Annotated in this window: 102 protein-coding genes and 1 tRNA gene (1 of these 103 only partly in view); 57 read left to right on the forward strand and 46 right to left on the reverse strand. The window is 66.7% G+C overall.

Going from position 1 to position 113,001, the window contains the following annotated elements; translation table 11 throughout:
• The first annotated feature begins 364 nt into the window (after positions 1-364).
• The 9 genes from CHB86_RS15310 to metH all read left to right on the forward strand — a co-directional run bounded on the left by CHB86_RS15310 (position 365) and on the right by metH (position 13,879).
• Positions 365-1,774, forward strand: coding sequence for a serine/threonine-protein kinase (locus tag CHB86_RS15310; RefSeq protein ID WP_176442895.1), 1,410 nt, complete (start codon positions 365-367; stop codon positions 1,772-1,774).
• 34 nt (positions 1,775-1,808) lie between these two features.
• Entirely contained in the window at positions 1,809-3,245 is a 1,437-nt protein-coding gene (locus CHB86_RS24920) for an FHA domain-containing protein (RefSeq protein ID WP_245838006.1), read from the forward strand.
• Positions 3,211-4,164, forward strand: coding sequence for a PP2C family protein-serine/threonine phosphatase (locus CHB86_RS15320; RefSeq protein ID WP_089233960.1), 954 nt, complete (start codon positions 3,211-3,213; stop codon positions 4,162-4,164). Before CHB86_RS24920 ends, CHB86_RS15320 begins: the two co-directional genes overlap by 35 nt.
• Before the next feature lie 16 nt (positions 4,165-4,180).
• Positions 4,181-5,416, forward strand: coding sequence for a hypothetical protein (locus CHB86_RS15325; RefSeq protein ID WP_141134910.1), 1,236 nt, complete (start codon positions 4,181-4,183; stop codon positions 5,414-5,416).
• 206 nt (positions 5,417-5,622) lie between these two features.
• Positions 5,623-7,719 (forward strand): P-loop NTPase family protein, encoded by a 2,097-nt coding sequence (locus CHB86_RS15330; protein ID WP_089233962.1) that lies wholly within the window; start codon positions 5,623-5,625, stop codon positions 7,717-7,719.
• On the forward strand, positions 7,719-8,633 hold the full coding sequence (locus CHB86_RS15335; RefSeq protein WP_089233963.1) for a dynamin family protein: 915 nt from the start codon (positions 7,719-7,721) through the stop codon (positions 8,631-8,633). Before CHB86_RS15330 ends, CHB86_RS15335 begins: the two co-directional genes overlap by 1 nt.
• A gap of 136 nt (positions 8,634-8,769) precedes the next feature.
• Positions 8,770-9,132, forward strand: a complete 363-nt coding sequence (locus tag CHB86_RS15340) for a hypothetical protein (RefSeq protein WP_089233964.1) — start codon at positions 8,770-8,772, stop codon at positions 9,130-9,132.
• A 43-nt stretch (positions 9,133-9,175) separates the two neighbouring features.
• A complete protein-coding gene (locus CHB86_RS15345; protein ID WP_089233965.1) occupies positions 9,176-9,985 on the forward strand; it encodes a hypothetical protein in 810 nt (269 codons plus the stop codon).
• Between the two features lie 129 nt (positions 9,986-10,114).
• A complete protein-coding gene (gene metH, locus CHB86_RS15350; RefSeq protein ID WP_089233966.1) occupies positions 10,115-13,879 on the forward strand; it encodes a methionine synthase in 3,765 nt (1,254 codons plus the stop codon).
• 116 nt (positions 13,880-13,995) lie between these two features.
• On the opposite strand, the gene ppc is transcribed toward metH, so the two are convergent.
• A complete protein-coding gene (gene ppc, locus CHB86_RS15355; RefSeq protein WP_089233967.1) occupies positions 13,996-16,740 on the reverse strand; it encodes a phosphoenolpyruvate carboxylase in 2,745 nt (914 codons plus the stop codon).
• 304 nt (positions 16,741-17,044) lie between these two features.
• Between ppc and CHB86_RS15360 the strand changes: the two genes are divergently transcribed.
• The gene (locus CHB86_RS15360; protein ID WP_089233968.1) at positions 17,045-17,347 is read left to right on the forward strand and encodes a c-type cytochrome; all 303 of its coding nucleotides are present in this window, start codon (positions 17,045-17,047) and stop codon (positions 17,345-17,347) included.
• 15 nt (positions 17,348-17,362) lie between these two features.
• On the opposite strand, the gene CHB86_RS15365 is transcribed toward CHB86_RS15360, so the two are convergent.
• The 3 genes from CHB86_RS15365 to CHB86_RS15375 form a co-directional block, all read right to left on the reverse strand.
• Positions 17,363-18,478: an imelysin family protein gene (locus CHB86_RS15365; RefSeq protein ID WP_176442896.1), complete on the reverse strand. Its 1,116-nt coding sequence runs from the start codon at positions 18,476-18,478 to the stop codon at positions 17,363-17,365.
• A gap of 248 nt (positions 18,479-18,726) precedes the next feature.
• A complete protein-coding gene (locus tag CHB86_RS15370; protein WP_089233970.1) occupies positions 18,727-20,304 on the reverse strand; it encodes an alkaline phosphatase PhoX in 1,578 nt (525 codons plus the stop codon).
• A 285-nt stretch (positions 20,305-20,589) separates the two neighbouring features.
• A tRNA-Ser gene (locus CHB86_RS15375) sits at positions 20,590-20,679 on the reverse strand.
• A 174-nt stretch (positions 20,680-20,853) separates the two neighbouring features.
• Here CHB86_RS15375 and CHB86_RS15380 point away from each other — a divergent pair.
• From CHB86_RS15380 to CHB86_RS15420, 9 genes are all read left to right on the forward strand, one after another.
• Positions 20,854-21,714: a DUF2059 domain-containing protein gene (locus CHB86_RS15380; RefSeq protein ID WP_176442897.1), complete on the forward strand. Its 861-nt coding sequence runs from the start codon at positions 20,854-20,856 to the stop codon at positions 21,712-21,714.
• Between the two features lie 202 nt (positions 21,715-21,916).
• Positions 21,917-22,585 carry a 50S ribosomal protein L21 gene (locus CHB86_RS15385; RefSeq protein ID WP_089233972.1) on the forward strand — a complete coding sequence of 223 codons (669 nt, stop codon included), beginning with the start codon at positions 21,917-21,919 and terminating at the stop codon, positions 22,583-22,585.
• Between the two features lie 19 nt (positions 22,586-22,604).
• On the forward strand, positions 22,605-22,874 hold the full coding sequence (gene rpmA / locus CHB86_RS15390; protein ID WP_089233973.1) for a 50S ribosomal protein L27: 270 nt from the start codon (positions 22,605-22,607) through the stop codon (positions 22,872-22,874).
• Between the two features lie 82 nt (positions 22,875-22,956).
• On the forward strand, positions 22,957-23,283 hold the full coding sequence (locus tag CHB86_RS15395) for a hypothetical protein (RefSeq protein WP_089233974.1): 327 nt from the start codon (positions 22,957-22,959) through the stop codon (positions 23,281-23,283).
• 58 nt (positions 23,284-23,341) lie between these two features.
• Complete coding sequence (locus CHB86_RS15400) at positions 23,342-23,887, forward strand: GNAT family N-acetyltransferase (protein WP_089233975.1); 546 nt, start codon at positions 23,342-23,344, stop codon at positions 23,885-23,887.
• A complete protein-coding gene (locus CHB86_RS15405; RefSeq protein ID WP_089233976.1) occupies positions 23,888-24,943 on the forward strand; it encodes a GNAT family N-acetyltransferase in 1,056 nt (351 codons plus the stop codon).
• Complete coding sequence (gene obgE / locus CHB86_RS15410; RefSeq protein WP_089233977.1) at positions 24,940-25,995, forward strand: GTPase ObgE; 1,056 nt, start codon at positions 24,940-24,942, stop codon at positions 25,993-25,995. Before CHB86_RS15405 ends, obgE begins: the two co-directional genes overlap by 4 nt.
• Positions 25,983-27,110, forward strand: a complete 1,128-nt coding sequence (gene proB / locus CHB86_RS15415) for a glutamate 5-kinase (RefSeq protein WP_089233978.1) — start codon at positions 25,983-25,985, stop codon at positions 27,108-27,110. Before obgE ends, proB begins: the two co-directional genes overlap by 13 nt.
• Before the next feature lie 26 nt (positions 27,111-27,136).
• On the forward strand, positions 27,137-28,390 hold the full coding sequence (locus CHB86_RS15420) for a glutamate-5-semialdehyde dehydrogenase (RefSeq protein WP_089233979.1): 1,254 nt from the start codon (positions 27,137-27,139) through the stop codon (positions 28,388-28,390).
• Between the two features lie 25 nt (positions 28,391-28,415).
• Here the strand turns inward: CHB86_RS15420 and CHB86_RS15425 are convergent, their stop codons facing one another.
• Positions 28,416-29,027: a histidine phosphotransferase family protein gene (locus CHB86_RS15425; protein WP_089233980.1), complete on the reverse strand. Its 612-nt coding sequence runs from the start codon at positions 29,025-29,027 to the stop codon at positions 28,416-28,418.
• Between the two features lie 28 nt (positions 29,028-29,055).
• On the opposite strand from CHB86_RS15425, the gene CHB86_RS15430 reads away from it, so the two are divergent.
• The 3 genes from CHB86_RS15430 to olsA all read left to right on the forward strand — a co-directional run bounded on the left by CHB86_RS15430 (position 29,056) and on the right by olsA (position 31,036).
• Complete coding sequence (locus tag CHB86_RS15430; RefSeq protein WP_089234207.1) at positions 29,056-29,235, forward strand: DUF3553 domain-containing protein; 180 nt, start codon at positions 29,056-29,058, stop codon at positions 29,233-29,235.
• 182 nt (positions 29,236-29,417) lie between these two features.
• Positions 29,418-30,194: an L-ornithine N(alpha)-acyltransferase gene (olsB, locus tag CHB86_RS15435; RefSeq protein WP_089233981.1), complete on the forward strand. Its 777-nt coding sequence runs from the start codon at positions 29,418-29,420 to the stop codon at positions 30,192-30,194.
• A complete protein-coding gene (gene olsA, locus CHB86_RS15440) occupies positions 30,191-31,036 on the forward strand; it encodes a lyso-ornithine lipid O-acyltransferase (RefSeq protein WP_089233982.1) in 846 nt (281 codons plus the stop codon). Before olsB ends, olsA begins: the two co-directional genes overlap by 4 nt.
• A 68-nt stretch (positions 31,037-31,104) precedes the next feature.
• On the opposite strand, the gene CHB86_RS15445 is transcribed toward olsA, so the two are convergent.
• Positions 31,105-31,722 (reverse strand): thiamine phosphate synthase, encoded by a 618-nt coding sequence (locus CHB86_RS15445; protein ID WP_089233983.1) that lies wholly within the window; start codon positions 31,720-31,722, stop codon positions 31,105-31,107.
• 130 nt (positions 31,723-31,852) lie between these two features.
• Here CHB86_RS15445 and CHB86_RS15450 point away from each other — a divergent pair, with 130 nt between their 5' ends.
• The 3 genes from CHB86_RS15450 to CHB86_RS15460 are packed head-to-tail and all read left to right on the forward strand — an operon-like array spanning position 31,853 to position 35,243.
• Positions 31,853-32,593, forward strand: coding sequence for an RNA methyltransferase (locus tag CHB86_RS15450; RefSeq protein ID WP_089233984.1), 741 nt, complete (start codon positions 31,853-31,855; stop codon positions 32,591-32,593).
• Positions 32,594-32,612: 19 nt separating this feature from the next.
• Positions 32,613-33,767, forward strand: coding sequence for a heme A synthase (ctaA, locus tag CHB86_RS15455; RefSeq protein WP_089233985.1), 1,155 nt, complete (start codon positions 32,613-32,615; stop codon positions 33,765-33,767).
• Positions 33,768-33,770: 3 nt separating this feature from the next.
• Positions 33,771-35,243 carry a carboxypeptidase M32 gene (locus CHB86_RS15460; RefSeq protein ID WP_089233986.1) on the forward strand — a complete coding sequence of 491 codons (1,473 nt, stop codon included), beginning with the start codon at positions 33,771-33,773 and terminating at the stop codon, positions 35,241-35,243.
• Between the two features lie 4 nt (positions 35,244-35,247).
• Here the strand turns inward: CHB86_RS15460 and CHB86_RS15465 are convergent, their stop codons facing one another.
• The 8 genes from CHB86_RS15465 to CHB86_RS15500 all read right to left on the reverse strand — a co-directional run bounded on the left by CHB86_RS15465 (position 35,248) and on the right by CHB86_RS15500 (position 42,335).
• Complete coding sequence (locus CHB86_RS15465) at positions 35,248-35,628, reverse strand: hypothetical protein (RefSeq protein WP_089233987.1); 381 nt, start codon at positions 35,626-35,628, stop codon at positions 35,248-35,250.
• A gap of 40 nt (positions 35,629-35,668) precedes the next feature.
• On the reverse strand, positions 35,669-36,682 hold the full coding sequence (locus CHB86_RS15470) for a hypothetical protein (RefSeq protein ID WP_176442898.1): 1,014 nt from the start codon (positions 36,680-36,682) through the stop codon (positions 35,669-35,671).
• A gap of 108 nt (positions 36,683-36,790) precedes the next feature.
• Positions 36,791-38,086: a branched-chain amino acid ABC transporter permease gene (locus tag CHB86_RS15475; RefSeq protein WP_089233989.1), complete on the reverse strand. Its 1,296-nt coding sequence runs from the start codon at positions 38,084-38,086 to the stop codon at positions 36,791-36,793.
• Entirely contained in the window at positions 38,083-39,093 is a 1,011-nt protein-coding gene (locus CHB86_RS15480) for a branched-chain amino acid ABC transporter permease (RefSeq protein ID WP_089233990.1), read from the reverse strand. Before CHB86_RS15480 ends, CHB86_RS15475 begins: the two co-directional genes overlap by 4 nt.
• Positions 39,093-39,440, reverse strand: a complete 348-nt coding sequence (locus CHB86_RS15485; RefSeq protein WP_089233991.1) for a lysozyme inhibitor LprI family protein — start codon at positions 39,438-39,440, stop codon at positions 39,093-39,095. Before CHB86_RS15485 ends, CHB86_RS15480 begins: the two co-directional genes overlap by 1 nt.
• Positions 39,440-40,156 carry an ABC transporter ATP-binding protein gene (locus tag CHB86_RS15490; protein WP_089233992.1) on the reverse strand — a complete coding sequence of 239 codons (717 nt, stop codon included), beginning with the start codon at positions 40,154-40,156 and terminating at the stop codon, positions 39,440-39,442. Before CHB86_RS15490 ends, CHB86_RS15485 begins: the two co-directional genes overlap by 1 nt.
• 73 nt (positions 40,157-40,229) lie before the next feature.
• Positions 40,230-41,021: an ABC transporter ATP-binding protein gene (locus CHB86_RS15495; RefSeq protein ID WP_089233993.1), complete on the reverse strand. Its 792-nt coding sequence runs from the start codon at positions 41,019-41,021 to the stop codon at positions 40,230-40,232.
• Positions 41,022-41,156: 135 nt separating this feature from the next.
• Positions 41,157-42,335, reverse strand: a complete 1,179-nt coding sequence (locus tag CHB86_RS15500) for an ABC transporter substrate-binding protein (RefSeq protein ID WP_089233994.1) — start codon at positions 42,333-42,335, stop codon at positions 41,157-41,159.
• Between the two features lie 173 nt (positions 42,336-42,508).
• Between CHB86_RS15500 and CHB86_RS15505 the strand changes: the two genes are divergently transcribed.
• On the forward strand, positions 42,509-42,937 hold the full coding sequence (locus CHB86_RS15505) for a hypothetical protein (RefSeq protein WP_089233995.1): 429 nt from the start codon (positions 42,509-42,511) through the stop codon (positions 42,935-42,937).
• Between the two features lie 43 nt (positions 42,938-42,980).
• Positions 42,981-43,370 (forward strand): lysozyme inhibitor LprI family protein, encoded by a 390-nt coding sequence (locus tag CHB86_RS15510; RefSeq protein WP_089233996.1) that lies wholly within the window; start codon positions 42,981-42,983, stop codon positions 43,368-43,370.
• A gap of 6 nt (positions 43,371-43,376) precedes the next feature.
• Here the strand turns inward: CHB86_RS15510 and CHB86_RS15515 are convergent, their stop codons facing one another.
• On the reverse strand, positions 43,377-44,393 hold the full coding sequence (locus CHB86_RS15515; RefSeq protein WP_089233997.1) for a GlxA family transcriptional regulator: 1,017 nt from the start codon (positions 44,391-44,393) through the stop codon (positions 43,377-43,379).
• Between the two features lie 207 nt (positions 44,394-44,600).
• Here CHB86_RS15515 and CHB86_RS15520 point away from each other — a divergent pair, with 207 nt between their 5' ends.
• A complete protein-coding gene (locus tag CHB86_RS15520; protein ID WP_089233998.1) occupies positions 44,601-45,968 on the forward strand; it encodes a class II 3-deoxy-7-phosphoheptulonate synthase in 1,368 nt (455 codons plus the stop codon).
• An 86-nt stretch (positions 45,969-46,054) separates the two neighbouring features.
• On the opposite strand, the gene CHB86_RS15525 is transcribed toward CHB86_RS15520, so the two are convergent.
• Positions 46,055-46,789: a PAS domain-containing protein gene (locus CHB86_RS15525; protein WP_089233999.1), complete on the reverse strand. Its 735-nt coding sequence runs from the start codon at positions 46,787-46,789 to the stop codon at positions 46,055-46,057.
• 466 nt (positions 46,790-47,255) lie between these two features.
• Between CHB86_RS15525 and CHB86_RS15530 the strand changes: the two genes are divergently transcribed.
• The 11 genes from CHB86_RS15530 to phoB all read left to right on the forward strand — a co-directional run bounded on the left by CHB86_RS15530 (position 47,256) and on the right by phoB (position 58,289).
• A complete protein-coding gene (locus CHB86_RS15530; RefSeq protein ID WP_089234000.1) occupies positions 47,256-48,149 on the forward strand; it encodes a YicC/YloC family endoribonuclease in 894 nt (297 codons plus the stop codon).
• Between the two features lie 6 nt (positions 48,150-48,155).
• Complete coding sequence (gmk, locus tag CHB86_RS15535) at positions 48,156-48,800, forward strand: guanylate kinase (RefSeq protein WP_089234001.1); 645 nt, start codon at positions 48,156-48,158, stop codon at positions 48,798-48,800.
• Positions 48,797-49,315, forward strand: coding sequence for a gamma carbonic anhydrase family protein (locus CHB86_RS15540; protein ID WP_089234002.1), 519 nt, complete (start codon positions 48,797-48,799; stop codon positions 49,313-49,315). Before gmk ends, CHB86_RS15540 begins: the two co-directional genes overlap by 4 nt.
• A gap of 76 nt (positions 49,316-49,391) precedes the next feature.
• Positions 49,392-50,609 carry a trans-sulfuration enzyme family protein gene (locus tag CHB86_RS15545; RefSeq protein ID WP_089234003.1) on the forward strand — a complete coding sequence of 406 codons (1,218 nt, stop codon included), beginning with the start codon at positions 49,392-49,394 and terminating at the stop codon, positions 50,607-50,609.
• 62 nt (positions 50,610-50,671) lie between these two features.
• Positions 50,672-51,718: an ATP-binding protein gene (locus CHB86_RS15550; protein WP_089234004.1), complete on the forward strand. Its 1,047-nt coding sequence runs from the start codon at positions 50,672-50,674 to the stop codon at positions 51,716-51,718.
• 280 nt (positions 51,719-51,998) lie between these two features.
• Positions 51,999-53,036, forward strand: a complete 1,038-nt coding sequence (locus CHB86_RS15555) for a substrate-binding domain-containing protein (RefSeq protein WP_089234005.1) — start codon at positions 51,999-52,001, stop codon at positions 53,034-53,036.
• Positions 53,037-53,208: 172 nt separating this feature from the next.
• On the forward strand, positions 53,209-54,690 hold the full coding sequence (gene pstC, locus CHB86_RS15560; protein ID WP_089234006.1) for a phosphate ABC transporter permease subunit PstC: 1,482 nt from the start codon (positions 53,209-53,211) through the stop codon (positions 54,688-54,690).
• On the forward strand, positions 54,687-56,051 hold the full coding sequence (gene pstA, locus CHB86_RS15565) for a phosphate ABC transporter permease PstA (protein ID WP_089234007.1): 1,365 nt from the start codon (positions 54,687-54,689) through the stop codon (positions 56,049-56,051). The genes pstC and pstA overlap by 4 nt, the downstream gene beginning before the upstream one ends.
• Positions 56,052-56,065: 14 nt before the next feature.
• A complete protein-coding gene (pstB, locus tag CHB86_RS15570) occupies positions 56,066-56,863 on the forward strand; it encodes a phosphate ABC transporter ATP-binding protein PstB (protein ID WP_089234008.1) in 798 nt (265 codons plus the stop codon).
• A 14-nt stretch (positions 56,864-56,877) separates the two neighbouring features.
• Positions 56,878-57,597, forward strand: a complete 720-nt coding sequence (gene phoU / locus CHB86_RS15575) for a phosphate signaling complex protein PhoU (protein WP_089234009.1) — start codon at positions 56,878-56,880, stop codon at positions 57,595-57,597.
• Complete coding sequence (phoB, locus tag CHB86_RS15580) at positions 57,597-58,289, forward strand: phosphate regulon transcriptional regulator PhoB (RefSeq protein ID WP_089234010.1); 693 nt, start codon at positions 57,597-57,599, stop codon at positions 58,287-58,289. The genes phoU and phoB overlap by 1 nt, the downstream gene beginning before the upstream one ends.
• Positions 58,290-58,472: 183 nt before the next feature.
• Here the strand turns inward: phoB and rquA are convergent, their stop codons facing one another.
• Positions 58,473-59,414 carry a rhodoquinone biosynthesis methyltransferase RquA gene (gene rquA, locus CHB86_RS15585; protein WP_089234011.1) on the reverse strand — a complete coding sequence of 314 codons (942 nt, stop codon included), beginning with the start codon at positions 59,412-59,414 and terminating at the stop codon, positions 58,473-58,475.
• A gap of 405 nt (positions 59,415-59,819) precedes the next feature.
• On the opposite strand from rquA, the gene CHB86_RS15590 reads away from it, so the two are divergent.
• The gene (locus CHB86_RS15590; protein ID WP_089234012.1) at positions 59,820-60,575 is read left to right on the forward strand and encodes a helix-turn-helix transcriptional regulator; all 756 of its coding nucleotides are present in this window, start codon (positions 59,820-59,822) and stop codon (positions 60,573-60,575) included.
• A gap of 476 nt (positions 60,576-61,051) precedes the next feature.
• On the opposite strand, the gene tsf is transcribed toward CHB86_RS15590, so the two are convergent.
• Together tsf and rpsB are read right to left on the reverse strand one after the other, a co-directional pair.
• Entirely contained in the window at positions 61,052-61,924 is an 873-nt protein-coding gene (gene tsf / locus CHB86_RS15595; protein ID WP_089234013.1) for a translation elongation factor Ts, read from the reverse strand.
• A 90-nt stretch (positions 61,925-62,014) separates the two neighbouring features.
• The gene (rpsB, locus tag CHB86_RS15600) at positions 62,015-62,803 is read right to left on the reverse strand and encodes a 30S ribosomal protein S2 (RefSeq protein ID WP_089234014.1); all 789 of its coding nucleotides are present in this window, start codon (positions 62,801-62,803) and stop codon (positions 62,015-62,017) included.
• Positions 62,804-63,022: 219 nt separating this feature from the next.
• On the opposite strand from rpsB, the gene CHB86_RS15605 reads away from it, so the two are divergent.
• The 4 genes from CHB86_RS15605 (at position 63,023) to CHB86_RS15620 (ending at position 66,136) form a co-directional block, all read left to right on the forward strand.
• Positions 63,023-63,358 (forward strand): cupin domain-containing protein, encoded by a 336-nt coding sequence (locus tag CHB86_RS15605; protein WP_176442899.1) that lies wholly within the window; start codon positions 63,023-63,025, stop codon positions 63,356-63,358.
• Positions 63,359-63,454: 96 nt separating this feature from the next.
• The gene (locus CHB86_RS15610; RefSeq protein WP_089234015.1) at positions 63,455-64,339 is read left to right on the forward strand and encodes a PfkB family carbohydrate kinase; all 885 of its coding nucleotides are present in this window, start codon (positions 63,455-63,457) and stop codon (positions 64,337-64,339) included.
• Positions 64,340-64,343: 4 nt separating this feature from the next.
• A complete protein-coding gene (locus CHB86_RS15615; protein ID WP_089234016.1) occupies positions 64,344-65,258 on the forward strand; it encodes a pseudouridine-5'-phosphate glycosidase in 915 nt (304 codons plus the stop codon).
• An 86-nt stretch (positions 65,259-65,344) separates the two neighbouring features.
• Positions 65,345-66,136, forward strand: coding sequence for a DUF502 domain-containing protein (locus CHB86_RS15620; RefSeq protein ID WP_089234017.1), 792 nt, complete (start codon positions 65,345-65,347; stop codon positions 66,134-66,136).
• Between the two features lie 7 nt (positions 66,137-66,143).
• On the opposite strand, the gene CHB86_RS15625 is transcribed toward CHB86_RS15620, so the two are convergent.
• A complete protein-coding gene (locus CHB86_RS15625; RefSeq protein WP_089234018.1) occupies positions 66,144-67,187 on the reverse strand; it encodes a patatin-like phospholipase family protein in 1,044 nt (347 codons plus the stop codon).
• Positions 67,188-67,246: 59 nt separating this feature from the next.
• The gene (locus tag CHB86_RS15630; RefSeq protein ID WP_089234019.1) at positions 67,247-68,020 is read right to left on the reverse strand and encodes a 3-hydroxybutyrate dehydrogenase; all 774 of its coding nucleotides are present in this window, start codon (positions 68,018-68,020) and stop codon (positions 67,247-67,249) included.
• A gap of 346 nt (positions 68,021-68,366) precedes the next feature.
• Between CHB86_RS15630 and CHB86_RS15635 the strand changes: the two genes are divergently transcribed.
• Positions 68,367-70,181 carry an extracellular solute-binding protein gene (locus CHB86_RS15635; protein ID WP_089234020.1) on the forward strand — a complete coding sequence of 605 codons (1,815 nt, stop codon included), beginning with the start codon at positions 68,367-68,369 and terminating at the stop codon, positions 70,179-70,181.
• A gap of 93 nt (positions 70,182-70,274) precedes the next feature.
• Here the strand turns inward: CHB86_RS15635 and rpsI are convergent, their stop codons facing one another.
• The 3 genes from rpsI to CHB86_RS15650 all read right to left on the reverse strand — a co-directional run bounded on the left by rpsI (position 70,275) and on the right by CHB86_RS15650 (position 71,840).
• Entirely contained in the window at positions 70,275-70,763 is a 489-nt protein-coding gene (gene rpsI, locus CHB86_RS15640; RefSeq protein WP_089234021.1) for a 30S ribosomal protein S9, read from the reverse strand.
• A 5-nt stretch (positions 70,764-70,768) separates the two neighbouring features.
• Positions 70,769-71,227 carry a 50S ribosomal protein L13 gene (gene rplM / locus CHB86_RS15645; protein WP_089234022.1) on the reverse strand — a complete coding sequence of 153 codons (459 nt, stop codon included), beginning with the start codon at positions 71,225-71,227 and terminating at the stop codon, positions 70,769-70,771.
• A 190-nt stretch (positions 71,228-71,417) separates the two neighbouring features.
• The gene (locus CHB86_RS15650) at positions 71,418-71,840 is read right to left on the reverse strand and encodes a PaaI family thioesterase (RefSeq protein ID WP_089234023.1); all 423 of its coding nucleotides are present in this window, start codon (positions 71,838-71,840) and stop codon (positions 71,418-71,420) included.
• Positions 71,841-71,898: 58 nt separating this feature from the next.
• Between CHB86_RS15650 and CHB86_RS15655 the strand changes: the two genes are divergently transcribed.
• Together CHB86_RS15655 and CHB86_RS15660 are read left to right on the forward strand one after the other, a co-directional pair.
• Positions 71,899-72,690, forward strand: a complete 792-nt coding sequence (locus CHB86_RS15655; RefSeq protein ID WP_089234024.1) for an enoyl-CoA hydratase — start codon at positions 71,899-71,901, stop codon at positions 72,688-72,690.
• A gap of 264 nt (positions 72,691-72,954) precedes the next feature.
• Positions 72,955-75,369, forward strand: coding sequence for a GcvT family protein (locus CHB86_RS15660; protein WP_089234025.1), 2,415 nt, complete (start codon positions 72,955-72,957; stop codon positions 75,367-75,369).
• Positions 75,370-75,376: 7 nt separating this feature from the next.
• On the opposite strand, the gene CHB86_RS15665 is transcribed toward CHB86_RS15660, so the two are convergent.
• The 13 genes from CHB86_RS15665 to CHB86_RS15725 all read right to left on the reverse strand — a co-directional run bounded on the left by CHB86_RS15665 (position 75,377) and on the right by CHB86_RS15725 (position 91,168).
• Positions 75,377-75,706, reverse strand: a complete 330-nt coding sequence (locus CHB86_RS15665; protein WP_089234026.1) for a Hint domain-containing protein — start codon at positions 75,704-75,706, stop codon at positions 75,377-75,379.
• Between the two features lie 401 nt (positions 75,707-76,107).
• Positions 76,108-78,255: a Hint domain-containing protein gene (locus tag CHB86_RS25240; RefSeq protein WP_176442900.1), complete on the reverse strand. Its 2,148-nt coding sequence runs from the start codon at positions 78,253-78,255 to the stop codon at positions 76,108-76,110.
• Positions 78,256-79,110: 855 nt separating this feature from the next.
• The gene (locus tag CHB86_RS15675) at positions 79,111-79,626 is read right to left on the reverse strand and encodes a TrmO family methyltransferase domain-containing protein (RefSeq protein ID WP_089234027.1); all 516 of its coding nucleotides are present in this window, start codon (positions 79,624-79,626) and stop codon (positions 79,111-79,113) included.
• A gap of 84 nt (positions 79,627-79,710) precedes the next feature.
• Positions 79,711-81,015, reverse strand: coding sequence for a BatD family protein (locus tag CHB86_RS15680; RefSeq protein ID WP_089234028.1), 1,305 nt, complete (start codon positions 81,013-81,015; stop codon positions 79,711-79,713).
• A complete protein-coding gene (locus CHB86_RS15685) occupies positions 81,012-82,550 on the reverse strand; it encodes a VWA domain-containing protein (protein ID WP_089234029.1) in 1,539 nt (512 codons plus the stop codon). Before CHB86_RS15685 ends, CHB86_RS15680 begins: the two co-directional genes overlap by 4 nt.
• Positions 82,547-83,530, reverse strand: a complete 984-nt coding sequence (locus tag CHB86_RS15690) for a vWA domain-containing protein (protein WP_089234030.1) — start codon at positions 83,528-83,530, stop codon at positions 82,547-82,549. The genes CHB86_RS15685 and CHB86_RS15690 overlap by 4 nt, the downstream gene beginning before the upstream one ends.
• Entirely contained in the window at positions 83,527-84,009 is a 483-nt protein-coding gene (locus CHB86_RS15695) for a DUF4381 domain-containing protein (protein ID WP_089234031.1), read from the reverse strand. The genes CHB86_RS15690 and CHB86_RS15695 overlap by 4 nt, the downstream gene beginning before the upstream one ends.
• Complete coding sequence (locus CHB86_RS15700; protein ID WP_089234032.1) at positions 84,009-84,941, reverse strand: DUF58 domain-containing protein; 933 nt, start codon at positions 84,939-84,941, stop codon at positions 84,009-84,011. Before CHB86_RS15700 ends, CHB86_RS15695 begins: the two co-directional genes overlap by 1 nt.
• A 9-nt stretch (positions 84,942-84,950) precedes the next feature.
• Complete coding sequence (locus CHB86_RS15705; RefSeq protein ID WP_089234033.1) at positions 84,951-85,946, reverse strand: AAA family ATPase; 996 nt, start codon at positions 85,944-85,946, stop codon at positions 84,951-84,953.
• Positions 85,943-86,860, reverse strand: a complete 918-nt coding sequence (locus CHB86_RS15710; RefSeq protein WP_089234034.1) for a polyphosphate kinase 2 family protein — start codon at positions 86,858-86,860, stop codon at positions 85,943-85,945. Before CHB86_RS15710 ends, CHB86_RS15705 begins: the two co-directional genes overlap by 4 nt.
• Positions 86,861-86,888: 28 nt before the next feature.
• Positions 86,889-87,860 (reverse strand): HAD family hydrolase, encoded by a 972-nt coding sequence (locus tag CHB86_RS15715; protein ID WP_089234035.1) that lies wholly within the window; start codon positions 87,858-87,860, stop codon positions 86,889-86,891.
• A gap of 67 nt (positions 87,861-87,927) precedes the next feature.
• On the reverse strand, positions 87,928-89,478 hold the full coding sequence (locus CHB86_RS15720) for an arylsulfatase (protein ID WP_089234036.1): 1,551 nt from the start codon (positions 89,476-89,478) through the stop codon (positions 87,928-87,930).
• Positions 89,479-89,605: 127 nt separating this feature from the next.
• Positions 89,606-91,168, reverse strand: coding sequence for an arylsulfatase (locus CHB86_RS15725; RefSeq protein WP_089234037.1), 1,563 nt, complete (start codon positions 91,166-91,168; stop codon positions 89,606-89,608).
• A 293-nt stretch (positions 91,169-91,461) separates the two neighbouring features.
• Here CHB86_RS15725 and CHB86_RS15730 point away from each other — a divergent pair, with 293 nt between their 5' ends.
• The 3 genes from CHB86_RS15730 to CHB86_RS15740 all read left to right on the forward strand — a co-directional run bounded on the left by CHB86_RS15730 (position 91,462) and on the right by CHB86_RS15740 (position 95,523).
• Positions 91,462-92,160 (forward strand): Crp/Fnr family transcriptional regulator, encoded by a 699-nt coding sequence (locus CHB86_RS15730; RefSeq protein ID WP_176442901.1) that lies wholly within the window; start codon positions 91,462-91,464, stop codon positions 92,158-92,160.
• A gap of 53 nt (positions 92,161-92,213) precedes the next feature.
• Complete coding sequence (locus tag CHB86_RS15735) at positions 92,214-94,226, forward strand: multiheme c-type cytochrome (protein WP_245838010.1); 2,013 nt, start codon at positions 92,214-92,216, stop codon at positions 94,224-94,226.
• Positions 94,227-94,329: 103 nt separating this feature from the next.
• Positions 94,330-95,523 (forward strand): PQQ-dependent sugar dehydrogenase, encoded by a 1,194-nt coding sequence (locus tag CHB86_RS15740; RefSeq protein ID WP_089234039.1) that lies wholly within the window; start codon positions 94,330-94,332, stop codon positions 95,521-95,523.
• Positions 95,524-95,532: 9 nt separating this feature from the next.
• Here CHB86_RS15740 and CHB86_RS15745 read toward each other — a convergent pair whose 3' ends face one another.
• From CHB86_RS15745 to CHB86_RS15770, 6 genes are all read right to left on the reverse strand, one after another.
• Positions 95,533-95,745 (reverse strand): hypothetical protein, encoded by a 213-nt coding sequence (locus tag CHB86_RS15745; RefSeq protein ID WP_217898324.1) that lies wholly within the window; start codon positions 95,743-95,745, stop codon positions 95,533-95,535.
• Between the two features lie 65 nt (positions 95,746-95,810).
• Positions 95,811-98,009 carry a ferredoxin gene (locus CHB86_RS15750; protein ID WP_089234040.1) on the reverse strand — a complete coding sequence of 733 codons (2,199 nt, stop codon included), beginning with the start codon at positions 98,007-98,009 and terminating at the stop codon, positions 95,811-95,813.
• A gap of 5 nt (positions 98,010-98,014) precedes the next feature.
• Positions 98,015-99,004 (reverse strand): thiamine pyrophosphate-dependent enzyme, encoded by a 990-nt coding sequence (locus CHB86_RS15755; RefSeq protein WP_089234041.1) that lies wholly within the window; start codon positions 99,002-99,004, stop codon positions 98,015-98,017.
• Between the two features lie 9 nt (positions 99,005-99,013).
• Complete coding sequence (locus CHB86_RS15760) at positions 99,014-100,945, reverse strand: 2-oxoacid:acceptor oxidoreductase subunit alpha (RefSeq protein WP_217898325.1); 1,932 nt, start codon at positions 100,943-100,945, stop codon at positions 99,014-99,016.
• Between the two features lie 18 nt (positions 100,946-100,963).
• Positions 100,964-102,466, reverse strand: coding sequence for an NADPH-dependent glutamate synthase (gltA, locus tag CHB86_RS15765; RefSeq protein WP_089234042.1), 1,503 nt, complete (start codon positions 102,464-102,466; stop codon positions 100,964-100,966).
• 2 nt (positions 102,467-102,468) lie between these two features.
• Positions 102,469-103,422, reverse strand: a complete 954-nt coding sequence (locus tag CHB86_RS15770) for a sulfide/dihydroorotate dehydrogenase-like FAD/NAD-binding protein (protein WP_089234043.1) — start codon at positions 103,420-103,422, stop codon at positions 102,469-102,471.
• 415 nt (positions 103,423-103,837) lie between these two features.
• Here CHB86_RS15770 and CHB86_RS15775 point away from each other — a divergent pair, with 415 nt between their 5' ends.
• From CHB86_RS15775 to CHB86_RS15805, 7 genes are all read left to right on the forward strand, one after another.
• Entirely contained in the window at positions 103,838-104,908 is a 1,071-nt protein-coding gene (locus CHB86_RS15775) for a UDP-glucose--hexose-1-phosphate uridylyltransferase (RefSeq protein WP_089234044.1), read from the forward strand.
• Complete coding sequence (gene galK, locus CHB86_RS15780) at positions 104,905-106,017, forward strand: galactokinase (RefSeq protein WP_141134911.1); 1,113 nt, start codon at positions 104,905-104,907, stop codon at positions 106,015-106,017. The genes CHB86_RS15775 and galK overlap by 4 nt, the downstream gene beginning before the upstream one ends.
• A gap of 176 nt (positions 106,018-106,193) precedes the next feature.
• On the forward strand, positions 106,194-107,330 hold the full coding sequence (locus CHB86_RS15785) for an ABC transporter substrate-binding protein (protein ID WP_089234045.1): 1,137 nt from the start codon (positions 106,194-106,196) through the stop codon (positions 107,328-107,330).
• A 105-nt stretch (positions 107,331-107,435) separates the two neighbouring features.
• Entirely contained in the window at positions 107,436-108,359 is a 924-nt protein-coding gene (locus CHB86_RS15790; protein WP_089234046.1) for a branched-chain amino acid ABC transporter permease, read from the forward strand.
• Positions 108,356-109,336: a branched-chain amino acid ABC transporter permease gene (locus CHB86_RS15795; protein ID WP_089234047.1), complete on the forward strand. Its 981-nt coding sequence runs from the start codon at positions 108,356-108,358 to the stop codon at positions 109,334-109,336. Before CHB86_RS15790 ends, CHB86_RS15795 begins: the two co-directional genes overlap by 4 nt.
• Positions 109,329-110,081: an ABC transporter ATP-binding protein gene (locus tag CHB86_RS15800; RefSeq protein ID WP_089234048.1), complete on the forward strand. Its 753-nt coding sequence runs from the start codon at positions 109,329-109,331 to the stop codon at positions 110,079-110,081. Before CHB86_RS15795 ends, CHB86_RS15800 begins: the two co-directional genes overlap by 8 nt.
• Complete coding sequence (locus CHB86_RS15805) at positions 110,078-110,773, forward strand: ABC transporter ATP-binding protein (RefSeq protein ID WP_089234049.1); 696 nt, start codon at positions 110,078-110,080, stop codon at positions 110,771-110,773. The genes CHB86_RS15800 and CHB86_RS15805 overlap by 4 nt, the downstream gene beginning before the upstream one ends.
• Positions 110,774-110,778: 5 nt before the next feature.
• Here CHB86_RS15805 and CHB86_RS15810 read toward each other — a convergent pair whose 3' ends face one another.
• The 3 genes from CHB86_RS15810 to CHB86_RS15820 all read right to left on the reverse strand — a co-directional run.
• Complete coding sequence (locus CHB86_RS15810) at positions 110,779-111,723, reverse strand: 2-hydroxyacid dehydrogenase (RefSeq protein ID WP_089234050.1); 945 nt, start codon at positions 111,721-111,723, stop codon at positions 110,779-110,781.
• A 357-nt stretch (positions 111,724-112,080) separates the two neighbouring features.
• Positions 112,081-112,602 carry a chemotaxis protein CheD gene (locus CHB86_RS15815; RefSeq protein ID WP_089234051.1) on the reverse strand — a complete coding sequence of 174 codons (522 nt, stop codon included), beginning with the start codon at positions 112,600-112,602 and terminating at the stop codon, positions 112,081-112,083.
• On the reverse strand, positions 112,602-113,001 hold the 3' end of the coding sequence (locus CHB86_RS15820; RefSeq protein ID WP_089234052.1) for a protein-glutamate methylesterase/protein-glutamine glutaminase. It continues 629 nt past the right edge of the window; only the last 400 of its 1,029 coding nucleotides appear in the window; its start codon lies beyond the right edge, outside the window; the stop codon is at positions 112,602-112,604. The genes CHB86_RS15815 and CHB86_RS15820 overlap by 1 nt, the downstream gene beginning before the upstream one ends.

Genomic DNA, 113,001 nt, shown 5'->3' on the forward strand with positions numbered 1-113,001 from the left:
GACCGGGGAGTCGGCGATGCGATAGCCCTTGTTTTGCTGGAGCTGGAAGCTGAAGCGGTGCCTGTAGCGGGAATAATAGACGCCTCGGGCACCAACATCCTCTGATCCCTGACGAATTCCACTCCCGCCGGGCGTGTTTTCCGTGGAGAACGCGCGCTCGGGCTGCTTTCCATCCGCCCCCTGAAGCAGATGCGCCCAGTGGGCGGGAGGCCCGCTCGATCTCCGCAGGATCGGTGGATTGAAGAGGCAGTCCATAGGAAGTGACCTCTTTGACCATGTTTCCGCCACAATGAGGCGACAGGGTAGCCTCTGCGGCTGGGACCAGACTGCGAAATCGCGGCGGTTCGGCGGGGAAAGGGTAGTGATGCGTCCAGGGGCGGAACCGAAAGATCAGAGTCACGGCAGGACCTACGGGGACGAACTCCCCGTCGGGACCGAGTTGCTGCGTGGCCAGTACCGGATCGAGCGGTTCCTGAACTCCGGGGGGTTCGGCATCACCTATCTGGCCCGCAATAGCCTGGACCGCATCGTGGTGATCAAGGAATGCTTCCCCGGCTTCTTCTGCTGCCGATCCGGCACCGAGGTCCGGGTGCGGTCCGACGCGCATGCCAAGGATTACCAGACCCTCATCGACCTGTTCCGCACCGAGGCGAGGTCGCTGGCGATGCTGGAGCATCCCAACATCGTGCGGGTGCACGAGGTGTTCTCGGACAACAACACCGCCTACATGGCGCTGGATTTCGTCGAGGGCAGGGACCTTCACACCCTGATCGCCGAGGATGGCGAGCAGATGAGCGCGACCGAGGTCCGCGACCTGCTGATGTCGCTGCTGACCGCCGTGGCCCATGTCCATGCGCGCGGGATCCTGCACCGGGACATCTCGCCCGACAACATCCTGATCGAGCGCAACGGCAACCCCGTGCTGATCGATTTCGGCGCCGCCCGGGCGGAGGCCGCGCGCGGACCGCGGGGCGCGTCGGCGCTGCAAGCGGTCAAGGATGGCTACTCGCCGCACGAGTTCTATTCCCGCAGCCGCACCCATTCCGCCGCCAGCGATCTTTATGGCCTGGCCGCGACCTTTCACTTCGTGATCACCGGCGAGGCGCCGCCGCCCAGCCAGGACAGGCTCGCGGCGATCGCGGAGCACATGCCGGACCCTTACCGCCGGCTCGAGGGCCGGGTCGCCCGCTTCGACCGGCCGTTTCTGGCCGCGATCGACCGGTCGCTGCAGGTCCTGTCGCGGGACAGGATGCAGAGCGCCCAGGAGTGGCTGCTCCAGATCGACGACCAGAGCCGCTACTCGGAAGCCCTCGCAACCGCCCGGGCCGATGCGCGGATCGATCATCTGGTGAGCCAGCTTGTGGCCCAGACGAATGTCGAGCTGGAGAAGTCGCTCGCAGAGGAACGGGAGCGCGAGGCGGAAGAGGCCCGGCTGCGGGACGAAGAGGCCGAGCGCAAGCGGATCAAGGACGAGAAACGCCGCCGGGAGATCGAGGAGCAGGAGCGGCTCGATGCCGAGGAGGCCGCGGCACGGCGGCCGGGATCGCTGTCGGAGTGGAAAGAGAGCTACGACCGCGACCGCGTGCCGATGGCGCCGGCCGAAGTGCCCGCCCTGCGACCGGAGATCGACTATTACTCGATCGTGTCGAGGAAATCGAAAGACCATACCGAGGAGCCGGAGGACAAGCACCGAACGGAAGCGGCCGAAGCGCCGCGTTCGAGGAAGTCCTTGCTGGGTCTAGGCCCACGCAGCCCAGAAACCCGCCTCCACTGACCAAACACCCCCAAGTTGCCGGGAGAGACGACCGATGAGATTTATCTCCGAGCTGATCGAAAAGAAGAAGGCCGCCGAGCCGGATGCCTCGAACCAGGAAGCCAAGGTCCGCGCCACCGGCGGGCTTGCGCTTCATGACGCGACCCGTCGTCGCCCGGTGTCCCTGATCGACGAATCCTATCCGTCCTCCGGTCGCCGCCGCGACACCTCCGGCTGGGGCGCCGATCCTGACGATCTGGCCGATACGCTGGGCGGCGGGCCGGACATGGCGGGTGATGCGCGTCCGCGCAACGGCTTCCATCAGAGCCTCGCGGCGGTGCGCCGGACCGAGATCCCGCGGGAGCATCCGTCGGACGCCGGCACGCCGCACCCGCTGCGCCAATGCGGCCGAGCGGCCGAGCTTGGCGAGGAGGAGACCGAAGTGGCCGCGGCCGAGGAACTGGAGGCGCTGGACGACGCCCCGGAAACGGCTGCGGATGACACTTCCGACGCACCGTTTCTTCTGACCGACGATGCCTCCGCGGAGCCCGAAAACGAGGTTGCCGAAGATCTGGACGAGGCCGCGCGCGCCGAAAGAAACATCGACCTTGCGTTCGAAACTCCGCTCAAGGCGGTGTCGGCGAGCGCGCTGCACGAGAGACCCGCGGCCGGTTTCGACCACCAAGTCGAGACCGAAACCGCCGTTGGCGCGCTGAGCACCGCCGAGGACGATCTCGATGCCAGCACCCTCGATGCCGCCCCGGACACAGCCGCAGGGGAAGGCACGCCGGACCTGGAGGAAGCCGTTGGCAACACGCTCCGCATCTGGGACCTCGATAACGAGGCCGACGCGGAGGAGGAGGCTGCGCTGGCCGAGGCGGATGACGATTTCGCCCCAGCGTTCGACGAAGCCGCGAGCGGTTTCGACGCCCCGTCCGAGCCTGCGGCACTCCCGCAGGAACCGGACCTCGCTTCCAGCGAGCCCGCGCCCGAGCGGTTCGAACGCCCGCGCGCCGGTCGCGTCAAGACCCGGCTGCTCGGCTTTCACCGCCCGGAAGAGCTGGAGGCCGACCCCTTCGCCGCGCCGGAGCGCAGCAAGGTTGCCGCAGTCGCCCAGTTCCCCGTGGGCTGGCTCGTCGTGGTGCGCGGCCCGGGCCGCGGCGCCAGCCACGCTCTGTTCCAGGGTGTCTCGACCATCGGCCGCGGCGATGATCAGACCGTGCCGCTCGATCACGGCGACACCAGCATCTCCCGGCAGTCCCACGCTGCGATCGCCTATGACGAGGAGCAGAACGCCTTCTTCATCGGCCATGGCGGCAAGGCCAACCTGGTGCGCCTGAACGGGATGCCGGTGCTGAGCACCGAGCCCCTTGCCAACGGCGACGAGATCCGGATCGGAGAGACCACGTTGCGTTTTGTCGCCCTGTGCGGGTCCGAGTTTTCATGGGGTAACGACGATGACGCTGGGCCGCGGGATGCTGCAACGATCTGAACCGACGTTCGAGGCGGCCTCTGCGGTCAGCGTGGGCAAGCGCGCCTACCAGGAGGATGCGGTGCTGTTCGACTGCCCGGTGGGCAGCGAGACCGGTCTCGTGGTGCTGTCGGATGGCATGGGCGGCCATGCCGCCGGCGACGTGGCCAGCAGCATCGTCCTCACCGAAGTGTTCAGCGAACTCAAGCTCCAGTCGGCCCGGCAGGACGACGGAGAGGCCGGCTTCCGCGACCTGCTGATGCGCGCCGCGCAGGGGGCGAACGACTGTATCCGCGCCTATGTGGACGACCAGCCGGACGCCATCGGCATGGGCGCGACGCTGGTGGCCGGCGTTCTTCGCGGGCCGTTCCTGCACTGGATCTCCATCGGGGATTCGCCGTTGCTGCTGTTTCGCGACGGAGACCTGATCCGGCTGAACGAGGAACATTCCTTCGGCCAGCAGATGGATTCGATGGTTGAAGCCGGGCTCATGGCCCGCGAGGTGGCCGAGCATCATCCCGATCGCAACTGCCTGACCTCCGTGGTCGGCGGCGGCAGGATCACACAGATCGACTGCCCGGACACGCCCTTCGAACTGTTCGACGACGACATCCTGGTCTTTGCCAGCGACGGGCTGCAGTTTCTGCCCGACAGCCAGATCGCCGAGGTCCTGGCCGACTGGCGGGACACCTCGAGCACCAGCATCGCCGCACAACTCCTGCGCGAGATCGAGCGTCTCGACGATCCCGACCAGGACAATGTCTCCATCGTCGTGATCAAGGTGACGATGGCGCGTGCACCCATGGCCCGTTCGCCCGAGCCGCGTCCGCAGCGGGCGCCCGTGACGCCGGTGCGTCCGGAGCCCCTGCGCGCGAATCTCGACGTGAAGTCGGCCGATCCGGAAGGGAGGTCGGTCCTCGTCTTGCGTGGCGCGCCCTGACATGCGACTGGCAGGCATGAGCCAACACGCGACCTTCGACCAGATCTGCGACCGCCTGCACGCCCTGATCGAGGGCGGGCATCTGCCGGACAAGGCCGCGCAGCAGGCCGGGCGCCTGCTGCAGCGTCTCGAGACGCCCGTGCGCTTTTCCCTGCTCGGACCCTCCAGCCTCGAACGGGCGCGGATCATCAATGCCTTGCTCGGCCGCGACGTGGTGCCGCTCTGGCCCGCGCGCCCCTCCGTGCAACTGGGCTTCGGCGATGCCCCTGCCACCAGCGCCACGCTGTCGAACGGCCGAAGGGTCTCGGTCGAATCCCTCGACGCCGGCCTGGCGCCGGACACGGTGTTCCTGTCGCTGACCCGCAACGAACCGCTGCTGAGGACGACGCGGCTGCTCGACGTCGTGACGGACGGAACCCCGGCCGAGCTGCGGATGGCGCTGCGGTGGGCGGCGAAACGCACGGACGTGTTCCTGTGGTGCACAAACCGGTTCGAACCGGCGGAGCTGGAAGTCTGGCGCAGCGTCGAAGAGCGCTTCATGGATCACGCGTTCCTGGTGCTCTGGGGCGAGGACCGGGAGCTCCGCGCCCGGCAGTTGAAGGCCGAACTGGCGGGCGAGTTTCTCGACGTGATCGCGGTAGACCTGGATGCCGTGGCGCCATCCGCCGATCCCGGCTTGCGCAGCCTGTCGGAGGGACTGCGCCGCCATGTCGATCTCGGCCGGCAGGCGGACAACGATTCCGCGCTGCTGTTTCTGAAGAAATTCGCCGATCTCGCAGGGCAGCCCGATCTGGCCCGGGAAGAGACCGCGCCACGGCCCTCGGCAGCAGCTCCGCTCACCGCGCCGGTGTCGATGCCGGTGTCGTTCCGGGACCAGCCTCCCGCTGCGGAGCCGGACGCACCGGCCGCCGATCCTGTCGAACGCAGGGCGCTGGAGCAGGTTTGCCGGCAGGGTCTCTCGCTGATCTGCGACCGGGCGCGCCAGCTTGGCGCCTTGCTGCGGGAAGATGGCGCGGGCAGTTCCGAGGGAATTGCGGCGCATTGCCGTCAAACCATCGAACACCTGACCGGCATCCTCGATTCCGCCGCCGATTTGCCACACGAGGACCGCGCTGCGCTTTCGGACATGCTGATGAGCGCCGAGGAATTGCTGGTGCTCATGGAGATCGAGGGGGACGGCCAGCCCGGCGTCGACAGCCTGTGCCTGTTGATCCAGCTGCGCCGTGCCTTCGAGGAACGGCTGGCGGCCTGAACGGGTAACGCGGCCGGTTTGCGGGGCGTCACAATCGGTTAACCTCCGTGGCCGGCTCTCGATCCCCGCCCGATTGCTGCCTTAGTATTGCCATCAAGCCCCGCGATTGTCGGACATACACGGGTGTGGACGTGCGGCTGGCCGCTGCCAATGATGGTCTGGCCGCATTTCTGTCTCGCCCGGCTGTATCGTCGCGAGGGTGCTGGATGAAGCTCGACAGCAAATTCGAAACCGCAGAGATGCTCGAGCCGGCGGCGGAGCTGGACCTGCTGGCCAATGGCGCCTCGGCCCTGCGTCCGATTGCCGACGGCCTCGACGAGCTGTCGCAGGCGATCGACACCATTTCGGACATCGGCGACCGGGCGATCTCGGCCAGCACGCGCAAGCTGCAGCAGCGGCTCCGCCGCGCCGAGCCGAGCGTCACCATGATCGGCCAGGTGAAATCGGGCAAGACGTCGCTGGTCAACGCGATGATCGGCAGCCCGGACCTGCTGCCGGCGGACGTGAACCCCTGGACCTCCGTGGTCACCTCGATCCACCTGCGCTCGCGACCGCTGGTCGACAGCAACCGCGCGGTGTTCCGCTTCTTCGAGCAGGACGAGTGGAAGCGCCTGATGCAGGGCGGCGGGCGGCTCGGTGAACTGGCCGGGCGGGCAGGGGCCGACGGCGACCTCGCCAAGGTTGCCGCCCAGCTCGACGCGATGCGCGACAAGTCCCTTGGGCGCCTCGGCGACAAGTTCGAACTGCTGATGGGGCAGGAGCACAAGTACGGCTTCCTCGATCCGGAGCTGGTGGAGCGCTACGTCTGCCTCGGCGACGATTTCGAGTTCGATAACGACACCTCGACCAGCCGCGGGCGATTTGCCGACATCACCAAGTCCGCCGATCTCTACATGTACCGCCCGGAATACCCGGTCGACCTTTGCATCCGCGATACGCCGGGCGTGAACGACACGTTCATGATGCGCGAGCAGATCACCGTCCGGGCGATCCGCGAAAGCCGTTCCTGCGTGGTCGTGCTCTCGGCCCACCAGGCGATGAGCGCGGTCGACCTGGCGCTGATCCGGCTGATCGCCAACATCCCCTCGCGCAGCGTGGTGATCTTCGTCAACCGGATCGACGAGCTCTCCGATCCCGGGTCCCAGGCCACCGACATCGCGGCCAGCATCCGCAAGACGATCAAGGACCATCACGGCCCAGCCGATGCCCGGATCATCTTCGGCAGCGCCTACTGGGCCAACCATGCTCTGCGCGGCAACGTCGGCGACATGGACCCGCAGAGCCGCAGCGCGCTGATCAACTGGGCTGAGGCCGAGACCGGCGGGATGCCGGAGGATTCCGACGGTCAGCTTTCCTCGGCGCAGATCTGGGAATTGTCCGGTCTGCCGGAACTGTTCTCCGCGCTCTCGGAGCGGGTATCGGATTCGGTCGGCCGAGACGTGTCGGACAACGTCGCCCGCACCGCGTTCAACCTGGTCAGCAGCCTGGAGACGACCGAGCGGATCATGGTCCGCCGCGAGAACGACAGCAATGTCGTGCCGCTCAACCGCAAGGCCCTTCCGGCCGAACTCGACCGCATCGAGAAACGCAGCCTCGCCCGGATCGACGAGGAATTCGCCAGGCTGATCCCGGAATTCCACGAACGGCTCGACCGCGCCAACCTCGGCTTCGTGGACCGCGCCACCGGGGCGCTGATCAAGCATCTCGAAACCTATGGCGAGCTGTCGGTGTGGAACTACGACCCCACCGGGCTGCGTATCCTGCTGCGCACCGCCTACCAGGTTTTCGTCCGCCGCAGCCAGGCCGTGGTGCAGAAGATCTATGACGACGCCGCGATCGAGATTCGCGAGCTCTATGTCCGCGGCTTCGATGTCGACAGCGCCGCTTTTTCCATCGAACCGCCCGCAGTTCCCTCGGTGCCGCCACCGGTGTTTCTTGGCCAGACCATCGCGCTCGACATGAACGCGGGCTGGTGGAAGCGCTGGTGGCGGAGCCGGCGGGGCTATCGGGCCTATGCCAAGGATTTCGGCGAGCTGATCCTTTCGGAAACCAGCTCCATCGTCCAGGCGCTCAAGAACGACTACGGCGAGGCCACCCGAGATGCCGCGATGGCGCCGCTGGTCGAGTTCACCCGAGCCCAGCGTGCGATCCTCGAAGACCTGTCGCAGCGCAGCGAGATCCTCCCGGAGGATCTCGGGGACTACGGCCTCGGGGAGGAGGCAAAACACAAGGCGGCCGCGCTCGCGTCGGCCAAACAGGTGCTGATGCGGCATCTCGCACCGAACAAGACGGAGACCCACTGATGCAGACCTTCGCCACATCCGGATCCGCTCGTCCCGTGGTTGCCCTGATGGGCGAATTCAGCGCGGGCAAGAGTACACTCGCGAACCTGCTGATCGGCGAAGGCGTATCGCCGGTCCGGGTCACCGCAACCCAGCTGCCGCCGATCTGGTACGCCCACGGCGAGCCCGGCGCGGAATGCGTCGACCATGATGGCGGGGTGACGGAGCTCGACCTCGACGATCTCGGATCGGTCTCGGTGGAGGACACCGCCTATATCCGGATCCGCCTGGAATCCGACATTCTCGAACTGATGGACCTGATCGACATGCCGGGCATCTCCGACCCGAACCTGTCGTCGAAGACGTGGAAACAGGTGCTGCCCTATGCCGATTGCGTGATCTGGTGCAGCCATTCCACCCAGGCCTGGCGGCAGAGCGAGGCGGCGATCTGGTCGGAGGTGCCGGAGCACCTCTATGACAACAGCATCCTGCTCTTGACCCGTTTCGACAAGATCCTGACCGAGATCGACCGGCGGCGACTGCTGGCCCGCGTGCGTTCCGAGACCGACGGGCTCTTTGCCGGCGTCTTCCCGATCTCGTTGCTGCAGGCCGCGAACGCCGAAGAGGACCGGACCGCCTGGGAAGACAGCGGCGCCGAGGATTTCACCCAGAAACTGCTCGACGTCGTGATGCGGCTGCACCCGGCCGCGCGCGACGAGCGCCCGCGCCCCGTCGTCGTGGACGATGCGATCCTCGTGCAGCGCCGGGTGACGGAGAGCGGTGAGCTAGACGCCGAGCCGGCCGAAGGGGCGCGCGCACCGGCCTTTGCCGGCGGTGTCGGCATGGTGACGCCGCGCCGCGTGGTGCGCCGCGCGGGCGCCAGCACGCCGCGGGAGCGCCTGCCGCGTTCGGTGCTCGACGAGGTGAGCTTCTGAACCATCGGCCGGGGCCGCCGCGGCGGAAATCCTTTCGCGTGCAGGCGGCGTTTACGGATGCAATCTCCGATTGAGGGTCGACATCCGGGCGACAAGGCAGGAAATGGTGTCATCGGTTCACTGGAAGATCGCTGACATGCCACTCACCGCGCGGGACGAGACATTGACCAAGGATCTCGACAGGTTTCGGCGCACCCATGCCGGGATCGACGCGCTCGTCTATCTCGACTTCAAGGCCGGGACCGTGCTGTGCGTGAGCGCGGCGGCGGATCATCCGCAGGAAGTCTTTGACGAATTGTGCGGGCTCTCCGCCGAAACCTTCACCGACCTTGCCCCCCGGACGACGCAGGCGACGGTGGCGACGCTGACCGAAGTGCTGGTCTTGCAGCGCTCGTCCAAGGCGCCCGGCACAGCGTTATGCCTCGTTTTCGATCCCGAGATGCCGCTCGTGAGTGTGAAGGACCTGGGGCGACAGGCGCTGTCTCAGCTCGATCTGTGAGCCGCAGAACCAGCCGAAACTGAACCGCGAGGGAGGATCGCTAATGGAGAACCCGCAGGACATCGCCCGCAAGATCCGCCGCCTGTCCTCCGCCGGCGGACCGGGCGGCCACGGCCGCCAGTTGCGCGCCTTCGGCGACCGGAGCCTTTTGGCAACGCTGCTTCTGGAGATCGACGAGACGATCCTGCCGCGCGGGCTGCGGATCAGCAATGTCGCCGGAGACGAGATCAGTCTTTCCACGGCCAACCGTCGGTTGATGCGGGTCTCGGCCAGTGACGGGGCAGGGCGCGACGACGTGGCGATCGAACCGGACTCGCACGATCCGGACTCCCTGAACGCGCTGCTCGATCTGCTTGAGGGCTTCATTGACGGCAGCGAAACGCTGCGCCTGCGGTCCGAAGCGCCCGGGAGCGTCACCTCCGGCATGATCGGGGTCTCCGCCCGCCGCCTGTCCGAAACCTGGGGCGCGCCGATGGACCCGCCGGAGACGCTTTCGCTTGCCGAGCAGCTCGACGCCGTTCTGATGGAACACCGCAGCGGGATCGTAGCCTGGCAGCGCCGGCAGGACGGCCAGACCGATTGCGGCGGCGACGCGGGCTTCTATGACGACCTCGGGCCGCTCTCCGCGACCCTGGAGAAACGGGCTCTCAGGCTCTCGCAGACGCTCTCGGACCTCTCGCGCGAGCGCTGCCTCTTCACGCTCGATCACCACGGCGAGGCGGGGCTTGGCGTGATCCTCGCCGCGCTCGACGGCACCGTTCTTACTCTCCTTGTGAAACCCGAGGCACAGGCCCCACTGGCCTCAGCGCTGCGGGATCTGCTGCATGGCTGGCCCGCTGTCCAGGCTGCCTGACGCCACGGGACGGCAGAGATATGTGAATCCCATGCATGAAGATCTTGCTGATTATGAATTTCATAAATGCGCCGGACTGCGTTAGAGGAGAGCGGTTCTCCTATCCCTGACTCGAGCCCGTAGCCTGAAATGACCGACCGTTCCGCCGTTTTCGACCGCCTCCTGGAGGCCGCCCGCGACCGCATCCTGATCCTCGACGGGGCGATGGGCACCCAGATCCAGCGGCTCGGCCTGTCGGAGGGCGATTTCCAGGGCTGCGGCGGCGGAAGCTGCTCGTGCCATCTGCCGCATGCGAGCGACCGCCCCCAGCAGGGCAACAACGACCTGCTGAACCTGACCCGCCCGGATGTGATCGAGGAGATCCATTACCAGTACGCCATGGCCGGCGCCGATATCGTGGAGACGAACACCTTCTCCTCGACCACCATCGCCCAGGCCGATTACGCGATGGAGGGCGCGGTGCGCGACCTCAACGTCGCTGGCGCACGGCTGGCCCGGCAGGCGATGGATCGGGCGGAGGCGACGGATGGTCGGCCGCGCTTCGTCGCCGGCGCCCTCGGGCCGACGAACCGCACAGCCTCGATCAGCCCGGACGTGAACAACCCCGGCTATCGCGCTGTGACCTTTGATCAATTGCGCGTTGCCTATGCCGAGCAGGCGGACGCCCTGATCGAGGGCGGCGCCGACATCCTGCTGATCGAGACGATCTTCGACACGCTCAACGCCAAGGCCGCGATCATGGCCTGCGAAGAGGTCTTTGCCGCGCGCGGCCTGCGCCTTCCGGTGATGATCTCGGGCACGATCACCGACCTGTCGGGCCGCACGCTCTCCGGCCAGACGCCGACTGCGTTCTGGCACTCGGTGCGCCACGCCTCGCCGGTGACCGTCGGCCTCAATTGCGCGCTCGGCGCTTCGGCAATGCGTCCGCACCTCGCCGAGCTTTCGGCCGTCGCCGACACGATGATCTGCGCCTACCCGAACGCCGGCCTGCCCAACGAAATGGGAGAATACGACGAGACCCCGGAGCAGATGGCGGCGCAGGTCGCGGGCTTCGCGAAGGACGGTCTGGTCAACGTGGTGGGCGGCTGCTGCGGCTCCACCTACGACCACATCCGCGCCATCGCCGCGGCGGTGAAGGACTGCGCGCCGCGCGCGATCCCCGACCAGCCGCCTTTGATGCGGCTGTCGGGGCTCGAACCCTTCACCCTGACGTCCGACATACCCTTCGTGAACGTGGGCGAGCGCACCAACGTCACCGGCTCGGCCCGTTTCCGCAAGCTGATCAAGACCGGCGACTACGCCACCGCGCTCGACGTTGCCCGCGACCAGGTGGATAACGGCGCGCAGGTCATCGACGTCAACATGGACGAGGGCCTGATCGACTCGCAGGCCGCGATGGTCGAGTTCCTCAACCTCATCGCCGCGGAGCCCGATATCGCCCGCGTGCCGGTGATGATCGACAGCTCCAAGTGGGAGGTGATCGAGGCCGGCCTGAAATGCGTGCAGGGCAAGGCGATCGTCAACTCGATCTCGATGAAGGAGGGCGAGGAGAGCTTTCTGCACCAGGCCCGGCTCTGCCGCGCCTACGGGGCGGCGGTGATCGTCATGGCCTTCGACGAGCAGGGACAGGCCGACACGGCCGACCGCAAGGTCGAGATCTGCACCCGGGCCTACAGGCTCCTGACCGAGCAGGTCGGTTTCCCGCCCGAGGACATCATCTTCGACCCGAACGTCTTTGCCGTCGCCACCGGGATCGAGGACCACGACAATTACGGCGTCGATTTCATCGAGGCCACGCGGCGCATCACCGAGGCCTGCCCGCATGTGCATATCTCGGGCGGCGTGTCGAACCTGAGCTTCAGCTTCCGCGGCAACGAGCCTGTGCGCGAGGCGATGCACGCGGTCTTCCTCTACCACGCCATTCAGGCCGGGATGGACATGGGCATTGTCAACGCGGGTCAGCTCGCGGTCTATGACCAGATCGAGCCGGAGCTCCGCGAGGCCTGCGAGGACGTGGTCCTGAACCGCACGCCGAAGGCCGGCGGCAACGCCACCGAGAACCTTCTCGAGATCGCCGAACGCTTCCGCGGGCAGGGCGGCGCGAAAGGGCGCGAAAAGGACCTGACCTGGCGCGAGTGGCCGGTCGAGAAGCGGCTGGAACACGCGCTGGTCAACGGCATCACCGAGTATATCGAGGCCGACACCGAAGAGGCCCGCCAGGCCGCCGAGCGCCCGCTGCACGTGATCGAGGGCCCGCTGATGGATGGGATGAACGTGGTCGGCGACCTGTTCGGCGCCGGCAAGATGTTCCTGCCGCAAGTTGTGAAATCCGCCCGCGTCATGAAACAGGCCGTCGCCGTTCTGCTGCCCTACATGGAAGAGGAGAAGCGCCTCAACGGTGGCGGGCGCGAGAGCGCGGGCAAGGTGCTGATGGCGACGGTGAAGGGCGATGTGCACGACATCGGCAAGAACATCGTCGGTGTCGTTCTGGCCTGCAACAATTACGAGATCATCGATCTCGGCGTGATGGTGCCCGCCGAAAAGATCCTCGCCACCGCCAGGGCCGAGAATGTCGACGTGATCGGGCTGTCCGGCCTCATCACCCCGTCGCTGGACGAGATGGTCCACGTGGCCTCCGAGATGCAGCGCCAAGGGCTCGACCTGCCGCTGCTGATCGGCGGGGCAACGACGAGCCGGGTGCATACAGCGGTCAAGATCGATCCGCGCTACACTCTTGGCCAGGCGATCCACGTGACCGACGCCAGCCGCGCCGTGGGGGTCGTCTCCGCGCTGCTCTCGGCGGAGCAGAAACCGGCCTATGTCTCGAAGATCGCGGCCGAATACGCCGATGTGGCCGAGAAGCACGCGCGCGCCGAACAGGCCAAGCGGCGGTTGCCGCTCGAAGCCGCGCGCGCCAACGCGCTCACACTCGATCACCGGGCCCACGCCGCCACCGTGCCCACCTTCCTCGGCACCCGCGTGCTCGAGGATTGGGATCTCGCGGAGCTTGCCCGCTACATTGACTGGACGCCCTTCTTCCGGACCTGGGAGCTCAAGGGGGTCTATCCCAAGCTGCTGGAGGACCCCGAACAGGGCGAGGCGGCGCGTCAGCTCTTTGACGACGCGCAGGAGATGCTCGGCCGGATCATCGCGGAGAAATGGTTCACCCCGCGCGCCGTTGTCGGCTTCTGGCCCGCCAATGCCGTGGGCGACGACATCCGCCTCTTCACGGACGAAGAGCGCACCGAGACCCGCGCCACGCTTCACACCCTGCGCCAGCAGACCGCCAAGCGGGACGGGCGTCCGAACGTCGCGTTGGCCGATTTCGTCGCCCCCGAAGGCACGGGCCCGGATTACGTCGGCGGCTTCGTGGTGACGGCAGGCGCGGAGGAAATCGACATCGCCAGGCGGTTCGAAGCCGCGCACGACGATTACTCCGCCATCCTGGTCAAGGCGCTCGCCGACCGCTTCGCCGAGGCGATGGCCGAACGGCTGCACCAGATGGTCCGCACCGATCTCTGGGGGTATGCGCCGGAGGAAGCCTGCACCGCAGACGACCTGATCGCCGAGCGCTACAATGGCATCCGCCCGGCGCCCGGCTATCCCGCACAGCCCGACCACACCGAGAAGACGACGCTGTTCGAGTTGCTCGACGCCACCGCCGCCACCGGTGTGGAGCTGACCGAAAGCCTCGCCATGTGGCCCGGCGCTTCGGTCTCCGGCCTCTATATCGGCCATCCGGAGAGCTATTATTTCGGTGTCGGCAAGGTGGAGCGCGACCAGGTCGAGGATTACGCCGCCCGCAAGGGAATGACCCTCACAGAGGCCGAGCGCTGGCTCGCGCCGGTCCTGAACTACGCCCCGACGAGCGCCACGGAGATCGCTGCGGAATAGTCCGCGCCTCAGGTTTCTTCTTGGCAAAAATACCCCGATCCCGCCGCGTGCCCGTGAGCGCGGGCGGAGATCGACGCACGCACTGCCGGGGCCAAGCAGGCCCCGGCGCCACCGGCTCAACCGGTATTGCGCAGGCCGGAGGCCACGCCGTTGATCGACAGCAGGATCCCGCGCCGGGTCCGCTCGGAGATCTCGTCGGAACTGGCCATCCGGACCTTCTTGAGCAGTTCGACCTGCATGTGGTTCAGCGGGTCGAGATAAGGTGTGCGGTGGCGCAGACGCGCCTTCGCTTCGCCGGAGCGCTTGCGTTCCACCGGCGAGGTGCCGGTGATCATCTCCAGCGCCCGCACGGTTGCCTCCCACTCGGCGCTGATACGGCCGAAGATCCGGTCCCGGATTTCCTTGTCCTCGCAGAGATCGGCATATTGCGCGGCCATGGCGAGGTCGCTCTTGCCGATCATCAGGTCGATCTTGGAGACCATGGCGTGGAAGAACGGCCAGGCATCGTAGAGCGCGGCCAGCTTCTCGCCCTCGGGATCCTCGTTCTCGGCACACCAGGCCGCGACCGCGGAGCCGAAGCCGTACCAGGCCGGCAGCATGATCCGGCACTGCGCCCAGGAGAACACCCAGGGGATCGCGCGCAGCGAGGTGATCTCACGGGTTTTGGAGCGCGAGGCGGGCCGCGAACCGATGTTGAGCGAGGCGATCTCGTTGATCACGGTGGAGGACCAGAAGAACTCCTCGAAGCCCTCCGTCTCGAAGACAAGGCTGCGATAGGCCCGGAAGGCATGGTCGGACATGGCATCCATGATCGCCGAATACTCGCCGAGCGCGCTCTCCGCTTCGGGCATGAGCGTCGCCTCGAGCGTCGCGGAGACCAGCGTCTCGAGATGGGCATAGCCGATCTCGGCATGGGAATAGCGCGAGGAGATGACCTCGCCCTGTTCGGTCAGGCGGATCTGGCCGGCGACGGCGCCCGGCGGCTGCGCAACGATCGCTTCGCGGGTCGGGCCGCCCCCGCGGCCAATGGAGCCGCCGCGGCCATGGAACAGCCGCAGCCGGATCTTCTCCTCGCGGAACAGCTCGACCAGCGCCCGCTCGGCCTTGAACAATTCCCAGTTGGAGGTGACGAGGCCGCCGTCCTTGTTGCTGTCGGAATAGCCGAGCATGATCTCCTGCTCGTCCTTCTGGGCGGTGACGATGCGGCGGTACTCGGGCGTGTCGAACAACGCGCGCATGATGCCGGGGCCATTGCGAAGGTCGGCGATGGTCTCGAACAGCGGCACGATGGCGATCGAGCACTTGCCATCGAGCGTCAGCAGCCCGGCTTCCTTCAGCAGGACGCAGAGCTCCAGAACGTCGGACACGGATTGCGCGTTGGAGATGATCGAGGTGACGATGGCCCGCGGGCCGAACCGGTCGACGATCTCCTTGGCGGCGCGGAACACCGCCAGCTCTCCCGCCGTCTTTTCCGAGTATTCCCAGTAGGGGCGGAGCAGGGCGCGCGGCGAGGTCAGCTCCTTGCGCAGGATCTCCTGGCGGGCGGCCTCGTTCATGCCGAGATAGTCGGTGCCCGGCGCGATGGCTTCCAGCAGCTCGGCTACGGTCGCCTCGTGCACCGAGGAGTTCTGGCGCAGGTCGACGCTGGCCAGATGAAAGCCGAAGCTGCGCACCTTGCGCCGCAGATCGAGGATCCGGCCATCGGCAATCGCGAAAGCCTGGTGAGAGCGCAGCGACCGGTCGATCACGTCGAGATCGCGCAGCAGCTCCTCGGATCGACCATAAGGCGCGCCCTTTGCGGTGTGCAACGGCGCCGGGTTCTCCGGGTCGATCTCCGCAAGCGTCGCGGCAAGCCGGGCATAGATGCCGATCAGCGCACGGCGGTAGGGCTCGTCCAGCCGGTGCTCCGAGGTGTCGGGCGAGATGTCGGCCAGTTCCTGAAGGTCCTGGTTCACCCGCACCACGCGGGTCGACATCGACAGTTCCCGACCGAGCAGGTGCACTTCCTCGAGGTAGTGGCGCAGGGCGTGGCCGGCCTGCATCCGGAACACCTCGCGCAGGATCGTGTCGGTCACAAAGGGGTTGCCGTCGCGGTCACCGCCGATCCAGGTGCCGACGCGCAGGAAGGCCGGGAAATCCTGGCCGAAGCTCGCCTTGCCCAGCGACTTCAGCAGCGTCTCCTGCAGCTTGGGCACCGCCTGGAAAAAGGTGTGGTCGTAGTAGGTGAGGCTGTTCTTGATCTCGTCGGTGACGCTCAGCTTGCTGCGGCGGAGCAGGTGGGTCTGCCACAGGGTCTCGATCTCGCGCTCGATGCCGCGCTCGATCTCGGTGACGTCGAGCCCGACCTTGCGGGCACGGGTGCGCTCGTCGAGCATCTTGGAGATGGCGAACTCCGCCCGCATCGTGCTCTGACGGCGGATCTCGGTCGGGTGGGCGGTGAGGATCGGGCTGACCAGCGCGTCCTTGAAAAAGGCGACCAGCTGGCTGTCGCTGAAACCGGCTTCCCGCGCCGCCTCGATCGCGTCCGGCAGGGCGTGGCCCGAGGCCTTGCGGTGATCGAGCAGGATCTGCTCGTCCTGGGCGATGTTCAGCAGGTGCAGGAAATAGGTGAAGGCCCGCAGCACGTGGAAGGTGAGATCCTCCGGCATGGCCGCAATGGTGTCGTGCAGCCGTCTCAGCGCGGATTCATCGCCGGTGCGGTGCAGTTCCACCGAGGCGCGGCGGATCTCCTCGACCGTGTCGAAGGCGAGACCGCCCTCCTGCGTGTGGAGGATGTTGCCGAGGATCCGGCCAAGAAAGCGGATCGCCTCGTCTTCCTCGTCGGCAAGAGAGAAATGGATGTCATCCGGTTGCTTCGTCACGCCTGTGCTCCCGTCCGAGTGTTAGCGGCATCATGGCGCGACTTGTACAGCACCACGCGGGGCATTCAATGCAGACCGTGTCGCAGGGGCGGTCGGCGGCGCGAGATGCGTACAAACCGTCGGGGCCGCGACCACAAGCACGCGGCCCCGGGACGGTATGCCCGTTTTTTAGGCGGTTGGGTCGCGGTGCAGGCAGGGAGCGGCAGTCTGGACGATCGGTCGCGGCCTGCGCGCCGGGCGCGTCATGGCGCTGTCATGGAGCGGGGACTAGCTGGCGGCAGGTTTTCCACGCGAGGACAGAGCGATGCCGAGCCTTCTTCACGCCCGAGCGCGTCCCGTTGCCATTCTCTGGTTGCTGGTGGAGGGGCTGTCGCCTGCAGCGGCACAGGACGCGGAAACGTTGCTTGGGCAGGCGATCTACGCCGAGAATTGCGTCGAATGCCACATGGAAGACGCGGGCGGCGACGACATTGCGCCGGAGATCGCAGGCATTCCCCGCAACAACATCCGCCGCGCAATGGGTGGGCTGGAGGGGATGCCGGAATTCGAGCTGACCGCCGAGGAAGTCGCTGCCGTTCACGCCTACCTGCGCACCCTCGACGACTAGAGCGGACGCGGCGGGTCAGTCTCCGTCGGCCGCGCTGAAGCCGGTCTCCACCCCGAGGTTCGGGCCAAGGTTCTTGGCCATCTCGAGCTGGAGGTGGCGCACCTTGGTCTGCATCGCCTCCACCCGGACGCGGCTGGTCGGTTCCTGCACTGCCTCGGAGATCGGCTGCTCGATGGCCGCGAGCCGTCCCTCGGTCTGCTCGAAGACCTCGAGGATCCAGCCGCGGTCGGTCTCCCGCACGTCGCCGGCAAAGCCCAGCCGGACCATCTCGGCCAGCCCGTGGATCTGGGCGAGGATGATCTCGTTGCTCAGCCCGGACCGCCAGGCCTCGGCCTGGTCCGGGAAGGGGCGGTCGAAGGTGCCGAGCGGCCGGCCCAGCCGCGACTCGGCGACCCGGGTCAGGCCGAAGTCGACGGCGGTGTAGAGCGTCTTGGTGAATTCCTCGGGCGAGAGGTAGACCGGGTTGTCCGGCCCGGCGGCGTTCGCCAGGTCGGCCCAGCCGTTCTCGGCGAACCAGGCGTCGTAGAGCGCGCCGCCGAGGTCCTCCATGTAGAGGCTGATGCCGACGATGGCCGGGCAGGCCTCCATGTCGGTATAGAGCAACCGCTCGATAGCCGGCAGGCCCTGGGTCGCGGCGGAGCCCTGGGCGATGGTCGCGGGATCGGCCAGGTCTTCGGGCGGCAGGGCCTCGAGCGCCTTCAGCCCGCGCCCCACGAAATCCTTCTTGTCGGGCCAGAAGTTCACCGTCAGCGCGGCACCGAGTTGTTCAACCGGGCCGAACTGGTAGCTGTCGAGCGGCGCCCAGGCCAGCCAGGCGTCGCGGAGGGCCGCCTTGATCTCGGCCGCGTCGGCGGTGCCGGCGCAATGGGCGGACGCGGTTTCGGCCAGCCCGGCGCTGGCCTCCCGGAAGGCGCCGAACTGGCGCTCCAGCACGGCCAGTGAACGCCGGCGCAGAGCGTCATGGTCCACCTCGCCCCGTCCCGGCGCCCAGTAGGGAAGGCCTAGTTCCTCGTTGAAGGAATCCAGCCGGCCGACACCGTCCTGGGCCGGCGGCGCGGATTGCGCTGCGGCGGGCACGGCCAGGAGGCCTTGCGCGAGGACGAGGGCGGCAAGAAACGGTTTGCGGAACATCGGCGAGTCTCCGGAGGAGGGCAGGGAGTGGGGACCGGGCTGGACCCGCGGCGGCATCGGCGCCCGGGCCTGGCTGCGGGATCATGCCAAGGCGGGGCGATGCCGGCAAGGGCAGGGCGTGTCACGTGTGAGTGACGGGCGTCTTCGTCACGGAAGGGGCGCCCCGGGAATACCCCGGCACCATCAAGGCTCGGAAAAGCGAAAGGAGGCGGCGGGCCGCCTCCTTCGATATCTTGCGCCGGGCGCGATCAGCTCTGGCTGTCGCGGTTCCAGAGCCAGATGACGTTGTTCTCGTGGTTGCCGGAATCCTCGCCGATCACGACCTGACCGTTGGCGCGGACCAGGATGTTGTCGGGGTTGGCGACCGAGTCCATCGGGCAGGCATTCGCCTCGGCGTCCTTGTCGTAGCCGTAGCCCGCGACGACCGGCACCATCATGGAGACGTCGTAGTTGGCGTCGAGCTCCATCTCGTAGACCACGCCGCAGATGTTCTCGGCCACATCGATGGCGCCTTCACCGTCGGACATCGCCTTGGAGACGTCGGACATCGCCATGTACATGTACGGCACCGAGCCATCCTTGGCAGCGTCGTAGTTGATGTTCACGCCTTCCATCTTGTTGAACTCGCCGGTCGCACCCAGGGCGACGGCGGCGCGGCGCGATTCCAGGAAGGCGACGCGCGCATCGGCGGCCTCGCCAGCGGCAAAGGCAGCGACTTCCTCGTCGGTGATGTAGTTGGTCTCGCCGGGGACGTGATCGTCCAGGCCGATGCCGTCGTACTCGGCGACCCAGGCAGCGATCTCGTCGTTGGAGGCGTGGCCCAGCTCGATCCACTCGATGCCGAAGCCGGTGGTGGCGGCATCGGCCTGCGCACCGGCCTGCTGCGTCACCTTGGCGGCGTAGAGCGTGCCGGCGGACAGGTCGTTCTCGGCATCGGCGACGAACTTGAAGAACACGACGCTGGAGCCGTCATCCGAGAGGTAGACGGTCTTGTTGTCGGGCATGACAACGGCGTTCTCGTGGCTGAAGCGGCCGAGGGCCATGTGCTTGACCGGGGTCGCGGCGCCGGCGGGATCGGTGATCTCGACGATGTAGCCGTAGTCGTAGGGGTTCGGATACTTGCCCTCGCCGAGGTAGTTGGCGAGCACCTGGTTGTCCTCGATGTACTTGTACTCGGGGTTGTTCCAGTCGACCGTGTCGTCGAAGTACAGCTCTTCGGAGGTCAGCGGGGTGCCCCAGGGTGACAGCGTGCCGAAGCAGTTCACCCAGGTGCCGTCCACGGCGGAGAAGTCGACCATGATCAGGTCCGACTTGTCGACCGACCAGGTGCCGTCCTCGGCGCGCATGATCTTGGCGCGGGACATGCCGCCGGGGCGGTTTTCCCAGTTGGTGAACAGGTAGCCTTCGTTGTCGGCGGTCGGGACATAGGCGTTGAAGTCGGGGTCGTTGGAGACCAGCAGGTCTTCGCCGGCCAGCGACTTGATCACACCGACGATGCCCTCGTCACCTTCCTGCAGCAGGACCTGGTAATCGCCCAGCGAGGAGCGCACGACCTTCTTGTCGGCGTCTTCGGTGGTCGGCTCCATCGCGGCGGCATCCCAATCGGCGTTGGCGATCACGCCGACGGCGGCCTTCGCGAATTCGTTGCCGATTTCCTTGTTCGGGTGCTGGATGTTGAAGAACAGGTCCGAGCCGACCTCGAACAGGCCGGTGACCTCGGCATCGAGCGGAACGGTGGCCAGACGCTTCATGGATTCGGCGTGGGCGGGAACGGCGAGCACGGTGGTGCTCAGCAGAATCGCCGCGAGGGATTTTTTCTGGGACATGGGTTTTCCTTGGTATCAACCTGGGGTCTGCCGGCAGTCGGCTCGCGGTTCATAGGAAACTTCCGTGACGCTCTTGTAACACACGCGTGATCAAATGCGATTTCGTCGAGCGGATGCCGGCGCATCCCTGATTTCACGGCGCGCGCGCCCATCCGGCCTTTCGATCCGCGGACTGCCGGACGAGACGAGCGGGCGACCGGAGCACCTGCAATCGCCCGCCTCGGCGAAGCGCCCGGGGGCGCAGCGCGCCGGGCGGAAAAGTCGTCAATCTGATCAGGTGGATAGTGGCGGAGAGACAGGGATTCGAACCCTGGGTGGGCTTGCACCCACAACGGTTTTCGAGACCGCCCCGTTCGACCACTCCGGCACCTCTCCGCGCTCCCGTGGTCGGGGTGCGGGCGGTGTAATGTTTGCGCGGAGGGGGCGCAAGGGCTTTTCTTGCGCCCGGTGCCGTCAATTTGAAGATTGCGGATGCGATGCAGCGAGCGGGATGGCTTGGCTTTGCCGTGGCGGCGCACTACCCCTGAGACAAGCAGACGGAGTTTGTCGATGATCCTTCGCCCCATACTTTCAACGCTCGCCCTGTGCCTTCTGGCCGTCGCGGCCTCGGCGCAATCCAGCGAGGCGCCGCCGAGGGCGACGCCCGAGGAACGAGCGCGTCTCGAACCGCTGATGGATGCGCTGGAGATGGATACGCTTCTCGGCATCATGCAGGACGAGGGCGTCGATTACGCCGGCGACCTCGAGGCGGACATGTTCCCGGGGCGCGGCGGCGAGCGGTGGCCGGAAATCGTGGCCGGCATCTTCGATGCGGACCGGATGGCCGATATCCTCGAGGACGAGCTCGCGGCGGACCTGCCGGCGTGGCATCTCGACCCGCTCATCGATTTCTTCACCACCGAGCCCGGGCGCGAGATCGTCCAGCTCGAGATAAGCGCACGGCAGGCGATGCTCGATCCCGGCGTCGAGGCGGCGGCGAACGAGGCGATGGCTGTGCTTCTGGAAGAGGGCGGGCCGCGGCTCGACCTGCTGGAAGATTTCGAAGCCGCCAACGACCTGCTGGAGATGAACGTCGTCGGCGCACTCAACGCCAACTATGCCTTCTATTCCGGTCTGAACGCCGCCGGCGCGTTTGGCGACTTCATGGGCGAGGAGGACATGCTGCGCGATGTCTGGTCCCAGGAGGACGAGATCCGCGACGAAACCGGGACCTGGCTATATTCCTATCTCGCGATGGCCTACCAGCCACTCACGGACGCGGAGTTGGAAGCCTACCTCGAACTCTCCCGGAGCGAGGCCGGGCGCAGCCTGAACACGCATCTCTTCGCCGCCTTCGACGAGATGTTCCGCACCATTTCCTACGACCTCGGCATGGCCGCCGCGCGGTTCATGGCCGGCGAGGATCTCTGAGCCCGTCGCGGGAGGCGCCGCACGGGCCGGAATGTCTTGACACGCAGGGCTTTCTCGCTCATACGGCCCTCTCCGTGGCCGGACTCCGGCACGGAAACAAGAAACACGCCCCCGAAGGGGCGCGCTGTCCGAGGTGCCGGTTTCCGGCGAGAACGCCCGCGAGGGGACCATGAAGGACGCGTCGAGAGCAAAGGAAAGACCCATGTTTGCGGTCCTCAAGACCGGCGGCAAGCAATACCGCGTCCAGTCGGGCGACGTGCTGCGCGTCGAGAAGCTGGCGGCCACTGCCGGCGAAACCGTTCAATTCAATGACATCCTGATGATCGGCTCCACCGTGGGTGCGCCGCTCGTCGATGGCGCGGCCGTGCAGGCCGAGGTGCTCGACCAGATCAAGGGCGTCAAGACCATCAGCTTCGTGAAGCGCCGCCGAAAGCACAGCTCCAAGCGGACCCGGGGCCATCGCCAGCAGCTGACCGTGCTGCGCATCACCGACATCCTCGAATCGGGCGCTGACGCGACCGGCGTGAAGGCTGCCGTGGGCGCGGGCTCCGTTGCCGGTGTCGCGGTTGCCGCCACCGAAGCCAAGCCGGCCGCCAAGGCCGCCCCGAAAGCCAAGGCCGCCCCGAAGGCGAAGGCTGCTGCCGCGCCCGCCGCGGAAGCCCCTGCCGGTGCGGACGACCTGAAGAAACTGTCGGGCGTGGGCCCGGCGCTGGAGAAGAAGCTGCACGCCGCCGGCGTGACCAGCTTCGCGCAGATTGCCGGCTGGACCGAAGCCGACATCGGCGAGTTCGACGAGAAACTGTCGTTCAAGGGCCGCATCGAGCGCGAAGGCTGGGTCGAGCAGGCCAAGGCCATCGTGGCCGAAGGCTGAGACAGAAGGAGCAAGCGATATGGCACATAAAAAAGCAGGCGGTTCATCCCGTAACGGTCGCGACTCCATCGGTCGCCGCCTTGGTGTGAAGAAATACGGCGGCGAAGCCGTCATCCCCGGCAACATCATCGTGCGTCAGCGCGGTAACAAGTGGTGGCCGGGCGAGGGCGTCGGCCAGGGCAAGGATCACACGATCTTCGCCACCGTCGAAGGCGCCGTGAAGTACCACAAGGGCCTCAAGGGCCGCACGTTCATTTCGGTGCTCCCGGTCGCGGAAGCCGCCGAGTAAGCCGAACCCGGTACAAGACAGACCTGGGGGGATCGGCGAAACGGCCGGTCCCCCCAAGCGATTCTCTGGAAAAGGTCCTGGAATGACTGACGCTTCGTGCATCAGCCCCATCGACGCTCTGCGCGCCGGAACCCGTGGACGCCTGCGCCCCGCGCTCGGCGCCGCGTTCTGGGCGACCCTGGCCGCGATCAGCCTCGCCGCGTTCCGCCTGAGCCAGGCGCGGCTGCAGCCGGATGCCATTGCGACCGGCGTGCCCGGGTTCCTGTTCCGGCTGGTCATCCAGCCGCTGGACTGGGCCGCGCACAACCTCGTGACGCCGGTTCTGGATCACAACGTCTTGGAAGCCGCTGTGGTCGCTACCATTTTCAGTATATGCTGGTTGCGCCAGATGCGGCGCACGAGCCTCTAGGGAGGGGGCGGTCTCCGGCGAGTTGAACGATTGCGCTTCCCGGGAGGAGGGAAACGACATGCAGATAGAGAAGATCACCGGCCAGAAGGTCATACAGTCCGAACGCGTCACGCTGCGTCCGCTTCAGAAGTCCGACATGGGTCTGCTGGAGCTTTACGCCGGCGACGAACGTGTCGCGATGGCCACCCGGTCGATTCCGCATCCGCTGCCCCCCGGTGCGACCGAAGCCTTCATCTCCCGCAGCCTGGCCGACGACCGCAAGGAAGATGTCTGGGCAATGGACGGCACCGCGGCCGGCCTTGGAGAGCTGGTCGGCGTGATCAGCCTCTCGCGTATGGCTGACGCGCCCCGGAAATCCGAAATCGGCTACTGGGTCGCCCCGGTGATGTGGCACACCGGCCTCGCTTCCGAGGCGGTCGGGGCGCTGCTCGCCGCCAATCCGCAGGGCTGCGACACGATCTTTGCCGAGGTGTTTCAGGACAACCCGATCTCCGCGCGGATCCTGACCAATGCCGGCTTCGAGTATCTCGGCGACGCCGAGGTCTTCTCTGTCGCCCGGAATGCCACGGTTCCAACCTGGACCTATCTCAAGAAGCTCTCCTAGATGACTGACAGGCGGGACGAAATCGAGATCAAGACGCCCCGCCTGACACTTCGGACCTTCCGGGCGGCGGACGTTCCGGCCATTGTCGAGGGGATCGGCGACTTCGAGGTCTCGAAGTGGCTTGCTCCGGTGCCTCATCCCTATGGGCCGGCCGACGCGGAATGGTATCTGGAAACCCTGGCTAGGCAGCCGAACTATTGGGCGATCACCCGAAAGGGTGCGCTGATCGGCGGAATGGCGATTGATGACTCGCTTGGCTACTGGCTGGCGCGCTCGGAATGGGGACAAGGCTATGCCACAGAGGCCGGCTTTGCCGTAATTGACCGGTGGTTCGCCAACCCGGAGGCGCCCGACCTCACTTCCGGTCATTTCGATGACAACGCGCGCTCGGGGGGCGTGCTGTGCAAGCTCGGGTTCGAATATACCGGGCGCAAGCCCATGTTCTGCCGGGCCCGCGATGCGGAGTTTCCCAGCCGCCGGATGACGCTGAGCCGCGCGAAATGGCATGAGATGCGCAGCCTGCCGCACCTGACCACGCCGCGCTGCGTGCTCCGGCCCCTAACGGCAGAGGACGCACCGCGGCTGTCCGAAATCGGCGGCATCCCGGAGGTCGCCCGAAACACTGTCTCGATTCCCGCGCCTTGGCCGGTGGACGAGGCGCGGGACTGGATTGCCGCAGGCCGTTGGAAAGAGCGGCCCGGTTTCCGGCTTGGAATATTGGATCGAAATGGCCAGTTGATCGGCATGGCCGGCCTTTCGCCCGCGGATCAGGATGGCATCGCAAGTGTCGCCTATTTTGTAGAAAAATCGCTGTGGGGCAGGGGGCTGGTCACCGAGGTCATGGAGGCTTTCATCCCTGCCGTCTTCCGCGCCTTCCCCTTGAAGGCGCTGGACGCCGACCACGACACCGACAACCCCGCTTCAGGTGTAGTTCTGCGCAAGCTTGGCTTCGACTACCTGGGTGACAGGCTAGGCGCGCGGACGCGCCTTCGCCTTGAGCCCGAGCCAGTTTCGCACTATCGGCTGGAGCGTTCCCGTTTCGAGGCCCGACTATGAAATTTCTCGATCTCGCCAAGGTCTATATCCGCTCCGGTTCCGGAGGCGGCGGCGCCGTGTCGTTCCGGCGCGAGAAGTTCGTCGAATACGGCGGGCCGGACGGTGGCGACGGTGGCAACGGCGGCGACGTGATCGCCGAGGCGGTCGACGGTCTGAACACGCTGATCGACTTCCGCTATCAGCAGCACTTCTTCGCCAAGAACGGCACGCCGGGCATGGGCCGCCAGCGCACCGGCGCCGATGGCAACGACATCATCCTGCGGGTGCCTGCAGGCACCGAGATCCTCGACGAGGACGAGGAGACCGTGATCGCCGATCTCGCCAACGTGGGCGACCGCGTGGTTCTGGCCCGCGGCGGCAACGGCGGTTTCGGCAACCTGCATTTCAAGACCTCGACGAACCAGGCGCCCCGCCGCGCCAACCCGGGCCAGCCGGGAGTCGAACGAACGATCTGGCTGCGGCTCAAGCTGATCGCCGATGCCGGGTTGCTGGGCCTGCCCAATGCCGGCAAGTCCACCTTCCTGGCGGCGACCTCGAACGCACGCCCCAAGATCGCCGATTACCCGTTCACCACGCTGCATCCCAACCTCGGGGTCGTCGGCGTCGACAATGCCGAATTCGTCGTGGCCGACATTCCGGGCCTGATCGAAGGCGCGCACGAGGGCAGGGGCATCGGCGACCGTTTCCTCGGCCATGTCGAGCGTTGCGCCGTGCTGCTGCACCTGGTGGACGGCACGTCCGAAGACATTGCCGGCGACTACCGCACGATCATCGGCGAACTCGAAGCCTATGGCGGCGCGCTGGCCGACAAGCCGCGCATCACCGCGCTCAACAAGATCGACGCGCTCGACGACGAGCACCGCGCCGCGGCGATCGCCGAGCTTGAGGAGGCCTCCGGCGGCCGCGTCTACCCGATGTCCGGCGTCAGCCGGGAGGGGTTGAACCCGGTGCTGCGCGCCCTGCGCTCGGAGGTCGACGCCGCGCGCGGCCGCAACCGCGTGGACGATGACGAGGACGGCACGGAAGAGGAGTCCGAGGGATGGAGACCCTGAGCGCCCGCCAATTGCCTGCCATCGCGCAGGCCAGCCGGCTGGTCGTCAAGATCGGCTCGGCGTTGCTGGTGGATCGCGCAACCGGCGCCCTGCGCGAGGATTGGCTGACCGGCCTGGCGCTGGACGTCTCCGAGGCGCGGGCCCGCGGGACAGACGTGATCCTCGTCTCCTCCGGCTCCATCGCGCTTGGCCGCTCCAGCCTCGGGCTCGGCACCGGCGCGCTGCCGCTGGAGCAATCCCAGGCCGCCGCCGCCGTCGGCCAGATCGAGCTGGCGCGCGCCTACCGCACCGCGCTCCTGCCGCACCGGATCAAGGCCGCGCAGGTCCTTGTGACGCTCGAGGATTCCGAGGACCGCCGCCGCTACCTCAACACCCGCGCCACGTTGGAAACGCTGCTCGGCCTCGGCGTCGTGCCGATTGTCAACGAGAACGACACGATCGCCACAGACGAGATCCGTTTCGGCGACAATGACAGGCTGGCCGCCCAGGTTGCCGTCACCGTGGGCGCGGATCAGCTGGTGCTGCTTTCGGATGTCGACGGGTTCTACTCGGCCAATCCAACGACGGACCCGACGGCCTGCCGCTACGAGGCGATCGAGCACATCACGCCGGAGATCGAGGCGCAGGCCGGCGACGCCGCCTCGGGGCTGTCGCGTGGCGGCATGAAGACCAAGCTCATGGCCGCCAAGACGGCGACAAAGGCCGGCTGTGCCATGGTCATCACCGAAGGGTCGGTCGACCGCCCGCTGAAGGCGCTTCAGAATGGCGCCGCCTGCACCTGGTTCCTGACGGAGGGCGACCCGCAGGCGGCCCGCAAGCGCTGGATCGCCAGCATGAAGCCGCGCGGCGAGATCACCGTCGACGCCGGCGCCGCCGAGGCCCTGGCCGAGGGCCGCTCGCTGCTGCCCGCCGGCGTCACCGCCATCTCCGGCCGCTTCGGACGCGGCGATCCGGTTGCGATCATCGGCCCGGACGGGCGGCTGGGGCAGGGGCTTTGCCGCTACACCGCCGCCGAGGCCCGCGCCATCGCCGGTCACAGATCCGGTGACATCGAGACCATCCTCGGCTATCCCGGCCGTGCCGCCTTGATCCACCGAGACGACATGGCGCTCTGACCGCCCGCCGCCCAGAAAGAACCGAGATGAAAGACCAGACCGACATTCCCGCCCTGATGGCCGAAATCGGTGCCCGCGCCAAAGCCGCCGCCGCCGAACTGGCCCATGCGAGCGCAGAGCGCAAACACGCGGCGCTGATCGCCGCCGCCGACGCGGTCTGGACGCGCCGCGACGAGATCATCAGCGCCAACGCCAAGGACATGGAGTTCGGGCGCCAAAAGGGTCTGACCGACGCGATGATGGACCGGCTGCGGCTCGACGAGGGCCGCATCCAGGGCATTGTCGACGGGCTGCGCACTGTGGCGGAGCAAAAGGACCCGGTGGGGGATACCATCGCGGAGTGGGACATGCCCTCCGGCCTGCGCATCCGCCGCGTCCGCACCCCGCTCGGCGTGGTGGGCGTGATCTACGAAAGTCGCCCCAACGTGACCGCCGATGCCGGCGCGCTCTGCCTCAAGGCCGGCAACGCGGTGATCCTGCGCGGCGGGTCGGAGAGCTTCCATTCCTCCGCCGCCATTCATGCCTGCCTCGTCGAGGGGCTGAAGGCCGCGAACCTGCCCGAGGACGCGGTCCAGCGCGTGCCGACCCGCGACCGTGCCGCCGTTTCCGAGATGCTGCAGATGACCGGCACGATCGACGTGATCGTGCCCCGCGGCGGCAAGGGGCTGGTCGGCCTCGTCCAGCGCGAGGCGCGGGTGCCGGTCTTTGCCCATCTCGAGGGGATCTGTCACGTCTACGTCGACAAGTCCGCCGACCCTGACAAGGCCCGCGCCGTCGTGCTCAACGCCAAGACCCGCCGCACCGGCATCTGCGGCTCCGCCGAATGCCTCCTTGTCCATCGCGACATCGCGGAAACCCTCGGCCAGCAGATCGTCGACGACCTGATCGCCGCTGGCGTCGAGGTGCGCGCCCGCGGTCTCAAGGGCAGTGTCGAGGCGGCCGATTCCGACTTCGGGACCGAGTTCCTTGACATGAAGATCGCCGCGAAAGTCGTTGACGATATTGACGAAGCTATCGCCCATATCCGGGAGTTCGGCTCCAGCCACACCGAGGCGATCCTGACCGAGGATGCCGAGGCCGTCGCGCGCTTCTTCGAGCGGGTCGACAGCGCCATCGTCATGCACAACGCCTCGACCCAGTTTGCCGATGGGGGCGAATTCGGGATGGGTGCGGAGATCGGCATCGCCACCGGCAAGATGCACGCCCGCGGCCCGGTTGGCGCCGAGCAGCTGACGAGCTTCAAGTATCTCGTGGTCGGGGACGGCACGCTGCGCCCCTGACCGCGGCCGGCCCGAGCGCGGGCCGTCAGAATCCCAGGGTTATCTGCTCGCCCGACCGGGTGACAACGAGCTTGCGCCCGAGCCCCTGTAGCGTGTCGGGCAGCAACGCGAAATGAACCTGGGCCGGCGTGACCTCTTCGACGTCCGCGCCGGTCAGGAGGGGCGTCCAGAGCGCCTCGTCGATCCGCAGCTTTGCGGCCGTGCCGACCACCTGCCACCGCCCGTCCGTGCGCGTCACCTCGGCCCGTCCGCCATAGGGCATCGCGCTCTCGAGACATTGCAGCGCCAACAGCGCGGCCTTCGCCTCGTCGCGGCGGCAATCGCTGTTGACCTGCCAGAAGACCTCCATCCGGGAGCCAGCGTAGAGATCGCGCAGGATCGACAGGATCTCGCTGCGGCTCGTGGCCTGGTCCTGGCCCGATTGGCCGAAGGCCAGGCGATAGAACCGGATCCGGGCATTGGCATTGGCCACGCTCTCGGAGATCAGAGACAATTCCGGTCCGCCCCCGACTCCGGCCATCGAAAGCAGTTCGATACCGTTCCCAATCGCACCGATCGGGCTTATCAGATCATGGCAGATGCGAGAGCCTATCAGGGCCGGGATGTCGAGCCGGCGTTGGGGATGATCACTGGACATGTACAGGTATTCCTGGAGGGAGTGGGATATGGACGATCTGAACGCCTTTCTCGAGCCGGGGGCACTGGTGCGTCACCCGGGCCGCCCCGATTGGGGGCTTGGGCAAGTGCAGTCCCGGATCGGGCATCGGATCACGGTAAACTTCGAGAATGCTGGCAAGGTGGTCATCGATGGGCGGGTTATCGGGTTGCTCCCGGAGTATGATTGAACTGCGACCGGAGGACCCGCGATCACTGCCACGCGCTACCGAAACAGTCCGACCATACCGGGTGCCAAGGGAGGGTCAATTCGCCGGATATGGGGAGAGCGGGGACGCGCCGAGGTTGCCAATCGCGGGGGGAGCGCCTAAGACCGGCCACCAATCTGCAAGCGACGGACCGCCGCAACCGCATGACCCCGACAGACACGACCTTCGACATCCGCCTCGCGGAGACAGAGCAGGACCTGCTGGCGGCGCAGCGTCTGCGCTATGCGGTTTTCGTGGAGGAGCTGGGCGGCGACGGCCCGCTGGTCGACCATGAGAACCGCTTTGAACGGGACCGCTTCGACCCGCATTACGATCACCTGATCCTGGTCGACCGGCGCCGCGACGCTGCGGCCCTCGACCACGTCGTGGGGGTCTACCGGCTCATGCCCGGGGACCGGGCCGAAGCGGCCGGCGGATTCTATTGCGCCGGCGAATACGACCTGGCCCCCCTTGTCGAGACCGGGCGCAGCCTGCTGGAACTTGGCCGCTCCTGCGTTCATCCCGAGTACCGCGGCGGCCTGGCGCTGCATCATCTCTGGAACGGGCTCGGTCGCTACGTGGTGCAACGCGACATCGGGATTCTCTTTGGCGTCGCGAGCTTCCATGGCACCGACGTGCAGGCGCTGGCGCAGCCGCTGTCGTTCCTGCACCATTCCCACCTCGCTCCGCCGGAGCTGCGGGTCCGGGCGCTGCCGGAGCATTTCACCGCGATGAACATCCTGCCGCTGGACCAGATCGACCGGCCGGCCGCCGTCCGCGCCATCCCCGCGCTGATCAAGGGATACCTGCGGCTCGGCGGTTACGTGGGCGAAGGCGCTTTCGTGGACGCGAGCTTCAACACCACCGACATCTGCCTGGTGATGGACACCGACCGTATCCCGGAGCGGCAACGCGCGCTCTATGCCGGCGGCGCCGGATGAGCGCGACCTGGCAGTCGGACCAGCTGCCGCCCGGGCCCGGAAAGCTCGGAGCGCGCGACTGGTTCCGGGTGATCCGCCGCGGCCTGCCACTCGGGATCGTCGTCTTCGGCTGCCTTGGGCTGCTTCTGCTGCTGCGCCTGATCGAGCGGCCGATCTTTGGCCTGCGCCGCCCGGTCACCCCCTGGATCACCCGCTTTGTCTGCAGCAGCGCCTTCGTGCTTCTCGGCATCCATCGCAAGGTCGTGGGCCGGCCCGTGGGCGGGCGCGCGGCGGTGGTCTCGAACCATGCGAGCTGGCTCGACATCTTCGCGCTCAACGCTGGCGACAGCGTCTATTTCGTCTCCAAGGCCGAGGTCGCGGGCTGGCCGGGCATCGGCTGGCTGGCGCGGGCCACCGGCACCGTATTCATCAACCGCGACCGCAAGGAGGCCGCGGCCCAACGGGCGCTGTTCGAAGCGCGCCTGATGGCGGAACACAGGTTGCTGTTCTTTCCCGAGGGAACCAGCACCGACGGGCGGCAGGTGCTGCCGTTCAAGTCCACGCTTTTCGAGGCCTTTCTGAACGACGGGTTGAAGGACAGTCTGCAGATCCAGCCGGTGACGCTGGTCTATCGCGCGCCTGAGGGAACGGATCCGCGTTTCTACGGTTGGTGGGGCGACATGGATTTCGGCCCGCACCTTCTGAAGATCCTGGCCGCGCCGCGCCAGGGATCGGTCGAGGTGATCTATCACCCGGCGGTTCCGGTTGCGGGCAACGGAAATCGCAAGACGCTCGCCGCGCGCTGCGAGGCGGAGGTGCGCAGCGGGCTGCCGCTGTCATGGGAGACGCCGGCCAAAGGGTAAGCCGACGATTTTTCGTACGAAGAATCGCCCCCCCGCGGGGACGCGGGCCGGGAAGAGACGTTCTGAGATCAATCCGCCGCGGACAGGAGGCGGGCAAGCGCCTCTGCGGGGTCGTCCTGACCCCAGATTTCCGCCCCGATCCCGAAGAAATCGGTGATCGGCGCAAGCGTCCGGACAAGCTCCGGCGTCAACCCGCCCTCGGCCACCACCGGAAGTTCGATCATCTCGGTCCACCAGGCAAAGAGATCGGCCTCCGCCACGGAGCCATCGCCAAGCGCGCTTGCGCCGACCGGTCCGAAGGCCACGTAATCCGCCCCGGCCTCGCCGGCGTTCATGCCGTCGTGTCTCGACGTGCCGCAGAAGGCGCCGACGATCCCGTCCTCGCCCAGTTCCTTGCGGGCATCCCGGATGCCGCGCGCGCCATCAAGGTGGACCCCGTCAAGCCCGTGCCGCAGGGCGAGCTGGAGATGCCGCTCGATCACGATCGCCACGTCGCGCCCGTGGCACACGGTTCGGCAGGCGTCGGCGGCGCGGGCGATCCGGTCCTCGTCCTGACCGGCCAGCGCCAGACGGACACAGGCGATCTCGCGGGAGTCCAGAACGCGGGCGAGCGCGTCGGGGAAGCGGGAGAGCTCGAATTCGGGCGGGGTGATCAGGTAGATCTGCGGCTGTTCTGTCTCGGCCATCTGTCTCTCCGGCTTCTTGTCTGCCAATCGGCGCCTCTCATAGCGCCCTTTTTTCCCCGGCGCCATGGCTGCTTGAAGGCCGTTCCCTCGCATCGTATCAGGTCGGGGATCTGAAACCGACGGAGTGCCCATGTCCCAGCCCACCTTCATCCTCGTACGTCCCCAGATGGGCGAGAACATCGGCGGGGCGGCGCGGGCGATGTGGAACTTCGGCCTCGACCGGATGCGGCTGGTGAGCCCGCGCGACGGCTGGCCCAATCCGCGCGCGGTGGCGCTGGCCAGCGGGGCTGGGCGGCTCCTCGACAATGCGGGCCATTTCGACAGCGTGGCCGACGCGATCGGCGATTGCACCCATGTCTATGCCACGACTGCCCGGGTGCGGGGCATGACCAAGCCCGTCCTGACGCCCGAGGCCGCGATGGCCGAGGCGCGTGCGGTGACGGAGGCCGGCGGCAAGGTCGGTGTGATGTTCGGCCCCGAACGCGCGGGGCTCGAGAACGAGGACGTCGCCCGCGCGCATGCGATCATCACCGTGCCTGTGAACCCGGAGTTCTTTTCCCTGAACCTCGCCCAATGCGTGCTGCTGACCGCCTACGAATGGCGCCGCCAGACCGAAGGGCCGGCCGAGGCGCCGGAGATCGAGCGCGCCACCGCCATCGAGGTCGAGAAGCTGGGCGAGCATTTCGAGCAGAAGCTCGACGATGCCGGTTTCTTCTTCCCCGAGACCAAGGCGCCGGGAATGAAGCTCGCCGTGCGCAACATGCTGTCGCGGCTGGCATTGACCCGGGCCGACGTGCAGATATTTCACGGCATGCTGCGGCAGCTGACCCGGCAGCCGCGCAGATCCCAAACCGACCGACCGGACGAGTGAGCCGAGAGGAGAGCAGGACATGGCCGCCAAGCGCAGCATTTTCGAAGAGGTGAGCGAGGAGAAGCCGGAGGCGCAGAAGGCGCGCCCCGTGCAAACCGGCGTGATCGACAAGGCCCGCGGCGGCGCGCGGTGCGCGATCCGGGCCTGGCTCATCGTGCTCTTCGCCATGGTGGTGGCGATGATCGTCGTCGGAGGCCTGACGCGCCTTACCGATTCCGGCCTCTCGATCACCGAGTGGGCGCCGGTTACCGGTGCGGTGCCGCCGCTGTCGGAAGAGGCCTGGAACGTCGAGTTCGAGAAATACCAGCAGATCCCGGAATTCGAGCTCCAGAACAGCGAGATGACGCTGGAGGAGTTCAAGTCGATCTACTGGTGGGAATGGGGGCACCGGCAGCTTGGCCGGGTGATCGGCCTCGTCTGGGCCGTGGGCTTCCTCGGGTTCCTGGCGGCGCGCAAGATCCCCGTTGGCTGGACCGGGCGCCTGGCGTTGCCGGGCGTTCTGGGCGGGGTCCAGGGTGCGATCGGCTGGTGGATGGTGTCGAGCGGGCTCGGCGGCGAGATGACCGACGTCGCCTCCTACCGGCTCGCGGTGCATCTCGGGCTCGCCTTCGTGATCCTCGGCCTGATCGGCTGGTACGTCTTGATGCTCTCGCGTCCGGAGCGGGATCTCATGCAGGCGCGGCGCCAGAAGGAGGCGAAGCTCTGGGGGCTTTCGACAGGGCTGCTGCATCTCGTCTTCCTGCAGATCCTGCTTGGCGCCCTGGTGGCCGGGATCGACGCCGGCCGGGCCTTTCCGACCTGGCCCCTGATGGCCGGCGGCGTGCTGCCGCCCTTTCCCTTCGAGATCGAACCGGTCTGGCGCAACTTCTTCGAGAACGCGGGCCTGGTGCAGTTCATGCACCGGACCGTGGGTTACATCGCCTTCGCCTTCGCGATCTTCGTCTGGGCGCGCAGCCGCCGCTCGGCGCATCGCCGCACCCGGCAAGCCTTCGACTGGATGCTGGTGATGGTGTTCGGGCAGGTGGTGCTCGGCATCGTCGCGGTGCTGACGCAGGCGCAATGGCACGTGGCAATCACCCACCAGCTTGTCGCCGTGGTGGTCTGGGTACTGATCCTGAGGGCCCGGTTCCTGGCCGGCTATCCGGTGGCCAGCTCCGTTCGGGAAGGGCTCTGAGCGATGTCCGCCTATGACGCGCTGATGGCGCATGCCCGCGAGACCGAGGCGCTGAAGCAGGTTCTGGGCCGGCTTGGCTGGGACCAGGAGACGGTGATGCCCTCCGGAGCGGCGCCGCAGAGGGCCGAGGAGATGGCCGCGCTGGAGACGGTGCTGCACGCCCGCAAGGTAGACCCGCGGGTGAGCGACTGGCTGGCCGCGGCCGAGCCCGCCGACGCGGTGGCCGAGGCCCAGCTGCGCGAGATCCGGCGCGAGCACCTGCGGGCCACGCGCGTTCCCGCCGACCTCGCAGCCGCCATCGCGCGCACCACCAGCCTTGCACAGGGCATCTGGGCCGAGGCCCGCGCCAGCGACAACTTCACCGCCTTTGCGCCGACCCTGTCGGAGGTGCTGTCCCTGCGTCGGCGCGAGGCCGAGGCGCTGGCCGACAGGGGTGACCTCTACGACGCGCTGCTCGACGATTACGAGGCCGGGGAGACCGCCGCGAGCCTGACCGCGATGTTCGACGCCATGCGTCCCCGGCTCGTGGCGCTGCGCGAGGCCGTCCTGGAGCAGGGGGAACGGGTCTCCCGGCTGGACGGACATTTCGATGAGGCCGCCCAGCTGCGCCTCGCCACCGAGACCGCCCGCGCCTTCGGGTACGATTTCGACCACGAGCGGATCGACAAGGCGGTGCATCCGTTCTCGTCGGGGCAGGGGCTCGACTCGCGCATCACCACCCGCACCGACCCTGCGGACCCGTTCAATTGCCTCTACTCGACGATCCACGAGGTCGGCCACGGCTGCTACGAGCAGAACGTCAAACGGGATTTCCTTCTGACCCCGCTCGGCGCCGGGGTCTCCATGGGCGTCCACGAAAGCCAGAGCCGGATCTACGAGAACCAGCTCGGCCGCAGCCGCGCCTTCACCGGCTGGCTGCATGGCCGGTTCCGGGAGGCGTTCGACGGCTTCGGTGTGGAAGATCCCGAGCATTTCTACGCCATAGTCAACGCGGTGCGCCCCGGCTACATCCGCACCGAGGCCGACGAGGTGCAGTACAACCTGCACATCCTGATGCGTTTCGACCTGGAGCGCGCCCTGATCGGCGGGGATCTGGAGGTCGCAGATCTGGAAGCGGCCTGGAACGACAGGTTCGCCGACGATTTCGGACTCCAGGTGGACCGCGCCTCCAACGGCGTGCTGCAGGACGTTCACTGGGCGGTCGGGCTGTTCGGCTATTTTCCGACCTATACGCTTGGCAACGTCTATGCCGGCTGCCTGTTCAAGGCACTGAAACAGGCCGTGCCAGAGTGGGAGGAGGCGCTCGCCCGGGGCGACGCCACGCCGGCGACAGGCTGGCTGCGCGAAGCGGTGCAGCAGCACGGCGCCCTGATGACGCCGCGCGCGGTGATCGAGGGCGCAACGGGCGAGCCGATCTCGGTCGCGCCGTTGCTGGATTACCTGGAAGCGAAGTTCGGCGGTCTTTACGGCCTCTGACCGGTCAGTCGAGCCCGTAGGACGTCGGGTTCACCCGCAGGGCCTTGCCTCCGCTGGACACGCGGATCGGCACGCCGGGGTGGCGTTCGCCGGTTGCCACGTGGCGCAGAATGACCGCACCCTTCTCGGTCTCCACGGCAAAGACCTCGCCGCCAGCGCGCAACGTGCCACCGCCGGCATCCGTCACGGCGTCGATTTCCGCAGTTGTCAGTTCGATGGGGCTGCCGATCGCATCGAAGCGATAGATGATCTTCGGGTCGCCCTGCCACGTCGGCGCGATCACCGAGGTCACGTCGCCATCGGAATCCCGCGAAGCGGCCGAGGCGGGGGCGGCCGCGGCAATCGCGAGGCCGACAGCCAGGCTGAGGCAAAGGAATTTGGTCATTGCAAGTCGCTCCGTCCTGTAACGATACGTGGCCCCAAAATCAGAACCGGACCAGGGTCAGACCTGCCGATCCGGTCAGGCGCGGGCCGTCGCCGCTGTTTCCGGTCAGGTCCCTGACGCCGAGCCTAACAGATATACCCGTGCCGGGGATCAGAAATGCTCCCCCAACGGTCAGATTCCGCCCGTTCCAGTCCGCCACGAAATTGGCGCTCGGGGTCACTTCCACCGAGATCGCGCCGAAAACGCCCGTGGCGCGGTTCGGCTTGCCCTCTGCAAGGTCGCGTTCGGTCATGTCGGAAAACCGGCCGGAGCCCACGCCCAGCGTCGCCACGCCGGCAAAGGGCAGGGCGGTGTGCTCTGGGTCGAAGGCCCAGCTTCCGACGCCGTAGTAGCTTTCCTGCCCATCGGTCTCGGCGACGGCCAGGTTCTCGCCGCCCACGGCCACTGAAAGCCCGTCCCAGAGATAGCGGCTGACCTGGAAGGCGGCGGAATAGCGGTCGGTGTTCCCGGGATCGGACAGGTCATTGATCGCGAGCCCGAGCGAGACGCCGACGGTCTCGAACGCATTGCCGAAGCCCACACCAAGTGACAGCCCGCCATCGGGCTCGTCGGTATAGGGAACCCGACTTACCCCACCGACGGCCACCCCGAAGGAGACGCCGCCGCGCTGGTTGGAGAAGATTGCCGGACCGTAGCCGGAGGGCACCGTGAGCGTCTGGGCCGCGCCATTCGGCAAGGCGACCTTGTTGGCGCGGTAGAGATCGGCAACCGCGCGAGCCTCGATGTCGGATGATTGTCGCAGGGCGTGCCTGAGCTGGCGCTCAGAGCCGATGTCCGGACCAAAGGCAAAGCGCCCGGCCTCGGCGTCGAAGGTCATCACGCCCTGCGCGACGAGCCGTTCGACATCTTCCAAGGGGAGGGTGAATCCGGCGATCGTCACCGCATCGTACTGGCCGTCCCCGCGGAGAGCGTCCAGGCCAGCGGCCTCAGCCGCTGCAAGGCCGGGCAAAAGGGCCACCCCTGCCGCCAACGCCATCAATGGAAACCCGCGCATCCTCGAAATCCAGCAATCGAAACTGCGCACGTTACAGCACATCCCCGGGCGCCGGCATAGCCCGCGCCCGGTCCTGGCGTCTCGCGGACCCTTGGAGCCGTTTCCGCGCTACTTCTCCGGAATGAGCCCGCGCGGGCTGAACCGCAGCACCAGCAGCAACACGACGCCCATGGTCAGCAGCCGGATATGCTGCACGGAATCCAGCAGGTGGCTCTTCAGGCCGGACCCTTCGGGCAGGGGCAGGGTGAGCAGGCCCATGATCGCGCCGCCGATCGGTTCCACCTGGATCCAGAGCCACCAGATCAGGAAACCGCCCAGCACCGCACCCCAGTTGTTGCCGGAGCCGCCGACGATCACCATCACCCAGACCAGGAAGGTGAAGCGCAGCGGCTGGTAGGTGCCGGGAGTGAGCTGGCCGTCGAGCGTGGTCATCATCGCGCCTGCCATGCCGCAGATCGCCGAGCCGATGATGAAGATCTGCAGGTGCCGGCGGGTGACGTCCTTGCCCATGGCCTCGGCCGCGGTCTCGTTGTCGCGGATCGCCCGCATCATCCGACCCCATGGCGAATTCAGCGCCATCTGGGTCAGCCAGATCAGCACCAGAAGCACCACGGCAAAGAGCCCTGCATAGAGCAGCTTGACCCAGAGCGAGGAGGCCGCGGCCGGGTCGAGCCCGAGCCAGGTGGCATTGGCGACGAAATCGGCGCTCTCCTGCAGGTCGACCTCGTAGGGGACAGGGCGGGGCAGGCCGACCACGTTCTTCACCCCGCGGGCCATCCAGTCCTCGTTCTTCATCACGGCGATGATGATCTCCGCGATGCCGAGCGTGGCGATGGCCAGGTAGTCGGAGCGCAGCCCGAGCGCCGTCTTGCCGATCGCCCAGGCGGCCCCTGCCGCGAGCAGCCCGCCGAGCGGCCAGGCCAGCAGGATCGGCAGGCCCATGCCGCCGAGGTAACCGGTGGAGGCAGGATTGACGGCCTCGATCAGGTCGCGCGCCGGGTCGAACAGCATCCGGTACAGGATGAATCCGACGAGGAAGATCCCCAGTACGGCAAGGCTGCGGTTCCGTCCCTTGGGCATGCGCTTGTAGGTGAGCACCCCGGCGATGACGGTGGCGGCCCCCATCGCCAGCGCGGCGATCATGCGCAGCCCGCCAGCTGCCCAGGCCTCGCCCACGGGCGGCATGGACACCAGCACGGTGGCAAGCCCGCCGAGCGCCACGAACCCCATGATGCCGACGTTGAAGAGCCCGGCATAGCCCCACTGGATGTTCACGCCGAGGGCCATGATCGCCGAGATCAGACCCATGTTGAAGATCGCGAGAGCGGTGTTCCAGCTCTGCAGGACACCGGTGCCGATATAGAGCAGCGCAACAAGGCCGAAGAGGAGGAGGTTCTTGTTCATACCGATTTCCCCTTGAACAGACCGGTCGGCTTGAAAATCAGCACGATGACGAGGATCGCGAAGGACACCGCGAACTTGTAGTCGGTCGACAGGAGCTGGACGAGCCCGTCAGGCGCGAGGCTCTCGGGCAGCACGTAGGTCGCCACCTTCTTCCAGGCATAGGTCAGCATGACCTCGGAGAACGCAATCACGTAGCCCCCCGCGATGGCGCCCAGCGGGTTTCCGAGGCCGCCGACGATGGCGGAGGCGAAGATCGGCAGCAGAAGCTGGAAATAGGTGAAGGGCTTGAACGCCTTGTCGAGCCCGTAGAGCACGCCCGCCGTGGTGGCGAGGATCGCGGCGAGGATCCATGTCACGCGCACGACCTTTTCGGGGTTGATGCCGGAGAGCAGCGCGAGGTCCTCGTTGTCGGAATAGGCGCGCATCGACTTGCCGGTGCGGGTCCGGTTCAGGAACCAGAAGAGCGCGATCACCGCGATGATCGTCACGATGATCGTGAGGCCCTGCGAGGTCTTGAAGGCGAGCCCCTCGTCGAGACCGGTCATCTTCTTGAAGTCACCGGCCTTGATGATGAAGCGCTCGCCGTCATTGAACTGCTGCTCGTCGACACCGATGATCACCCTCACGATCCCGTTGAGGACGAACATCACGCCCAGAGAGACCATCACGAGGATGATCGGCTTGGCCTTCTGCTTTCGGTAGAAGCGATAGACCCACTTGTCGGTCAACAGCATCATGCCGGCGGTGAAGGCGATGCCGATGGGAAGCGCGAGCAGGGCGGTCGGCAGCGGGCTGATCGACAGGCCCATCGCCTGGAAGGCCCAGGTAAACAGGATCGTCACCATTGCGCCAAAGGCCATCGTGTCGCCGTGGGCGAAGTTCGAGAAGCGCAGGATGCCGTAGATCAGCGTCACCCCCAGGGCGCCGAGCGCGAGCTGGCTGCCATAGGCCGTGGCCGGGATGATGACGAAGTTGAGAAGCGCCACGAAGGCGTTGAGAATATCCATTATTCCACCTCCCGGCAGGTGCCGGAGTAGTTCACCATCATGGCGTCAGCTACGCCGTGAGTGGAGAAACGGGCGGCATCGCCATGGATGGTGAGCATGGCCGGGCCGAAACCGCTGGCGAAGCGGATGAGATTGCCGTCGCCAAGCGGCGCCGCGGTTCCGTCGAAATCGCCATCGACGGCGGACAGACGGGCGATGTCGCCCTCGAGCCGGACCGTCATGTCATAGGCGCTTTCGGCACAGGCCTCGGTTTCGAAGCATTCGCTGGTGAACTGGCACTGAAATGTCTGTGCAAGGCTGGGCCCGGACGAGACGACCGCGGCAATGATCAGGGGCATGGCTTTCATCACGTGCCTCCCAGGAAGGTGCGGCGCACTTCGGGGTCTTCCAGAAGGTCCTTGCCGGTGCCCGTGTGGGCATTGCGGCCCTGCACGAGCACATAGCCCTTGTCTGCGATTTCAAGCGCTTGCCGGGCGTTCTGCTCCACCATCAGGATCGAGATGCCGGTGCGCGCGACCTCGATGATACGGTCGAAAAGCTCGTCCATCACGATGGGCGAGACGCCGGCGGTTGGCTCGTCAAGCATGAGCACGGTGGGCTGGGTCATCAGCGCGCGGCCGACGGCGACCTGCTGGCGCTGTCCGCCCGAGAGCTCGCCTGCGGCCTGTCGGCGCTTGTCCTTCAGGATCGGGAACAGCTCGTAAACCTGCGCCATCGTTTGGGAAATGTCGTCTTCGCGGAGAAAGGCACCCATCTCGAGATTCTCCTCGACGGTCATCGAGGTGAAGATGTTGTTAGTCTGCGGAACGAAGGCCATGCCCTTGCCGACACGGTCCTGCGGCGTGAGCGCGGTGATGTCCTCGCCGTCGAGCCGCACCGCGCCTTCGCGGACGTCGAGCATGCCGAAAACGGCCTTCATCGCGGTGGATTTTCCGGCGCCGTTGGGGCCGACGATCACGGCGATCTGGCCCTTGTCGACCGCGATGGTGCAGCCGTGCAGGATGTTCGGGCCCTGGCCATAGCCACCCGACATGCGGTCGCCGATCAGGAAGGGTTCGCTCATTGGCAGCTCATTGGTTCGTGGGAGCGGACGCGCGCGGCGTCCCTGGACGGGAGCGGGTGCGGCGCGCGGCGGTTCATCCGGCAGCGGCCCCGGCCTTGGCCCGGTTCTTCAGGCCGGTCCCGAGATAGGCCTCGATCACGCGCTCGTCCTGCATGATCTCGGCGGCCTTGCCCGTGGCGAGCACCTTGCCCTCGGCCATGCAGATCACCGGGTCGCAGAGACGGCCGATGAAATCCATGTCGTGCTCGATCAGGCAGAAGGTATAGCCGCGCTCCTCGTTGAGCCGGATGATCGCGTCGCCGATGGTGCGCAGCAGGGTGCGGTTCACCCCGGCGCCGACCTCGTCGAGGAACACGATCTTCGCATCGACCATCATCGTGCGGCCGAGCTCCAGGAGCTTCTTCTGGCCGCCGGAGAGGTTGCCGGCCTTCTCGTCGGCCAGGTGATCGATTGTCAGGAATTCAAGGACTTCGTCGGCTTTCTTGCGCAACGCGGCCTCTTCCTGTGCGATCAGGGACCGCTTGAACCAGGTGTTCCAGAGCGTCTCGCCGGATTGCCCGCCAGGCACCATCATCAGGTTCTCGCGCACGGTCATCGAGGAGAACTCGTGCGCGATCTGGAAGGTGCGCAGAAGCCCCTTGTGGAACAGCTCGTGCGGCGGCAGGCCGGTGATTTCCTCGTCGCCCATGAAGACGCGGCCCGAGGTCGGCGGCAGCACACCGGCGATGACGTTGAAGAGCGTGCTCTTGCCGGCGCCGTTGGGGCCGATCAGGCCGGTGATTGAGCCCTCGGCGATCTCGATCGACGCGCCGTCGCAGGCGTGGAAACCGCCGAAATGCTTGTGGAGGTTCTCGACCCGTATCATGCACTTTCCCAGGTTCTGCCCGACTTTCTGGCAGGTGGTCTTATGTCAGGCAAACGGCCCGGGGAAGGACCCGGGCCGCCTGTCGTTACGTCAAGTATGTCCGGACGGCAAGAGGGCCGCCCGGGACGCGAGGGATCAGCGGTAGCCGACCGTCTCGAACTTGCCGTCCTGGACGACGACCTCGCGGAAGTTGCCCGCGGATTCGCCGCCGCCGATGAACTCGACCGCGGTCGCACCGACGTAGTCGATCTCGCCGCCACCGGCGAGGATCTCGAGGCCCTTGGCCAGTTCACCCGGCAGGATCTGCTCGCCCGGCGCGTTGGCGACGTCCATCACCTTGTCCTTGTAGACCTTGGGATCGCTGGAACCGGCAGCCTGCATGGCCAGCATGATCAGCGCCGCGGCGTCATAGCTCTCGCCCGCGAAGATCGAGGTCGGATCGAAGGCGTCGCCCACGACTTCGGCGAACTTCTCGGCGCCGGGGCTGTCGGAGCCCGGAAGCTGGCCGGCGGAGCCGTCGACTTCGCTGCCGAACTTCTCGACCGTGGCATCAGAGACCATGCCGTCCGGGAAGTGGAACGTTTCGAAGGCGCCGGTGTCGATCGAGGCGCGCACGATGCCCGCGCCGCCTCGGTCGGCATAGCCGGCAACCACGAGCACCTCACCGCCGGCGGAGGCCAGCGCACCGACTTCGGCCGAGTAGTCCGCCTTGTCGTCCTCGTGCGCCGCGACGATGGTCACGGTGCCGCCAAGTCCCTCGAAAGCCGCCTGGAAGCTGTCGGCAAGGCCCTTGCCGTAGTCGTTGTTGGTGTAGGTCAGCGCAACTTCGCCGACGCCCTTCTCGTTCAGGATCTCGGCCATCACCACGCCCTGGCGGGCGTCGGACGGGGGCGTGCGGAAGAACAGGCCGTCATCCTCGGCGGTCGACAGCGCCGGCGAGGTCGCGGAGGGCGAAATCATGACCATGCCGTTCGGGCGGGCGACGTTCTGCAGCACCGCGCCGGTCACGCCGGAGCAGGCGGCGCCCACGATGCCGTTCACGCCATCGGAGGTGATCAGACGCTCGGCCGCGGCGGTCGCGGCGGCGGCGTCGATGCAGGTCGAGTCGCCGCGCACCGGGGTCACGGTGGAGCCGTCGAGCAGCGCGCCGCTCTCGCTGACTTCCTGGATCGCCAGTTCGGCGCCAGCGCCCATGTTCACGGCCATGGATTCGATCGGGCCGGTGAAGCCCAGCAGCACGCCGAGCTTGATGTCTTCGGCCATTGCGGCAGGGGCGAGCATGGTTGCGGCACTCGCCAACAGCAATTTCTTCATTGGTGGTCTCCCAGTTGGATCTCTTGTCCGGTCGCCACGTTATGGGGCATTTGTGGAAATGGGAAGCGCCAGAGATCGCGGTGCGCAGGCTCCGGCAGAGGCGGAGGGTCGCACCGCAAGGCAGCTATTGCTGCGCCGCCCGGGACAGGGGGCGCCGGAAACCGGAGGGAACGATGCGCCAAAAGATGTTCGCCGGCCTGATCGCCGCGACGGTTTTCCTGTCGACCCTTCCGGGCGCGGCCCAGGAGCGCGTCTCCGTCTTCGAGGATTATGCCGCCTTCGACAGTTTCGTCACGGACATGGTCAACAGACGCGCTTTCGGTGCGCTCCTGCAACGGATGGGCGGGGGCGACCGACTGACGCTCGCGGACGTGCAGAGGATCACCGAGCAATCGCGTCAGAGCTTCCCGCAGGATTTCGAGAACAGCGAAGTTCTTCGCACGCAGGATCTTGGCAACGGTTTCTCGCAGGAAGCGCGGGCTTTCTGGGTCGGCGAGACCTATGCTTTCGTCTATATTCTGCTGCACGAACGCGACGACGGGCTGGTCGTCGTGAACTTCGCGATCCACGCGTCGCCGGCGCCGGTGCTGTCGATGTTCTGAGGCGCGATCGGGAAGGGATTGGCATGGAAAACGGGAGTGAGCGATGAGAACCTTGGCTTGTGTGGTAGCCGCGACGGCCGCGCTGGCGGCAATTCCGGCGGCGGCCGGCCCGGACCTGGAATGCAACGGCTCAAGCCAGATCGAGATCTCGGAATGCGTGAACACCGCGCTGGAAGCGGTTGATAAAGCGGTTGAAGTTTCACTTGGATTCGCGATGGGAGCGGCCGGTGAGCTCGACTCCGTCACCGGGCGCGCCAGTTCCGTTCCCGCGCTCGAAGCCGCGCAGGCTGCCTGGTCGGCCTATCGGGATGCCCATTGCGAGCATGTCGGCGCCACCTACGGCGGCGGCAGCGGTACCGGGATCGCCATCGCTTCCTGCCGGGTGATGCTCGGCCGGGACCGGGTCGAGGTGCTTCTGAATCTCGCCAACTAGGCGGCGTCAGATCGACAGCCGCGCCGCCTGCGCGCCGCGCTCGCGATAGGGCGTGGTCTGGTAGTGCGCCCGGTAGCACTTGGAGAAGTGACTGGGCGAGGTGAACCCGCAGGCCAGCGCCACGTTGATCACGCTCATGTCGGTCTGCATCAGCAGGTTGCGCGCCTTCTGCAGCCGCAACTCCATGTAATACCGCTTCGGACTGCGGTTCAGGTAGCGCCGGAACAGCCGTTCGAGTTGCCGCGTGGACAGCGCGACCTCGGTGGCCAGGATCGACGGGCTGATCGGCTCCTCGAGGTTCTGCTCCATCATCTGGATGACCTGGCTCAGTTTCGGGTGCCGCACGCCGATCCGGGTCGGGATCGATAGCCGCTGGGTGTCCTGGTCCGTGCGGATCGAGGAATAGATCAGCTGGTCGGCCACCGCGCCGGCCAGCTCCTCGCCGTGGTCGTCGGCGATGATCTTGAGCATCAGGTCGATGGAGGCCGTCCCACCGGCGGTGGTGAACCGGTTGCCATCCATCACGAAGACCGACTTCGTGAGTGTAACGTCTTCGAACTCCTCGGAAAAGCTGTCCTGGTTCTCCCAGTGGATAGTGGCCCGCTTTCCATCGAGCAGGCCGGCCTTGGCGAGGGTGTAGCTCGCGGTGCAGAGCCCACCCATGGTGGCGCCGCGCCGGGCCTCGCGCCGGATCCAGTTCAACAGCCGCTTGGTCGTCGCGCTCTGCACGTCGATGCCGCCGCAGACCATCACCGTATCCTCGCGGCTCACCTCATCCAGATCCATGTCGAGCATGAACTCGACCCCGTTCGAGCAGGCGACCCGTTCTCCGCCCTCGCCGGCGGTCAGCCAGGAATAGAGCTGCTTGCCGGACATCCGGTTGGCGATGCGCAGAGGCTCGATTGCGCAAGCAAAACAAAGCATTGTGAACTGATCCAGCAGCACGAAGATGAACCTCCGCGGGCGTCCGGTATCCGTCGTGACTTCGACGACCGGCACGGGAGTGGTGTCGCTGGATTCCATGAGCCCTCTCGCAGCATCGTTTTCACATCGAAAACGGAAATCCCTGCCGCCGCAAGAGGTAAGGCCATGCCCCCGCGTCCCGCGCGCGACTGCCGAACGAAAGTTGCGCCGCGAATGCGCCTGACGTCCGAACATTTCCCGTTTCCATCCCGGGACGTCTTGGATATACACCGCGGACTGACAAAGATCTCACCCCTGGAGGACGACATGACACGGGTCTGGAAAAAATCTGACTGGCGCGCCAAGCCGCGGGTACAGATGCCTGACTATCCCGATTCCGCCGCATTGGAGGCAGTCGAGGCGCGTCTTTCCAAGTATCCGCCGCTGGTCTTTGCCGGGGAATCCCGCAAGCTGCGCGCCGAGCTGGCCAAGGCCGCCCGGGGCGAGGCGTTCCTGTTGCAGGGGGGCGATTGCGCCGAAAGCTTCGCCGAGTTCTCTGCCGACGCGATCCGCGAGACGTTCAAGGTCATGCTGCAGATGGCCGTCGTCCTGACCTACGGCGCGAAAGTGCCTGTGGTGAAGGTCGGCCGGATGGCCGGGCAGTTCGCCAAGCCGCGTTCGGCGCCGACCGAAGCCAAGGGCGGCGTGGAGCTGCCGAGCTACCGCGGGGACATCATCAACGAGCTGGAGTTCACCTCCGAGGCCCGTATCCCGAACCCTGAGAAGATGCTGCAGGCCTACACGCAGGCTGCCGCCTCGCTGAACCTGCTGCGCGCCTTCTCGACGGGTGGTTTTGCCGATATTCACCGCGTCCATTCCTGGACGACCGGCTTTGCCGAGGCCGACAAGGCGGAGCGCTACCGCGAGCTGTCGAACCGCATCTCCGACGCGCTCAGCTTCATGTCCGCAGCCGGCCTGAACTCGGACCGGATCGCCACGATGAGCACCGTGGATTTCTACACCAGCCACGAGGCCCTGCTGCTGGAATACGAAGAGGCGCTGACCCGCGTCGACTCGACCACCGGCCAGACCATCGCCGGCTCGGGCCACATGCTCTGGATCGGTGACCGGACCCGTCAGCCGGACGGCGCCCACGTGGAGTTCTGCCGTGGCGTGATCAACCCGATCGGCCTGAAGTGCGGCCCCTCGATGACAACCGAGGACCTCAAGGTGCTGATGGCCAAGCTCAACCCGGAGAACGAGGCCGGCCGGCTGACGCTGATCTCGCGCTTCGGCGCGGGCAAGGTCGGCGAGCACCTGCCGCGCCTGATCGAGACCGTGCGGGAAGAGGGCGCCAACGTGGTCTGGGTCTGCGACCCGATGCATGGCAACACGATCAAGTCCGCGACCGGTTACAAGACCCGGCCGTTCGACCGGGTGCTCGGCGAGGTGCGGGAGTTCTTCGCGGTCCACCGCGAGCAGGGCACCGTTCCCGGCGGCGTGCATTTCGAGATGACCGGCCAGGACGTGACCGAGTGCACTGGCGGCGTGCGCGAAGTGACAGAAGAGGACCTGAGCGATCGCTACCACACGGCCTGTGATCCGCGGCTGAACGCCAGCCAGTCGCTGGAACTGGCCTTCCTGGTGGCCGAAGAGCTTTCGAACCGCCGCGAGGAAGCTCGCGCGGCGATCTAACATCGCCGCGCAAACTTCTATCATTTCATGAAAAAATGCGTTCGCCGGCCCTTGGGCCGGCGTTCTGCTTCATGGGATCAGTCGTTTCAATCGTCGCGCGACGACACGAGGTAGAGATGCGGCTTCCCGGTGCTGCGCGGGGGCCGCGGCGCGACGGGTGCGGGGGTGAATTCCGCAGGCGCCTCCGCCATTCCGTCCAGAACCCCTTCGAGTTTGCCGTTGGTCTGCGCCGGCCAGTGCCCGGCCTCCCGTTCCGTGGGACAAGCGATGCCGGCGATGGGCGTCACACGCGTCTGACGAATGTCGAACCGGCGGGGCGTCCGCCCAACCGGCCCGAGGGTCGGCAGGCAGCCCAGAATGCGGGTCACTTCGCCGAGGTCGCTGCGCAAGGGCAGCAGCAGCAGCGCTGCATCCATCGGCGGTTTGCCGATGCCGCGATCCCCGACCAGCGTCAGCCGGGCCGTGGCCGGTGTGTCGAACACCTGCGCCAGCGCATCGCCTACGGCCTTGCGGGCGTCGGGCAGGAAGAATGATGTCAGCGGCATGCCGCGAACCTCCATGCCGAGCAGGTCGTTCAGGTGCGAACCGGACAGGCGGAACCGCGCGACACCCGGCGCGACGCGTTCGAGGATGAAACAGCGGGACAGGGCGCGCTCCAGCCCCTTGGGGTCGATCTCGGACCGCGCCGGCAACTGCCCGTTGATGCGCAGGGAATTCCAGTAGCGCTCGACACTTTCCAGCATGGGAAACCGCGTGGCAGTGGTGTCCGCCTGCGACAATGCGATCACGCGGTCCTGTTCAGTGACTCCGTCCTTCGACATCGATCCGGCTCCTTCCCCGACACCGGCCCCCTGGCCGGCGCTGTTGCGTTCCGGTCGTCGCGGTGGCGTCCTTTCCGCCCCGTCATGCTTACCGAAACCTTACCCACCTCGTAGCTCGTTAGGACTTCATTTACACCTATTTCGATATCAAATGGTTAACGCGAACAATGCGTTAACCATTTTTCCTCCGTCACGCGGACCGAGTGCGGAAGGCCGTTCAAGCCTCGGTTATGGTGAGGAAATTCCGCTTCGGGCCCCGGCTGCTGCCATGACCTCCGTCGCATGCGTCGACGTCGCAGCTTTGCATCCGGGCGTGAGCTGACGTATCACGGCTGGACCGGTGGCCGACCTGCCGCCGATAAGGAGGAGACTGACGGAATGACGCCGCTTCAACGGGTTGCAGGACACGGGACGCCGCCGCTGAGGCTGCGCGCCGCGCTCCCTTCGATCGGGGAGGCTCCCGCCCATGGTTAACTCGATGACCGGCTTCGCGTCCCGCACCGGGCGGTCGGACACCCATGTCTGGAGCTGGGACCTGCGCAGCCTGAACGCGCGCGGCCTCGATCTCAGGCTGCGCCTGCCGGATTGGGTCGAGGGGCTGGAGCCTGCGCTTCGGGCCCAGATCACAGCGGCGCTCAAGCGTGGCAGCGTCACCCTGGGGCTCAAGCTTGGCAAGGACGGCGTCACCGACGCGCTGACCATCGATCTCGGCGGACTTGAGCAGGCGCTGCAGGCGCTGGCACAGGTCGCGCGCGTCGCCGAGGCCGAGGGGGTGAAAGTCGCGCCGGCGAGCGCGGCGGAGGTGCTGGCGCTGCGGGGCGTGCAGGGGCAGGGGGCGGCACAGGTCGAGGACACCGCGCCGCTCAAGGCGCTTCTGGTTGCGGATTTCGAGCCGCTGCTGGCGGATTTCCTCGCCAGCCGCGCCCGCGAGGGCGAGGCGCTGGCGCGGGTGCTCGGCGAACAGCTCGACCGGATCGAGAGCCTTGCCGCCGACGCAAGCGCGCGGCTGGAGGGCCGCGCCGAGGCGGCCGGTCAGGCGCTGCGGGAGGCGCTGGCGCGGATCGTGGAGAACACGGAGTCCGTCGAGGAATCCCGGATCGCGCAGGAACTGGCGCTGCTCGCGGTCAAGGCCGACATCACCGAGGAACTCGACCGGCTCGGCGCGCATGTCGAGGCGGCGCGGACCCTGCTGACCGAGGAGGGCCCGATCGGACGCAAGCTGGAGTTCCTGACGCAGGAGTTCAACCGCGAGGCGAACACGCTCTGCTCCAAGTCGCAGGACGTGGCGCTGACCCGGATCGGGCTTGACCTCAAGGCGGTGATCGACCAGATGCGCGAGCAGGTCCAGAATGTGGAGTAGCACGACATGTCCGACCGCCGTGGCCTCCTGATCATCCTGTCGTCGCCCTCGGGCGCAGGAAAATCGACGCTGGCGCATCGACTGATGGACTGGGACGACAGCCTGTCCTTCTCGGTCTCCGCCACCACCCGGGCGCCGCGCGACGGCGAGCGCGACGGGGTGGATTACCATTTCATCGGCGTGCCGGCCTTCAAGCAGATGGTGGCGGACGGGCAAATGCTCGAACACGCCCACGTCTTCGGCAACTTCTACGGCTCGCCGCAGGGGCCCGTCGAAGCCGCCATCAACAGCGGCCGGGACGTCCTGTTCGATGTCGACTGGCAGGGCGCGCAGCAGATCCGCAATTCGGACCTCGGCAAGCACACGCTCTCGATCTTCATCCTGCCTCCGTCGATCACGGAGCTGCGCCGCCGGCTGATCTCGCGCGCCAAGGACAGCGACGAGGTGATCTCCAAGCGGATGCAGAAAAGCTGGGACGAGATCAGCCACTGGGGCAGCTACGACTACGTCCTGGTCAACGACGATCTCGATGCGACGTTCGCGCGGCTGAAGACCATCGTGACCGCGGAACGGATGCGCCGGGCACAGCAGCCGAAGCTGCAGGAATTCGTCCGCGGGCTTCAGGCGGAATTCGAGGAGGGGCAGGAATGATCTACACGCTCGACGGCGTGGCGCCAGAGATTGCCGAAAGCGCCTGGGTGGCGCCGGACGCCTACGTGATCGGCCGCATCGTGATCGGGGAGGATGCCTCGGTCTGGTTCGGCGTGACCCTGCGCGGCGACAACGAGCCGATCGTTCTGGGGGCCGGGTCCAACATCCAGGAAAACACCGTCTGCCACACGGATATGGGCTTTCCGCTGACCATTGGCGCGGGCTGCACCATCGGGCACAAGGCGATGCTGCACGGCTGCACCATCGGCGACAACAGCCTGATCGGCATGGGCGCGACGGTGCTGAACGGTGCGAAGATCGGCCGGAACTGCCTGATCGGGGCCTGTGCGCTGATCACCGAGGGCAAGGAGATCCCGGACAACAGCCTGGTGATGGGATCGCCGGGCAAGGTGGTTCGGCAGCTCGACGACAAGGCCATCGAGGGGCTGAAGGCCTCGGCCCTTGGCTACCAGCGACAGGCGCGGCGCTTCCGGGCAGGGCTCGCCCCGCTCTGACGCCCGTCGGCCCACACAGCAAGATGAAGACATGCGGCCCGGGCACAGGCGCTCCGGGTCAGAAGGAGACTCGGAAATGAGTGCAGACGACACGCCCCGACGGAACGCGCAGCCGGAAACCACGATCCGGCGGATGCCCTGGCCTGAAGGCGTGAGCCGCCCGGTGGCGACGCCGATGCAACCCTCGGTGGTCTATGCCGCGGAGAGCCCCGACGCGCTCGATGCGCAATACGAGGGCGTCACGTCGGGCTACACCTACGCCCGCGAGGGGCACCCGAACGCCGACGTGCTGGCCCGCCGGATCGACCGGCTCGAGGGCGCGACCGACGGTCTGGTGACAGGCTCTGGCATGGGAGCTGCGGGCGCGCTGATGCTGGGGCTGCTGAAATCGGGCGACCATGTGCTCGGCGGCGACCAACTCTACGGCCGGACGCTGCGGATGCTGCGGGAGGATCTTCCGAAGCAGGGCATCGCGACCTCGCTCGTCGACATGAGCTCGGTCGAGACCGTGGCGGCGGCACTGCGGCCTGAGACCCGGATGATCCTGCTGGAAGTGGTGTCCAACCCGACCATCCGCCTCGCCGACGTGGATGGCATCGCGGCGCTGGCGCGGGAGCGGGGGATCCGGCTGGTGGTGGACAACACCTTCACCACCCCGCGCAGCTTCCGGCCCTTCGACCACGGCGCGGATATCGTGATCCATTCGGTGACCAAGCTGCTGGCCGGCCATTCCGACGCGACGCTCGGCTATGTCGCGGCGCGTGACCCGGGGGACCGCGAGGCGATCCGCGTGGCGACCACGACCTGGGGCTTCACGCCGAGCCCGTTCGATTGCTGGATTGCCGAGCGCGGGCTCTTCACTTTCGACCTGCGCTACGACCGGGCCGAGGCCAACGCGGCGGCGCTGGCCGACCGCATCGCCGGTCTGCCCGGGGTGGCGCGCGTGCTCTATCCCGGCCGGGCCGATCATCCGGACGCGGCGCGGGCGGCGAACCTGCTCGGCCAGCGCTTCGGCAACATGCTGAGCTTCGAGGTGACCGGCGGGCGCGCGGCGGCGAACGCACTGGTGCGGGCGATGCCCGATCTGCCCTTCGCGCCGACGCTCGGCGACGTCGGCACCACGCTGAGCCACCCGGCGACCTCCTCGCACCGGGCGCTGACGCCCGAGGCGCGGGCGGCGATGGGCATTTCGGAGGGCTTCTTCCGGGTCTCCGTCGGGATCGAGGATATCGCACTTCTCGAGGCCGATTTCACCCGCGGGATCGCTGCCGCAGCCGCCGCCGCGGCGGGCTAGGGCAGGGCGCGGGGCAGGCACGGGCTGGCCTGTTGCGGGCCTCGAAAAGGAGCCATGTCAGGATGACCACAGAGCTTTCCGCCTCGATCATGGCCGCCGTGCCGATGCCGCTGGTTCTCGTCGGTTCGGACGAGCGGATCCGCGTGATGAACAGCGCCGCGGCCGCCCTGTTCCGAGCCTCCGGCGAGGGTCGGCACTACGTCACCGTCCTGCGCCAGCCGGGGCTGCTGCTCGCCATCGAATCTGCGTTGCGCGAGGGCAGGGCGGCCCAGGCGCGCTACGTGCAGAAGGACATCGCGCGGGAGGCCACCTACAACGTCCGCGCCGAGCCGGTCTCCGGAACCACGGTGTCCGGCGTGCTGGTCTCCTTCGAGGATGTCAGCGACATGGAACGCGCGGGGCAGATGCGGCGGGACTTCGTGGCCAATGTCAGCCACGAGCTGAAGACCCCGCTGACCGCGCTGCTCGGTTTCATCGAGACCCTGCGGGGCGCCGCACGGGACGATCCGGCGGCGCGGGAACGCTTCCTCGACATCATGGAGCGGGAGGCCGAACGGATGAACCGGCTGGTGTCGGACCTGCTCTCGCTGAGCCGCGTGGAATCGGCGGAGCGCCAGAGGCCGACCGACCCGGTGGACGTGGTGGAACTGGTCGACTCCACGCTCAGCTCGCTCCGCACGCTGGCGGAGGCCAAGGGCGTTCGCTTCGAGACGCAGCGCGAGGATGAGAGCGAACTTCTGGTGCCGGGCGACGTCGACCAGTTACGCCAGGTGCTGATCAACCTCGTGGAGAACGCGATCAAGTACGGCGGCGAGGCCGGGCGCGTCACGGTCCGGCTGTCGTTCCGCAGCCGCGAGCCGGCCTTCAAGGGACCGGCGGTGGAGATCGTGGTGCAGGATTACGGCGACGGCATCGACCCGGTTCACATCCCGCGCCTGACCGAGCGCTTCTATCGCGTGGACAACCACCGGTCGCGCGAGATGGGCGGCACGGGCCTCGGTCTCGCGATCGCCAAGCACATCGTCAACCGGCACCGTGGACGATTTCGAATCGACAGCGAACCGGGCGAGGGCGCCCGGTTTTCAGTGCTGCTGCCGGCCTATTCGTGACGGACGCCCCGGTTTTCCGATTCCGGCCACGAAAGCGTTAATCTTTCCCTACAGGCACACCTGCGCGGCAATTTCACAGCCGCGACAGAAACTTGGCCCGAGGACTTCGCCGTGCTTTACCGGCTTTTCGTTGCGTCACCCAGACGGCGTTCTGCCTGAATCCGGTGCGTTGTCACACAACTGTTACAAAACTTACACAAAAGCCCAACTGACGGCGACTAACACGCCGCCAAGGCCGTCGGAGAGCGACGGTCAAAATAACCACTGCATGGAGAATGCAATGTCTCTCGTGAAGCTGACCGCCTCTGCTCTGGCGATCGCCGCTGTTTCCGCCACCGCCGCCGCTGCCCGTGACAACGTTCAGGTTGCCGGTTCCTCGACCGTGCTGCCCTACGCCTCGATCGTGGCCGAAGCCTTCGGCGAGAACTTCGACTTCCCGACCCCGGTGGTCGAGTCCGGCGGCTCCTCGGCCGGCCTCAAGCGTTTCTGCGAAGGCGTTGGTGAGAACACCATCGACATCGCGAACTCCTCGCGCAAGATCCGTGACGGTGAGATCGAAGCCTGTGCCGCTGCCGGCGTGGCCGACATCGTCGAAGTGCGCATCGGCTACGACGGGATCGTGTTCGCCAGCCAGATCGACGGCCCGGCCTTCACCGCGCTCGAGCCCGCCGACATCTTCAACGCCCTGTCCGACAAGGTGCTGAAAGACGGCGAGATCGTCGACAACCCCTACACCATGTGGTCCGAGTTCAACCCGGAACTGCCCGACGTCGAAATCATCGCCTTCCCTCCGGGCACCAAGCACGGCACCCGCGAAGTTTTCGAGGAGAAGGTGATCCTCGTCGGCTGTGAAGAATCCGGCGCCATGGAAGCCATGATCGCTGGCGGCATGTCCGAGGACGACGCCGAAGGCGCCTGCATGGCCCTGCGCACTGACGGCAAGTCGGTCGACATCGACGGCGACTACACCGAGACCCTGGCCCGCATCGACGCCAACCCGAACGGCGTCGGCATCTTCGGCCTGGCGTTCTTCGAGAACAACCAGGACAAGCTGAAGGTCGCCACCATGGGCGGCGTGATGCCCTCCACCGAGACCATCTCGACCGGCGAATACCCGGTGTCCCGCCCGCTGTACTTCTACATCAAGAAGGCCCACGTCGGCGTGATCCCCGGCCTGCAGGAATACGCGTCCTTCTTCGTGGCCGACGAAATCGCCGGTGGCGACGGCCCGCTGGCCCAGTACGGCCTGGTTGCCGACCCGGAGCTTGCCGCCACGCAAGCCAAGGTCGAAGCCCTGACCACGATGAGCGAAGAGTAATCTCCGCAAAGCGACATCCGGAAGGGGGGGCTTGCTCCCCCTTCTGCGTTCCCCGGAACACCGCAAGTCCGGCAGTCGACCGTAACGGACCGATCGATACCACGCCGGACACTGTCCAGAGCCCCCGGGGGGCCGGCTCGGGACTGTAACACCTGATCGAGGAGAGCGCCTCATGCCGTTGCTCTGGATCGTCCTTGTTGTTCTGGGACTTGGTCTGATTGGCTATTTGATGGGCCGCTCGCGCGCCCTCGGGAGCGCAGGGGGAGACGGTCGCCAACTCCACTCGCTGCCATCCTATTACGGCTGGCATGGCTTCATGCTGACCGTCGTGCCCGCGCTGCTGATGATGGCGGCGTGGCTTCTGGTGGCCCCGTCCGTGATCGAGAACCGGGCCGCCGCCGGCATCCCGGACGCGAAGATCGCCGAGCGCGGCAGCCGCAGCCTCGTCATGGCCGAGGTCCGCCGCACGGGCGAGGCGCTCGACATGGCCGTGGCCCAGGGCACGATGGACGAGGACATGGCCCGCAACCTGCGCGCCGATTTCACCGACGTGACGGAGCGCCTGAAGGCGACCGGCGCCATCATCACCACGACCGTCGACCAGCCCATCCTCGAGGCCGCTCAGAATTACCGCGTGATGGCCAAGGCCTCGAACCTCTACATGAGCATCGCGGTGCTCGGTCTTGCCGTGGTTGGCCTGGTCTTCGCCTTCATGCGCAGCGACAAGGACTTCCGCGCCCGCAACGTGGTGGAGCAGGGCATCAAGGCGATCCTGATCCTTGCCTCGACCATCGCCATCATGACGACCCTCGGCATCGTCCTGTCGATGCTCTTCGAGACGGCGAACTTCTTCGAGCAGTATTCCTGGCGCGAGTTCTTCTTCGGCCTGAACTGGGCGCCGGACTTCCGCGGCAATTCCGAGCTCGGCATGCTGCCGCTGCTCTGGGGCACGCTCTACATCTCGCTGGTCGCGCTTCTGGTGGCGGTGCCAATCGGGCTCTTCGCAGCGATCTACCTTTCGGAATACGCCAGTCCGCGCCTGCGCGCGGTGGCCAAGCCGATGATCGAGATCCTCGCCGGCATCCCGACCATCGTCTACGGTCTCTTCGCGCTGATCACCGTCGGCCCGCTGATCCGCGACTGGATTGCCCAGCCCGCGGGTTTCGGCAACTCGACCAACTCCGTGATCACCGCCGGCCTGGTGATGGGGATCATGCTCATTCCCTTCGTCTCGTCGCTGTCCGACGACATCATCAACGCGGTGCCGCAGGCGATGCGTGACGGCTCCTATGGCCTCGGCGCGACGCAGTCGGAAACCATCAAGCAGGTGGTGTTGCCCGCCGCGCTGCCCGGCATCGTCGGCGCCGTACTCCTGGCCGCCTCGCGGGCCATTGGTGAAACCATGATCGTGGTCATGGGGGCAGGGGCCGCGGCTGCGCAGATGGAGCAGGGGCTCGGTGCCATCATCAACCCGTTCCAGGCGATGACCACCGTGACGGTCAAGATCGTGTCGCAGCTGACAGGTGACACGGATTTCGCCAGCCCCGAGACGCTTGTCGCCTTTGCCCTCGGGCTCACCCTCTTCGTCATCACGCTGGGGCTCAACGTCCTGGCTCTCTACATCGTGCGCAAGTATCGGGAGCAGTACGAATGACCGACGCAACCGCCCAAGGCCCCGACGCTTCGCGCCCGGAACGTTCCGGATCGCTGATCGCCCTCGACGAGCGGACCCGCCGCCGCAACCGTTCCGAACGGCGGTTCCGCCTCTACGGCCTGATTGCCATCGGGATCGGCGTGCTGGCGCTCGTGGTCCTGCTGACCTCGATCCTGTCGCAGGGCCTGCCGGCTTTCCAGCAGACCTTCGTCAACGCCAGCGTCTACCTGGACCCGGCCAAGCTGGACAAGAACGGCACGCGCGACATCGAGGAGATCAAGAAGGTCTCGACCTTCGGCTACGCGCCGCTGATCGCCGACGCGATGGACCGCAAGATGGAATCCCTCGGCATCGATCCGGAAGAGTTCGGGCTGTCCGACAAGGACGCGCTGGAGATGATCTCCAAGGAAGCCGCCGCGCAGCTCCGCCGCTATGTCATCGCCAACCCCGACCAGATCGGCCAGACCGTCGAGTTCCGCTTCCTCGCCAACGGCCGTATCGACGGCTACTACAAGGGCCGCGTGACGATGGAGAGCGCGGAGCGCGACAGCAACGTCAGCCCGGCCCAGCTGCGCCTGGCCGACGAGCTGAAGGCCGACGGAGCGCTTGGCACCTATTTCAACTGGGACTTCATCACCGCGGCCGACGCCTCGGAGAACCGTCCCGAGGCCGCCGGCATCGGGGTCGCGATCATCGGCTCGTTCTACATGATGCTGGTGGTGCTTTTCCTGGCGCTGCCCATCGGCGTCGCGGCCTCGATCTACCTCGAGGAATTCGCGCCGAAGAACTGGTTCACCGACCTCATCGAGGTCAACATCTCGAACCTCGCGGCCGTGCCCTCGATCGTCTTCGGCATCCTGGGCCTCGCGATCTTCATCAACTACGTCGGCCTGCCGCAATCGGCGCCGATCGTCGGTGGCCTCGTGCTGACGCTGATGACCCTGCCGACGATCATCATCTCGACGCGCGCGTCGCTGAAGTCGGTGCCGCCGTCGATCCGCGACGCGGCGCTCGGGGTAGGGGCCTCCAAGATGCAGTCCGTGTTCCACCACGTGCTGCCGCTCGCCATGCCCGGCATCCTGACCGGCACCATCATCGGCCTGGCCCAGGCCCTGGGCGAGACCGCGCCGCTGATGCTGATCGGCATGGTGGCCTTCGTCCGCGAATACCCGGGCGCACCGCCCGAGGGCTTCTTCGACCCGGCCTCGGCCCTGCCTGTGCAGGTCTATAACTGGACCACGCGTGCCGATCCTGCTTTTGTCGAGCGGGCCTCCGGTGCGATCATCGTGCTGCTGCTGTTCCTGCTCTGCATGAACATGATTGCCATCATCCTGCGTCGTCGCTTCGAGCGCCGCTGGTAAGAGGAGCGGAACAAATGAATGATATGAGACCCCTGGAGCGTGCCGTGGAAACCAAGGAAATCAAGTTCGAATGCCGTGACTGTCAGGTCTATTACGGCGACACCCACGCCATCAAGGATGTGAATGTCGACATCGAGGACAAGACCGTCACCGCGTTCATCGGCCCTTCGGGCTGCGGCAAGTCGACCTTCCTGCGCTGCCTCAACCGGATGAACGACACCATCGACATCGCCCGTGTCGAAGGCTCGTTCCTGCTGGACGGCGAGAACATCTACGACAAGCGCGTCGACCCGGTGCAGCTGCGTGCCAAGGTCGGTATGGTCTTCCAGAAGCCGAACCCGTTCCCGAAGTCGATCTACGACAACATCGCCTACGGCCCGCGGATCCATGGCCTTGCCAAGAACAAGGCGGAACTCGATGAAATCGTGGAGAAATCCCTTCGCCGCGGCGCCATCTGGAACGAGGTGAAGGACCGGCTCGACGCACCCGGCACCGGCCTTTCGGGCGGTCAGCAGCAGCGTCTCTGCATCGCCCGCGCCGTTGCGACCGAACCGGAGGTCCTGCTGATGGACGAGCCGTGCTCGGCGCTCGACCCAATCGCGACCGCCCAGGTCGAGGAACTGATCGACGAACTGCGCGAGAGCTACTCGGTGGTGATCGTGACCCACTCGATGCAGCAGGCCGCGCGTGTCAGCCAGAAGACAGCCTTCTTCCACCTCGGCAACCTCGTGGAATTCGGCGAAACCGGACAGATTTTCACCAACCCGAAGGATCCCCGGACCGAGAGCTACATCACCGGTCGGATCGGGTAAGGGAGCACCAAAAAATGGATAGAAAAGAGCAGCATATCGCGCGAGCTTTCGACCGCGACCTCGAAGCGCTGCAGGCCCATATCATGAAGATGGGCGGCCTCGTGGAGGATGCGATCCTCAAGGCTGCCGAGGCGCTGGCGACTCGCGACGAGGAGGTCGCCGAGCGTGTCCGCCAGGACGACCGCGCCATCGACGAGCTCGAAGCAATGATCATGGAGGAGGCCGCGCTGACCATCGCCGAGCGGCAGCCCATGGCGAGCGACCTGCGCACCGTGCTCGCGGTGATAAAGATCGCCGGCAATCTCGAGCGGATCGGCGACTATGCCAAGAACATGGCCAAGCGCACCAGCGTCTTGGTCCAGATGCGCCCGATCGAGGACGGCGGCAATTCGACCCGCCGTATGGCAAAGCTGGTGGAGGTCATGCTCAAGGACGCGCTCGACGCCTTCGTGCAGCGCGACCCGGAACTGGCCGAGGACGTGCGTCAGCGCGACCTCGAGGTGGACCAGATGTACAACTCGCTGTTCCGCAACTTCCTGACCTACATGATGGAAGATCCGCGCAACATCACCGCCTGCATGCATCTCCATTTCATCGCCAAGAACATCGAGCGCATGGGTGACCATGTCACCGCGGTCGCCGAGCAGGTGATCTACCTCACGACCGGAACGATGCCTGACGAGAACCGGCCGAAGGCGGATCGGACGGCGATGGAAACCCACGGGCAGGGCTGATGTCACCGTCGGAACAACCGAGCGTTCTGGTCGTCGAGGATGAGGCGGCGCAGCGCGAAGTCCTGGCCTACAACCTGGAGGCCGAAGGCTTCCGGGTCTGCCGGGCCGAGAACGGCGAGGAAGCCTTGCTCCTCGTCGAGGAAGACGCGCCGGACCTGATCGTGCTCGACTGGATGCTGCCCAATGTCTCCGGCATCGAAGTTTGCCGGAGACTGAAGATGCGCGCCGATACCCGCGGCGTGCCGATCATCATGCTCAGCGCGCGTTCGGAGGAGGTCGACCGCGTGCGCGGCCTCGAGACCGGCGCCGACGACTACGTCGTGAAACCGTATTCCGTGGTCGAGTTGATGGCCCGGATCCGCGCGCAGCTGCGCCGGACGCGGCCGGCGAGCGTCGGAGAGCGGCTGCAGTTCGAGGACATCATCCTCGACGCGGAGACGCACAAGGTGTTTCGCGACGACAAGCTGCTGAAGCTCGGGCCGACGGAGTTTCGTCTGCTCACGACCTTCATGGAGAAACCCGGACGCGTCTGGAGCCGTGAACAGCTGCTGGACCGGGTCTGGGGCCGCGACATCTATGTGGATACGCGCACCGTCGACGTCCACATTGGGCGGCTCCGCAAGGCGTTGTGCCAGCACGGGGGCGAAGACCCGGTGCGCACGGTGCGGGGCGCGGGCTACGCGCTCGGCTGAGATCGTTCACGAAACGCAAGCGATGGCCGGGCCATAAAGGTCCGGCCAATCTTATTTGATCCCACGGATTTTTGGAGCCTTGGCGTCACGCAGGGGCCCGGCTCCGGCTCCACACATAAATCCGATAATCGGTATTATGTTATTTTCGGATGTGACCCCGCGAAGGCTGACGGACCTGTGGCGTCACCCGCGCCGAACTCCAACAACCTTCTGGTACAGCCCACCAAAGAAGGTTTCCTTGCGCCACTCGAATTCCGATGCGTCGTCCACGTAGTCTTTCAACTCGCGACGCCACAGGACCTTGGCGAACGGCTCCAGCCATTTGAACACGAGCCAGATGATCGGACGCATCGGATGCAGGAACGCCGGTTCGTGGTAATCGACGAACATCAGCTTGCCGCCCGGTTTCACGTGCCGCGCCAGGTTGTTGGCAATGTCGCGTTTGTAGTCCTCGGGAACCTCGTGCATCAGGAAATAGCAGCACACCGTGTCGTAGAGCCCGTCACCGGTGGTGCGTGCGTCGCTGATCTCAGTGCGCACTTGAGGCAGCGTGCCGATCTTGCGGTTCACATGGTCGATCTGAACCTGCTGGATGTCGGTGACGTGGTATTCGCCCTCGGACCCGATCTTGGCCGCCAAGTGACTGACAAGCTTCCCATAAACGGCAGCCGGCTGCAGTACGCGGCTGCCCGGTTCGAGCTCGTCGCGCGCCGCGCGCATCAGCTTGTTCTGCTGGCACCACAGGATCGTTGCGACCACGATTTCGCGGTCCAGCAGTTCCACCATCCTCGGCGCCACATAGGCCCAGGTGTAGACATCCACGAGGTAGTCCGGGAGCTTCGGCGCCGGCGCGACAGCGTCGCTCCAGGTCGCGGTTCCGGCCGATACGGCCCCCATGCCGTCCTGTTTGATCCTGATGTCAACGCTGGCGTTCATAGCTTGGCCTTTCCGAATTGGCGTCACCGCGGCAGCACATGGCGCGGACCGGTCGGCATTTGCCATTCCACCGGCCCCCGACGCTCTGGCCGGCCCGACGGCCGCCATCGCGTTGCTGGCGCGAATTGCCCTGACCATAGACAGCTGAAAAACCGCGGAAAATGCGGCAAACCCGCGAATTGGGGCCATTGGGTGCAATCCCGCGTTCCGCTGGGTGCAAACCTCCGAGGGCGCTGCTGTTGCGATCAAATCTACGGAGCTTCGGGCACTTCAGCGCAACGCCAACCAAAAAACCATTCATTGCCGGAAGGTTGAACGGCGTTTTTCAGGTTTGAAAGCAGGAACCAACACCCCCCACCGAGCGTCATTGTTTCGCTACGGGCGCGAGTCATCTCGACACCCATTCGAGCGGGACATATGCTCCTCGGATACATAGGGAATTGCTCATGGTGTATTACAAGATGGTTGTGGCCGGGCGGTGCCCGGCTCTTTCCGCTATGGCCCGTCCGTTCCGACGGTCGGACCTCCAGAACCCCGGATGTCGAAGCGACGATCCTTCGCCGCGGTCGCAGCGCCGTCCGTCTTCGGAGGGCCATGAAGATTCTTGATTTCGTAGAAAGGGTGACCTCGCTGCGGGAGATGCAGGAGGTCTGGGACTACAGCAAGGAAGTCTTCGAGAATTTCGGGTTCAACCGCGTGCTCTACGGGTTCACGCGCTTTCGGTCCGGACAATCGCTCGGCGACCCGCTCGACATGCTGATCCTGACCAACCACGACCGATCCTACATCCGCCCGTTCCTCGACGACGGTCTCTACATGAACGCCCCGATGACGCTCTGGGCGCTGGAGAACGTCGGCGCGAGTTCCTGGCGCGACACGGACCGCATGGCCCGCGAGGGATTGCTGCCACCCGCCGCCTGCCGGATCTGGGAGTTCAACAAGAGCCAGGGCTTCCTGGCGGGATACACCATCAGCTTCCAGTCGAACTCGGTGCGGGCGAAGGGAGCGCTCAGCCTGACCTCGGTCCCTGCCCTCTCCTTCGAAGAGGTCGACGAGATCTGGGCCGAACATGGCCGTACGATCGAGGCCATGAGCAACGTGCTGCACCTGCGCCTGATCTCCATGCCCAACCCGGAAACGCGCCGGCATCTGACGCCGCGGCAGCGCGAGGCGCTCGAATGGGTGGGCGACGGCAAGACCACCGCGGAGATCGCTTCGATCATGGGACTGACGCCTGCGACGGTCGAAAAACACCTGCGACTCGCCCGCGAGGCGCTCGATGTTTCGACCACCGCACAGGCTGTTCTCAAGGCCGCTTTCCTGCACCAGATTTTCGGCCCTCGCGGCTAGAAAGATTTTTCTGCATCGCAGCAATGGCGACAATTCTTTAAATTCAAAACTTTATGCTCGCTCACGAAATCGTGGGTCAGGGATTCCCTACTTAACTTCCCCGGCGTTAGTGTGCGATCCTTGTCATGTTCCGTGAGTGGTGGCTATTGAGCCATGGAACTGCAAACCGGGAGTCGCCGCGATTTCGGCGTTACCGGGGCGCTCCGGGAAACCGGATGTCGGTCCGCAGGCGTATAGTCAGCCTGTCGGGCCGACACCACCCATCCCGCCATCTGCATCCCCTCGTGATGGCGGAAACGTGTGGTTTGTGAAGCGGCGCAGACGGCCCGTTCTGCGCCGCTTCCTTTTGCCTCGTGCAGATCCCATCGAGAGAAACGCATGCCCTGCCCGTCTTCCCCTCGCATCCGCGTGCGCCAATGAAAACGGCGCCGCCTCCTGTCCGGAGACGGCGCCGCAGTCCGAGTATCGTTGCCGGATCAGCCCTGCATGGCTGCGACTTCGGCCGCGAAATCCTCTTCTTTCTTCTCGATGCCTTCGCCGACTTCCATGCGGACGAAGCCGGTCACCTCGGCGCCCGCTTCCTTGGCGGCGGCGGCGACGGTCAGGTCCGGGTTGACCACGAAGGCCTGGCCCAGCAGGGTCACCTCGGCGAGGAACTTGTTCATCCGGCCGGCGATCATCTTTTCGATCACCGCTTCCGGCTTGCCGGATTCGCGCGCGATCTCCATCTGGACCTGCTTTTCCTTCTCGACGATGGCGGGGTCGAGATCGGCTTCGGAGAGCGATGCCGGGTTCACGGCGGCGATGTGCATCGCAACCTGCTTGCCGAAGGCTTCGTCACCGCCCTTGAGCGCGACCAGCACGCCGATCTTGCCGAGGCCGGGGGCAGCCGCATTGTGGACGTAGGAGATCACCTGCTCGCCCTCGACGGTGGCCATGCGGCGCAGCGACATGTTCTCGCCGATCTTGGCGATCTTGTCGGTCACCACTTCCTCGACGGTCTTGCCGTCAAGCGCGGCGGCCTTGAGTTCTTCGACGTTGGACACCTTGGCGGCCGCGGCGGCGATGGCGCTGACCATCTCCTGGAACTCGGCGTTCTTGGCAACGAAGTCGGTCTCGGAGTTCACCTCGACGACGACGCCCTTGCCGCCCTCGACGCTGATGCCCACGAGGCCCTCGGCGGCGGTGCGGCCGGACTTCTTGGCGGCCTTGGCCAGGCCCTTGGTGCGCAGCCAGTCGATCGCGGCTTCCATGTCGCCGTCGACCTCGGTCAGCGCCTTCTTGGCGTCCATCATGCCTGCGCCGGTCTGGTCGCGCAGTTCCTTCACCATTTTCGCGGTGATAGCCATCTTGGCTCTCCTCGATTTGGGGGTCGTGTCGCGGCAGGCAATAGCCTGCCGCCTGTGTCAGTTCCGTGACGCTGTCCCGGAGCGCCGGGCTCAGGCGTCGGCGGACGCCTCTTCGGCTTCCGGAGCGGCCTCGAGCGTCTCTTCGACGAGGGCCTCTTCCATCTCGCCGAGGTCGATGCCGGCAGCGTCCATCTGGGCGGACATGCCGTCGAGCGCAGCGCGGGAGACGAGATCGCAGTAGAGCGCGATGGCGCGGGCGGCGTCATCGTTGCCGGGGATCACGTAATCCACGCCTTCGGGCGAGCAGTTGGTGTCGACGACCGCGACGACCGGGATGCCGAGCTTCTTGGCTTCGAGGATGGCCAGGTCTTCCTTCTTCACGTCGATGACGAAGAGGAGATCCGGAATGCCGCCCATCTCGCGGATACCGCCCAGGGAAGCTTGCAGCTTGGCCTGGTCGCGTTCCATGTGCAGGCGCTCTTTCTTGGTGAGGCCCTCGGCGCCCATCGCCATCTGCTCGTCAATGGCGCGCAGACGGTCGATCGACTGGGAGACGGTCTTCCAGTTGGTGAGCGTGCCGCCCAGCCAGCGGTGGTTCATGTAGTACTGCGCGCAACGCTCGGCGGCATCGGCGATCGGCTTCTGGGCCTGGCGCTTGGTGCCGACGAAGAGAATGCGGCCACCCTTGGCGACGGTGTCGCGCACGACCTGGAGAGCCTGGTCCAGCATCGGGACGGTCTGCGTCAGGTCGAGAATGTGGATGCCGTTACGGTCGCCGTAGATGTACTCGCCCATGCGGGGGTTCCACCGCTGGGTCTGGTGACCGAAGTGAACGCCAGCTTCGAGCAGCTGACGCAGAGTGAACTCAGGAAGCGCCATGTCATATCCTTTCCGGTTTCGCGTCCTCGACAGGGCCGAACGGGATCTCTCCCAACCGGCGGACCGATACGGGGATGTCTCCCCCGCAGGCCCAGGCCCCGTCTGTGAAGTGGGCCGCGCATACTGCATCGGAGACGGGCTGGCAACCCCCTGCCCCGCTTTTCCGCTGCGACGCCGGCGCAAGGCTGCTAGTTTCGGCCTGACACCAAGGAGGATCCCGTGAAACTTCCCGATTTCCTGATGGCGCTGCCCGCGCTCGACATACCCTTTCCGGAAGACGTGGTCGAGAGCCGCGCCATGCGCACCGAGGACGCGCTGCTGGTTTTCTTCATCTTCCACAAGGACGCGGAACTGCCGCCGCATTCGCACGGCGCGCAATGGGGCAGCGTTCTGCAAGGGGAGGTTCAGTTGACCGTCGATGGTGTGACCACGACCTACCGGCAGGGCGACAGCTATGACCTGCCGGCCGGCGTTGTCCATGCGGTAAAGGTCGCCGCCGGCACGATTGCGATGGATACGTTCGAGGAACCGGACCGGTATGCGCTGCGGCGGTAGTCGCACGAAGGATCTTTTGCCTCCGGCGGGACAATTCCGAACAGATGGTGATGCGGAGCGCTTGCCTTCGGTCACGCCGCAGGGTTTCTTGCCCCCATGGAAAAGACGCCGGACATTCTCTGCATCGGATCGGTTCTCTGGGACGTGATCGGCCGCACGCCGCGGTCGATGGCGGTCGGGCATGACGTGCCGGGCCGCATTTCCCGGCTGCCCGGGGGCGTGGCCATGAATATCGCCATGGCGCTGGTGCGCGAGGGGATGCGACCGGCGCTGCTGACCGTTCTGGGCCAGGACGCCGAGGGCCGCGAGCTGGAGCAGGCGGCGCGGCGGATGGGGATGGTGACCGAGCATGTCACCTGGTCCGACACCCTGCCGACCGATCAATACATGGCCATCGAAGCCGAGAACGGGCTGGTGGCGGCAATTGCCGACGCCCATTCGCTCGAACAGGCGGGTGATGCGATCCTGCAACCGCTGGCGGACGGGCGGCTCGGCTCGATCGATGCGCCGCATGCCGGGATCGTCGCGCTCGATGGCAACCTGACCGAAGAGCTCCTCTCAAGAATCGCCGACAGCCCGTTGTTTTCGATGGCCGATCTGCGGATCGCACCGGCATCTCCCGGCAAGGCCGGTCGCCTGCTGCCGCTGCTGCGCCACCCCCGGGCCACGCTCTACGTCAACCGGATTGAGGCCGGGCTGATCTGCGACAACCGCTTTTCCTCCGCCAAGGCGGCGGCCGAGGCGCTCGTGGCCTTTGGCGCGCGGCGGGTTCTGGTCACCGACGGCGGTGCGCCGATGGCCGAGGCCACGCCCGAGGGCGTGCTGACCGCGACACCGCCGCCCGTGGTCGTCACCCGGGTCACCGGCGCGGGCGACACCTTCATGGCGGCCCATATTTCTGCCGAGGCGCGTGGGCTTTCCGGCATCTTTGCCATAGAAGCCGCGCTCGGCATCACAGCAGCCTACGTTTCGGAGACCTGACGACATGACCCTCCCCCTGATCCTCGCGCCTGAAGTTCAGGCCGCGGCCGACGCCGGCCGCCCCATCGTGGCTCTCGAAAGCACCATCATCACCCACGGCATGCCCTGGCCGCAGAACCTCGAGACCGCCCGCAAGGTCGAGGAGACGGTGCGCGAGGCCGGCGCGGTGCCGGCCACGGTCGCGATCCTCGACGGGCAGCTGCATGTCGGGCTGGAGCCGGCGCAACTCGAAGCGCTGGCCCAGGCGAAGGATGTGGCCAAGCTGAGCCGGGCCGACCTCGCCGTCTGCCTGTCCCGCGGCGGCAACGGCGCGACGACCGTCGCTGCGACGATGATCGCGGCCCGCCTTGCCGGGATCGACGTGTTTGCCACTGGCGGCATCGGCGGCGTGCACAAGGGCGCGGAGCTCAGCTTCGACATCTCGGCCGACCTTCAGGAGTTGGCAGCGACTCCGGTGACGGTCGTCGCCGCAGGCGCGAAGGCGATCCTCGACCTGCCCAAAACGCTGGAGGTGCTCGAAACCCTCGGCGTGCCGGTGATCTCGGTCGGACAGGACGCCCTGCCCGCCTTCTGGTCCCGCGACTCCGGCCTCAAGGCGCCGTTGCGGATGGACGATCCCGCCGAGATCGCCGAGGCCCACCTGATGCGGCAGGCGCTCGGCATCCCCGGCGGGCAACTGGTCACCAACCCGATCCCGGTCGAGGACGAGATCGCCGCCGAGGTTCTGGCCCCGGTGATCGCGCAGGCGCAGGCCGACGCCGAGGCCCAGGGCATCACCGCGAAGAATGTGACGCCTTTTCTCCTGCAGCGCATCTTCGAGCTGACCGAGGGCCGCTCGCTGGAAGCCAACATTGCGCTCGTCCTGAACAATGCGCGCCTGGCCGCTGCCATCGCGACCGAAATCTCGGCTCGGCGTTGAAATAACCGCGCCTCGCATGCGGTTGGACTTGCGAGGCCGCGTCCGGCTGCATAGCTTCCCGTCAGTCCCCGCGCTTTCGAGACACGATGCCCGACCAACATTCCAACGAGCCCGGACACGAGCTCCACATCCACCACCCGCGCCGCAAGCCCGGGCTGCTGGCCAATCTTCGCTCGTCCTTCCTGACCGGTCTGGTGGTGATCGCGCCCGTCGGGCTGACGGTCTGGCTGATCTGGACGGTCGTCGGCTGGGTCGACGCCTTCGTCCTGCCCTTCGTACCGGACGCCTACCAGCCGGAGACCTATTTCAAGAAGTATTTCGGCGAGGACACGACGATCAACGTCCGCGGTGTCGGCGTGGTGTTCTTCCTGATCTTCACCGTGGTGATCGGCTGGATCGCCAAGGGCGTCATCGGCCGGTCGCTGATCGACTGGGCCGAGGGTCTGGTCGACCGGATGCCGATCGTGCGGACCATCTATAACGGCGTAAAACAGATCGCCGAGACGGTCTTTGCCCAGACCGAGAACAATTTCGACAAGGCCTGCATGATCCAGTACCCGCGCGAGGGCCTCTGGGCGATCGCCTTCGTCTCCACCCGCGCCAAGGGCGAGATCTCGCGCCGCGTGCCGCGGGACGGGCGGATCATCTCGGTCTTTCTGCCCACCACGCCGAACCCGACCTCGGGCTTCCTGCTGTTCGTGCCGGAGGAAGACCTGATCTACCTCGACATGTCGGTGGAGGATGCGGCCAAACTGGTGATCTCGGGCGGCCTGGTCTATCCCACCGATGCCAATGGGACGGGCGACGTGCCGCCGACGCCCGGAGGCATTCCGCTTGCCGTCGAAGCCGAGCGCCAGCGCGACAAGCTCGACGCCTGATCCGCGCTCAGCCGAACATCTCCTTAAGATCGACGGTGCTGCGCTCGTTGAGGTCGTCCCTGTGCTCGGCCAGAAAGCGGTCCGCCGCCGCGCGCCCGGCTGCCTTCAGCCGCGACAGGATCACCGGAGACGGCACGATCTTGGTTGCAACGGACAGGTCGCGCATGAAATCGTCGTCGGCGATCATGTGCACCAGCACGTCGCGCATCTGCCCGCGCTCGACCCGCCCGTCCGCGATCAGCTCCTTGACGAAGTTGATCGCCCGCAATTCACGCAGCAGCGAAGAATTGAAGCTGATCTCGTTGATCCGATTGTGAATTTCCGACCCCGTCCGCGGCACTTCCGGCCGGAAGAGCGGGTTGATGTTCACGATCAGCACGTCTGAGGGATAGTCCGGCTGGAACAGCGGAAAGAGCGCGGGATTGCCGGTGTAGCCACCGTCCCAGAACGCCTCGAGCTCCCCGGTGCGCGGATCGACCATCTCCACCGCCTGGAACAGCGACGGCAGGCAACCTGAGGCCAGGATCGCCTCGGTCGAGATCTCCTGCCCGGCGAAGACCCGGATCTTGCCGCTGCGCACATTGGTGGCGGACACGAAGAAGGCCGGGCCGGTGTCGGCGCAGACGCGGTCGTATTCGAACCGCTCCACGATCCGCTCCAGCGGGTTGGAATAGAACGGGCCGTAGGAATAGGGGCTGACGACCCGGCTTGCGATATCCGCCATCCCGTAGAGCGGCGAGCTCTCCAGAATTTGCGCATAGACCTCGCTCGGCGGCGCGAAGGGCGCGAACCAGTGGGTCAGGCGCAGGTCCTGCACGCCGGCCACCTGGTGCCAGAGCCAGTCAAGGTTGGCGCGCGCGGCCTCACGGTCCTGCCCCTTGCCGTCGGCGACCAACCCCGCCTTCAGCGCGGCGCCGTTCAGCGCACCCGCCGAAGTCCCGGAGATCGCGGCGATCTCGATCTCTTCGTCGTCGAGCAGACGGTCGAGCACCCCCCAGGTAAAGGCGCCATGCGCGCCGCCGCCCTGCAGAGCCAGGTTGATCCGTTTCATCGCCGCGCCCTCTTCTGTCCGAAAGTATCGCGGGGGAGCCACGCCTCCCCCGCGACGTCTCAGAGCGCCGTCCAGCCGCCGTCGACGCTGATGGTCGTGCCGGTGATCTGGTCGGCCGCCGGAGAGCACAGGAAAACGCAGGTTCCGCCGAGCTGCTCGACGGTGGCGAACTCCTTGGACGGCTGCCGTTCGAGCATGACCTTCTTGATCACGTCCTCCCGGCTCATGTCGTATTCCTTCATCGTCTCCGGGATCTGCGCCTCGACAAGCGGGGTCAGTACGTAGCCCGGGCAGATCGCGTTGGCGGTGATCGGCTGCTGCGCCGTCTCCAGCGCCACCACCTTGGTCATGCCCACGATGCCGTGCTTGGCCGCCACATAGGCCGACTTGTACGGCGAGGCGGTCAGACCATGGGCGGAGGCGATGTTGATCACCCTGCCCCAGCCCGCTTTCCGCATCCCCGGCAGCGCCGCCGCCGTGGTGTGGAACGCCGAGCTCAGATTGATCGCGATGATCGCGTCCCATTTCTCGACCGGGAACTCGTCGATCCCGGCGACGTGCTGAATCCCAGCGTTGTTCACCAGGATATCGCAGGTGCCCGCCTTCTCGACCAGCGCGCGGCACTCGTCACCCTTCGACATGTCGGCCTTGATGTAGCGCGCCGACGTGCCGGTCTCTTTCGCGATCTCCTCGGCCAGCGCGTGGTCCTCGTCGCGGTCCGTGAAGGAGTTCAGCACCACGTCCGCGCCGGCCCGCGCCAGTTCCCAGGCGACCCCGAGGCCGATCCCGGAATTGGACCCGGTGATAATGGCCGTCTTTCCGTTGAGTGACATTGCGTTCCCTCCATTGTCAGTCCAGAGGGAACATACATGCTGCACGCGCAAAATGAAGGATTCGGGACGCGCGCTCGGGATCACGGTTTGTGCCTTTCCCGCGACCGAAAATGCCAGCCGATGAAGATTGCCGCTCGAACGCCACTGGAAAGGGCAGAAAAAAACGCCCGCACAAGGCGGGCGTTAAGTCATTGAGGCAGGTTTCATACAGGCAAGAAACCTATCGAGCAGTGCCTTAGTTATACGCAAACAACCGCCAGAGTCCAAGTTAAAAGTTTGAAATACTTGACTTGCAGGACTACGCTCTCGGCCAAACAAACAAGGGCAGTGAGGGATTGTTGCGAAAATGGGGTACGATTTTTTCTGTGGAATCCGGCCGATTCTGCTGGCCACATGCCTGGGCACAACGGCAGGATTCGTTAACGCAGAGCCCGCACATGGCATAGCTATGTATGGCGAGCCCGCCCTGCCACCGGATTTTGTGTCTTTGCCCTATGTCAATCCGGACGCTCCCAAGGGCGGGCGCATCGTCCTTTCGGAGGTGGGCGGCTTCGACAGCCTCAATCCTTTCATCCTCAAGGGCAACTCGGTCTATGGTCACAGGGTCTACGGCTTCGAGAGCCTGATGGGCCGGAACTGGGACGAGCCTTTCACCCTCTACGGCCTGCTGGCCGAATCGGTGGAGACCGGCCTGAATCGAGAATGGGTCGAATTCACGCTGCGACCGGAAGCCCGCTTCTCGGACGGCTCGCCGGTGACCGTCGAGGACGTGCTCTGGTCCTTCGAGACGCTCGGCACCCTGGGCCACCCGCGCTACCACGCGGGCTGGGAAAAGATCGAAACCGCCGAGGCCGTGGGAGAGCGCACCGTCCGCTTCACCTTCAACACCGAGGACAACGAACTGCCGCTGATCCTCGGCCTGCGCCCGATCCTCCAGAAAGCCGCATACGAAGGCCGCGCCTTCCACGAGAGCACGCTCGAGCCGCCCGTCGGTTCCGGCCCCTACGTGATCTCGGATTACGAGCCCGGCCGCTTCCTCACGCTCAAGAAGGATCCGGACTGGTGGGGCGCCGACCTGCCGTTCAACCGCGGCCAGCACAATATCGACGAGATCCGCTACGAATGGTTCGGCGATGCCGACGTGGCCTTCGAGGCCTTCCGCGCGGGAGAGATCTCCTTCAACCGGGAGGGCAATCTCGCCAAGTGGCGGACGGCCTATGACTTCCCCGCCGTCCGCTCTGGAGAGGTGGTGCTTTCGGAGGTCCCCCACCAGCGTCCGGGCGGTATCCGGGGCCTCGTGATGAACACCCGCCGCGCGCCTTTCGACGACTGGCGGGTGCGTGATGCGCTGATCCACGCGTTCAACTTCGAGTTCATCAACAACGCCATCAACGGCGGCGAGGAGCCGAGGATCGCGTCCTACTTCACCAACTCGGTGCTGGCGATGTCCGACGGGCCGGCCGAGGGCAAGGTGCGAGAGTACCTGGAGCCCTTTGCCGACCAGCTTCTGCCGGGCGCGCTCGAAGGCTATACCCTGCCCGCCTCCGACGGCAGCGAGGCCAATCGCCGGAACACCCGCAAGGCCATCGGCATCCTCTCGGACGCCGGCTGGACGGTGCAGGACGGGGTGATGAAGAACGCCGACGGCAAGGCGCTGGAGTTCGACATCCTCCTGCAATCGGGCGACACGCAGAACGTCAACATCGCCGAGCTCTACGCCGAGCAACTCAAGCGGATCGGCGTGGTGGCCAATCTCGTGACCGTGGACGCGGCGCAATACAAGGAGCGCACGCAGGCCTACGATTTCGACATGGCCCATTACATCCGGCTGATGTCGCTCAGCCCGGGCAACGAACAGATCCTCTACTGGGGCAAGGACGGCGTCACCGAGCCGGGTACGCGCAACTGGATGGGCATGAACAACCCGGCGGTGGAGTCGCTCATCGACTCGATGCTGAACGCCAGCGACCAGGAAGATTTCCGCGCCGCGGTGAAGGCGCTCGACCGGGTGCTGACCACGGGGCGCTACGTGATCCCGATCTGGTACTCGCCGGTCAGCTACATCGCCTACAAGTCCGAGCTGAAATATCCCGAGGGCAAGACGCAGATGTATGGCGACTGGCTCGGCTTTCAGCCGGACGTCTGGTGGATCGAGAACTGAACGCCGCCCCGGGCACGCGCCCGTGGAACGGTGCTCCACAGCAAAAAGGGCCGCGAAATCGCGGCCCTTTTCGTTTGTCGTATCCGGCGCGGATCAGCGCTTGGAGAACTGGAAGCTCCGGCGGGCCTTGCGGCGGCCGAACTTCTTGCGTTCCACCACGCGGCTGTCGCGGGTCAGGAAGCCCGCGGCCTTGAGCGGCGCGCGCAGGGCGGGATCGTAGAGCTGCAGGGCCTTGGAGATGCCGTGCTTGACCGCGCCAGCCTGACCGGAGAGGCCGCCGCCCTTGACCGTGGCGACGACGTCGAACTCGCCTTCGACGCCAGCGATCTGGAACGGCTGGTTCAGGATCAGCTGCTGCACCGGACGGGCGAAGTAGACGGTGATGTCGCGACCGTTGACGGTGACCTTGCCGGAGCCCGGCTTGATCCAGACACGGGCGACCGCGTCCTTCCGCTTGCCGGTGGCATAGGAGCGGCCCAGCTCGTCGCGGACCGGCTCACGGTTGACCAGCTCTTCGACGACCGGAGCGGTGCCTTCGGCGACTTCGTTCAGCTCGGCGAGGGATTTGATTTCTTCGACCATTGTCCTCAGCTCCGGGTGTTCTTCTTGTTCATGGACTTGACGTCGAGCACTTCGGGCTTCTGGGCCTCATGCGGATGCTCGGAGCCGGCGTAGACACGCAGGTTGGTCATCTGCTGGCGCGACAGGCGGTTGCCCGGCAGCATGCGCTTGACCGCCTGGGTCACGACGCGCTCGGGGTACTTGCCCTCGAGGATCTGACCGGTGGTGCGGGACTTGATGCCGCCCGGGTAGCCGGTGTGCCAGTAGTTCGGCTTCATGCGCTTGTTGCCCGTGAGCTGCACCTTGTCGGCGTTGATCACGATGACATTGTCGCCCATGTCCATGTGCGGGGTGAAGGTCGCCTTGTGCTTGCCGCGCAGGCGATTGGCGACGATCGAGGCGAGACGGCCCAGCACCACGCCTTCGGCGTCGATGATGATCCATTTCTTGTCGATATCCGCCGGGGTCGCGGTAAAGGTTTTCATGGTTCTTGCTCTTATGATCCGTCGGGGGGCGCCCATGACGGACGCCCGAAGCGATTGATGGAGCGGTTCTAAGGATTTCCGCGATTGGGTCAAGAGCATTTGCACCGAAATAATCAAGCAATAACAATACTCTAAAATTACGGTATCATTTTACCCCACAATTTCCCGCTCATTTGCGCCTCTGCCCCGGTCAGCGCGCCGGCGGGATGGCATAGGTCATGCCGGCACGGGCCACCGGGTCGGGCTGCCCCTCGCTGAAGATCAGAACATCGCCGACCGCGAGCTGCCGCCCGAGCTTGAGCAGGCGCGCCTCTGCCAGCAGGTCACAGCCGGCCGCGGGCTTGCGCATGAAGTCGATGGAACAGTTCGTGGTCACCGCCAGCGCCACCGGGCCGATGCGGGAGAGCACCGCGAGGTAGATCGCCACATCCGCAAGCGCGAACATCGACGGGCCGGAGACGGTGCCCCCCGGGCGAAGGTGCACCTCCCGGATCGCCATCCGCACGGTGAGGGCCGCCGCCGAGAGGCGCTCGACCCGGAAATCATTGACCACCTGCGGGAACTCCCGCGCCAGGAACGCTTCCAGTTCCTCCGCATTCATCGCCAGTGACATACGCCCTTCCCCTCCCCGTCGGCCGCGTTACTCTGCCGGCAGGCTATGGGAGGATGGCATGACGGACGAGATCCTGTTGCGGGAGGACCGCGGTTACGTTGCGGAACTGACACTGAACCGCCCCGCGGCACTGAATGCGCTTTCCGATGCAATGCTCGCCCGCCTGTCGGAAGAACTCGACACGCTGGCCGAAGATCGAAAGGTCCGGGTGGTGATCCTTCGCGGCGCGGGCAAGGTGTTTTGCGCCGGGCATGACCTCAAGGAGATGCAGGCGGGCCGGCAGACGGAGGACCGGGGGGCCGCCTATTTCGCGGACCTGTTCCGGCGCTGCGCAGACGTGATGCTGGCCATCCAGCGCCTGCCGCAACCGGTGATCGCGGAGGCGCATGGCATCGCCACCGCCGCCGGCTGCCAGCTCGTCGCATCCTGCGACATGGCGGTGGCGGCGGAGGGCACGCGGTTTGGCGTGAACGGGGTCAACATCGGGTTGTTCTGCTCGACGCCCATGGTGGCGCTGAGCCGCGTCGTGCCGCGCAAGAAGGCCTTCGAGATGCTCAGCACCGGGCATTTCGTCGACGCGGCGGAGGCGGAGGCCATCGGTCTGGTGAACCGTGTGGTACCGGCGGAACACTTGCAAACGCAGACGCGGGAGTTGGCCGACCATCTGGCCGCCAAGCTTGAGGCGGCGGTGCGGATCGGCAAACGGGCCTTTTACGAGCAGATCGAGATGCAGATCGAGGACGCCTATGCCCACGCTGCGGCGGTGATGACGGAGAACATGCTGTGGCGCGACACCGACGAGGGCATTGCAGCCTTCATCGAGAAGCGCAAGCCCGACTGGGCGGAGTAGCAGAGGGCGACCTCTCCCGCCGGTCGTCGACGCGGCTTGCGCCGCGCCTTCTCCCGTTGGGCCGGGCGCGCGTTCCGCGCGCGACACGATCTTTCTGCCGAAAGATCGCGCCTCCGGCGGGGGTATTTGCGCCAGGAGATCGATCGGGCCGCACAGCCCCGGTTTGACCCTAAGGGCGCCGTTTCCGACATTCCCTGTCGTCTTTGACCAAGCCCGTCGGCGGGGCGCTGGCGAGGCTCGGACAACAACAGCCGGAGGCCGCGCATGAAAACCACCACGCAAGTCTGTGTCATTGGCGGCGGTGTCGTCGGCTGCTCCGTGCTTTACCACCTGACCAAGCTCGGCTGGAGCGACGTCATGCTGGTGGAGCGATCCGAGCTGACCAGCGGCTCCACCTGGCATGCGGCGGGCGGGTTTCACACGCTCAACGGCGACACCAACATGGCGGCGCTGCAGGGGTACACGATCGGGCTCTACAAGGAGCTGGAAGCGATCACCGGCATGTCCTGCGGGCTGCACCATGTGGGCGGGATCACCCTCGCGGACACGCCGGAGCGGTTCGACATGCTGAAGGCGGAGCGGGCCAAGCACCGGTACATGGGGCTCGACACCGAGATCCTCTCGCCCTCCGAGATCAAGGCGATGGCCGAGCTGGTGAATGTCGACGGTATCCTCGGCGGGCTCTATGACCCGCTCGACGGGCATCTGGACCCCTCGGGCACAACCCATGCCTATGCGAAGGCCGCGCGGATGGCGGGGGCCGAGATCGTGACGCATTGCATGGTGCGCGAGACCAATCCCCGCCCGGACGGGACATGGGAGGTGGTGACCGACAAGGGCACGATCCACGCCGAGCACGTGGTGAACGCAGGCGGGCTCTGGGCGCGGGAGGTCGGCGCGATGGCAGGCGTCTACCTGCCCCTGCTGCCGATGGCGCACCAGTACATCGTGACCGACGACATCCCCGAGATCTACAACCGGGACGGCGAGTTCCCGCATATCATCGACCCCGGCGGCGAGAGCTACATGCGGCAGGAGGGGCGCGGGCTCTGCATCGGGTTCTACGAGAAGCCCTGCGAGGCCTGGTCGATCGACGGCACCCCCTGGGAGTTTGGCCACGAATTGCTGAACGACCAGTTCGAGAAGATCGAGGATTCGATCACCTTTGCCTATGCCCGCGTTCCGGTGCTGGAGACGGCGGGGGTGAAATCGGTGATCCACGGGCCCTTCACCTTTGCGCCGGATGGCAACCCGCTGGTCGGGCCGGTGCCGGGGCTCAGGAACTACTGGTCGGCCTGCGCGGTGATGGCCGGGTTCAGCCAGGGCGGCGGCGTCGGGCTGACGCTGGCGCAATGGATGATTCACGGAGAGCCGGCGCAGAACAGCTTTGCGCTGGACGTGGCACGCTTCGGCAAGTGGACGACACCGGGCTACACCGTGCCGAAGGTGGTCGAGAACTACCAGAACCGGTTTTCCGTCTCCTTCCCGAACCAGGAACTGCCGGCCGCGCGCCCCTTCCGCACCACGCCGATGTACGACATCTGGAAGGGCATGAACGCGGTCTTCGGCCAGCAATACGGGCTGGAGGTGGTGAACTACTTTGCGCCCGAGGGGGCGACGCCCTACGAGGAGCCGACATTCCGCCGTTCCAATGCCTGGGAGCCCGTGCGGGCCGAGGTGCGCGCGGTGCGCGACGCTGTCGGGATCAACGAGATCCACAACTTCGGCAAGTTCTCCGTCACCGGCCCGGGGGCGCGGGACTGGCTCGACCGGATCATGGCCGGGCGCATCCCGGCGCCGGGCCGGCTGGCGCTGTCGCCGATGCTGGCGCCGTCCGGACGGCTGATCGGCGATTTCACCATCTCATGCCTCGGCGCGGAGGAGTTCCAGCTCACCGCCTCCTACGGCAGCCAGGATTTCCACCTGCGCTGGTTCGAGCAGAATGCAGCGGACGGCGTGACGGTCCGCAATGTCTCCGACCTGCGCACCGGGTTTCAGATCGCCGGCCCGAAGGCGCGGGAGCTGCTGGCGCGGGTCACGCGGGCGGATGTGGGCGCCGAGGCCTTCCGGTTCCTGGACGTGAAGCGGATGACGGTGGGCATGGCCGACGCCATCGTGCAGCGCGTGAGCTATACCGGGGATCTCGGCTACGAGATCTTTGTCGACCCGATGAGCCAGCGCAACCTGTGGCATGTCCTGTCGGCGGCGGGCACGGACCTCGGGCTGCGCCCGTTCGGGATGCGGGCGATGATGTCGCTGCGGCTCGACAAGGGTTTTGGCGGGTGGCTGCGGGAATATTCGCCGGACTACATGCCCGCCGAGACCGGGCTCGACCGTTTCATCGCCTGGCAGAAGACAGCGCCGTTCATCGGCCGGCACGCCGCGGAACAGACCCGGCGCGAAGGGCCGGCTCGGCGGCTCTGCACCTTCATCGTCGATGCCGAGGATGCGGACGTGGCGGCCTACGAGCCGATCTGGCTCGACGGCGCGGTCGTCGGGTTCTGCACCTCGGGCGGCTACTCGCATTACGCGGAGAAATCCGTTGCCATCGGCTTCCTGCCGACCGAGCGGATCCGCGACGGGCTGGAGGTGGAGATCGAGATCCTCGGCGCGCGGCGACCGGCGCGGCTTTACACCGAACCGCTCTTCGATCCCGACGGCGCGCGCATGCGCGGCTGAGCGCGTATCAGTGCAGTCGGGTGGGCGCGCTGGGTGCGGAGGATACTGGCCGGCGGAATTCGAGCTTGCCGGTCTCCGGGGATACGCGGCCAAGGCGCGGGAGATCCGTTGCGATCCGCGCCGGCTCCGCACCGGTGAACACCTGCACCTGCTGTCCCACCGCGACCCAAAGCACTCTCTGCGTGCCGGTCTCGAGGCGGTCCCCCGGCCTCAGGCGCACGGCGGAACGCAGACCCGCAGCCGTCCGGACGGCCTCGCCCCTTGCGAATTTCAGAACCCGCTGCAACGGACTCCGCTCCTGTGCGGGCTTCGCGCCCACCGATGTCGTCTTCTTCATGCCTGCCTCTCCGCCCGCATCCACTGGCGAGCGATTGTTATGCAGACACAATAGCTTGCCCGATTCGAATCGGGCTACATCGCGCAGGTCGGAAGGTCGGAATTCCGCGGGATGTGAGTCTTTTCGGGCACCCTTCAGAAGTCCCCGCAGCTGCAGGCGCTTCAAGACCGCTCAAAAACAGAGACGGGGGAGCAAAAGCTCCCCCGCCCCATTTCCACCCCCAACCAAGCCCCCAATGGCTCGAGAGCGAACTCGTTACCGGTAGTCATGCACTCGTTACGCGACCAGCACTCGCTTGTTCACCAACTCAGATCACTCTGAAATCACTCGCATCCCAATCTGTCGCTCAAATTGACACACCTCTTTCACTCGTCAGGATCTAACCCAGGCACTCGCTAATTCTACCTCCCGAGAAGCACGGCCTCGTGCTCCTTCAGGGTTCTGCGGGCGGCGGAATACTTTCGCTGCCCCTTGTACGTCTGGAGCTCCGGAAACACCGTGAAGAGCTCGTTGCGTTGCGCATTGCCCAGACCGCGCAGCGAGTGATCGCCGGGCTGGAAACTCTCGGTCCAGGCACCGTTCGCCAGCACCACCTCGTGCTGGTCGAACATGAAATGGATGTAGGTCGTCTGCAGCATCTGCAGCCGGTGGACGCTGCGGTTGTTGATCAGGTGCTTGGCCGCGACCAGCACCTCGTGCTCCTCGAAATAGAGCGCCGTCAGGTCGTTTGCCACGAGCATCCGGTGGTTCGGAGAGACGATCATGTCGCGCTCCGGCAGCCCGTCGGCAAAGGCGCCCTTGCGGATCAGGATCGGCTGCAGGTGCCGCTCCTCGGAAAGCTGCTCGTAGTCGATCAGCTTCTGACCGTACCAGCGGATCTCCTGGATGCCGTTGTCGCGGGTGATCACCTTGTCGCCGACCGTCAGCTCTTCCACCGGCCGTTCACCATTGGGTGTCGCGATCAGGGTGCCGGGGGTAAAGCACGGGATGATCTTCTCGATGTTCTCGAAATGGGCCGTGCCGATGACATGGCCGCCCGGTTTGTCGAGGAACTCCACCGTGCCGTCAAAGCCGTTGCCGTCGCTGTCGGTGACCAGGTCGGTGACACGGATCGGTCCGCTGCCGCGCAGGTCGAGCGTGTCGCAATCGATGCCGCCATCGCCGCCGAAAATCTTGTCGCCGATGCTGATCTTGCTGAACGTATCGCGGTCGTCGCCGCCATACATGATGTCCGGATCGCCACCGCCGGGCAGGTCGCCGTCGCCGATGATCGTGTCGTCGCCGTCCCCGCCGTAGGAGGTGTCGCGCCCTTCGCCGCCGATCAGCGTGTCGTTGCCCTTCTGGCCATAGAGGGTGTCGTTGCCCTCGTCGCCGTAGAGCGTGTCGTCGCCGGTGGCGGAATCGTCGATGGCCGGGCCGCTGGACGTGTAGTCGTAATGCTTGTTGTCCAGGGTGGCGCCGGAGGTGCCGAGGTCGACCTTGACGACGACGTCGTTGAAATCCTTGTCGCCGAGGCAGAGCAGGTCTTCGAAGCCGAGCTTGACCGAGCCGTCCGGGTATTCGCCCAGTCCCTTGGTGTGCACCTTGCCGTCGGGGTTGAGATCGACGTTCTCGCCATAGGCGGAGGACACGAAGGTGCCCTGCGGGCTGATGATCCCGATCCCCATGATCCCGCAGGGATCGACGTTGTAGGTAAAGGTCTTCCCGACATCAGCCTTGGTGTTCTCGCTCAGGATGACCAGGTTGCTGACGTCGCCCGTCTCGGGGTCGATCGTGTAGGCAAAAAGCTTGTTGGTGAAGCTGGCATCGGTGTCGGTGATGGTGATCTTCGCCGGCCCGTATTCCAGGCTGCGGTCACCGTAGATCGTGTCGTCGCCCTTGCCGCCGTGCACGGTGTCGTCGCCGCCGCCGGCATAGACGATATCGTCATCCGGCCCCTGCCCCGGCAGGATCGCATCGCCCGCGTCGATCATGTCGCCCTGCGGGTCGCCGGTGTAGTTCTCGTCGATCAGGTCGTCGCCATCGGTGCCCTCGACGATGCCGTTGGGCGCATCGCAATCGTCGCCGTCCAGGTCGATCGAGTATTTCACATCGTCTATCGCCGCCGAGCCGCAGACCGTGACCTCCATCCGATAGACGCCCTCGGCGTCGATCTCCACGGTGGCCTGCTCGTTGTTGCAGATCTCCGGGATCCAGACCTTCTTGATCAGGTCACCTTCGGCGTCGAAGCACTTGATATAGCCGCCTTCCTCGGTGTCGAGCACGCGCAGGCTGTCGACACTGGCAGCGCTCTCGAATTCGAAAACGAGCGTGCCGCCGCTGGCATTGTCGTCGGGATCGCTCTGGTCGCCGTCTTCCGACAGGATCAGCACCTTCGACATGTTCGAGGTCTTGAGATCCCAGTCGCCGCCGGTCGGACGGGCGGTGTCGAAGATCATCGCGGGATTATGGGAATTCAGGGAAAAGATCCGCACGCCCTGGTCGGAATACTGGTCCGAAAGCAGATCGCCAGCCGACAGCGCGTTGAAGTCGAGAAGAACATCCGCCATGACCGCCCCCTTATCCGGTCACGCCGAAGCGTGCCGGCGCCCGTGCGGCGGCCAGCAGCGACGCGCTCCGGAGATCGGAGGCGGCATTCCGGGGAGCCCCGGACGCCATGAGGTTGGTTTCTTCAGCACTTGCCATAAGGCGTTCCACTCGCATTCGCACGTTCAACATCCCTGACCACGGCGCTCACCCGGCACGCTCGGGCCGCGACACACTTCCAGATCTCCGAGAACATGAGAAAAGACCGGCAAACACACGCACCCACCGCGAAAAACCGGCAAGCACACCCGGTCTCCCGCCTTTCGCACCGCGGAGCCCGTGCCTTCGGCAGGCGCTCCACCCTTTCCCATGTTCCATAACGGCAGCGCTACGGAAGCTTGCGCGGCCACCCCCATGGCCTACACAACAACGCCCTCACATCGGGCAGGATCAGTTTACCGCTTCGCAACCGCAGCAAGGAAGTGAAAATTGTCCGAAAAGTGGCAACGAAGTGTTCCGTCGCGGTGGCCACATGGTTAAGGCGGCGGCTGACAAGGTGGCAAACCGGTGCAGATTGTTTCCCATTTCCCAAGGCACGGAGGCTATCCCAGGGCCGACGCACCCGCATTTGCCCCTTCTGAATCAATGAACTCACGACGTGACGCAACGGCCGGCGCCACACCCGGAGCGAATGGTCGTTTCCGCCGCAGCGACAAAGCCGGAGGCGTTTCGGCCGCCAGGGCGTCCGCGAAATTAACAAACTGGGCAGAAATGCGGCGAAGTCGAGACGCTGCGAACGCGCATCAATCAGGCTCGTTTCATCGAAATTGTTTGAAAAACGAAGGGAGTCGAGACGATGAGGCGATTCGTCCCAGCGGTCAGGACTCGCGTCCCGGCGGCGCCTCCGCCGGTGAGTCGATGCTCGCGTGCCAGGGCTTGAGATCGACCACCGGGGTCCGGTCGAAACAATCGAGCGCGTCGATCTCGATTACCCCGGTCCCGGCATCGATCGAGACGATGCGCACCACGGACATCGCCACCGGGTTCGGTCGATTGGGCGAGCGCAGAGCGAAGGTGCCGCGCGGCGCCTCGGTATGACGCGGCGCCTGGAGGATCAGGTCGCGCCGCGCGCGGTCCATCCAGTAAAGCACCACCAGTGGCTGCCCGGGCACCAATCCCTCAAGCCCTTCGCCCATCCCCTCGATCAGCTCGATCCGCGCGCCCTGCCCGCTCTGGCGCGCCGAGCCGATGTTGCGCGGGCACTCTTTCGGCCCCCACGGCGTGCGGATCTCGCCAATGAAGCAGATCCGGGCGTCGTCGGCCGCAGCCGGATCGCGGGCCAGCAGCCGCTCGCCCGGGCGGATCACGGGGGTGTAGTCGTCACGGTCGGACATCGGTCTCTCCGATTGGCGGCGTTGCCCGAACCCTGCGCCACGACGCGGCGGGGCGCCACGCGCGGAACGCCGCATCGCGGGCGCTCAACTCGGGTTGAGCGGCGGCAGGGCGTCGATCGAGAGACGCAGGCGACGCTCGGCCAGACGGCGTTTGCGCTCCTGCTCGAAGGCCGCGCCAAGCGCGCGCCAGGTCTCGTTCCGGGAGGCTGCAGCGCCGCGCCCGTAGAGCGCCGATGAGACCGCGATCGCCGCGTCGTCCAGCGCGTCGGGCGGGCTTCCGGGCACGGCTGGGCAGCGCCGGGTCCAGGCTTCGCGGGCCGCAAGAAAGGCCGGAAGGTCGCGCGCCGCAATCGCGTGGCGGACCGCGCCGGCGGCATGGGCCTCGCTTTGCAACCGGGCCTGTTTGCGACTCTCGAACGCCCGCCGAACCGGCGGCAGCGCAAAACGGACAAGCAGCCAGACCAGCCCCGCCAGGAGCGCGAGTGCCACCCCGGCCAGCGCCATCTGCCGGCCGGTGAAGCGCGGCTCGCGGGGCGGCGGCGGGGCGTCGACGGTCAGTGTCACACCCTCGAGTTGTGCGGTCTCGACCTCACCGCTGTCGATGTCGAACCACTCTACCGAGATCGCGGGCAGGTCTACCGTGCCGCCGTAGCGGGCCACGTAGGTCACCGTTTCCTCGCGGCTGCCGGAGAGCACGCCGCGCTCCTCGGTCTCGGCGACCTTCGGCTCGGCGGCATGGGCCTGCACCGGCCCGTCCGGGACCTCGGGGATGAGGCCGGGAATGAAGAGCGGCGTCGTACCGCCGATGCGCGCGGTGACCGTGCGCACCACGGCGTCGCCTTGTCCCAGCGTGCCGTCGGCGCCCTCGATCGACTGTTCCAGCGTGAAATCCGAGGCAAGGATCGCCGGATCGAGCCCGGCGGCAGCTTCCGGCAGGGTTGCGGAGATCGTGAAGGCCGGCAGCGGCACCTCGGCCGTCACGGGCTGCGTCGTGCCGGGATCGGCATAGGTCACCACGATCCGCTGCTCCGGCAGCGTCACGTCGCCCGGCACCATCGGATAGAGCCGGTAGCTCCGGGCCACGCCCGACCAGGTCTCGCCGTCGACGCGCTCGCTGACCGGCCCCGAGGCGCGTTCGGGCAGCCGGACGATGACATTGGGCAGGTCGAGGTTTGGGAACTCGGGCGGGCTGGGCAGCCATGTCGGCACCAGCACCTTGATCCGCAGCACCAGCGGCTGGCCGACCACCACGCTTTCCGGTGTCAGCTCCGCCGTGACACGCGGCTCCGGCGCGCCCGGATCGGCCGTCGGCGACGCGGGCTGGGCAATGGCGCCGAGGGCCAGCGACAGCAGCAGCGCGACGGGCAGAAGATGGCGCAGCACTCTCATTCCCTGTCCCTCGTCGACTGCTCCTGCAGGAACCGCTGGCGCAGGAAATCACCCATCTGGGTGTCGACCGAGCGCATCCATTGATCTGCCGTCTCCATGGACGGCGTCTCCTCGGTCTCCGAGAAGTCGGTGTCGGTCTCCGCGCCGCGCTCGTCCTCGTTGTCGAACACCACGTCGTCGGCGCCGATGCCCCGCTCCTCGCCGGTGTCGCCCTGCTCGCGGGCGGTCTCGACATAGTCCAGGATGTCTCGGGTCAGCGCCAGGTTCCACTCCGCCTCCGGGAATTCCGGCTGCATCTCCAGCGCCCGCTCGTAGGCGGCGATGGCCGGGCGATACTCGCGGTTGCGGGTCCGCGCCATACCCTCGCCAAAGGCCGCTTCGGCGGTGTCGAGGCGGGAATAGATCTCGGCCGCCTCGGCGTATTTCCCGGCGCGCGCCAGCGCATGGGCCCGCCACATGGGATCGAGGAACAGCTCGCCCGCGCGGGCAAACTCCTTCTGGCGATAGGCGATGGCGCCCTGCTGGTCCGGGGTCAGGAACCAGTCCGCCACCCCGGCGCGCGCGGGTGCCGGCGCGCCCGCGGCGAGCCCGAGCGCCAGCAGCACCGACCAGCGCATGGTCCAGCCCCTGCGGAACCACAGCAGCAGCACCGGCACTGCGAGCCAGGCGACGATCCAGCCGCGGTCGTCCCAGTCCAGCCGTTCGTCACCCAGTAGTGCGGCGCGATAGGCCGAAGCCGCAGCGCGTTCGATCCGGCGCAGGTCGGCGTCGTCGGCGGAAATCCGGATCACCCGCTCCGAGGGCATTTCCGCCAGCGGGCCGGCCGGGGCGCCTTCGGGCGCGACCTGCAGGAACAGCACCGGCGGGCCGCCATCCGTGCCCGTCGAGACAAAGGCCGCCGCATCGGCCGCGTTCAGCGCGTCGAGCACGAAAAGGATCGCGCCCGGCGTCTCCGAGGCCGCGAGTTCTTCGGTCGCGAGCTCCAGCGCTGCGCCGGGCGCATCGCCTTCCACCGGCATCACCTCGGGCGTCAGGGCCTCGAGCATCGCCTTCATCAGGTTCGGATCCTCGGTCAGCGGCGCCACGCGATGGGCGCTGCCGGCATAGGCGATGAGCGCGGTGCGTGCGCCGGCCCGGCGTTCGACCAGCTCGGCGATCTTGAAGCGCGCCCGCTCCAGTCGGCTGGGCGGCACATCGGGCGCCAGCATCGACTCGTCGACCTTGAGCACCACAACCAGCGGCGCGGTCTGCGCCAGCAGCGGGTTCGCCACCCGACTCCAGGTCGGCCCAGCGGCGGCGAGCGTCACCAGCGCCAGCACCAGCGCCACGAGGTCGATCGCGTGAAGCCGCCGGCCCTCGTCCGCGCCAACGGTCAGCGCCTCCGCCAGGTGCGGGACGATCCCCTTGGGGGGCGCGACGCTGGCGGTGTATCGGCGGCGCACGCGCCACCAGATCAGCCCGACCACCGGCAACAGGAGCAGGATCCACGGACGCAGAAGATGCAGCGCGCCGAGCGCGTCGAGAAACGCCGTCATGCCGCCCTCCGTGCCGTGACGAGGCTCAGCCAGGCGAGGCTCAGCGTGGCCACCAGCGCGGCGGCGGCAAAGGCGATCCAGGCCAGCGGCTGCTTGGGCTGGAAGCTGATCGTCTCGGTCACCCGCGGGTTGAGCGCGTCGATCTCGGCATAGATCTCTTCCAGCCCCGCGCCATCGGTCGCGTAGTAGAAGGCGCCGCCCGCGCGCCTGGCGATGGCCTCCAGCGCGTCCAGATCCACCTTGTCCTCGCCGGCGCCCTTCGGATCGCCGACGCCGATGGTGTAGATCGTCACCCCCTCCTGGTCGGCGATGGCCGCGGCGTTGATCGGGGACATCCGGCTCGCGGTGTCGGCACCGTCCGACAGCAGCACCAGCAGACGCTGATCGACCTCGGAGGCCTCGAAGGTGCGGATCGAGAGGCCGATGGCGTCTCCGATCGCGGTGTGCGGCCCCGCCATGCCGACCTGCGTGGTGTCCAGCAGGTGCCGGACCGAGGCCAGATCCTCGGTGAAGGGCGTCTGCACGAAGGCGCGACTGCCGAAGACGATGAGCGCGATCCGGTCGCCATCCCGCGCCTCGATGAAATCGCCGACCACGTCCTTGACCACCTGCAGGCGCTGCTGCGGCGTGCCGTCTTCGCCGGGCATGTCGCGGGCGTCCATCGAACCGGAGATGTCGACCGCCAGCACCATGTCGCGGGCCGCCTTGTCGATCTCGGTCTTCTGGCCGAGCAGTTCCGGCCGCGCCAGCCCCAGCACGACAAGGCCCCAGCAAAGGATCGCCGCGAGGGTCTGCAGCCGCCTGCGACGCAAGACCTGGGCGCCGGCCTGCGGCTCCAGCCCGCTGGCCTCGGCGATCTGCCGGAAGAACGGGATGCGGATGCCGGGCGTGCGCTCCCGATGCGGCGGGGCGAAGCGCCAGACGAACCAGGGGGCGGGCAACAGCAGGAGCGCCCAGGGAAAGGCCAGCGCCAGCGTCATGCCGCGGCCTCCCCGCGACGGTGGCGGCGCACCCATGTCTCGACCAGCCGGGTCACCGCCGGATCGGGCGGCAGCGGGCGCCAGGGCGCCTGCACGAGCGCCTTGCCGGCCTCGCCGGTGAAATCGCATCCCGGGCAGCTCGCCGCGAGAAAGGCCAGCCAGTCCGCGCCGGTCTCCGAGGCCACCTGCGCCCGCGGATAGGCCGAGAGTGCGGCGCGGCGCAGGATCTCCGCCAGACGCGCGGGATCGTCGCCCGCCTGCCCGATCTCGACCAGCGCGGCCCGGCGATAGGCATTGGCGCGCCGATGCTCCCGCCAGCGCCACCCGCCCCAGACAGCCAGCGCCAGCAGCACGAGCCCGAGCCAGATCCAGCCGCCGGTCGCCGGCCACATGGAGATCGGCGCCGGCTCGGGCACCGGCTTCAGCATGTCGAGCATCTCGACCAGGTTCTTGCCGTCGGTGTCGGGAAGATCCGCCATCAGCGCGCCTCCGGCAGGCCCATCAGGCCCCTCATCTGCGGCAGCGTTTCCTCGCCGGCGGTCAGTGGCAGGACCGGGATGCCGTATTTCCGTGTCCAGTCCAGAACGCGGGCCATCCGCGCGCTGACCACGCTTTCGATCCCCGACCGGGTCTCGCCGGCCCCGGCGTCGAGTTCCACCTGAAGCTGGCCGTCGGAAGCAACGAACCGGAACTCCTCGGGCAGGTTCAGCCCAGAGGGATCGGCGATCGGAAAGAGGATCACGTCGTTGTGCTGCGCCAGCCGCCGGATCAGCTTTTCCGTGCGGTCGTCGGCCTCGTCGAAATCGCTGAAGATCAGGATGAGCGAGCCGGTCTTGGCGATCCGCGCGGCGGCCTCAAGCGGGGCATTGAGCGGTTGCGGCGTTGACACCTCGCGCTCGGCATGGAGCGCGCAATTCGCCCGCGCGATGGCCCCGAGCAGCCGGTTCAACGCCGCGTCGCCGGATTTCGGGCGCAGCTCGGCCCGCGCATCGTCGCCAAAGACGATGCCGCCCACCCGGTCGCCCTGCGCCCGAATGCGATGGGCGGCGAGGGCCGCAGCCTCGGCGGCGGTGACCGATTTCATGTTGCGCGTGGTGCCGAAGAACATGGTCATCCGCTGATCGACCAGCAGCAGCGCCGGGCGATCCCGCTCCTCGGTGAAAACGCGGACATAGGGCTCGCCGGTCCGCGCGGTCACCTTCCAGTCGATGGTGCGGGGGTCGTCTCCGATCCGGTAGTCGCGCAGCTCCTCGAAATCGAGCCCGCGCCCCCTGAGCCGCGACGCATGCCGCCCGTTCATCGCCGAGCGCGCAGGCTGGCGCGGCAGGAAGCTGAGCTGCCGCGCAGGCCCGGCAAGCCGGCGCAGATGCGCCAGGTCGGTATGGATGCGCGGATCGGGTGCGGGCGCCATCGGCCGGCCTCAGGGCAGCGCGGTGAGCTTGACGATTTCGTCGATCACCTGGTCGGTGCCGATCCCGTCTCCCTGCGCCTCGTAGCTGAGCGAGACACGGTGGCGGAACACGTCGTGCACGATGGCGCGCACATCGGCCGGATCGACATAATCGCGTCCCTCGAGCCAGGCATGGGCCCGGGCGCATTTGTCGAGCGCGAGAGAGGCACGCGGGCTGGCGCCGATCTCGATCCAGCGCGCCAGATCCTCCGACAGCGCCGCCGGGGTTCGGGTGGTCTGCACAAGGTCGGCCATGTAGCGGTCCATCGCCTCCGCGACATGGATCTGCCCGATCTCCACCCGGGCGTCGAACACCGCCTGCTGCGGGATCACGGGCGGTTTCTCGCCCCCGCCGCCGGATTGCGCCTGCTGCTCCTCGCCGCGCACCAGCCGGATCACCTCCACCTCGTCCTCGACGGGCGGGTAGACGATCTCGACCTTCATCAGGAACCGGTCCATCTGCGCCTCGGGCAGCGGATAGGTGCCCTCCTGCTCGATCGGGTTCTGGGTCGCCATCACGATGAACAGCGGCGGCATCTTGTGCGTGGTGCCGGAGACGGTCACCTGCCGCTCCTCCATTGCCTCCAGCAGCGCCGCCTGAACCTTGGCGGGCGCCCGGTTGATCTCGTCGGCCAGCACGATGTTGGCAAAGATCGGCCCGGGCTCGAAGCGGAACTCGGCCGCGCCCTGCGCCTGGTGGTAGACCTCGGTGCCGGTGACATCCGAGGGCAGCAGGTCGGGCGTGAACTGGATGCGCGAGAAATCCGCCTCCAGGTTCTTGGCCATCGCCTTGACCGCGCGCGTCTTGGCGAGCCCCGGCAGGCCCTCGATCAGCAGGTTGCCGTTGGCCAGCAGGCCGATCACCAGCCGCTCGATCACCTCGCGCTGGCCGATGATCGTCTCACCCATCCGCGCCTGGAGGGCGGCAATCTGTTCGCGGGCGCTGCCCCGGGCTGTCTCGTTCATGTGTCTTTCTCCTTGCCGCCCGCCGGCGCCGCGTCCCGGGCCAGCGCGTCGCGGGCCTCGTGCATGCGCTGCAGGAAATCCTCGTCGACCTGCGGAAACTGCGGGTCGATCCGCTCCAGCGTGTCCAGCAGCACCGACGAAACCACGAGCCGCGCGTACCACTTGTTGTTCGCCGGCACGACGAACCAGGGCGCGTAGCCGCGCGCGGTGTTGCGGATCATGTCCTCGTAGGCGGCCATGTAGGCATCCCAGTGCTTGCGCTCCTCGATATCGCCAAGCGAGAACTTCCAGTTCTTCTCCGGTTCGTCGATCCGGTCGAGGAAGCGCCGCGCCTGCTCGTCCTTCGAGATGTGGAAAAAGAACTTGAGCACCGCCGTGCCGCTGTTCGAAAGGTGCCGCTCGAAGGCCCGGATGTCCTTGAAGCGGCGCTTCCAGAAGGCGTCGTCAATGGTGTCCTGCGGGATCGCGCGCCCCTCCAGGATCTCGGGATGCACCCGCACCACGAGCACTTCCTCATAGTGGGATCGGTTGTGGATGCCGATCCGCCCCCGCTCGGGCAAGGCCACCGCATGACGCCACAGGAAGTCGTGTTTCAACGCGACCGGACCGGGTTGCTTGAACGAGGTCACGTCGCAGCCCTGCGGGTTGATGCCCGACATGACATGCTCGATGGCGCTGTCCTTGCCGCCGGCATCCATCGCCTGAAACACCATCAGAACCGCGGACTTGCCCTCGGCATAAAGCCGCTCCTGCAGCCTGCCGAGCGACTTGCGGCAATCCTCCAGCAGGTCCTTGGCCTCCGCCTTCTCGACGTCGACGCCGTTGGTGTCGCCTGGGTCGACGCTGTCCAGCCGAAACGACTTGCCGTCGTCGACCCGGTGACGCCGGGCCAGATCGCTTGCCTTCAGCGACATCCACGTTCCTCCCGTTCAGGACCCGACCTCATTCCGGCCAGATCGTCTTCCAGTCCTCCGCCATGTCGACGATCAGCCAGCCGCGGTCCGGCCCCTCGTCGAGACCGCGGTTCAACTGCCCCACATGGCTGTCCCGGTCATAGGCAAACTCGCGCTCTCCGTCGGTGTGGTGCACCAGCATCCCGAAACGCGCGCCCTCGCCCGCGGTCGTGTATTCCAGCATCTGGAAATCGCCGTCGGAGTTGCCGGCCGCGAAGATCGGCCGCTGGCCGATGTGACGGATGATGCCGACCGGCTTGCCTTCCTTGTCGTCGATGAAGCTGATGCCGCCGTCCTTCTGCAGGACAGGCACGCCGTCCACCACCTGGTAGCTGGTGTTGCCCTGGCTGCCGATCACCTGCGACGGAGGGATGCCATAGGCCTCCTGAGAGATCGCGCGGATGAAGTCGATGCCGCCGCCGGAGACGATATAGGTCGTGAAATCCTCGTCCCGCAGGTAGCTCAGCAGTTCCAGCATCGGCTGGTAGATCATGCTGGCATAGGTCTTGCCGGTCGTCGGATGGGTCGCGGTGGTGAGCCACTCGTAGGCACTGGCCTCGAAGGCGTCGACCGTGATGTCGCCGTGCGACACGTTGATGATCTCGAGCAGCCCTTCCTCGCCGCCGGCCATGATCCCCTCCATGTCGCCCGCCGCCGCGGCCTTGAGCACGTCGGAGCTGAGGATGGACGGATCGGCCTCGGCCTTCTCCTTCAGGATGTCGAGCGCGTAGAGAAGCTGGAAATACACCGGCTGCTCGGTCCAGAGGCAGCCATCGTTGTCAAAGGTCGCGATACGATCGGCCGGGGTGACGTAATCCTCGGACGCCGGATCCGTCACGGATTCCACGAAGGCGATGATGCGATCCTTGGCCTCGGTCCCGTTCCAGGACGGCAGCGGATCGGCAAGGGCCATGCCGGCGGACAGCGCAACGGCCGCAACGGCGATACTGAAATGTTTCATGAAAAATGCTCCCGGAGGTTGGGTCGGGACCGGCCGCAGCCAGTCCCGACACTGTCGTGTCACCAGGTCACTGGTTGCCTTGGGAGCCTTGCTGGATCTGCTCCATGACGGCGCTCAGGTTGAAGCTGCCAGGCTTCTGACGCGGCGGGAACTGCTCGAAGCTCTGCAGCCACTGGCCGACATAGGCCGCGGCCGGAGCGATGACGAACATGTGCTCCAGGTACCAGCGCTGGAAGCCCATCGCGTTCTCCTCGCGGGCGCGCTCGAAGGGATCCATCCGCAGGTTGGCCAGCAGCGGTGCGCGCAGCACCTTGAACGGCTCCTGCCAGACTTCGAGGCCTTCGCCGGCCTGCTCCAGGAAGGTGATCTTCCAGTTGTCGTAGCGCAGCGCGGCCGGTTCACCGTCGTCGGTCCAGTAGATGAATTCCTTGCGCGGCCATTCCGCCTCGCCCCGAAGCGCCGGGCCGAGGTCGTAGCCGTCGAGATGGACATTGTATTCCCGCCCGATCGCCTCGACGCCGCCCGCGAGCAGCTGTTCCTTGATGTCCGGCACGCCGGCGGCGGCCAGCAGGGTCGGCAGCATGTCCTCATGCGCGCCGATCTCGTTGACCACGGTGCCCGGCTCGATCACCTCGGGCCAGCGGATCATCGTCGGCACGCGGAAGCCACCCTCCCACTGGGTGTTCTTCTCGCCCTTGAACATCGTCGTGCCGCCATCGGGCCAGGTGAAGGTCTCGGCGCCGTTGTCGGTCGAGTACATCACGATGGTGTTGTCGGCGACGCCAAGCTCCTCGAGCTTGTCGAGCAGCTGGCCCACGTGGCCGTCATGCTCCACCATGCCGTCGGCATAGACGCCGAGACCGGTCACCCCGTCGCTCTCTTCCTTGAGGTGGGTGAAGATGTGCATCCGGGTGGAGTTCCACCACAGGAAGAACGGCTTCTCCTGCGCAACCGCGCGGTCGAGGAAATCGAGCGCGGCGGCGGTCACTTCCTCGTCGACCGTCTCCATGCGCTTCCTGGTCAGCGGGCCGGTGTCCTCGATGGTGCCGTCGGCCGAGGACTTGATGACGCCGCGCGGGCCGAACTGCTCGCGGAAGGCCGGATCCTGGGGATAATCCGGGTTCTCCGGCTCTTCCTCGGCGTTCAGGTGGTAGAGGTTGCCGAAGAACTCGTCGAAACCGTGGTTGGTCGGCAGCATCTCGTCGCGGTCGCCGAGGTGGTTCTTGCCGAACTGGCCGGTCATGTAGCCGAGCGGCTTCAGAAGGCCGGCGATGGTCGGATCCTCGACCATCATCCCTTCCGGCGCACCCGGCAGGCCGACCTTGGTCAGGCCGGTGCGGATCGGCGACTGGCCGGTGATGAAGGCCGCGCGGCCGGCGGTGCAGCTCTGCTGGCCGTACCAGTCGGTGAACAGCGCGCCTTCCTCGGCGATGCGGTCGATGTTGGGCGTCTCGTAACCCATCATTCCGCGGTTGTAGGCGCTGGTGTTGAACTGGCCGATGTCATCGCCCCAGATCACCAGGAAGTTCGGAAGGTCGGCCTCTTGCGCCCAGACGCCCGGCGTGCTCAGGGCAAGGCCCGTGGCGGCAATTGCCACGACGTTCTTCAGTCTATGCATTTCGGGATCTCCCCTCTTCAGAACCAAACGAACCAGGCGCCGACTGTTCCCCAGCCGGTCGCCTGATCCGCATCGAAGCTTTGGTCGGGGCCGCCCCGCGAGACGGCCCTTGCTGTTGTTGTCGGCGTTACTGCGCGCCGGAACCGGAGGAGAGCTTCTCCATCACCTTGTCGAGGCTGAAGGAGGCAGCTTCCTGACGCGGCGGGAATTCCTCGAAGGTGGCGAGGAAGTTGGCCACGTAGGCCTGGGCCGGCACCAGCATGTAGGCGCGGTCGAGCAGCCAGTCGTAATAGGTGTTCGACGTGCGATAGGCGCGCTCGTAGGGGTCGCGGCGCAGGTTGAAGATCAGCGGCACGCGTAGCGGCGTCAGTGGCTCCATCCAGGCACGGAACGTGCTCCAGGCCTTCTGCTCGAGGAAGGTGATCTTCCAGTCCATGTAGCGCAGAGCGGCAAGGTCGCCGTCATCGGTGAAGTAGAAGATCTCCTTGCGCGGGCTCTCTTCCGTTTCGCCGGTCAGCAGCGGCAGGATGTTGTAGCCGTCGAGGTGGACCTTGTAGTCGCGTCCGCCGCCGACTTCGGCCACGGTGACACCCTCCAGAAGGTCTTCCTTGACGGTCTCGTTGCCGGCTGCGGCCAGGAAGGTCGGAAGCCAGTCCATGTGGTGGACGATCTCGTTGACCACCTCGCCCTCGGCGATCTTGCCGGGCCAGCGGACCATCGCCGGAACGCGCCATGCGCCTTCCCACTGGGTGTTCTTCTCGCCCCAGAACGGGGTCATCGCGGCATCCGGCCAGGTGTTCATGTGCGGGCCGTTGTCGGTCGAGTAGAACACGATGGTGTTGTCGGCGATGCCGAGGTCGTCGATCTTCTGCAGGAACTGACCGATGTGCAGGTCGTGCTCGATCATGCCGGCGGTGTATTCATCCACGTTCTTGCCGACGATCTCGTTGGCCTGCTGGCGCATCTCGTCCTTCACGTGGGTGCGGAAGTGCATCCGGGTGCCGGACCACCAGACGAACCACGGCGTACCGGCGGCTTCCTGGCGATCGATGAAGTCGAGCGCGGCGGCGACGGTTTCGTCGTCCACGGTCTCCATGCGCTGCTTGGTCAGCGGCCCGGTGTCCTCGATGGTGCCGTCGGCCGACGACTTGATGACGCCGCGCGGGCCCCACTTGTCGCGGAAGGTCGACCCGTCGGGCAGGACCATATCGCCCGGGTAATCCTCGTTCTCCGGCTCTTCCTCGGCGTTCAGGTGATAGAGGTTGCCGAAGAACTCGTCGAAGCCGTGGTTGGTCGGCAGGTGCTCGTCGCGGTCGCCGAGGTGGTTCTTGCCGAACTGGCCGGTCGCGTAACCTTCGGCCTTGAGCAGGCCGGCAATGGTCGGATCCTCGACCTGCATGCCTTCCTCGGCGCCCGGCAGGCCCACCTTGGACAGGCCGGTACGGAACACCGACTGCCCCATGATGAAGGACGAGCGGCCGGCGGTGCAGGACTGCTCACCGTAGTAATCGGTGAATATCAGACCTTCTTCGGCAATCCGGTCGATGTTCGGGGTCTCGTACCCCATCAGCCCCATCGTGTAGGCCGAGATGTTCGACTGCCCCACGTCATCCCCCCAGATGACGAGAATGTTGGGCTTGTCTTCCTGCGCCATCGCAATCCCGGCGCAAAGGCTCAGCGCCCCCGCCATGGTCGCTCCGACATACGTCCGATAGGACTGCTTCAATGTCATGAACTTACTCCCTGTTTCGCGGCCATCGGCCGTCCATGTACCGGGTGCCCCGGTCAAACAAAAAACTGGTCACTCAAATTCTACTAGACGTCATGAACGTGATAGTATCGTGACCCCAGCTATCAAGCAGCACTTTCTTGTCTGCATACCCACACTTCCGCCAACACGCTGACACGTCAGCCAAAATGCGGAACTGTGTAGGCCTTGATAGTCGAGTCGTTCAGGGCTAATCCCATCAATTGATGGAAAGCATGAAAGAATCTTCGCTCGAGTTCGACCGGGAGCGGGCCGCAGAGGTTCTGGGCACGCGCGGATGGCTCTCGGAGCGCTCGCCCGCCTTCCGCGAGCAGATTCTCGAGACCGGGCGCCTGATGCGTTTCGAGGATGGCCAGCCGCTGTATCATGTCGACGACGAACCCGAAGGGCTGTTCGGCCTGGTCTCTGGCTCGGTCCGGATCGAAATCCCGGGCGGCCTCGAGGAGGCGATCTTCGTCCACCAGGCGGAGCCCGGATTCTGGATTGGTGATCTGGCGCTGTTCTCGAAGCAGAAGCGGCTGGTCGGTGTCACGGCGCGCGGACCGATCCACGTCTATTTCGTCCCGACCGACCGGCTCCGGGCCATGCTGCGCAGCACGCCGGACTTCATCGAGGATTTCTACGCGCTGACGCATCAGAACATGGCGCTCGCGCTGCGTCTGCTGGCAAATATCTCGGTCGGCAACGCCGCGCAGCGGATCAGGCTGCGTCTGCTGCATCAGGATGAGCAGGTCGCCGATCCGGGGAACTGGATCCGTCTCTCGCAGGATGAGCTGGCGATGCTCGCCGCGGTTTCCCTGCCGACCCTGCAACGCACCCTGCGCAGGCTGGCCGATGCCGGGCTGATCGAGCTGGGCTACGGCCGCATCCGCATCCTCGACCGCGAGGCCCTCCGGGCAGACGCCGCGCCGTAAAATTTTCCGGTTTGTCACGCTCTTGCTGGCGCGACGCGGCATCGAACGATACCATGCGCTCAAAAGCAGTGAAGGGTGTGGCGATGATGGATCCTGCGACGCGGCTTGGCACCGCGCCTCTTTGGCTTGCCTGTGCATGGCTCGCAGGTGCGCTTGCCGTGGCAGCGCAGGACCAGCCGGAATCGCCCGCGGTCGAGCCCCCGGCCTACGTGGGCACCATGGCTTGCGCCGAATGCCACACCGCCGAATTCGAAAGCTGGACCGGCTCGCACCACGATCTCGCCTGGACCGAACCGACCGCCGAGAACATCCTCGGCGATTTCGATGACGTGACCTTCGAACACCAGGGCGTGACCACCACCTTCAGCCGCGAGGGCGACCAGTTCTTCATCGAGAGCGACGGGCCCGATGGCGCGCTGACCAGGTGGCCGGTGGCCGGGGTGATCGGCATCACCCCGCTCCAGCAGTATTTCGTCGAGACCGAACCGGGGCGGATGCAGAGCTTCGACATCCCCTGGGACGTGATCGAGAACCGCTGGTACCACATGTATCCCGAGGAGCACCTGCCTGCGGGCGACGGCTTTCACTGGACCGGCCCCTACAAGAACTGGAACGCGCGCTGCGCGGAGTGCCACGCGACCGATTTCCAGCGCAACTACGACCTGCAGACCGGCAGCTACGCCAGCACCGCGAGCGAGATCGGCGTCGGCTGCGAGGCATGCCACGGCCCCGGCTCGGCCCACCTAGACTGGGCGGCGGCGGTCGATGCGGGCACGGAGTTCGAGGTTCCGCCGGCCCTGAGCCCGACGGGCTTCACGGTGGACTACGCCGCCTCCGACGCCGAGACGGAAATGCAGCAATGCGCCTCCTGCCATTCCCGGCGCGGCACCTATCTGGGTGGGTCTCCCCTGCCCGGCACGCCGTTCCACGACGCCTACCGGCTCTCCACCCTGCGCGACCCGCTCTACCACGCGGACGGCCAGATCCGCGACGAGGTCTATGCCTACGGCTCCTTCCTCCAATCCAAGATGTATGCCGCAGGCGTCCAGTGCTCGGACTGCCACGACGTGCACAGCGCCACGCATTACAACGAGGGCAACGACGTCTGCGCCACCTGCCACTCGCCGGCGGGCAACTCGGACTTCCCGACCCTGAAGCTGGCCGAGTACGACTCGCCCGAGCACCATTTCCACCCCGAGGACAGCGAGGGCGCGCAATGCGTTTCCTGCCACATGATCGAGCGGGTCTACATGGGCGTCGACGGGCGGCATGACCATTCGTTCCGCGTGCCGCGCCCGGACCTGACCATTGCCGTCGGCACGCCCAACGCCTGCACCGACTGCCATGCGGAGGAAGGCCCCTACTGGGCGCAGGAGGAGCTGGACAAGCGCTTCCCGAACTCCGCCTATCGCGGCGATCACTTCGCGCTGGCCTTCGACGCCGCCTTCAAGGGCGAGGCGGGGATGGGCGACACCCTGGTGTCGATCGCGCTCAGCCCGTCCATGCCGGGGATTGTCCGGGCGACGGCGCTGGAACTGCTCGCGCCGCAGGCCACGCCGGAGCAGGCCGAGCAACTGGCGCTGCTACTGGAAGATGCCGACCCGATGGTCCGCACCCATGCCGTCTCGCTGCAACGTGTCGCGGCGCCGACCGACATGGTCGTGCGCATCCTGCCGCGACTGTCGGACGAGAGCCGGTCGGTCCGCATCGCCGCCGCGCGCGAGATGCTTGCCGCCCCGATTGCCCACTTGCCCGACGCCAACGCCCGGGCGCTGGCCGGCGCAATGGGCGAATGGCAGTCCTCGCTCGCCAACACCGCCGATTTCCCGGAGACCCAGCTTGTTCTGGGCGGCATCGCCCTGACCACGCGCAACCTCGAAGGGGCGATCAGCGCCTTCGGTGAGGCCACGCGGCTCGATCCGCAGCTCGTTGCCGCCTGGTCGATGCTGGTTCGGCTCCGCGCAGCGAGCGGCGACGAGGATGGCGCCCGCGAGGTGCTGACCGAGGCGCTGTCGCTGAACCCGGAGGATCCGACGCTGCTCGGCCTCGAGGCACAGCTGCCCTAGAACGCGCGGCGCGAGGACCTACCTGACAGGGAGACCGCAGCCCCGAGGGGTGCGTTCGGGCAGACATGCTGTCCGGCCGGCCCCGACCGACGGAGACGCCCCGATGCCCCCATCCGCCCGCCGCCTCGCCGCTTCCACGCTCGCCCTCGCCCTGGCCGCCGCCGGCGCCACGGCGCAGGATTTCAACGCCACCCCGCCCAACGCCGAAGGGCAGACGCCCGCCTTCGCCGGCCAGACCCGCGCGCCGGTGATCTCCGACCCCGTGCAACTCGACCGCGAGGTCGTGGCCGACGGGCTCCAGCACCCCTGGGGCATGGACCAGCTGCCCGACGGCAGCTGGATCGTCACCGAGCGCCCCGGCCGTATGCGGATCATCCTGCCCGATGGCCGCCGCTCCCGCCCGATCGACGGCCTGCCAGAGGTCGACGCCCGCCGCCAGGGCGGGCTGCTCGACGTGGTGGTGCGCGAGGATTTCGCGACCAGCCGCGAGGTCTGGTGGAGCTATTCCGAGCCTGCCGAGAGAGGCCGCAACCGGTTGGCGGTGGCGACCGGCGTGCTGTCGCCCGATGCCGGGCGGATGGAGCAGGTCGAGGTGATCTTTCGCCAGGAGCCGGCGGTCGATTCCACGATGCATTTCGGCTCGCGGCTCGTCTTCGACCGGTCCGGCGCGCTCTTCGTTACTACGGGAGACCGCCACGGGCCGCGCGAATCCGCCCAGGACGTCGCAACCCACCTCGGCAAGGTGCTTCGGATCAGCCCCGAGGGCGGTCCTGCCTCGGGCAATCCGCAGATCGCCGGCGGGCGGCCGGAGATCTGGTCGCTCGGGCATCGCAACATCCAGGGCGCTGCGCTTGACGGGGCGGGCCGCCTCTGGACGGTCGAACACGGCCCCCGCGGCGGCGACGAGCTGAACCGCCCCGAGGCCGGTGCGAACTACGGCTGGCCGGTGATCTCTTATGGCCAGGAATATTCCGGCGCGCCGGTCGGACAGGGCGCCACTGCCCGCGATGGGCTGGAGCAGCCACGCTACTACTGGGACCCGGTGATCGCCCCCTCCGGCATGGCCTTCTACGACGGCGCGCTCTTCCCCGATTGGCGCGGCAGCGTGCTGATCGGCGGGCTGACCGGGCAGGCGCTGGTACGGCTGACGCTGGAGGACGAGGCCGTGACCGGCGAGGCGCGTTACCTCGAAGGGCGCGGACGGGTGCGGGATGTGGATGTCGCGGCGGACGGCGCGGTCATGCTGCTGATCGACGCGCGGGACGGTGCGCTGGTCCGCCTTGCGCCCGAGCGCTGACGGCCCGCCTCACTCCGGCGGCGATTCCTCGTCGTCGCCACCGTTCCCGAAGGCGATGAAGAACTCGTAGACGCAATAGGCGCCGAGCACGAGAAAGACGGTGCCCCAGAGCGGCGAGGCCGCGAGGAACTCGATCAGCGCCCAGCCGAGCGTGACCGCCACGATCGCCACCCGCCGCCAGAGCGGGGCATAGAACGGGTGGTTGCGGTCGAGCAGCTTCATGCCTCAGGTCCTCGCTGGAATGCGCAGGGACCTGTGTGCCTCGTGCGGCCCGGTCAGTCCAGCCCTCAGGCGAAAGGGGCCGCCCGCTCGATCAGTTCCGCGAGGTTCGGCTCGTCCGGATTTCGCGGCTGGCCCGGGTGGATGATGCTCACCTGGCAGCCCTCCGCCGCCTCGACCAGTTGCCGGTAGGTGCCGGCGTCCGGATCGGCGATATAGGCCTGCATGTTCTCGTTGTAGCGGAACATGGCGCTGTTCACCTGGGTGCATTCGTTGCAGGTGGTGCAGCGGGCGGTCTCGATCCAGGGCACGCCGTCGGCTGCCCCTTCATCGGCTGGCTCGGCCGCAACCGGGGGCGCCTCTGCAACGGCCGGTGCCGGTTCCGGCGCCAGAGCGGGTTCCGGCTCGGCCTCGGCCTTGCGCTCCGCCGCCTCCCGCGCCTTCCGTTCGGCGGCAAGCAACCGCAGGGCGTGGGAATTGTTCACCCCCGCCAGTTCGAGCAGCCGCCGCCAGGCATCGTTGCAGCGCAGCGCCGCCTCGACGATCTTGGCGTCGACGACAACCCGGAAAAGCCGGTTCTCGGGATCGATGCCGAGCACGTAACTGCTCTCGATCGCGTTGCCCTCGTCCGGTTCGGCCAGATGCTCGGCGGTGGGCATCATCGCAGGCGTCCAGCCGTCCTGTGGCACCGCATGGCAGAACCGCTGGTAGCGCGCGTCGCAAATCGCGAAATCCGCAAAGCTGAAGGCGATCCTCTCCCGGCAGCCCTGCCCCTCGCGGTCCTCGTAGTCCAGCACATGCTCCGGCCAGTCCGCCTCGCATTGCGGGTTGACCGAGAGATCGAAGCGCGAGGCGAGGTCCGCCCCGGCGGCCGGATCATAGGTGAAGTTCGGGAAGACCCGCGCCTCGGTCGCCGCGGCGGACAACACGTAGGGCGCGACCCCGCGCACGCTCGGCGTGGCGCCGGAGTAGATGCAGAACAGCGCCGGCCCGTCGTAATCCATCCCCCGTCGCAGCGCCCGGCACATCCGGAAGAGATGCGCACTGGCAGCCTGGAAGACGAAAGCGTTGTTCAGTCCCATCGCCATCGAGGCGAGCCGCGTCGTGCCGGCGCCGAAGCTGTTGCGCGGCGGTTCGGGCGCGGTCGGGCCGAGCAGGTCGTCGACCTGGATCAGCACCGTGATCGGCAGCCCGCAGGCCAGCGCCTCGTAGGCGCGGGCAATCTCGGCCGAGACCGTCACGCCGTCCCTCAGGCAGATCAGGGCCGAGGGCAGCAGGTCCATCTGCTCGGCGGTCAGATCACTCTCGTCGAAACGGGCAAAGACCGGGTCGTGCAACTCGGGCCGATACTTGTTATCCACCTCGAGCTCGGCGACGGTCATCGCCTTGGTGAATTCCAGCACGTCCGGCAGGCGCGCCCGATGCGCGTTGAGCGCGTCCGAGACGCTGGTGAAAGTGTAGTTGTAGGGCTCCGGCCTCTTGGGGCAGCTTTGGGACGCGCGGCCCGGACCGAAAAACGGCTGACATCGAAGCGCCTCGAGCGCGTGCCGGATACGTTTCACCCGGTCCTCCGGCAGGCGATCCTCGGGCCGTGCCCGCTCCAGCACACCGGACAGCGCGTCGAAGTCGATCGACCCGTCGACGTCGCGCCCCATGGCGGAAGCCAGCGCCTCGGCTCCATGCGCCTCGTGCGATTTCATATGGTCGGACTTCAGGATGTCGGACAGGCGGAGGATCAGGCTCTCCACCCGCTTGCGGAAGCGCCGCGCCTTGGCGTCCTGCCGGGCCTTCCAGGCATGGGTGACGACCCGGGCCGGGGTTTCCGCGTTGCAGCCGATCACCTCGCCGTCGAGGTCCAGATGCCGGCGGGCGGCGTCGAGGTTGCTGTCGAGCGGCCCGAAGGGCGCCTCGCCGCTCTCCTTCACCATCTCGGCGGCGGCCGTGCGCCAGAGCGCCGAGAGCCGCCCTGCCCGCCCGCCATTCACCGCGCGGCGGATCCGGGCTTCGAGCTTCAGCACCTGTTGGCGCATCGCCTCGCCATCGGCGCCGGGAGCGGCCGCGGCCTTGAGGATGTCGTCGATGATCCGGCTAAGCGGGCGCAGGAGCGTGGCGCCCTGCCCCTCGTCCACCAGCACCAGCGGGTAGTCGTGGCGAAGTTCGGAAAGCGCGCCATAGCGGGCGAAAAGCGCCGGGCGCAGCGCGCTCACGGACGCGGGCGCCGCGTCCTTGATGGATGGAAAGCTGTTGGCGAACTGGGCTTGTTGCATGAGCCTTACTCCCCGACCTGCGCGGCCGCGCCGTCGGGCCAGATCCCGACCTTGTCGAATTCCTCGTTGAGCACCGTCTCGACCAGCGCCGGCGTGTTCGGCCGCTCGCCCGCGCGCAGCTCGTCGTAGCAGGGCACGTTCGGGTTCCGGTACAGGATTCCCACAGGGATCTCGCCCTCCAGCGCGGCCAGCGCCAGCGCGCGTTCCATGTTCAGCGGATCGTGGGTTTCCTGGTTCTTGTAGACCCGGCTGAGGTCCGGCGCGAGCCGCAGACCGTCGCCATGGGTCAGGATGCGCATCTTCGACGGATCGCGCACCCAGTCGTCGAACCGGTGCTCCATGAAGTTCGGGCAGCGCTGCAGGATGCGGATGAACGAGAGCCCCTTGTGGTGATAGGCCTGCCGCAGGATCTGGTAGAGCAGGTCCGGGATCCAGTCGACCGCCTGCGCCACGAAGGAGACGTTGGAAACGCCCAGCGTCACCGTCAGCGGGTTGAGCGGATTGAGCGTGGCGCCGAAGGGCGTGGTGTTGCTCTTCATGCCGTGCGGCGAGGTCGGCGAGGCCTGTTTCTTGGTCAGGCCGTAGACGTTGTTGTCGTGCAGCAGCACGGTCATGTTCATGTTGTAGCGGATCGCGTGCAGCCAATGCGCCGCCCCGATCGAGCAGCAATCACCGTCGCCCATGGTGACGAAGACATGCAGGTCGGGCCGGCGGATCTTGATCCCCTCGGCAATCGGCAGGGCGCGGCCGTGGATGCCGTGAAACCCGTAGGCGTTCATGTAATGCGGCAGGCGCGAGGCGCAGCCGATGCCGGAGACGCTGACCGTCTTCTCGGGCGGCAATTGCTCGTCGCGGCAGAGCCGCTGCATGGCGGTCAGGATCGCGGTGTCTCCGCAGCCGGAGCACCAGCGCGGTGCGATCTCGCTCTGGTAGTCGGAGATGGCATAGTCCGTCTGGACCATCTGCATCAGGCACTGACTCATCGAAGCTGTCATCGTTACCCCCTATGCCTTGCCCAGTTTCGCCAGCGCGGCGTCGACGATCGCGGCGGGCTTCAGCGGCTGCCCCCGCGCCTTGCCCCAGCAATCGACATCCACCAGCCAGCGCGACCGCAGGAGCATCGCGAGGTGCGAATAGCGGCGGTTGTCGCCGCCGATCAGCGGATCGTCCTTCGGGTCGTTCCAGTTGTTCTCGATGGTCATCACCTTGTCGAACCGGCGCATTACTTCGTCGATGCCGGATGCCATGGGCTGCAGGAACTTCAGGTGCAGCGAGGACACCCGGTGGCCGTCGGCCCGAAGCCGCTTCACCGCCTCCTCGATGGCGCCGCGGGTGCTGCCCCAGCCGATCAGCAGCAACTCCCCCTCCTCGTCGCCGAAGACGGGCGCCAGCCGCAGGGTCGTCTGCAGGGCGGCGAGCTTGCGCGAACGGTTCAGCAGCCCTTCCTCGTTGATCTCGGGGTCGTAGGCCACGTGGCTGTCGCGGTCATGCGCCAGCCCGGTCAGGCAGTGCATCCCGTTTGGCTGCCCGGGAATGAAGCGCGTGGCGATGCCGGTGCGCTCGTCCCAGTCGTAGGGGCGCGCATCCTCCGGAACCGCGCTCTGGTTGACAGGCGGGGCGAGCCAGTCGGCGTTGAACTTCGGCCGAGGGTATGGCTGCTGCGCCGTGGCAAGCGCCGCGTCGGAGAGGATCACCACCACCATGTTGAAGGTCTCCGCGATCTTGCGCGCGGTGATGACGGAATAGAAGCAATCCTCGATGGAGGAGGCCGCCATCACGACCTTTGGCGCATCGCCGTGCCCGCCGAAGATCGCGGCCATCATGTCGCCCTGCTCGACCTTGGTCGGCAGACCGGTCGACGGCCCGCCGCGCTGCACGTCGATCACGACAAGCGGGATCTCGGCCATGACGGCCAGCCCGATCGCCTCCTGCTTGAGCGAGAGGCCCGGACCGGAGGTGATCGTCACCGCGCATTTGCCGGCATAGGAGGCGCCGATGGCGAAGGTCGCGGCGGCGATCTCGTCCTCGGCCTGGTGCACCACGCAGCCCACCTTCTCGAAGACGCTGCTGAGGTAATGCGACGCTGAGGTCGCGGGCGTGATCGGGTACATCGCGCAGACCTCCATCCCGGAGGCCACGACGCCGAGCGCGAGCGCCGCGTTGCCGTTCATCACCACCTGCGGCTCGGTCACCGGCGGCGCGGGGATCTGGTAGCGCAGGTCGAGATTGGCCTCGGCCCAGGCGCGGCCCGCATCGAGCAGCTCGATATTGGCGTCGACGATCTTCTGGTCCTTCTTGGCGAAGACGAAACGCACCTGCGCCCGGGCCAGTTCGGCATCGAGGCTGTAGATCGCGCAGAGCATCCCCAGCACGAACATGTTCTTGCCGCGCCGCGGGTCCGGAACGGATTTCTGGCACTCCGCCTCCATCGGCACCTCGAAGAGCCGATAGCCCGCCGCCCGCACCTCGTCGCGCACCTTGGCATAGGCGCGGGCGATCTCGGGGTTCGGGTCGTGCGTCCACATGTTCTCGAGGATGATCGTCGCGCCCGGCTTCACCTCGCCCGCGTGCAGCCGGCTCAACAGAACCTGCTCGTTAAAGGCCACGACCAGATCCGCCTCGTCGCCCACGTTGGTCACGCGATGCGCGGCCATGCGGACCCGGTTGCCGCTGGCGCCCGCGACCGAGCGGTGCGGCGGCTGGATCTCGGCGGGGATGATCTCGACCGTCCAGATGCCCATGCCGGACCGCGCGGCGATGGCCGCCAGCGATTGCCCGCAGCGCTGCGCGCCTTCGCCGGAATCGCTCACGACCTCGACGATGTGTTCCTGAAGGATCTCCGCGGTCCGCCCCTGCGGCGCCGCGCCGCCCGGTCCGTCAACCTGCCGCGAAAGCATGGCGGTCTCGGCCTGGTGTTGCTTGCCATTGAGTGTCATTGCCGCCTCTCCGCCTCGTTACGCCAACTGAACATGGGTGAAGGTCTTCTCGGCCAGGTCGATCCCGAACAGGCTGTTGTCGAACCCGTTTCGGTCCGCGGCATAGACGACCGCGCTGTCCCGGATGCCGAGATAGGCCCGGATGCTCGCCGCTGCCCTGCGCCCTGCCCCCATCGCGAGGATCACCGTCGCCGCCCCGGTGACGATGTCGCCGCCGGCATAGACGCCCGCCAGCGAGGTCGCGAGATCGGCGTCGGTGTCGATATAGCCCCACTTGTTGAGCCTGAGCTTCGAGGTCTGGCCGAGGATCGGGTTGGGCGAGGTGCCAATGGCGTAGACCACCGTGTCGGCCTCGAAATCGAACTCGCTGCCCTCCACCGGCACCGGGCGTCGGCGGCCGGACTCGTCGGGCTCGCCAAGTTCCATCTGCTGGCAGCGGATGGTGCGGACGTTGTTCTCGGCGTCGCCCAGCAGCTCGACGGGCGTGGTCAGCCAATGGAACTGGATGCCCTCCTCCTGCGCGTGGTGTAGTTCTTCCTTGCGCGCCGGGCACTCGACCTCGGTACGGCGATAGACGCAATGCACCTCCTCCGCGCCCAGCCGCAGGGAGACCCGCATCGCGTCCATCGCGGTGTTCCCGGCCCCGATCACCGCCACCCGCTTGCCTAGCCCGAGCGGGGTGTCGTAGCTCGGGAAATCGCCGGCATGCATCAGGTTGCAGCGCGTCAGCAGTTCATTGGCCGAGAGCACGCCGTTGAGGTTCTCGCCGGGGATGTCCATGAAACGCGGCGTTCCGGCCCCCGCGCCGATGAACACGGCGTCGAAGCCCATCTCGCCCAGCATCTGCTCCACGGTGAAGAGCCGCCCCACCAGCGTGTTGCAGCGGATTTCGACCCCGAGTGCCTCCAGGTTGGCGATCTCGGCGTCGACCACGCTGTTGGGCAGGCGGAACTCCGGGATGCCGTAGCGCAGCACTCCGCCCGGCGCGTGCAGCGCCTCGAAGATCGTCACCTTGCAGCCCGCCTTGGCGAGATCGGCGGCGCAGGCCATGCTCGCCGGGCCCGATCCGACGATGCCGACGCGGAACGGCACCGGCTCGATGTGGCTGGTCTTGCGCCAGCCGTTTGCGATCGCCTGGTCGCCCAGCCAGCGCTCCAGCCGCCCGATCGCCACCGGCTCCAGCCGGTCGCCCACCGGGCAGACGCCCTCGCACTGCTCCTCCTGCGGACAGACGCGGCCGCAGACCGCGGGCAACAGCGTCGAGTCGGTCAGGTGGTTCCAGGCGCCCTCGAAATCCTTGCCGATCATCTTTGCGATGAAGCCGGGGATGTCGATGTTGACCGGGCAGCCCTCGACGCAGGCCGGCTGCGGGCACATCAGGCAGCGCTCGCATTCCAGCAGCGCGTTCTCGCGGTCGAAACCGAGCGCCACTTCCTCGAAATTCCGCGCCCGGGCCTCCGGGTCCTGCACGGGCATGAAGGCCCGCTCCTGCGGAATGCTGCGGATCGTCTTGCGGGCCATGCTCACGCCTTCTCGCTTGTCGCGCCCTCGGGCGCCATTGCCAGCCGGCGGCAGCTGGCGTCGTAGCGGTCCAGCGCCTCCCGCTCCTGCGGCCGGTAGCGCGCCAGCCGCGCCATCAGGTCATCGAAATCCACCTCGTGGCCGTCGAAATCCGGCCCGTCAACACAGGCGAACCTGATCCGGCCGCCCACCCGCACCCGGCAGCCGCCGCACATGCCGGTGCCATCCACCATGATCGGGTTCAGGCTCACCATTGTCCTGATCCCGTGCGGCCGGGTCGCTTCGGCGCAGGCCCGCATCATGATCGGCGGGCCGATGGCGACGAGCTCGTCGATGTCGCCATGCGCGGCGATCGCCTGTTCGATGCCCTGCGTGACCAGCCCCTTGATCCCGGCCGAGCCGTCGTCGGTGCAGATCACGAACTCGTCGCAGACATCGCGGAACTTCTGCTCCCAGAAGATCAGCTCGCGGCTGCGGAAGCCCACCACGCCGATCACGTAGGCGCCGGCCTCCTTGAAGGCGCGCGCCTGCGGATAGATCGGCGCGACGCCCAGCCCGCCGCCGACGCAGATCACCTTGCGCGCGTCCGAGATCTCGCTGGGAATGCCCATCGGCCCGACCAGTCCGAAGAGCCGCGCCCCCGGCACCATCCGGGCCTGCATCTCGCGGCTGGACTTGCCGACCGCCTGAACCACCAGCGTGATGGTGCCCGCCTCCCGGTCGAAATCGGCGATTGTCAGGGGAATCCGTTCGCCGTGATCGTCCAGCATGACGATGACGAACTGTCCAGGACGCGCCGCGCGGGCCATCTGGGGATGACTGACCTCGAGGAGGAATGTCGTCTCCGAGAAATCCTGGCGGTCGACCACCGGAAAGCCGCCGCCCCGATCCGCCTTGCCATCCGGCGTGGAAACGGCCGCTGCAGACGCGCCCGGCACCCTGTCCTCCTCAGACATCGGCATCCTCCTCCCGAAGTGTGGCGTTGTCGGACCCCATTGCCCGGGCTCGCCAACGCGGCCGACCCTAGCCCCCTCCCGCAGGCCTGCATTGATGCGGATCAAACCGCGGGGCGACATCTGGATTTTTCCGAATGTGTGCCTCTTTGGCCGATCGCCCAGGCCATCCGCCTTGCGCGGCCAAATGGCCTGTGCTACCCGCGCAAGTGACCGATCTAAGACCCCTGCGCCAGGGAAGACGCGCCCCTTCATACCGCCCGAGACCGGGCCGAAGGACCAGCGTGGGCGCGCAGGGATCGCAAGCGGTCGCACGACATGCGCCGTGTGGAGGACGGGCCGGTTTCATTGCCCCCGCGATTCCGCACAGACTTCCCCACTGGCACGCCGCAGGTGCCACGAATACAGGACGACAGCCATGGACAGAGGTTCGGTCTCGACCAATGCTCCGCATCGCAGGTTCAACCCGCTCAAGGGCGAGTGGGTGCTTGTCTCGCCCCATCGCACGCAACGGCCCTGGCAGGGCCAGCAGGAGGCGACGGCCGGCGACGAGAAGCCGAAGCACGACCCCGGTTGCTACCTGTGTGCCGGCAACACCCGCAACAGCGGCGCCGTCAACCCCGACTACAAGGGGCCTTATGTCTTCGACAACGACTTCCCCGCCCTGCTGACCGACAGCCCCGAGGGCGGCACCACCGGCGATCCGCTGTTCCGCGCCGACAACGTGCGCGGCACCGCCCGCGTCATGTGCTTCTCGGAGCGCCATGACCTGACGCTGCCCGAGCTTCCGGTGCCCGCGATCCGCGAGGTCGTCGACGCCTGGGCGGGCCAGGTCGAGGAACTTGGCGCCAAATGGGACTGGGTCGCCGTCTTCGAGAACAAGGGCGCCGTGATGGGCTGCTCGCAGCCGCATCCGCATGGCCAGATCTGGGCCTCCGACTTCCTGCCCAACGAGGTCGCGACCGAGGACGCCATGCAGGCACGGCACCTGTCCGAGACCGGCCAGGTCCTGCTCGTGGAATACGCCGCCGCCGAGGCGGCGAAGCAGGAGCGCGTGGTCGTCGAGAACGAGCACTGGATCGCCGTCGTGCCCTGGTGGGCGGTCTGGCCCTTCGAGACGCTGGTGCTGCCCAAGCGGCACGTGCTGCGCCTGCCCGACCTCGACGTCACCGAGCGCGATGCGCTGGCCGACGTGCTCAAGCGGCTCTGCACCCGCTACGACAACCTTTTCGAGACCGAGTTTCCCTACACGATGGGCTGGCACGGAGCGCCGACGCGCGAGGGCCGCTACGATCACTGGCAGCTCCACGCCCATTTCTACCCGCCACTCCTGCGCTCGGCGACGGTGCGCAAGTTCATGGTGGGCTACGAGATGCTGGCCGAAGCGCAGCGCGACCTGACGGCGGAAAGCGCCGCGGACCGCCTGCGGTCGCTGCCGGATGTGCATTACAAGGACCGTTTCAATACCGATCAGGGGGGCGCCGAGTGAGCGACACCGTGACAGACAAGGCCCTCGCGGAACGCGTGACCGCGGCCTACGAGCAGTATTTCAAGCAATCGCCCGAAGTGGCGACCTCGGCACCGGGGCGGGTGAACCTCCTCGGGGAACATACGGATTACAATGGCGGATTCGTCCTGCCGATGGCCCTGCGCGGGCTCGGTGTGGGGGTCGCGATCGGCCGCGGGCCGGAGCCGGGCGTGGTCCGGGCCTATTCCGACACCTTCCACGACGCGGAAACCCGGAACATCGGCGAGAACGCGGTCGGCAAGTGGTCGGACTACGTGCTCGGCAGCCTCAAGGCGGTAGCCGAACCCGAGGTGGCGGAAACCGGCGTGCAGATCGCGCTGATCACCACGCTGCCCATGGGCGCCGGTCTCTCCAGCTCCGCCGCGCTCGAGGTGGGCACCCTGCGGGCCGTGACCGCGCTCTACGCCAAGCAGATGTCGGCGGTCGACCTCGCGGTCCGCGCCCGGGCAGTGGAAAACGGCTATGTCGGGATGCCCTGCGGGATCATGGACCAGTTCGCCTCTTCCGTAGGCGAGCCGGGTACAGCGCTCTTCCTCGACACGCGCACCCTCGACCACGACACCGTCCCCGCCCTGCCGGGCCACAGCTTCGTCATCGTGGAATCGGGCGTGAGCCATCAGCTCACCGAGGACGGCTACGCGACCCGCGTGTCCGAGTGCAACGCCGCCTGCAAGGCGCTCGGCGTCGAACTCCTGAGCGATCTCGGGATCGGCGACCTCGAGCGGATCGCGGCGATCGAACCGCTGCTCGGCCGACGGGCCCGCCACATCGTGACCGACAACCAGCGGGTGCTGGACGGCGTCACGGCGCTCAGGACGGGCGATGCGGCCCGCTTCGCGCAGCTCATGATCGACAGCCACGCCTCGCAACGCGACGATTTCGAGATCACCGTTCCCGAGACCGATGCCATCGCCGCCGGCGCACTGGAAATGGGCGCGCTTGGCGCGCGGCAGACCGGCGGCGGCTGGGGCGGCGCCATCGTGGCGCTGGTGCCCAACACCGCGCTTGCCGATTTCGGCGAGGCCATCACTTCGCGCTTCCCCAAGACGCGCGTGCTCGCGATCACCTGAGCCGGCCGGCAGGCCGCTCCCGGAACCGGCGTACCCCGGCACGCCGGTTTTTTCGTGCTCGGCGTCGGGTTTCGGTGGAAATCTCGCGGCGCTTTGTTGACCCTTCCCGCGATCCGGGCATTCTGCACGAAACCTCCGGCAGAAACGACCGGACCAACACCAACGGGAGACAACAAATGAAAATTCTCGGCGCATTGACCACTTGCGCGGCGATCCTCGCGGCCGGCACGGGCTTTGCCGGCGACGTCAAGGTCGGCATGATCACCACGCTGTCCGGCGGCGGCGCGGGCCTCGGCATCGACACCCGCGACGGCTTTCTGCTCGCTCTGAAACAGGCCGGCGCCGACAACATCGAGGTGGTGATCGAGGACGACCAGCAGAAGCCCGACGTGGCGGTGCAGCTGGCCGACAAGATGATCCAGTCCGAGAATGTCGACGTGCTGACCGGGATCGTCTGGTCGAACCTCGCCATGGCCGTGGTGCCGGCGGCGACCGCACAGGGCAAGATCTACCTCTCGACCAACGCCGCGCCTTCTGCGCTGGCCGGCAAGGGATGCCACCCGAACTACTTCTCGGTCTCCTACCAGAACGACAACCTGCACGAGGCCGCCGGCGCCTATGCCACCAAGGCGGGTATCACCAAGGCGTTCATCCTCGCGCCGAACTACCCGGCCGGCAAGGATTCTCTCAACGGTTTCAGGCGCTTCTACGAAGGCGAGGTGGTCGGCGAGATCTACACCCAGCTCGGCCAGACCGACTACGCCGGTGAGATCGCCCAGATCCGCGCCTCGGAGGCCGACGGCATCTTCTTTTTCCTGCCCGGCGGCATGGGGATCTCTTTCGTCAAGCAATACGCGGGCTCGGGCGTAGAACTGCCGCTCGTCGGTCCCGCCTTCAGCTTCGATCAGGGTATTCTCGGCGCGGTGGGCGATGCGGCGCTCGGCGTCAAGAACACCTCCCAATGGAACAAGGACATCGACAACGAGGCGAACAAGACCTTTGTCGACGGCTTCCTCGCCGAATACGGCCGCCTGCCCTCGCTCTACGCCGCTCAAGGGTATGACACCGCCAACCTGCTGATTTCCGCCGCCGAGAAGGCCGAGGTGAGCGACACCGAGGGCTTCCGCGCGGCACTCAAGGAAGCCGACTTCGCTTCCGTGCGTGGCAAGTTCTCCTTCGGAGCCAACCAGCACCCGATCCAGGACATCTACGTCCGCGAAGTGGTCAAGGAAGGTGACGTGCTGACCAACCGGATCCTCGAGCCGGTGCTGGTTGACCACGTCGACGCCTACGCCGCCGAATGCAGCATGTGACCCCGGGGCTCCGTTGTTGCACGCAAGTCTGACTGAACGCCGGTCGCGCGCCCCTGCGCGCGGCCTGCCGCTGCCGCCCGACGTGACGCCGGAGTCCGCGACCGCATGAGCCTCTCCCTGCTTCTCGAACAGGTCCTGAACGGGCTTCAGTTCGGCATGATGCTGTTCCTGATGTCGGCCGGGCTGACGCTCGTCTTCGGCGTCATGGGGCTGATCAACCTCGCCCACGGCTCCTTCTACATGATCGGCGCTTTCGCCTGCGCGGGCGTGGCGATGGCCACGGGATCGTTCTTCCTCGGCCTCGTGGCCGCGCTCGCGGCGGCGGCGGTCGCCGGTGTGCTGGTCGAGATGCTGGTGATCCGGCGGCTTTATGACCGGGACCATCTCGACCAGGTGCTCGCGACCTTCGCGCTGATCCTGGTGTTCTCCGAAGGCACCCGCTACCTCTTCGGCTCCTTCCCGCTCTACCTCGACGTGCCGCCGCTCCTCTCAGGTGCCGTCGCGCTGCCGGGCGGCATCGACTACCCGGTCTACCGCCTCGCGGTGATCCTGGCCGGCGGGCTGCTGGCCGTGGGCCTTTTCTGGCTCGTGGGGCATACCCGGCTTGGCATCCGCATCCGCGCCGGTGAGGCCGACCGGGAGATGATCGCCGCGCTCGGCGTCGATATCGACCGGCTCTACACCATCGTCTTCGCCCTCGGCACCGCTCTGGCGGGGCTTGCCGGGGCCATCGTCGGCACGCTGCAATCGGTGCAGGTGGGCATGGGCGAGCCGGTCCTGATCCTTGCCTTCGTGGTGATCGTGATTGGCGGCATCGGCTCGATCAAGGGCGCGCTGATCGGCGCGCTGCTGGTCGGGCTGACCGATACGCTGGGCCGCAGCCTGCTGCCGGTCGCCTTCGCCGCCTTCCTGCCGCCATCGGAGGCCAACGCGGTCGGCTCGGCGCTGGCCTCGCTGCTGATCTACCTGCTGATGGCGGGCGTGCTCGTGTTCCGGCCGAGCGGCCTCTTCGGTGCGGTGCGCGCATGATCCGCGAACGCTACCTCAACCTCGCGCTGCTCGCGGCGCTTCTCGCCGTGCCGGTGCTGGCCCAGGTCCAGGGTGCCCCCTTCACCATCACGCTCGCCACCAAGATCGCGATCTTCGCGCTGGCTGCCGTCGGGCTGAACCTGGCGCTCGGGCTTGGCGGGCTGGTCTCCTTCGGCCACGCCGCCTTTTTCGGCGTCGGCGGCTACGTCATCGGGATTCTTGCAAGTCACGCAAGGAACTACGAGCCGTTTCTCACCTGGCCGGTGGAGGTGGCGGGCACCACCCAGATGCTGGTGCTCTGGCCCCTCGCGGTGCTTGTGGCCGCCCTCGTCGCCGCCGCTATCGGGGCGCTGTCGCTCCGCACCTCCGGCATCTTCTTCATCATGATCACGCTGGCCTTCGCCCAGATGCTTTATTATTTCGCCGTCTCCTGGCCGACCTATGGCGGCGAAGACGGGCTGCCCTTCTACCTTCGCGGCGACTTTCCCGGCCTGAACACCATGGACCCGATCAGTTTCTTCGGGCTCTGCTACGCCCTGCTGCTCGTCGCTCTCTGGCTGTTCCACCGCCTCCACCGCGCGCGCTTCGGATTGGCGCTCGAAGGCGCGCGGCAGAACCCGGAACGGGTGCAGGCGCTCGGCATCCGGCCGTTCCAGGTCCGCCTCCTGGCCTTCATCCTCTCGGGCGCGATCACCGGGCTTGCCGGCGCGCTCTATGCCGACCTCAACCGGTTCGTGAGCCCGGCGATGTTGGGCTGGCAGACCTCCGGCGAGCTGATCGTTCTGATCATCCTCGGCGGCGTGGGGCGGCTCTGTGGGCCGGTCGCGGGCGCGGGGCTGTTCTTCCTGCTGGAGCACTGGCTCGGCGGGCTCAGCGAGTTCTGGCAGTTCTGGTTCGGCCTGATCCTGCTCTGCGTGGTGCTGTTCGCCCGCGGCGGGTTGATCGGGGCGCTTGCGAAGGATCAGACCCATGACTGAGCCGATCCTCGAGGCACGCGGCCTCTGCAAGACCTTCGGTGCGCTGGTGGCCTCCGATGCCGTCTCGCTCGATTTGCGAAACCGCGAGATCCACGCCCTGATCGGACCGAACGGCGCGGGAAAATCCACGCTCATCAAACAATTGTCCGGCGATCTTCGCCCCGATTCCGGCCAGGTCCTGTTCGACGGTCACGACGTCACGGCACTCCATGTCGCCGGAAGGGCCCGCCTTGGGCTGGCGCGGAGCTTCCAGGTGTCGTCCGTCGCCAGCGAGTTCACCGTCCTGCAAAACGTGCTGCTGGCACTGGTCGGGCGCGAACGCGGCGCCTTCGGCCTGTTCCGCCGGGTCCTGAGCGATACCCGCCTGACCGAACCCGCCCGCGGCCACATCGCCCGTGCCGGGCTCGCCGGGCGCGAACGGGACCGCGCGGCCGACCTCTCCCATGGCGAGCGGCGCCGGCTGGAGATCGCGATGGCGCTGGCACAGGCGCCCCGGGTCTTTCTGCTCGACGAACCGATGGCAGGCCTCGGGCTGGAAGGCAGTGGCGAGATGACCGCCCTCCTCGACGCGCTGCGCCACGAGGCGCCGATCCTGCTGGTGGAGCACGACATGGACGCCGTCTTTGCCCTTGCGGACCGGATCAGCGTCATGGCCGGCGGCCGCCTCATCGCCACCGGCACGGTCGACGAGATCCGCGCCGACCCGGAAGTCCGCCGCGCCTATCTCGGCGAGGCCGTATCATGACGGCGCCGTTCCTCAGCCTGCGGGATGTCTTTGCCGCCTACGGGCCGGCCGAGGTGTTGTTCGACCTGTCCTTCGACCTCGCCGAAGGCGAGATCGCGGCGTTGATGGGCCGCAACGGCATGGGCAAGACGACCACGATCCGCAGCATCTGCCGCCTGCAACGGCTGACCCACGGCGCGATCCACCTCGACGGGCACGACATCACCCGGCTCGACGCCCACGAAGCCGCACGGCTTGGCCTCGGCCTCGTTCCGGAGGGCCGGCGCTGCTTCGCGCCGCTGACGGTGGAGGAAAACCTCGTCGTCGCCGCCCGCCCCGGCCATTGGGATCTCGCCCGCGTCACCGATCTGTTCCCGCGGCTCGGCGAGCGCCTTGGCCAGCGCGCCGGCTCGCTCTCCGGCGGCGAACAGCAGATGCTGGCGATCGGCCGGGCGCTGATGACCAACCCGCGGCTCCTGCTGCTCGACGAGGCCACCGAGGGACTCGCCCCGCTGATACGGCAGGAGATCTGGGCCGCCATCGAGGCGGTCGCGCGCGGCGGCGGACTGACAACGCTGGTGGTCGACAAGAGCCTCGCCGAACTGCGCGGCCTCGCAAGCCGCGCCATCGTGCTGGAAAAGGGACGCAAGGTGTTCGACGGCGCAATGGGCGACCTCACGACCGACCTTTGCGAGCGGTATCTCGGCGTCTGACGCGATCAGTTGACGGGCGTCAACAACGGTTTGCCGGCGAAGAAGGCCGCGAGGTTATCGCGCTGAAGCTGGCCCATCGCATTGCGCGTCTGCACCGTGGCCGAACCGATATGCGGGGCCAGCAGAACGTTGTCGAGCGCCCGGAACCGCGGGTCGATCTGGGGCTCGTCGAGGAACACGTCCAGCGCCGCGCCGCCAAGCCGGCCAGCTTCCAGCGCGTCCAGCATCGCCGCCTCGTCCACCGTCGACCCACGGGAGATGTTGACCAGAACGCCCGTCGGCCCGAGCGCCTCGATCACCGCCGCGCTGACGTAGCCTTCCGTCTCCGCCCCGCCAACCAGCGCGACGAAACAGGCGTCGACCGCGCTGGCCAGCGCCACGGGATCGGCGTGATAGGTCCAGCCCTCGGGCACATCCTTGGGCGAACGCGAATGGTAATGGATCTCGCACTTCATCGCGGCCAGCCGATCCGCGATCTCGCGACCGATCCGCCCGAGGCCGCAGATCCCGACCTTGCGCGCGCTGGCGCTGCGGGCCAGCGGCATTGCCCCGCGTTCCGCCCATTTCCCGGACCGCACCCAGCTATCGGCGCCGTCCATCTCGCGGGCCTGCATGATGAACATCGCGACCGCGAGATCGGCCACATCGTCATTGAGCACGTCCGGCGTGTTGGTCACCTTGACCCCGCGCTGGCTGGCTGCCGCAACGTCGATCGAGTCATATCCGGCCCCGAAATGCGCGATGATCTCCAACCCGGGAAGCATGTCCATCTCGTCCCCCGAGATCGGGGAATGGCTGGAATAGGCCACCGCTCGCGCCGCTTTTGCCTCCGCCGGCAGGTCGGCGATCCTGGCTGCGTTATCGATCAGATGGAGCTCGTACTCTGCGCGCATCGCGTCGATATCGATCTGGCGGAACTTGCCGATGGCGATCAGGATGGGTTGGGTCATGCAGGCAGCTCTCGGTTGGTCACGGACGCGCCCAGACCTACCCTCGAATGATCTGGACGGACAGCGAAATGCGCTGCTCACAGGTAAATTTCTGCAGCACCGCAATACCTTGCAGTCGCTATGGGCGAAATGACAGGCGTTGTCCGACCGTCTTCGGCATGGCGGATCCCGCCCGACCGCCCGTTCCGGATCGACGCGCCTTAACGCATTCGAGACGGGACGCCTGCGCGCAGCTTGCGCGGGAATTCGTGGTCGCACCTTCGGCACATCGCACTACAAGACACATCGCAATGTGGCGTCTCCGACCGAGCGGCGTCTATGGCACCATTCTGGCGCCAGGATGCCCCGCGCCCGATCTCAGAAAAGTTCGACCTCGGAACTCGGCAGAACCTCTCGCCGGGGCGGGGTCTCCGAGACCAAGGCGTCGGAAAGAACGCGCTGACGCGCCTTGCCGCTGGAGGGCCAGAACTGCACCCGGCGTGCGCCGGTGCCGCCGAGGCTCATGGCCACGACCTCGATCCCCTCGCGCTTGCAGAACTCGACCGCGAACCGTCCGTTCTTGGCCCCGATATCGCCAAGCCCTTCCATCATCCGCGCACCTCCGAAGAGCTTGCAGCGCAGTCGCCTGCGTTCAGCGCCGCCCTGCAGCAGGCTGTTGATCAGCAATTCCATGGCGTTGGTGCCGTAGAGCGTGCGCCGCAGGTCACCTTCGGACCCTTCCGGCAGCAGGATGTGGTTCATTCCGCCGATCCCGGGGGCCGGATCCCATAGGCAGGCCGCGACGCAGGACCCGAGCACGGCAGTCAGCATCGCGTCGGGGTTCGAAGATACCACCATCTCGCCCTGCCCGATGTGATGGGTGGCGCAGACTCGCTCCATCAGCTCCGCCCTCGCCCGGGACCGGAGGTTTCCTCGAGGATGGCGTCGGCGATCCTGCCGAGCGGGAGCACGCGACTGGCGGCCCCCAGCTCGGCCGCAACCCTCGGCATACCGAAGACGACGCAGCTGTCACGATCCTGTGCGATGCTCGTTGCCCCGGCCTGACGCAGAGTCAGCATACCCTCCGCCCCGTCGCGCCCCATACCGGTCAGCAGGACCGGCACCACCTGCGGTGCGACAGCGGCCGCCGAGTGAAACAGGTAGTCGACCGAGGGCCTGTGGCCGTTGACCTTGCTCTGCGCCACAAGATCGCACCAGGCGTTGTTCCCGGAAGCGCGAAGGCCAAGGTGATGTTCGCCACCCGGCGCGATACGGACCTCTCCCTGCCGGACCTGCTCG

This window comes from Tropicimonas sediminicola, from assembly GCF_900188335.1.
Taxonomy (GTDB): domain Bacteria; phylum Pseudomonadota; class Alphaproteobacteria; order Rhodobacterales; family Rhodobacteraceae; genus Tropicimonas; species Tropicimonas sediminicola.

Bases quoted from the DNA above. Each gene is read 5' to 3' on its own strand.
- CHB86_RS15625 (WP_089234018.1), bottom strand. From the start codon at position 67,187: ATGAAACGGATCAACCTGGCTCTGCAGGGCGGCGGCGCGCATGGCGCC.
- CHB86_RS15815 (WP_089234051.1), bottom strand. From the start codon at position 112,602: ATGGAGCGAGTCTGCGCCACCCATCACATCGGGCAGGGCGAGATGGTG.
- CHB86_RS15475 (WP_089233989.1), bottom strand. From the start codon at position 38,086: ATGAACAAGAACCTCCTCCTCTTCGGCCTTGTTGCGCTGCTCTATATC.
- CHB86_RS15615 (WP_089234016.1), top strand. From the start codon at position 64,344: ATGACCCTCCCCCTGATCCTCGCGCCTGAAGTTCAGGCCGCGGCCGAC.
- CHB86_RS15540 (WP_089234002.1), top strand. From the start codon at position 48,797: ATGATCTACACGCTCGACGGCGTGGCGCCAGAGATTGCCGAAAGCGCC.
- CHB86_RS15420 (WP_089233979.1), top strand. From the start codon at position 27,137: ATGAAAGACCAGACCGACATTCCCGCCCTGATGGCCGAAATCGGTGCC.
- CHB86_RS15730 (WP_176442901.1), top strand. From the start codon at position 91,462: ATGAAAGAATCTTCGCTCGAGTTCGACCGGGAGCGGGCCGCAGAGGTT.
- CHB86_RS15660 (WP_089234025.1), top strand. From the start codon at position 72,955: ATGAAAACCACCACGCAAGTCTGTGTCATTGGCGGCGGTGTCGTCGGC.
- CHB86_RS15425 (WP_089233980.1), bottom strand. From the start codon at position 29,027: ATGTCCAGTGATCATCCCCAACGCCGGCTCGACATCCCGGCCCTGATA.
- CHB86_RS15610 (WP_089234015.1), top strand. From the start codon at position 63,455: ATGGAAAAGACGCCGGACATTCTCTGCATCGGATCGGTTCTCTGGGAC.
- CHB86_RS15795 (WP_089234047.1), top strand. From the start codon at position 108,356: ATGATCCGCGAACGCTACCTCAACCTCGCGCTGCTCGCGGCGCTTCTC.
- CHB86_RS15430 (WP_089234207.1), top strand. From the start codon at position 29,056: ATGGACGATCTGAACGCCTTTCTCGAGCCGGGGGCACTGGTGCGTCAC.
- CHB86_RS15460 (WP_089233986.1), top strand. From the start codon at position 33,771: ATGTCCGCCTATGACGCGCTGATGGCGCATGCCCGCGAGACCGAGGCG.
- CHB86_RS15630 (WP_089234019.1), bottom strand. From the start codon at position 68,020: ATGTCACTCAACGGAAAGACGGCCATTATCACCGGGTCCAATTCCGGG.
- CHB86_RS15555 (WP_089234005.1), top strand. From the start codon at position 51,999: ATGTCTCTCGTGAAGCTGACCGCCTCTGCTCTGGCGATCGCCGCTGTT.
- CHB86_RS15690 (WP_089234030.1), bottom strand. From the start codon at position 83,530: ATGACGCTGGCGCTGGCCTTTCCCTGGGCGCTCCTGCTGTTGCCCGCC.
- olsB (WP_089233981.1), top strand. From the start codon at position 29,418: ATGACCCCGACAGACACGACCTTCGACATCCGCCTCGCGGAGACAGAG.
- CHB86_RS15620 (WP_089234017.1), top strand. From the start codon at position 65,345: ATGCCCGACCAACATTCCAACGAGCCCGGACACGAGCTCCACATCCAC.
- rpmA (WP_089233973.1), top strand. From the start codon at position 22,605: ATGGCACATAAAAAAGCAGGCGGTTCATCCCGTAACGGTCGCGACTCC.
- CHB86_RS15510 (WP_089233996.1), top strand. From the start codon at position 42,981: ATGAGAACCTTGGCTTGTGTGGTAGCCGCGACGGCCGCGCTGGCGGCA.
- gltA (WP_089234042.1), bottom strand. From the start codon at position 102,466: ATGGCCCGCAAGACGATCCGCAGCATTCCGCAGGAGCGGGCCTTCATG.
- CHB86_RS15550 (WP_089234004.1), top strand. From the start codon at position 50,672: ATGACCACAGAGCTTTCCGCCTCGATCATGGCCGCCGTGCCGATGCCG.
- CHB86_RS15480 (WP_089233990.1), bottom strand. From the start codon at position 39,093: ATGGATATTCTCAACGCCTTCGTGGCGCTTCTCAACTTCGTCATCATC.
- olsA (WP_089233982.1), top strand. From the start codon at position 30,191: ATGAGCGCGACCTGGCAGTCGGACCAGCTGCCGCCCGGGCCCGGAAAG.
- CHB86_RS15745 (WP_217898324.1), bottom strand. From the start codon at position 95,745: ATGAAGCTGCTCGACCGCAACCACCCGTTCTATGCCCCGCTCTGGCGG.
- CHB86_RS15330 (WP_089233962.1), top strand. From the start codon at position 5,623: ATGAAGCTCGACAGCAAATTCGAAACCGCAGAGATGCTCGAGCCGGCG.
- CHB86_RS15705 (WP_089234033.1), bottom strand. From the start codon at position 85,946: ATGAACGAGACAGCCCGGGGCAGCGCCCGCGAACAGATTGCCGCCCTC.
- CHB86_RS15445 (WP_089233983.1), bottom strand. From the start codon at position 31,722: ATGGCCGAGACAGAACAGCCGCAGATCTACCTGATCACCCCGCCCGAA.
- CHB86_RS15395 (WP_089233974.1), top strand. From the start codon at position 22,957: ATGACTGACGCTTCGTGCATCAGCCCCATCGACGCTCTGCGCGCCGGA.
- CHB86_RS15790 (WP_089234046.1), top strand. From the start codon at position 107,436: ATGAGCCTCTCCCTGCTTCTCGAACAGGTCCTGAACGGGCTTCAGTTC.
- CHB86_RS15505 (WP_089233995.1), top strand. From the start codon at position 42,509: ATGCGCCAAAAGATGTTCGCCGGCCTGATCGCCGCGACGGTTTTCCTG.
- CHB86_RS15750 (WP_089234040.1), bottom strand. From the start codon at position 98,009: ATGCAACAAGCCCAGTTCGCCAACAGCTTTCCATCCATCAAGGACGCG.
- CHB86_RS15810 (WP_089234050.1), bottom strand. From the start codon at position 111,723: ATGACCCAACCCATCCTGATCGCCATCGGCAAGTTCCGCCAGATCGAT.
- CHB86_RS15490 (WP_089233992.1), bottom strand. From the start codon at position 40,156: ATGAGCGAACCCTTCCTGATCGGCGACCGCATGTCGGGTGGCTATGGC.
- CHB86_RS15635 (WP_089234020.1), top strand. From the start codon at position 68,367: ATGGGGTACGATTTTTTCTGTGGAATCCGGCCGATTCTGCTGGCCACA.
- CHB86_RS15360 (WP_089233968.1), top strand. From the start codon at position 17,045: ATGCCGAGCCTTCTTCACGCCCGAGCGCGTCCCGTTGCCATTCTCTGG.
- CHB86_RS15495 (WP_089233993.1), bottom strand. From the start codon at position 41,021: ATGATACGGGTCGAGAACCTCCACAAGCATTTCGGCGGTTTCCACGCC.
- CHB86_RS15805 (WP_089234049.1), top strand. From the start codon at position 110,078: ATGACGGCGCCGTTCCTCAGCCTGCGGGATGTCTTTGCCGCCTACGGG.
- CHB86_RS15665 (WP_089234026.1), bottom strand. From the start codon at position 75,706: ATGAAGAAGACGACATCGGTGGGCGCGAAGCCCGCACAGGAGCGGAGT.
- CHB86_RS15385 (WP_089233972.1), top strand. From the start codon at position 21,917: ATGTTTGCGGTCCTCAAGACCGGCGGCAAGCAATACCGCGTCCAGTCG.
- CHB86_RS15740 (WP_089234039.1), top strand. From the start codon at position 94,330: ATGCCCCCATCCGCCCGCCGCCTCGCCGCTTCCACGCTCGCCCTCGCC.
- CHB86_RS15335 (WP_089233963.1), top strand. From the start codon at position 7,719: ATGCAGACCTTCGCCACATCCGGATCCGCTCGTCCCGTGGTTGCCCTG.
- CHB86_RS15800 (WP_089234048.1), top strand. From the start codon at position 109,329: ATGACTGAGCCGATCCTCGAGGCACGCGGCCTCTGCAAGACCTTCGGT.
- CHB86_RS15345 (WP_089233965.1), top strand. From the start codon at position 9,176: ATGGAGAACCCGCAGGACATCGCCCGCAAGATCCGCCGCCTGTCCTCC.
- CHB86_RS15465 (WP_089233987.1), bottom strand. From the start codon at position 35,628: ATGACCAAATTCCTTTGCCTCAGCCTGGCTGTCGGCCTCGCGATTGCC.
- CHB86_RS15650 (WP_089234023.1), bottom strand. From the start codon at position 71,840: ATGTCACTGGCGATGAATGCGGAGGAACTGGAAGCGTTCCTGGCGCGG.
- CHB86_RS15710 (WP_089234034.1), bottom strand. From the start codon at position 86,860: ATGTCGCTGAAGGCAAGCGATCTGGCCCGGCGTCACCGGGTCGACGAC.
- CHB86_RS24920 (WP_245838006.1), top strand. From the start codon at position 1,809: ATGAGATTTATCTCCGAGCTGATCGAAAAGAAGAAGGCCGCCGAGCCG.
- CHB86_RS15760 (WP_217898325.1), bottom strand. From the start codon at position 100,945: ATGACACTCAATGGCAAGCAACACCAGGCCGAGACCGCCATGCTTTCG.
- CHB86_RS15545 (WP_089234003.1), top strand. From the start codon at position 49,392: ATGAGTGCAGACGACACGCCCCGACGGAACGCGCAGCCGGAAACCACG.
- CHB86_RS25240 (WP_176442900.1), bottom strand. From the start codon at position 78,255: ATGGCGGATGTTCTTCTCGACTTCAACGCGCTGTCGGCTGGCGATCTG.
- CHB86_RS15370 (WP_089233970.1), bottom strand. From the start codon at position 20,304: ATGTCCCAGAAAAAATCCCTCGCGGCGATTCTGCTGAGCACCACCGTG.
- pstC (WP_089234006.1), top strand. From the start codon at position 53,209: ATGCCGTTGCTCTGGATCGTCCTTGTTGTTCTGGGACTTGGTCTGATT.
- CHB86_RS15530 (WP_089234000.1), top strand. From the start codon at position 47,256: ATGGTTAACTCGATGACCGGCTTCGCGTCCCGCACCGGGCGGTCGGAC.
- CHB86_RS15365 (WP_176442896.1), bottom strand. From the start codon at position 18,478: ATGTTCCGCAAACCGTTTCTTGCCGCCCTCGTCCTCGCGCAAGGCCTC.
- CHB86_RS15520 (WP_089233998.1), top strand. From the start codon at position 44,601: ATGACACGGGTCTGGAAAAAATCTGACTGGCGCGCCAAGCCGCGGGTA.
- CHB86_RS15680 (WP_089234028.1), bottom strand. From the start codon at position 81,015: ATGAGAGTGCTGCGCCATCTTCTGCCCGTCGCGCTGCTGCTGTCGCTG.
- CHB86_RS15785 (WP_089234045.1), top strand. From the start codon at position 106,194: ATGAAAATTCTCGGCGCATTGACCACTTGCGCGGCGATCCTCGCGGCC.
- CHB86_RS15655 (WP_089234024.1), top strand. From the start codon at position 71,899: ATGACGGACGAGATCCTGTTGCGGGAGGACCGCGGTTACGTTGCGGAA.
- CHB86_RS15485 (WP_089233991.1), bottom strand. From the start codon at position 39,440: ATGAAAGCCATGCCCCTGATCATTGCCGCGGTCGTCTCGTCCGGGCCC.
- CHB86_RS15725 (WP_089234037.1), bottom strand. From the start codon at position 91,168: ATGGCGGGGGCGCTGAGCCTTTGCGCCGGGATTGCGATGGCGCAGGAA.
- CHB86_RS15720 (WP_089234036.1), bottom strand. From the start codon at position 89,478: ATGCATAGACTGAAGAACGTCGTGGCAATTGCCGCCACGGGCCTTGCC.
- CHB86_RS15380 (WP_176442897.1), top strand. From the start codon at position 20,854: ATGATCCTTCGCCCCATACTTTCAACGCTCGCCCTGTGCCTTCTGGCC.
- rquA (WP_089234011.1), bottom strand. From the start codon at position 59,414: ATGGCCCCAATTCGCGGGTTTGCCGCATTTTCCGCGGTTTTTCAGCTG.
- rpsI (WP_089234021.1), bottom strand. From the start codon at position 70,763: ATGGTCGAAGAAATCAAATCCCTCGCCGAGCTGAACGAAGTCGCCGAA.
- CHB86_RS15700 (WP_089234032.1), bottom strand. From the start codon at position 84,941: ATGGCGCCCGCACCCGATCCGCGCATCCATACCGACCTGGCGCATCTG.
- CHB86_RS15405 (WP_089233976.1), top strand. From the start codon at position 23,888: ATGACTGACAGGCGGGACGAAATCGAGATCAAGACGCCCCGCCTGACA.
- rplM (WP_089234022.1), bottom strand. From the start codon at position 71,227: ATGAAAACCTTTACCGCGACCCCGGCGGATATCGACAAGAAATGGATC.
- CHB86_RS15340 (WP_089233964.1), top strand. From the start codon at position 8,770: ATGCCACTCACCGCGCGGGACGAGACATTGACCAAGGATCTCGACAGG.
- CHB86_RS15685 (WP_089234029.1), bottom strand. From the start codon at position 82,550: ATGACGGCGTTTCTCGACGCGCTCGGCGCGCTGCATCTTCTGCGTCCG.
- CHB86_RS15325 (WP_141134910.1), top strand. From the start codon at position 4,181: ATGAGCCAACACGCGACCTTCGACCAGATCTGCGACCGCCTGCACGCC.
- CHB86_RS15470 (WP_176442898.1), bottom strand. From the start codon at position 36,682: ATGCGCGGGTTTCCATTGATGGCGTTGGCGGCAGGGGTGGCCCTTTTG.
- CHB86_RS15590 (WP_089234012.1), top strand. From the start codon at position 59,820: ATGAAGATTCTTGATTTCGTAGAAAGGGTGACCTCGCTGCGGGAGATG.
- CHB86_RS15770 (WP_089234043.1), bottom strand. From the start codon at position 103,422: ATGTCTGAGGAGGACAGGGTGCCGGGCGCGTCTGCAGCGGCCGTTTCC.
- CHB86_RS15400 (WP_089233975.1), top strand. From the start codon at position 23,342: ATGCAGATAGAGAAGATCACCGGCCAGAAGGTCATACAGTCCGAACGC.
- pstB (WP_089234008.1), top strand. From the start codon at position 56,066: ATGAATGATATGAGACCCCTGGAGCGTGCCGTGGAAACCAAGGAAATC.
- CHB86_RS15675 (WP_089234027.1), bottom strand. From the start codon at position 79,626: ATGTCCGACCGTGACGACTACACCCCCGTGATCCGCCCGGGCGAGCGG.
- gmk (WP_089234001.1), top strand. From the start codon at position 48,156: ATGTCCGACCGCCGTGGCCTCCTGATCATCCTGTCGTCGCCCTCGGGC.
- CHB86_RS15715 (WP_089234035.1), bottom strand. From the start codon at position 87,860: ATGAAACATTTCAGTATCGCCGTTGCGGCCGTTGCGCTGTCCGCCGGC.
- tsf (WP_089234013.1), bottom strand. From the start codon at position 61,924: ATGGCTATCACCGCGAAAATGGTGAAGGAACTGCGCGACCAGACCGGC.
- CHB86_RS15320 (WP_089233960.1), top strand. From the start codon at position 3,211: ATGACGCTGGGCCGCGGGATGCTGCAACGATCTGAACCGACGTTCGAG.
- CHB86_RS15695 (WP_089234031.1), bottom strand. From the start codon at position 84,009: ATGGCGGATCTTCCCGACACCGACGGCAAGAACCTGGTCGAGATGCTC.
- CHB86_RS15310 (WP_176442895.1), top strand. From the start codon at position 365: ATGCGTCCAGGGGCGGAACCGAAAGATCAGAGTCACGGCAGGACCTAC.
- proB (WP_089233978.1), top strand. From the start codon at position 25,983: ATGGAGACCCTGAGCGCCCGCCAATTGCCTGCCATCGCGCAGGCCAGC.
- phoU (WP_089234009.1), top strand. From the start codon at position 56,878: ATGGATAGAAAAGAGCAGCATATCGCGCGAGCTTTCGACCGCGACCTC.
- rpsB (WP_089234014.1), bottom strand. From the start codon at position 62,803: ATGGCGCTTCCTGAGTTCACTCTGCGTCAGCTGCTCGAAGCTGGCGTT.
- CHB86_RS15755 (WP_089234041.1), bottom strand. From the start codon at position 99,004: ATGACAGCTTCGATGAGTCAGTGCCTGATGCAGATGGTCCAGACGGAC.
- CHB86_RS15515 (WP_089233997.1), bottom strand. From the start codon at position 44,393: ATGGAATCCAGCGACACCACTCCCGTGCCGGTCGTCGAAGTCACGACG.
- CHB86_RS15775 (WP_089234044.1), top strand. From the start codon at position 103,838: ATGGACAGAGGTTCGGTCTCGACCAATGCTCCGCATCGCAGGTTCAAC.
- obgE (WP_089233977.1), top strand. From the start codon at position 24,940: ATGAAATTTCTCGATCTCGCCAAGGTCTATATCCGCTCCGGTTCCGGA.
- CHB86_RS15735 (WP_245838010.1), top strand. From the start codon at position 92,214: ATGCGCTCAAAAGCAGTGAAGGGTGTGGCGATGATGGATCCTGCGACG.
- phoB (WP_089234010.1), top strand. From the start codon at position 57,597: ATGTCACCGTCGGAACAACCGAGCGTTCTGGTCGTCGAGGATGAGGCG.
- metH (WP_089233966.1), top strand. From the start codon at position 10,115: ATGACCGACCGTTCCGCCGTTTTCGACCGCCTCCTGGAGGCCGCCCGC.
- CHB86_RS15500 (WP_089233994.1), bottom strand. From the start codon at position 42,335: ATGAAGAAATTGCTGTTGGCGAGTGCCGCAACCATGCTCGCCCCTGCC.
- CHB86_RS15450 (WP_089233984.1), top strand. From the start codon at position 31,853: ATGTCCCAGCCCACCTTCATCCTCGTACGTCCCCAGATGGGCGAGAAC.
- CHB86_RS15525 (WP_089233999.1), bottom strand. From the start codon at position 46,789: ATGTCGAAGGACGGAGTCACTGAACAGGACCGCGTGATCGCATTGTCG.
- pstA (WP_089234007.1), top strand. From the start codon at position 54,687: ATGACCGACGCAACCGCCCAAGGCCCCGACGCTTCGCGCCCGGAACGT.
- ctaA (WP_089233985.1), top strand. From the start codon at position 32,613: ATGGCCGCCAAGCGCAGCATTTTCGAAGAGGTGAGCGAGGAGAAGCCG.